Raw genomic sequence first — 113024 nt, 5'->3', positions numbered from 1 at the left:
CATACACCTTCTGGTGCCGCTTGACGCTGTTCAAGCCTTCGAACACCTCGCTCACGATCACGGCCTTGTAGTGGGTCTGCTGACCACGGCTGTGCATGTGGCTTTCATCGAGCACCTGCAGGTGCTGAGGCGCCAGGCTCGCCAGTTGCTGTTCGATACGCTGTTGCATGTTCATGGCCGTGCTCACTTCTTGGCTGGCGCGGCTGCCTTGCCGTAGTTAGGGTCCAGCTCCTTGGTCATGTCTTCAAGCAGCTTGTTGACCACCGGCACCGCCGGTTCGAGGGTCTGCTGGGTCAGCTGAGCCGATTGCTGGGTGACCTTGGGCATCTCGCGCAGCACCTTGCGGCCAAGGGGCGACTCGTAGAACTTGACCAGGTCCTTGAGCTCTTGCTCGGTAAAGGTCTGGGTGTAGAGGTCGACCATCTTGGGCTTGAGCTTCTTCCAGCCGATGGCGTTGTCCAGCGCGGCGTTGGCCTTGGCCTGGTAGCTTTCCAGCACAGGCTGCTTGGAGGCAGGCGCCTTGGTCTGGGCAAAGCGCTGGGCGAACATCTGCTGCACTTGCATGTACACCGGCGTGCCCAGTTTGTCGGCATTGGCCAAGGTCAGGAATTTCTCGGCAGCGGCGTTGTGGCTGGGGGTGGCGGCCAGGACCTGGCCACTGGCGCAAGCCAGGGCGACAGCAGCACAGAGGACACGAAGACGGGTCATTGCATTTCCTTCAGGAGGGGGAGGCGGTACCTCAGAGCGAGCATTCTGCGCCCGCCAGGGCGAGCTGCTCAAGTGGCACGACAGGCGATTGAACCGCCAGGTCGCATGAGGGCCTAAACTGCTGATTCTGACTGACAGGGAGTGAATGCAGCATGAGCCGTATCGAAACAGACAGCCTTGGGCCGGTTGAAGTTCCTGAGCACGCCTACTGGGGCGCGCAGACTCAGCGCTCGTTGATCAACTTCGCCATCGGCCAGCAACGTATGCCGCTCGCCGTCCTGCATGCCCTGGCGCTGATCAAGAAGGCCGCTGCCCGCGTCAACGACCGCAACGGTGCACTGCCCGCCGACATTGCCCGGCTGATTGAGCAGGCCGCCGATGAGGTCCTGGACGGCAAGCACGACGATCAGTTCCCGCTGGTGGTCTGGCAGACCGGCAGTGGCACGCAGAGCAACATGAACGTCAACGAGGTGATCGCAGGTCGCGCCAACGAACTGGCCGGCCAGGTGCGCGGCGGCAAGTCGCCGGTGCACCCCAACGATCACGTCAACCGCTCCCAGAGCTCCAACGACTGCTTCCCCACCGCCATGCACATCGCAGCCGCCCAGGCCGTGCACGCGCAACTGCTGCCGGCCATCGCCGAGCTGTCCTCGGGCCTGGCTGAGCTGTCGGCACGGCACCATCGCCTGGTCAAAACCGGACGCACCCACATGATGGATGCCACGCCGATTACCTTCGGCCAGGAAGTCTCGGCGTTCGTGGCGCAACTCGATTATGCCCAGCGCGCCATCCGCGCCAGCCTGCCGGCGGTCTATGAGCTGGCCCAGGGCGGCACGGCGGTGGGCACGGGCCTCAATGCGCCCCAGGGGTTCGCCGAAGCCATTGCTGCCGAGCTGGCCGCTCTGTCCGGGCTGCCCTTCGTGACCGCACCCAACAAGTTTGCAGCGCTGGCCGGGCACGAGCCGCTGACCAGCCTGGCTGGGGGGCTGAAAACCTTGGCGGTGGCCTTGATGAAGATCGCCAACGACCTGCGCCTGCTCGGATCAGGGCCCCGTGCGGGGTTGGCCGAGGTGCGCTTGCCCGCCAACGAGCCCGGCAGTTCGATCATGCCGGGCAAGGTCAACCCGACACAGTGCGAGGCGCTGTCGATGCTGGCCTGCCAGGTGCTTGGCAACGATACCACCATCGGTTTTGCCGCCAGCCAGGGGCATCTGCAGTTGAACGTGTTCAAGCCGGTGATCATCCACAACCTGCTGCAGTCCATCGAGCTGTTGGCAGACGGTTGCCGCAACTTTCAGCAGCATTGCGTAGCGGGCATCGAGCCAGATACCGAGCAGATGGCCGCACACCTGGAGCGAGGGCTGATGCTGGTAACGGCACTCAACCCGCATATCGGGTACGACAAGGCCGCAGAGATCGCCAAGAAAGCCTATGGCGAGGGCAAGACCCTGCGTGAGGCGGCGCTTGAGCTGGACTACCTCACCAACGAGCAGTTCGATGAGTGGGTAAGGCCGGAGAACATGCTGGCGCCGGGTGGCAAGGGTTGAAGTCTGTGGGGGCGGCTTGCGTTGCCCCCTTTTATTCGGCAACGCCAAAAAGGCTCGCGCATTGGGTGTGGGAGCAACTGTCTTGCACCGCATCCGGGCCAGCGAGTCCCCGTGTGAGCGGCAGGGATAGGCTGCCGAGCGGCCGCAACCATTCCTGCTGCTCCTGCTGCCCAACCGGCGTCTGATCAGAGGCGCCACCCGCCCCCAACACCTAGGACACCTGCGCAAGCCGCGCGCGACGTGCCCGCCATCCCGCCACCAGTGAAGGCCCGAGCGCAACCAGCGCCGAGCCTGCCACCACGACCACAGCCCCTACATACCCGAGCAGGTTGATCTGCTCCGCCTGCACATACTCAGGCCACACCAGCGCAGCCAGTGCCACCGCCACGAACGTCACCAAGGGCGTCAATGCCAACGTCGCACTGACCCGGGAAGCCTCCCAATGCGCCAGGGCTTCGGCAAAGGCGCCATAGGCCACCAGCGTGTTCAGGCAGCACGCCAGCAGCAGCCAGCTCTGTACGGGGCTCAGTTGCAAGACTTCCAGCGGCTGCACCCAAGGCGTCAGCAGCGCCGCGCAGCACAGGTAGATCACCATCATCACCTGCTGCGAGTTCCACACCGTCAGCAACTGCTTCTGGCTCAAGGCGTAGAACACCCAGATACTGGTGGCCAGCACAATGGTGAGCACACCTGTGGTATAGGCGCCAAGCGAAGTCAACAGTTCTTCCAGGCGCTGGTTGAAGAACAGCCCGAAACCTGCCAGCAGGATCAACAGCCCCACCCCCTGCCCTACGCTGAATCGCTCGCGAAACACGAATACGCTGGCCACCAGCAACAGCACCGGCCCCAGCTGCACCACCAGCTGCGCCGTACCAGGGCTGAGCAGCTTCAAGCCGATCAGGTACAGCACGTAATTGCCCATCAGCCCCAGCACCGCCACCCCCACCAGGCCCCTGCCCTTGCGCGTGAGCCTGCCCAAAGACGGCAGGCGACGGTTGGCCGTCAGCCAGGCGCACAGCAGCCCACCGGACACCAGCAGGCGATACCAGGTCACCGTCAACGGGTCCATCACCTGCAACACCTGCTTGAGCTTGATCGGCAGGATGCCCCATAGCAATGCAGTCAACAGGGCAAGCAGCAGGCCGTGAACCCAACGGCCGGAGGTGGTATGCATGGTGTCCTCGATCAGATCCGTGGTGGGGGTGGCTGAATTCTACGGGGTTGCGCAGGTAACCAGCGCAGGCATGCCGGGAAAAGAATTCATCACGTCATTCTATGGGGGCATGATGCGGGCAACACACCGGAGCGCAGCCGTGTTGCACATGCCCACCTGCCTGTCAGGGGTACGCGCCCCGCCTACTTCTTGTGCTTGGCGAACGCCGCTTCCAGCGCCTCGTTGATAGTGCGCAGGACCTTGACCCGCGCCCAGCGCTTGTCGTTGGCTTCGACCAACGTCCAGGGCGCGATCTCGCTGCTGGTGCGGTCGACCATATCGCCTACGGCCTGGCTGTAGTCGTCCCACTTGTCGCGGTTGCGCCAGTCGTCCTCGGTGATCTTGTAGCGCTTGAATGGGGTTTGCTCACGCTCCTCGAAGCGTTCGAGCTGGGTCTGCTGGTCGATGGCCAGCCAGAACTTGACCACTACCACGCCCGCGTTCACCAGTTGCTCTTCGAAGTCGTTGATTTCGCCATAGGCGCGCATCCAGTCGGCAGGGCTGCAGAACCCCTCGACCCGCTCCACCAGCACCCGGCCATACCAGGAGCGGTCGAAGATGGTGAACTTGCCACGCGCGGGAATGTGCCGCCAAAAACGCCACAGGTAAGGCTGCGCGCGTTCTTCTTCGGTCGGCGCGGCAATGGGCACGATCCGGTACTGACGGGGGTCCAGGGCAGCGGCCACGCGCCGGATCGCACCGCCTTTGCCCGCCGCATCATTGCCTTCGAAGGCCGCTACCAGGGCATGACGGCGCATGTGCTTGTGACGCAGCAAACCGGCCAGGCGCGCCTGCTCGGTGACCAGTTGCTCTTGATAGTCGGCCTTGTCCAGACGCACTGTCAGGTCCAAGGCACCGAGCAGGCTGCGCTGATCAATGCTGCGCCCGAGCGGCGCGACATTGCCCACGTGCTTGCCCTTGGGATTGTTGGCCAGGGCCGCCTGCAAGCTGTCGAGCAGGATACGCCCGACGGCCAGGCTGCGGTAATTGGGATCAACCCCCTCGACGATATGCCAGGGCGCGTAATCGCGGCTGGTGCGGCGCAGCACACGTTCCCCGAAGCGCACGAAGCGGTCGTAGGTGTGCGACTGCTGCCAATCCAGCGGGCTGATCTTCCAGCTGTGCAAGGGGTCGTCCTTGAGGGATTTGAGCCGCGCCTTCATCTGCTTCTTGGAAAGATGAAACCAGAACTTGATGATCAACGCGCCTTCATCGCACAGCATCTGCTCCAGGCGTTCGGCGCCGTTGATGGCCTGGTCCAGCACCGCATCCTTCAACACTCCATGCACGCGCCCTTGCAGCATCTGGCTGTACCAGTTGCCAAAAAACACCCCCATGCGCCCCTTGGGCGGCAAGGCGCGCCAGTAACGCCAGGCCGGTGGCCGCGCCAGTTCCTCGTCGGTCTGCTGATCGAAGGTGAGCACATCGATCATGCGCGGGTCCATCCACTCGTTGAGCAGCTTGACCGTCTCGCCCTTGCCGGCCCCCTCCACGCCATTGATCAGCACGATGACCGGAAAACGCGCTTGCTGCTTGAGCTCATACTGGGCCTCGAGCAGTGCTTGACGCAGGGCTGGAACCTCGGCGTCGTAGGTTTGCTTGTCGATGCTGTGACCAATCTCGGCAGATTCGAACATGCACGGGCTCCTTCAATGGATAAACAAGACTAGCGCAAAAGCACACCTGGGGCGGGGGTTTGGGCTGCAAGAAAGCCCCAGCCATGCGACTATCGCCACTTCTTCAGTCGCTTGTCGCTGCGCACCCGCCATGACCGTATCTCCCCCTCTCCAGCACGCCCAGATCGACTGGGACGAACAGGGCCGCCCTCATTCGCGGCATTACGATGACGTGTACTTCGCCGTCAACGAAGGCATCGATGAAACCCGCCATGTGTTTCTCGGACAGACCCGCCTGGCGGAACGTTTCACTGCAATGGCGCCCCATGCCTGCGTGGTCATCGGCGAGACGGGCTTTGGCACCGGCATGAATTTCTACTGCGCCTGGCAACTGTTCGCGCAACATGCCCACGCAGACGCCCGGCTTCATTTCGTCAGCGTCGAGAAATTCCCCCTGGACCGCGATGACCTGGCCCGTGCCATCAGCCTGTGGCCAGAGCTTGCCGCTTACAGCCAGCCTTTGCTGGCGCAATACGTGGCAGTGCACCCGGGGTATCAGCAATTCACCTTCGAAGGTGGGCGCGTCACCCTCACCCTGCTGATTGGTGATGTGCTCGAGCAATTGCCAGAGCTCGACGCCCAGGTCGATGTCTGGTTCCTCGATGGCTTTGCCCCTGCCAAGAACCCCGACATGTGGACCCCGGCACTGTTCGCGCAACTGGCGCGGCTGTCCCACCCCGGTACCGTGCTGGGTACGTTCACCACCACCGGCTGGGTACGCCGCAGCCTCGTGGAGGCGGGTTTTGCCATGAAGAAGGTGCCTGGCATCGGCAAGAAGTGGGAAGTAATGAGCGGGGCGTATGTGGGCCCACCCCCTGCCCCGACAGCACCTTGGTACGCCCGACCGCCTTCAGGTGATGGGCCGCGTCAGGCCGTGGTGGTGGGTGCAGGGCTGGCCGGCAGCTGCACGGCGGCAAGCCTGGCCCGTCGAGGCTGGCAGGTCACGGTACTGGAGCGGCATGCGGCAGCGGCGCAGGAAGCGTCCGGCAACCCGCAGGGGGTGCTGTACCTCAAGCTATCGGCGCACGGCACGGCCTTGTCCCGAATGATTCTCGCCGGTTTCGGCTACACCCGCCGTCAGCTTGAGCACCTTCAGCGCGGCGAGGACTGGGACGCCTGCGGCGTCCTGCAACTGGCCTTCGACGACAAGGAGGCGGCGCGCCAGGACAAGCTGGTGCAGGCCTTCGAGCCCGGGCTGGTACACGCATTGACCAAGGACCAGGCCCAGGCCGCTGCCGGCATCACCTTACCGGCAGGTGGGCTGTTCTATCCCGAAGGCGGCTGGGTGCATCCACCAGCGCTGTGCCGCCAACAGCTTGAGCATCCGAACATCCGCCTGGTCCCGCACCAAGAGGTTCTGTCGCTGCACAAGGTCGCTGGGCGGTGGCAGGCCTGGGCCGGTGATCAGTTGCTGGCCGACGCGCCAGTGATGGTCCTGGCCAGTGCTGCCGAGGTCAAACGGCTCGAGCCTTGTGCCGGCTTGCCGCTCAAGCGCATCCGTGGGCAGATCACCCGGCTGCCCGCAACACCCCAGAGCCAAGGGCTGGGCACCGTTGTCTGCGCGCAAGGCTATGTAGCGCCTGCGCGATGCGGCGAACACACCCTGGGCGCCAGCTTCGATTTCCACAGCACTGACCTGACCCCCACGGCGGCCGAGCATGAGGGCAACCTGGCGCTGCTGGACGAGATTTCTCCTGACCTGTCCCGCCGCCTTGGCGCAACGGGGTTCAATGTGCAGGCGCTTGAAGGCCGCGCCGCTTTCCGGTGCACCAGCCCGGACTACCTGCCTATTGTTGGGCCGTTGGCCGACGACCCTGCCTTCGCCCAGGCCTATGCAGCCCTTGCCCGGGACGCACGACAAGTGCCGCAGGTGGCATGCCCTTGGCTCGAGGGCCTGTACGTCAACAGCGGCCACGGCTCACGGGGTTTGATCACCGCGCCGCTCAGCGGTGAGCTGGTGGCGGCCTGGGTCAGCGGCGAGCCGCTGCCGGTACCGCGAACGGTCGCCGAAGCCTGCCACCCCAACCGCTTTGCACTGCGCCGGCTGGTTCGGGGCAGATAGCAGGTGCCTCGTCCAGGCAGGCGCCCTGCGACAATAGGGCGCAGCTGCGACCTTTCACCCCCGAGCGCGAATAAGGCTTAATACGGGCCTTGTTCGCCTGGGGGTCGGATGACCGTACGTGCACGCTCACTTGTGTGTTTGCTTGCAGCCATTGCCGTGCTGTTCAACCTGCTGGCGATGCCGCTCGACCGCGCCTTGCAATCCCCCAGCATCGACAGCCAATCGCTGATCCTGGGCAGCTTCTGCAGCCTGCACGGTGCGCAAAGCCTGCCCAAGTCACTGCTGGCCCAGCTCAAGGCCGAACTGCCGCAGCTTGACGATCAGCCAGAAATGAAACACCAGGTCGGTGACTGCTGCTGTGGCCATGCCGGGCATGCCTTGATGGCCAGCAATTACTATCGCCACCTGTTCCCCCGCTACTGGCCCGACGCACTGCTGATTGGCGACAGCCACAAGCTGCCGTTGCCGCGTGAGCAGTGGCCCAAGCTCAACCCCCGCGCCTCTCCCCTGGCCTGACCCGTCGCCGCTTACCCAATGCTGCCCCGCACCATGCGGCGCGCAGCGCTGCTCGACTGTCTCCAGGAAACACTTCATGTCTGCGTTTCGTCATACCGCACGCGCCGTCCTGCCCGTGCTCGCTGTTTACAGCCTTAGCCCCTTGTCATCGGCCGTTGCCGAAACACGCTCTGCCGAGAACTCGATAATGACCCTCGGTGCGGTCAGCGTGACCAGTACCGAAAGCGGCCCGCTGGCCACCCGCAGCGTGCTCAGTTCGGTGGATATTCTAGGCGGTGACATCCTCGAAAAAATGCCAGTGGCCTACAGCTGGGAGCTGTTGCGCCGGGCACCGGGGGTGATGCTCACCGAGTTCAACCAAGGCACTACCTCGGGCAAGCTGTCGTTTCGCGGCTTCAATGGCGAAGGCGAAGTGAATGCGGTCAAGTTGCTGATCGATGGGATCCCCAGCAACACCAATGACGGCAACATGCCCTTCATCGACGCGGTGTTCCCCATGGACATCGACAGCATCGACGTGGTGCGCGGCACCAGCGACCCGCGCTATGGCCTGAACAACATCGCCGGAAACGTCAACATCAACACCCGCACTGGCGGCAACTACAACAAGGCGCGCCTGCGCTACGGCAGTTTCAACACCCGCGAGGTGCAACTGGCCAAAGGCATCGAGACCAGCAACTGGACGCAGAACTACTTCTTCGCCCGCCAGCAGGTCGACGGTTACCGCGATCATGCCGACACCGAACGCTACAGTTTTGGCGGCAAGTGGTTCTATACCCCTGACGATGGCAGCTATCGCCTTGGCCTGATCGCCCGCCACTACGAGTCAGAAGCTCAGGAGGCCGGCTACCTGACCGAGGATGACGCCCGCCATCATCCGCGCATGAGTAATGACTACAACGCCACGGACAAAGGCACGCGGCGAATGAATCAGGTCAGTGTGCACCTGGACGCCGACCTGGCCGAGACCCTGTCCTGGTCGGCCAAGACCTACTTCAATACCTATGACGACCGTCGCTGGACCCAGTACTGGCGCACGAGTTCACAGCAGGAGCGCGACACCTACGAGGACCAGTACGGCGCCATCACCTCGCTGACCTGGCGACCCCAGGTGGACTGGCTGCACGCCTTTGCGCTGGAAGGTGGCAGCGATGTGCAGAAGCAACAGAACCGCAGCGAGCGCTACCGCACCGTGGAGCGTGTACGCCAGGCGCAGACACGCGACCAGGACTTCGACTTCAACACGGTCGGTGCCTACGTGCAGGCGCAGATCGAGCCGTTCGAATCGTTGAAGATCGTGCCGGCCTACCGGGTGGACAAGATCAGTGGTGACTTCACCAACAAGATGACCGGGCAGGGCTACGACATCAACGACTACGGGCTGATCAAACAGCCCAAGCTCAGCATTGTCTATTCGCCATGGAAGTTCGCCAGCGTTTATGCCAACTGGGGCCGCACCTTCCAGGTCGGGACCGGCGCCGCAGCGTACAAGGTGCCGCCGCGCAACGAGGACCTGGCCCCTTCGATCAACGAAGGCTGGGAAACCGGCATCAAGTTCACCCCGGCCAGCTGGGTCGATGGCCGCGTGGCCTACTGGCGTCAGGATGCCTCTGGCGAAGTGAGCCGGCGCCTGAACGACCCCAGCGGGGAGTCAGACAATGTCGGTGAGACACGCCGTTGGGGCTACGACCTGCAGGTCAACCTGCACCCGGACGAGCGCACCGAGGTATGGATGTCGTACTCCTGGCAGTACTCCAAGATCCTCGAGCCCAGCAGCGTGTTACCAGGCAGCAAAGGCCAGGAAATCGATCACGTGCCCCACCATCTGTGGAACACCGGTGTCAGCTACCAGGCCACGCCCGCGCTGCAGCTGACTGCCTGGGCGAACGGGCAGACCCACTACTACCTGGAGCGGGAGAACACCCAAGGTACGTATGGCGGCTACGTACTGATGAACCTCGGTGCAACCTACAAGCTCAGCGAAACCATGAGCGTGGACTTGCAGTTGAAGAACCTGACCAACCGCTACTTCGAGTACGTCTGGTACGACCCGGATGGGGCAGATGCGTCACTGCACTCCCCCGGAGACGGCCGTGCGCTGTATGCAGGGCTCACCCTGGACTTCTGATGCAGGCCACGGCAAGCCCTCCAGCGTGGCTTGCCGTGGCGTCACCGCTTGAGCAACAGCATGAAGAACACCCCGCCCAGTGCTGCGGTCGCAATGCCGATCGGCAGGTCCTGCGGTGCGATCAGGGTACGGGCAGCCACATCCACCCACACCAGAAACACCCCACCCAGTAGCGCACTGACCGGCATTAGCCGCCGATTGTCCGCCCCCACCAGCAGGCGCGCTACGTGGGGCACCATCAGGCCAACGAAACCGATGGCGCCCGACAGCGAGACCAGCACCCCGGTCAACAAGGACGTGCAGATGAACACCTGAAGGCGCAGGCGCCGGCCGCAGACGCCCAGGCTGATCGCGGTCTGCTCTCCACTCATCAGTGCATTCAGGCCGCGCCCCATCACCTGTAGGGCACACAGCCCAAGCAGCACGCACAGTGCCGGCAGCCAGATGACCTCCCAACGGGCAGCCCCCAGCCCACCCAGCATCCAGAACACCACCGACGCCGCAGCGTGCTGGTCACCGGTATAGAGCAGCACGTTGACCACGGCCATGAGTACGAAGGACACCGCGACCCCCGCCAACAGCAGGCGATCGCTTTCCAGGCGCCCACTGCGACGCGCCACGCCGATCACCAGCAGCATGCTCCCTATTGCCCCCGCGAACGCAGCCAGCGGCAGGCTGAGTACACCGACAAAGTCCCCGACATAGAGCATCACCAGCACCGCGCCCAACGCCGCGCCGGCGCTGACGCCCAGCAAATGCGGATCTGCCAGGGGGTTTCGGGTGACGGACTGCAGGGCTGTGCCCACCAAGGCAAGCCCTGCCCCGACCAGTGCGCCCAACAGCACACGCGGGGCACGGATGAGCCAGACGATGTGCACCTGGCTCTTGCTGAGCGCAGGCCCCCAGTCGATGCCCAATTGCTGCGCGACGATCCCGATGACGTGGGTCAAGGGCACCGATGCCGGGCCAAATGCCAGCGACACGACCGATGACGACACCAGCAGGATGACCAGCATCACGATCAGCCAACCATAATGCACCGGGCTGCGCGCCAAGGTCACGGTGCCCCCGCTGCGAACAGCTCGGGGTGCAGGGCGCGGGCAATGTTCTCCACCGCCTCGACGTTCTCCACCGAGGGGGTGACCTGTAGGTAGGTCAGGGGTAAGAAGCGCTGCTCGCGAATGGCCCGTACCTCTTTCAACGCAGGCTGCTGCATCAGAAAATCACGTTTCTGCTGCCAGGTCCTTGGTCCATAGTCGACGATCAGGATCACATCAGGGTCGCGCTCTACCATGCTTTCCCAATTGACCTGGGTCCAACTGGCAGCCACCTCGTCCATCACGTTCACGCCACCGGCTGCGTCGATCAGTGCCTGCGGCATGCCCAGACGCCCCGATGTCATCGGACGATCTTCGCCGCTGTCGTACAAAAAGACCCGTGGTCGGTGTTGCGCCTGCCCTACCCGCGCTTGCACCGTGGCGATTCGCTGGCGCATCTGGTGGATCAGCGCTTGCGCCTGGCGCGGGTGATCGAACATGCGCCCCAGGTTGTCCAGATCGCGGTAAACGTCATCGAAACTCCCACGTTGGCCAGGCATGACCCAAGAGCAGGACTCGCTCAACTCGTAGACCGGGACCCCAAAGGGTGCCAGCGTCGCGGGGGTGACCGGCCCTCCTACGTGCATGCCATAGTTCCAGCCGGCGAAAAACAGGTCGGTATCGACTGCCAGCAGCGTTTCAATGGAAGGATACCGACTGGCCAGTTGCGGTATGCCCTCCAGCGCAGCGTCAATCCATGGGTCACGGTGTTTACTTCGGGTGAACCCTGTGTAGCCGATGATGCTGTCTCGCAGCCCCAGGTGCAGCAGCATGGCGGTCATGTTCACATCGTGCACCACCACCCGCTGGGGAGCCTTGTTGAACGTCACCAGGCGCTCACAACTGCGCACGTTCAGCGGGTACTCGCTGGCCACGGCAGGCAGCGCAAACAAGAGCGTTATCAGGGCAATCAGAAAGCGAGCGTTCATGGTCGGGTTATCCAGGTAATGCGGGGGTAAGGGTGCAGCGGATGAAGGTCGACCAGCGCCTGGACACCAAACACCTCCTGGATCAGTTCGCCGGTCAGCACCTGCTGGGGCGTGCCACTGACACGGATTCGGCCAGCGTCGATGACATACAGGCGGTCGCAGAATGCCGCCGCTAGGTTGAGGTCGTGGAAGCTGGCCAGGGTGCTCAGCCCCAGGCTGCGCAAATGCCGCAAAAGCCCAAGCTGGTAACGCGGGTCGAGGTGGTTGGTTGGCTCGTCGAGAATCAGCAGTTCAGGGGCCTGGACCAGTGCCCGGGCCAGTAGCACGCGCTGCTTCTCGCCCCCGGATAGCGAAGCGAACGTGCGCCCGTCATAACCTGCCAGCCCAACCAGCACGAGCGTGTGAGCAACCCTTTGCCGGTCCTCGGGCGAGTCGCCGTCAAACAGGGCCTTGTGCGGCGTGCGCCCCATGGCCACCACTTCGGCAACACTCAATCCAAACTCGCCAGGAAACTCCTGAAGCACCACCGCGATACGCTGCGCACACCAGCGCGGGCTGCGTTGCCAGATATCGGCACCGCTCAAGCTGACGCTGCCTGCGGTGGGTGGCGTGGCGCGGTAGGCGCAACGTAGCAGGCTGGTCTTGCCACTGCCGTTAGGGCCGATAAGCCCTACGCACTCACCGTCGTCCACATGCAGGTCCACGCCTTGCAGGATCTGGCGCACCCTGCGCCCCGCCTCGGGCACTGCCCAGTGCAGGCCCTCGATACTCAGTCGAGTCATCGGATTCACTCCAGCAAGCACCGGCCCGAAGGACGGTGCAACAGGTCAGAAGCGGTAATCCGCCGTGACGAAAAATGACCTTGGCTCGCCCAGGTACCACTGGCGCCCATTGTTGCCGGTGGTGGTCGCGTACTGGCGATCGAACAGGTTGTTGAGCTGCAAGCCCAAGGTCAGGTCCGGCTGCACGTGCCAGTCAACGTTGGCGTCGACCACGGTGTAGCTCGGCACCTGCACGGTGTTGGCATTGTCCCCATAGCGGCTGTCGACATACCGCGCACCCGCCCCGGCACTGAGCAACCGACCAAAGTCCTTGCTCAACCACAGGTTGGCCGATCGCCGGGGCACATCGACCGGCCGATTGCCGCTGTAGTTGCTGGTGCCACTGGCAAACTCGTCGTACTCCGCGCGCACCCAGGCGGCGTTGGCCGAAAGCTGCACATCGTAGGGCAGGCGCAACGCCAAGGTGGCCTCGATGCCGTCCGAGGATTGCTGGCCGACCTGTTGCTGAAGGACAGGGTTGAGCGGGTCGCTGCTCAAGAGCTTTTTCTTGACGATGTGGTAGGCCGCAAGCGTCCACTCGCCACGGCCATCGGGGAGCATCTGTTTGACACCGACTTCGGTCTGTTTGGCGGTACTCAGGTCCCAGCTTTGTTGCGCTGTACTGAGCGTCAGCAGGTTGCTCACGCCCTCGGTGCTGGTGGCGTACTGACCATAGACCGAGAGGTCCTCGGTCAGCGCGAACACCAGGCCCGCCCGCCAGTTGTCGCCACTCAGGCTGCGGTCCGAGCGGGTATCGGTGTCCAGATCGTCACGGTTCAGATGCACCTGATCACGCCGCACACCGGTGATCAGCGACAGACGCTCGGTGAGTTGCGTGCGGTTTTCGGCGAACAGCGAGAATTGCCGTGCCTGGTTGGCTTCGCGCGAGCGATAGGGGTCAGTGCTGATGTAGTCACCGCCGCCCGAGCCCGACAGTGGCACGGTGTCGGTAAAGGTATTGCCGAAATCATGTTTGCGCACGAAGCGGATCGCATTGTAGTCGGCGCCAACAACGGTCTGGCTGTCCAGGCCGAACAACGCGTGCTGCAGGGTGAACGACTGGCGATCCCCGATCTGCTCTTGGGTCTGCTTGATGCTGATGAAACTGCTGCGCTGCACCTGGTCGCCAGGCAGCCAGGTGTAGCTTTCGGCATTTCGCCACCGGCGCTGGGCCTTGATGAAGTACAGCTGATTGCTGGCGGTCAGGTTGTCGGTGATCACCCAGTCCGTGACCAGGCGAGTGGACTGATCGTTGTAATGCACCTCGGCATTGGCCACGTTGTAGTTGCGGTCACGCAGCGACTCATGGTAATGCCCATTGACCAGCGGCGTACCGAAATACTGCTGCGGGTCCTGGTCACCGTAGTCATGGCTGAGGGTGATGCTGAAATCGTCGTTCGGCTGCCAGCGCAATGAACCGCTGACAGCAACGCTGGCTGACTCACCACGGTCGACCCAGCCATTGCTGTCCAGTTTATTGAGGTTCAAGCGATAGCTCAGGGTATCGGTCAGCGAACCGCCGCTGTCCAACGCCAACTGCCGGCGATCATTGGAACCGTAGCCCAGGCGGACATGATTGCGAACCTCGCCGTCGAAGGGCTTCTTGGGCACCACGTTGATCACCGCACCGGTGGCGCCCTCCCCGTACAACACCGAAGCCGGGCCGCGCAGCACGTCGATGCGTTCCACGGACCAGGTGTCCACGGGAAACGTGACGGTGCCGGCGCCCACGTACAGGCGGGTGCCGTCATACAGCTGCATGGTCGAACTGTGTCCGGTGAAGCCACGGGCCGAAAGCGCAGTGCCACCGTTGCCAGGCGTGCCGATGAAGGTGATGCCGGGAGTGCGGGTCACTGCTGCCTGCACCGTGGCGTTGTTGCGTCCACTGATGTGCTCGGCGCTGATGCTGGTGACGCTGGCTGGCGTTTCCAAGGACGTGAGGTTCAGGCGCGAACCGCTGGTGCCAGGGGTGTGCAGGTCCATGGGAGGGTTCTGCTCGGCAGTGCCGGTGATGGCCGTGGCGGGCAATGCCAGTGCAAGGCCATCTTCGGCTGCCTGAATCGGTGCGGCCATGCACACACAGGGCACCAGGCTCGCACCCAGCAACGCCCCTTGAGGGGTATGAAAAACACTAAAGCGGGACATATCTTTCCTTTTGCAGCAGGAATGAAAGAATCCCGGAGGGAACAACGCATGGGGAACGCGCAGGCGCACGCGCCCACGGAAACCGGCCTGCGCCCGCCCACCGCGGGTTTGCCAAACAAGGCTTCAGGCCGGTCTCCGGGCTCGCGAGGGTCATGATGCCGTCACCTTCCCATGCCTGTGGCACAGTGGTCTGTCGAAAGCATCGCTCGCATACCGTTGCGGGGGCAGCGCCGGACTGATCACCCTGGGGCGACGAACCGGCTTCCCGTTTCACCCCATGCACGGCGGCAGGGGGCACCTGAAACAGGCGCGCAGATGACCACCAAAATCGTCCTGGGTCAACATCCCGTGTGGATGATTAGCCGCCGCCAAGCGTCGACGAACGGCATTGCGAAGATTAACGCCCCCCGCCTGGCGGGCTTCATCCGAGCGTGCGAAGGCGCGCTCAGGTAGGCGTAGCACTGGGTTTGAACGCGATGGATCGATGCTGGACGTCGACCCACAGAGGCGGACTTCAGCCGCGAGGAATCACCGAAATTCGCACCAAAACCAGGCGCCCACGTAAAGTTTTATTGAACGATCGGGCCTTGCACGCCCTCGAAAAACCCAGACCGCTCACCGAGGCGCGTTCAGATGACGTGTTCGCGCCCAGTGGGACAGACGACCGTTCGGCGCTGTTCATACGCCCCGAAGCGAGTCAACAACGTTACTGGCTGGCAGCTTTGCGTACGCTTGGTATCAGGCACCGCAGGCTGTACGACACGCGCCACACGTACGCGACCATGTGCCTGGTGGCCGGCATGAACCCGGCATTCATCGCCGCGCAACTCGGGCACAGCGTGCAGGTGCTGCTCTGCATGCGCCAGGTGGATCACCCCCCTCACGATTGGGCGGGGCTTGATCAGCCCTGGCGTTTGGAGGCGGTACAAATGGGGTACGAGTGAAAAGCCAGTGACGCCATGAGTGCCGAAACTCAAAGGGTTTACGTTACATGTGCGGACTAGCTGGAGAATTGCGTTTCACCCCCCTCGGTCAAGCCCCTCGCCCAGCCGACCTGGCTGCCGTTGAGCGAATCACTCATCACCTGGCGCCACGTGGCCCGGATGCGTGGGGCTTTCACAGCCAGGGGCCGATCGCCCTCGGCCACCGTCGCCTGAAAATCATGGACCTGTCCGACGGCTCCGCCCAGCCCATGCAGGACAGCACGTTAGGCCTGTCACTGGCCTTCAACGGCGCCATCTACAACTTCCCTGAACTGCGCCAGGAACTGCTGGACCTGGGCTATACCTTCTGGTCCGACGGTGACACGGAAGTGCTGCTCAAGGGGTACCACGCCTGGGGCGAGGCCTTGCTGCCCAAGCTCAATGGCATGTTTGCCCTGGCTATCTGGGAGCGCGACAGTCAGCGCCTGTTCCTGGCCCGCGACCGCCTGGGCGTAAAGCCCCTGTACCTCTCGCGCAACGGCGAGCGCCTGCGCTTTGCCTCCACCTTGCCGGCGCTGCTCAAAGGGGGCGACATCGACCCGATGCTCGACCCGGTGGCGCTGAACCATTACCTGAATTTCCATGCCGTGGTCCCGGCACCGCGCACGCTGTTGGCCAACGTGCAAAAGCTCGAACCCGGGACCTGGATGCGCATCGACCGCCACGGCGAAGTCGAGCGCAGCACCTGGTGGCAACTCCAGTACGGCCCCAACCCGGATGAGCGTGACCTGACCCTCGAGGATTGGACCACACGCGTACTGGACGCCACCCGCGATGCAGTTGCCATCCGCCAGCGCGCCGCCGTCGACGTGGGCGTGCTGCTCTCCGGCGGTGTCGATTCCAGCCTGCTGGTCGGCCTGCTGCGCGAAGTGGGTGTGGATGACCTGTCGACCTTCTCCATCGGTTTCGAGGATGCAGGCGGCGAGCGCGGAGACGAATTCCAGTACTCGGACCTGATCGCCAAGCACTACGGTACCCGCCACCATCAACTGCGCATTGCCGAGCACGAGATCATCGACCAACTGCCCGCGGCGTTCCGTGCCATGAGCGAGCCGATGGTCAGCCACGACTGCATCGCCTTCTACCTGCTGTCGCGGGAAGTGGCCAAGCACTGCAAGGGCGTGCAGAGCGGCCAGGGAGCCGACGAGCTGTTTGCCGGCTACCACTGGTACCCGCAGGTCGATGGCGCCAACGATGCATTCGCGGCGTACCGCGAAGCGTTCTTCGACCGCAGCCATGCCGAATACCGTGACACCGTGCAGCCGGCCTGGCAGCTGGAGAACGATGCCGCCGGCGACTTCGTCCGTGAACACTTCGCCCGCCCTGGCGCCGACGCCGCCGTGGACAAGGCCCTGCGCCTGGACAGCACGGTGATGCTGGTGGACGACCCGGTCAAGCGCGTGGACAACATGACCATGGCCTGGGGGCTGGAAGCCCGTACGCCGTTCCTGGACTACCGCCTGGCAGAACTGTCGGCCCGCATTCCGGCACGCTTCAAGCTGCCCGACGGCGGCAAGCAGGTGCTCAAGGAGGCGGCGCGCCGAGTGATTCCGCACGAGGTCATCGACCGCAAGAAGGGTTACTTCCCGGTGCCTGGCCTCAAGCACCTCGAAGGCGCCACCCTGGGTTGGGTCCGCGACCTGCTGACCGACCCCAGCCAGGACCGCGGCCTGTTCAATCCGGCCATGATCGACCGTCTGCTAAGCAACCCGCACGGCCAGCTCACCCCCCTGCGCGGTTCCAAACTGTGGCAGTTGGCGGCGCTGAACCTGTGGCTGACCGAACAAGGACTTTGAACCCATGAAAGCCCACGAAACGGCCTATGGCCAGCGCCTGCTGCGCGGCCAGGCGCCCTCTTACGAGCGCCTGCAGGCACGCCTTGCGGGCGATGGCAGCGAGCCTCACGATCAGCCACGTGCCCTGCACTGTGGCTGGGGACGACTACTGATCGGGCATACCTATGCCGACCCGGCCAAGCTAGCCGAAGACCTGTTGGGCGAATGCCGCGGCGAACGCGACATCGCCCTGTACGTGGCAGCGCCCCAGCAGGTGCTGGCACACGCGCCGCAGCAACTGTTCCTGGACCCCTCGGACACCCTGCGCCTGTGGTTCACCGACTATCGCCCGGCGCAACGGGTATTTCGCGGGTTTCGCGTGCGCCGTGCGCAAAACCCCAGTGACTGGCAAGCCATCAACACGCTCTACCAGGCACGCGGCATGCTGCCCGTCGACCCGGAGCTGCTCACCCCGCGCCACCTGGGTGGGCCGGTGTACTGGCTGGCCGAGGACGAAGACAGTGGCGCGATCATCGGCAGTGTCATGGGCTTGAACCACGCCAAGGCCTTCGACGACCCGGAACACGGTAGCAGCCTGTGGTGCCTGGCCGTCGATCCGCACTGCACCCGCCCCGGGGTGGGTGAAGTACTGGTGCGTCATCTGATCGAGCACTTCATGAGCCGCGGCCTTGCCTATCTGGACCTGTCGGTGTTGCATGACAACCGCCAGGCCAAGCGCCTGTACGAAAAACTGGGCTTTCGCAACCTGCCCACGTTCGCCGTCAAGCGCAAGAACGTCATCAACGAACGCCTGTTCCTGGGCCCTGGGCCACAGGCTGACCTCAACCCCTATGCGCGGATCATCGTCGATGAGGCCCTGCGCCGGGGTATCGAGGTGCAGGTGTGCGACGCGGCTGCCGGGCTCTTCACCCTGAGCCTGGGCGGTCGCCGTGTACGCTGCCGGGAGTCGCTCAGCGACCTGACCAGCGCCGTGACCATGACCTTGTGCCAGGACAAGCGCCTGACCCAACACGCCCTGCACACCGCAGGTCTGCTTGTGCCGGCACAGCAATTGGCCGGTAACGCCGATGACAACCTGGCGTTCCTCGAGGACCACGGCGCGGTCGTGGTCAAACCCGTGGATGGCGAACAGGGCCAGGGCGTAGCGGTCAACCTCACTACCCTCGAAGACGTCACGCGTGCGGTCGAACACGCCCGTCAGTTCGACAGCCGCGTGCTGTTGGAAAGCTTCCATGCCGGGCATGACTTGCGCATCGTGGTCATCGGCTATGAAGTGGTCGCGGCCGCGATTCGCCACCCGGCGCAGGTGATGGGCGATGGTACGCACAGCATCCGCGAACTGATCGACGCACAAAGCCGGCGCCGTCAAGCGGCCACCGGGGGCGAAAGCAAGATCCCCGTGGACGATGAAACCGAGCGCACGCTGGCCGCGGCCGGCTTTGGGTTCGAGGATGTGTTGCCCGCAGGTCACCAGCTGGCCGTGCGGCGCACCGCCAACCTGCACACCGGCGGCACGCTCGAGGATGTCACGGCACGCCTTCACCCTACACTCGCCGATGCGGCCATTCGTGCAGCGCGGGCACTGGAGATACCCGTGGTGGGCCTTGATTTCATGGTCAAGGATGCCAGCGAACCCGACTACGTCATCATCGAAGCCAACGAGCGCGCAGGCCTGGCCAATCACGAGCCACAACCCACGGCAGAGCGCTTCATCGACTTGTTGTTCCCCCATAGCAGGCCGCTGGCCTGATACACCCATGCTCCGCTTCGACGGGAGCCCGGCGCCAGCGCCGCTCCCGCTCGACTGTTACGACCGGATCATCCAACGATTTTTCAACCGACCGGAGGCCTGGACATGTCCGAACGACATCCCGAACCCGATCTCGAGTACCTCAAGCGTGTCTTGCTGGAGATGCTCGCCATCCCCAGCCCTACAGGCTTCACCGACACCATCGTGCGCTACGTGGCCGAGCGCCTGGACGAGCTGGGCATTCCCTACGAGCTGACTCGACGCGGCACTATTCGCGCCACCCTCAAAGGGCGTCAAAGCTCCCCGGACCGCGCCGTCTCCGCGCACTTGGACACCATTGGCGCCAGCGTGCGCCAGGTGCAGGACAACGGTCGCCTGGCCCTGGCGCCGGTGGGCTGCTGGTCCAGCCGCTTCGCCGAAGGCAGCCGCGTCAGCGTGTTCACCGATACGGGCGTATTTCGTGGCAGCGTACTGCCGCTGATGGCCAGTGGGCATGCCTTCAATACCGCCATCGACCAGATGCCCATCAGTTGGGACCATGTGGAAGTGCGCCTGGACGCTTACTGCGCCACCCGTGCCGATTGCGAGGCGTTGGGCGTGGGGATTGGCGACTTCGTGGCCTTCGATCCGCTGCCCGAGTTCACCGACAGCGGTCACATCAGCGCCCGTCATCTAGATGACAAGGCCGGGGTCGCCGCCTTGCTGGCGGCCTTGAAAGCCGTGGTGGAAAGCGGCCGTCAGCCGCTGATCGATTGCCACCCGCTGTTCACCATCACCGAAGAAACCGGCTCGGGTGCCGCCGGCGCCCTGCCCTGGGATGTCAGCGAGTTCGTCGGGATCGATATCGCCCCGGTCGCCCCCGGCCAAGCCTCCAGTGAGCACGCCGTCAGCGTGGCCATGCAGGATTCGTCCGGGCCGTACGACTACCACTTGTCCCGGCACTTGCTCAAACTTGCAGGCGAACAGGAATTGCCGGTACGCCGCGACCTGTTCCGCTACTACTTCAGCGATGCCCACTCTGCGGTGACCGCAGGCCACGACATCCGCACGGCGCTGGTCGCCTTCGGCTGCGATGCCACCCATGGCTATGAGCGCACGCACATCGACAGCCTGGCCGCGTTGAGCCAGCTGTTGTCGGCTTACCTGTTGAGCCCGCCCGTGTTCGCCAGCGACTCGCAGCCGGCCAATGCGTCCCTGGAGCGCTTCAGTCACCAGCTCGAGCACGATGCGCAGATGGAGAGCGACACTCGCGTGCCGGCGGTGGACAGCCTGGTCGGTCAGAAGACCTGACGGAATGCGCGGGACCGCCTGGCGGGCGGTCCCTGCGCCATCGAAAACGCGTAGGATGCCTACAACTCATTCAGACACGTTACCCATGCTGATACCCTACGAACACCTGCAAGCCGACACCCTCACCCGCCTGATCGAGGACTTCGTCACCCGCGACGGCACCGACAATGGCGATGACACACCGCTGGAAACCCGTGTGCTGAGGGTTCGCCAAGCGCTATCCAAGGGGCAGGCGTTCATCCTGTTCGATCCGGAAAGCCAGCAGTGCCAGCTGCTGGCCAAGCACGACGTGCCCCGCGAACTGCTGGAATGATGCCCGTGCGCGTCGACGCCAGTCGGCCTCATGAAGCCTTGTTCGCCCTGCGCGCCCTGGCACATTGCGTTTCCTTGATGCGCCTGTAGACCTCGGCGCGGTGCACCGGCACTTCCCTGGGTGCATCGACACCGAAGCGCACCACCCCGTCCCGGGTCTCTACCACCATGATTCGGATGTCATCGCCGATCACGATGACCTCGCCCCCTTCGCGTCCTATTACCAACATGTTCCGGTCCTCCAGCGAAAGGGAAAACCGGAGCGTGCAGTGTAGCCATTTGGCTACTCAATACTTCCACCCTCATTCAGAAAGACCCGACGCGCCTAGGTAACCTTTCTTACGGATCCACCCTACGCCTTAACGGGCTCGGGCCTTCGCACGCATCTTCACTGCCATGTCGGCCATTTCATCGTACAGCCGCTCAGGTGCCTGGCATTTCAACGCCCAGGCCTGACGGCCCGCTTCGTGGGGCAGGATCAGGAACTGCCCGTCAGCCACCTGGCGGTAGATGCAGTCGGCGATATCGCTGGCACTGATGGGCGAGCCTTCCAGCAGCTTGCCGACCTGCGCTTTCATGGCCGGGTCCGGCCCACGGAAGGAGTCCAGCAGATTGGTCTGGAAAAATGACGGGCAGACCACGTGCACACCCACCCCCAGTTGGCGCAGCTCCACCAGCAGGCTTTCCGAGAGCGCCAGCACCCCCGCCTTGGCGACGTTGTAGTTGCTCATGCCGGGGCCCTGCATGAGCGCTGCCATGGAGGCGATGTTGACGATGCGCCCTTTGCTACGCTCAAGCAGCGGCAGAAAAGCCTTGCAGCCTTTGACCACGCCCATGAGGTTTACCGAAATCTGCCAGTCCCAGTCTTCGAGCGACAACTCGGCGAAGAACCCGCCTGATGCCACGCCGGCGTTATTGACGATGAGATCGATGCCGCCGAAGTGCTCCTCGCAGGCCTGGGCCAGCGCGGTGAGCTGGCTGTAGTCACGTACATCGCACCGTTGTACGAACCCGTCGCTGCCTGCGGCACGCACCATTTCCAGTGTCTGACGCAGCCCAGCCTCACTGATGTCGGCCAACGCCAGGCGCCAGCCTTCGCGCGCCCAACGCAGGGCAATTTCGCGGCCCAGCCCGGAGCCTGCGCCCGTGATCATGATGCGCTTGTGCATGGCGACTGCCTTTTTCAGAGGTTGTGGCCCCAGTCTAATCAAGCCTATGCCCAGAGCGGGTGCTTATCAGGCAAGTGAATGAGCGGCCATGAATCGCCCGCTGCGCACAAAGACGGGGCGATGACCAACACGCCGATGGAATCTTTCACAAGCGGCGCCGGTCATTAGTTACAAGAGGCCGGCAACCTGGGCCCTTGACCCTCAACCACGCAAGGACTCCTCCATGACCACGATTCTCATCATCATCCTGATCCTCCTGTTGATTGGCGGCTTGCCAGTGTTCCCGCACTCGCGCAGCTGGGGTTATGGCCCGTCCGGCATCGTCGGTGTGGTGCTGGTGATTTTGTTGGTGTTGCTGTTACTCGGCATGATTTAGTGCAGCAAAAAAAACCGCGCCGAGGCGCGGTTTTTTCATGCCTGCGAATCAGTGCGATACCGCCCCTGAAGCGCCCAGGCCAGTCTGCGAGCGTACGAACTGCGGGAAGAATAGCGCCCGCTCGTTTTCAGCAGCCGTGGACTTGTCGGTGATCGAGAAGAACCAGATACCCACGAAGGCAATCAGCATCGAGAACAAGGCCGGGTACTCGTAAGGGTAGATCGCTTTCTCGTGACCAAGGATCTGCACCCAGATGGTCGGGCCGAGCACCATCAGCGTCACCGCGCTGATCAGGCCAAGCCAGCCGCCAATCATGGCGCCACGGGTGGTCAACTTCTTCCAGTACATCGAGAGCAGCAGTACGGGGAAGTTGCAGCTGGCCGCAATGGAGAAGGCCAGGCCCACCATGAAGGCGATGTTCTGTTTCTCGAACAGGATGCCCAGGCCAATGGCCAGGACGCCCAGTGCAACGGTGGTGATCTTCGAGACGCGGATTTCGTCCTTGTCGTTGGCCTTGCCCTTGCGCCACACGCTGGCGTACAGGTCATGGGACACCGCCGAGGCACCCGCCAGGGTCAAGCCTGCCACAACCGCCAGGATGGTGGCGAAGGCCACGGCCGAGATGAAGCCCAGGAACACACTTCCGCCTACCGCATTGGCCAGGTGCACGGCGGCCATGTTGTTACCGCCCAGCAAGGCGCCGGCGGCGTCCTTGAAGTCCGGGTTGGTGCTGACCAACAGGATGGCGCCGAAGCCGATGATGAAGGTCAGGATGTAGAAGTAACCGATGAAACCTGTGGCATAGAGCACGCTCTTGCGGGCTTCCTTGGCATCGCTGACGGTGAAGAAGCGCATCAGGATGTGTGGCAGGCCAGCCGTACCGAACATCAAGGCCAGGCCCAGCGAGAAGGCCGAGATGGGGTCCTTGACCAGACCGCCGGGGCTCATGATGGCCTCGCCCTTGGCATGCACCTTGATGGCTTCGGAGAACAGGGTGTTGAAGTCAAAGCCCACGTGCTTCATCACCATCAGCGCCATGAAGCTTGCACCCGACAGTAACAGCACCGCCTTGATGATCTGTACCCAGGTGGTGGCCAGCATGCCGCCGAACAGCACGTACAGGCACATCAGGATACCGACCAGGATCACGGCCACGTGGTAGTCCAGGCCGAACAGCAGTTCGATCAACTTGCCTGCACCGACCATCTGCGCAATCAGGTAGAAGGCCACCACCACCAGCGAGCCTGAGGCCGACAGGGTGCGGATCTGCTTTTGCCCCAGGCGATAGGAGGCCACATCGGCGAAGGTGTACTTGCCCAGGTTGCGCAGGCGTTCGGCGATCAGGAAGAGGATGATCGGCCAGCCTACCAGGAAACCGATGGAGTAGATCAGGCCATCGTAGCCGGAGGTGAACACCAGTGCGGAAATACCCAGGAACGAGGCTGCCGACATGTAGTCCCCGGCGATGGCCAAGCCGTTCTGGAACCCGGTGATGCGACCACCGGCAGCGTAGTAGTCCGAGGCGGATTTGTTGCGCTTGGAGGCCCAGTAGGTGATGCCCAGGGTGAAAGCCACGAACGCCACGAACATGGCGATGGCAGAAACGTTCAGCGGTTGTTTCTGCACCTCGCCGGTCAGGGCATCGGCAGCCCACACGGCGGGTGCGAAGACGCCGCAGGCCAGAACGGCCAGTGTCTTGGCATGACGAATCATTGTTGCGCCTCCTTCAGGATGGCCTTGTTCAGCTCATCGAATTCGCCGTTGGCTCGGCGCACGTAGATGGCGGTCAGGACAAATGCCGAGATGATCAGCCCGACGCCCAGGGGAATGCCCCAGGTGATCGATGACTCAGGGCTGATCTTGGCGCCCAGTATCTGGGGACCGTAGGCGATCAGAAGGATGAAAGCGCAGTACAGGCCGAGCATGATCGCCGAGAGTATCCAGGCGAACCGTTCGCGCTTGCTGACCAGCTCCTTGAAACGGGGGCTGTTTTGTATCGAGAGGTAAATGCTGTCGTTCATTGTTTTTGTCCTAGCAGCACAGAGAGGGAATGTAACCCACGTCCTTACTTTATGCGGCTGTTGGACGGCAACCAGACGACCTTAGTCTTAGATGCAACGGTGTTTTACCGATTGCGCAACAAAGCGGATGACGGAGGTGGGGTTCGAGGGGAGTTTCTGCCTGATCGTGTGCAGAGAGAGGTGGCCCTCCCTCAGAGCTCAGCACATCGCGTACCGAGCAATCGGTGAATCGGACTTCAGACTACATATACCCGGGGGTTGTACGCGTGCGACGGGTGTGGGCATCGGTGGATTTCCAGTAATCTGCTACAGGGTTTAATACTGCGCCCAGTGTTTCAATCAATCATTTTCAATATTTAATGAGTGCAACCTGGCAACCTTGGTAACTTCCAAAGATCTTGCCAAGCCACTCACTCCGCCCTACTCTGCTGTTGCTGTTGCTGTTGCTGTTGCTGTTGCTGTTGCTGTTGCTGTTGCTGTTGCTGTTGATCTTGATCTTGATCTTCGCGACTTCAGAAGGCCGAACGCAGGTCTTGCGGAGGGAGGTGACAGGCATGGATGCCTGTCAAGCGCTGGGCCCCAGGATGGGGCCTGCAGCGCGGTCCTCCCGGGAGCAAGGCCGGAGTGAGGGAACCCCGAAGCGCAGCGTAGGGGCCGTATGAATGGAGCGCAGCCTTTTTTGGTTACTTTTTGTGGCGTTTGACAAAAAGTAACTCGCCGTAAGGGCGAAAAGGTGATTAAGCGTCGCCATCGCAAATGGACTATGCTCAATATCAACACCCACACCAACCCAACCAAACTTCAAACTTCAAACTTCAAACTTCAAACTTCAAACTTCAAAGCGTGGGCGCATACAGCAAGTTGGTATTCATTGGCGCGGGTGGCGCACAGTCACCTTTCCGCCCTTACGGCGGCTCACTTTTTGTCTTGTCAAAAAGTAAGCAAAAACCGCCTGCTCCTATCATCCGGCCCCTACGCTACGCTCCGGGGTCCCCTCGCTCCGGGCTTGCTCCCGGGAGGACCGCGCTGCAGGCCCCATCCTGGGGCCCAGCGCTTGACGGGCATCCATGCCCGTCACCTCCCTCCGCAAGCCCTGCGCTCGGCCTCCTGAAGTCGCGATCTGTGTTGCCTGGACTACCGCGCGCTTAGAAGCAAAAGCAAAAACCAAAGCAACGGCAACGGCAACGGCAACGGCAACGGCAACGGCAACGGCAACGGCAACGGCAACGGCAATGATACGGCAAGGTTCGTGGGTGCGCAGATAGCGAGCTCGACCACTGAGCACTGGACCCTAACCATTTGCGCCCCAGGCAAATGTTTAGCCAATCCCGATGCAAAGGTTGCCATTCACTACTTTAATTCTCCACAACCGACATGTGAGTATCGAATGCATGATTCCCGCCCTGCCCAGCCCACCATCGTCCAAACGCCCTTCGCCGTCGAAGCCCCAGACGCTGTGCGGCGAGAATCCGCTGGTGCATGTCATCCTCGCCTTCTGGGCATTGTGGCACTGCCGTCACGCCCGCCCGCCCGACACCTCGCTCATGCCTGCATGACCTCACCCGGCCTGCGTAGGGCCGTTTGACCCAGCCAGGCCGCCTGCACAGGCAGAGGCCTGAGCGTTCGCGAGCGAATGATTATGCACTTTGCACCTGTGGATCAGGCCAGCCAGTTCCTGGCCGCCAACCCCGATATCGATCTGTTCGAACTGTTCATCCTCGACGCCAACGGCGTGCCACGCGGCAAGCTGCTGCACCGTGATGAACTGCTGGCCGTATACCAGACCGGTCGGCCATTACCCAGCACCATTCTCGGCCTTACCGTAAACGGCGACGACGTGGAAGATTCGGGCCTGGTCTGGGATGTCGGCGACATCGATTGCCGCGCCTACCCACTCGATGGCAGCCTGGTTCGCCTGCCCTGGCGCCGGGTGCCGACCGCAGCGCTGCAAGTGAGCATGCACCCGCGCCAAGGCCTGCCTGCCAGCGTGGCCGACCCTCGTCATGTACTGTTGCGCACCGTCGACGCCCTGAAGGCCGATGGTTATCACCCCGTGATGGCCTGCGAACTGGAGTTCTACCTGCTCGACCAGCAGCGCGATGCCCACGGCCATCCACAGCCGGCGCTCGACCGGGACGGCGGACGCCCTCGCAGCACTCAGGTGTATGGGCTGCGGGAGCTGGAGCAGATCGAGCCGTTCCTGGCAGACCTGTACGCAGCCTGCAAGGCGCAAGGCATACCCGCGCGCACGGCCATTTCGGAATACGCCCCAGGCCAGGTGGAAATCACCCTCGAACACGGTGATGCGCTGCAGGCGATGGATCAGGCGGTACGCTACAAGCGCTTGGTCAAAGGCGTCGCCCACGCCCACGGCATGCAGGCCTGCTTCATGGCCAAGCCGTTCGGCCACCTGGCCGGCACTGGCATGCACATGCACCTGAGCCTGGCCGACAGCGCCGGCCGTAACCTGTTCGCCAGCAAAGACCCGGCCGGCACACCGCTGCTGCGCCAGGCAGTGGCCGGCATGTTGCAGCACCTGCACGAGTCGCTGCTGCTGTTTTGCCCCAACGCCAACTCCTTCCGCCGCTTCCAGGCCAACAGCTACGCGCCCCTGTCGCCCACCTGGGGCGTGGACAACCGCACAGTCAGCCTGCGGGTGCCGGGCGGACCGGCCAACAGCCGGCATGTAGAGCACCGTATCTGCGGGGCCGACGCCAACCCGTATCTGGCTGCCGCCGCCATTTTGGCCGCCAGTCACACCGGCATACGTGATCAGCTCGACCCAGGCGCGCCGATTCAGGGCAACGGTTATGCCCAGGCGACCGAACACCTGCCAACTGACTGGCTCACCGCGCTGCAGGCCCTGGAGCAGTCCACTTGGGCCCGCGATGCATTGGGCGATGCGTTTCTTGGCGTGTACCTGAAGGTCAAGCGCGCCGAGTACCGTCAATTCATGGCCGAAGTCAGCGAACAGGACTGGCGCTGGTACCTGCACCAGGCCTGAGCCCCATACAGAACAAGGATTACCCATGAACGCAGCAGTCAACAAAGACCCGGCGCAACGTGCACCGTCCTACTACACCGCCACCCTCAACGACCCCACCACCTACCCCCAGCTCAAGGGCACCGTACAGGTGGACGTGGCAATCATCGGCGCGGGCTTCACCGGCTTGGCAACGGCTGTGGAGCTGGCCGAACGCGGCCTGAAGGTCGCGGTGGTCGAGGCCAACCGGGTGGGCTGGGGCGCCAGCGGGCGCAATGGCGGGCAAGTGACCGGCAGCCTGTCGGGGGACGAGGCCATGCGTGCACAGATGCGCAAGCGGCTGGGCAGCGACGTGGACGATTTCATCTGGCACCTGCGCTGGCGGGGCCACCAGATCATCGAGCAACGGGTGGCCCGCTATGGCATCGACTGCGACCTCAAGCACGGTCACCTGCACGCGGCCATGAAGCCCTCGCACCTGGACGAGCTACGGGCTTTCGAGGCCCAGGCACAGCGCTATGGCATGGGGGATCAGGTCGAACTGCTCGACCGCCAGGCGATGGCCGAGCACCTGCAAAGCCCCCTGTATCTGGGCGCCCTCAAGAACCGTCGCAACCTGCACCTGCACCCGCTGAACCTGTGCCTGGGCGAAGCCCGCGCCGCCCACGGCCTGGGCGCGCTGATCTTCGAGCAGACCGAAGTGCTGGAAATCATCCACGGCGCCCGCCCTGCCGTGGTGACGGCCCATGGGCGTGTAGACGCGCGCCAAGTCATGCTGGCGGGCGATGTCTACCACAAGCTGGAAAAGCGCCAGCTCAAGGGCAAGATATTCCCGGCCATGGGCGGCATCGTCACCACGGCGCCACTGGGCGAGCTGGCAGCGCAGATCAACCCGCATGACCTGGCCGTCTACGATTGCCGGTTCGTGCTGGACTACTACCGCCTGACGGCCGACAAGCGCCTGCTGTTCGGCGGCGGCGCCAACTACTCAGGGCGTGACTCGCGGGATATCGAAGCTGAACTGCGCCCCTGCATCGAGCGCACCTTCCCAGCCTTGAAGGGCGTGCCCATCGCGTTCCAGTGGAGCTGCGCCATGGGCATCGTGGTCAACCGGATTCCCCAAGTGGGCAAGCTTTCGGACCATGTCTGGTACTGCCAAGGGTATTCCGGGCACGGCATCGCCACCAGTCACATCATGGGCGAAATCATGGCGCAAGCCCTGACGGGCACGCTGGAGAAATTCGACACCTTCGCCCAGTGCAAGCATGTGCGTGTGCCGATGGGGGACGTGTTGGGCAACCCGCTCTTGGCGGCGGGCATGTGGTACTACCAGATGCTGGAAAAACTGCGCTGAAGCCCAGGCCCGTCAATCGCCCTGCGCGGCCTCATCAAAAGGGCTGCAAGGCGATTGCGGGCGGTGCACGCCAGGTCAGGCGCTTTTCTTGAGGTTGAGCTTCTTGAGCTCTTCGTCACGCAGTTCGCGGCGCAGGATCTTGCCGACATTGGTGGTCGGCAAGGTGTCGCGAAACTCGACCTGACGCGGCACCTTGTACCCGGTGAGGTTGGCACGCATGTGCTCCATCACCTGCTCCTTGGTCACGGTCATACCGGGTTTGACCACGACGAAGACCTTGATGAGCTCGCCGGATTTCTCATCCGGAATGCCGATGGCCGCACACTGCGACACGCCGGGCACCGCCGCCAGCACGTCTTCGAGTTCATTGGGATAGACGTTGAAGCCGGACACCAGAATCATGTCCTTCTTGCGGTCGACGATACGCATGTAGCCGTCGGGCTGGATCAGGGCGATGTCGCCGGTCTTGAGCCAGCCGTCGCTGTCGAGAATCTCGGCGGTGGCCTCCTCGCGCTGCCAGTAGCCTTTCATCACCTGAGGGCCCTTGACGCAGAGTTCGCCCACTTCGCCCAAGGGCAGCTCGTTGCCGGCGTCGTCGACGATCTTGCACAGCGTGGACGGCACCGGAATGCCAATGGTGCCCACCTGGTTGGCCTGCGCCGGGTTCACGGCGGCCACCGGGCTGGTTTCGGTCATGCCGTATCCTTCGCAGATGGCGCAACCGGTCACCGTACGCCAACGCTCGGCAACGCTCAGTTGCAGCGCCATGCCGCCGGACAGGGTGATCTTCAAGGCCGAGAAGTCCAGGGCGCGGAACGCATCGCTGTTGCACAGCGCCACGAACAGCGTATTGAGGCCCACGAAGCCCGTGAACTTCCACTTGCCCAGCTCCTTGACCATGGCGGACAGGTCGCGGGGGTTGCTGATCAGCACGTTGTGGTTGCCGATCAGCATCATGGCCATGCAATGGAAGGTGAAGGCGTAGATGTGGTATAGCGGCAGCGGGGTGATGAGGATCTCGCACCCTTCCTGCAGGTTCGAGCCCATCAGCGCCCGGCACTGCAGCATGTTGGCCACCAGGTTGCGGTGAGTCAGCATGGCGCCTTTGGCCACACCGGTGGTACCGCCGGTGTATTGCAACACGGCCACGTCATCGGCCTGCGGGTTGGCCTCGGTCACCGGCTGGCCCTTGCCCAGGGCCAGGGCATCGTTGAAGCGCACGGCGCTGGGCAGGTGATAGGCCGGCACCATCTTCTTGACGTACTTGATCACGCTGTTGATCAGCAGCCGCTTGAGCGGGGGCAGCAGGTCTGCCACCTCGGTGACGATGATGTGCTTGACCTGGGTCTTGGGCACCACCTTCTCGGCCAGGTGCGCCATGTTCGCCAGACACACCAACGCCTTGGCGCCGGAGTCCTTGAACTGGTGCTCCATTTCCCGGGCGGTGTACAGCGGGTTGGTGTTCACGACGATCAAGCCGGCGCGCATGGCACCGAACACCGCCACTGGGTACTGCAGCACATTAGGCAACTGCACCGCGATACGGTCACCGGGCTTTAGGTCGGTATGCTGCTGCAACCAGGCGGCAAAGGCACCGGACAGGGTATACAACTCACCGTAAGTGAGGGTCTTGCCCAGGTTGCTGAAGGCCGGTTTGTCGGCGAAGCGCTGGCAGGATTGCTTGAGTACCGCCTGGATGTTGGGGAATTCGTCGGGATCGATCTGCGCCGCGATACCGGCCGGATACTTGTCCTTCCAAAAATGGTCGATCATGCAAGCCCACTCCTTCAGCAACAGCGAAGTTCGTTTCACGCGTCGAGGCGTTTATTATTGATATGAGATGACGGCCTGATGCAAACCAGATCATCTGAAAGCGGGCCGAGAGTAGCAGCTTTGCCGAGGGTCTACTAGAGCCCAAAGCGGGCTTGACAGTCACAAAAGTGACTCAAAGAATTCTTCGGGTCACGTTTAGAGTATTTGACTTAATTTACCCTGGGCGTCCAGCAGGATGTGCCGTGCCAGAGGCCCTGGCGCACGGCACCACGTTCTCACCGCAGGCTACCGATCTAGCTGGCGTCGCGCAGTTCGCGCCGCAGGATCTTGCCCACGGGCGTCATCGGCAGCGCCTCGCGCAGCACGATGTGCTTGGGCACCTTGTAGCCGGTGAGGTTGGCCTTGCAGTAGGCCTTGAGCTCCTCGACATCCACACCACCCTCGCGCGGCACCACGAACAGCTTCACCGCTTCGCCGGAACGTTCGTCCGGCACGCCGATGGCGGCACAGTTGGCCACCTTGGGATGGCCCATCACCACCTCTTCGACTTCGTTGGGGTATACGTTGAAGCCAGACACGATGATCATGTCCTTCTTGCGGTCGACGATGCGGGTAAAGCCGTCCGGGTCGATCACGGCAATGTCACCGGTCTTGAACCAGCCTTCGGCGTCCAGTGCCTCGGCCGTGGCCTCGGGTTGCTGCCAGTAGCCCTTCATGACCTGCGGGCCTTTGATGCACAGCTCGCCGGGTTCCCCCAACGCCAGCTCGTTACCGTCGGCGTCGATCACCTTGAAGGCCGTGCCCACCACCGGGATGCCCACCGTGCCCAGCCGCGCCAGCGTGCCATAGGGGTTGGTGCTGGCCACGGGGGACGTTTCGGTCAGGCCGTACCCTTCGACGATGCGGCAGCCTGTCAGCTGTTCCCAGCGCTCTGCCGTGGCCTTGACCAGGGCGGTGCCGCCGGAATTGGTGACCTTGAGTGCGGAGAAATCGAGCTGGCGGAAGCCGGGGTGGTCCATCAGCGCGACGAACAGGGTGTTGAGGCCCAGCAACGCAGAAAACCGCCACTTGCCCAGCTCCTTGATGAAGCCAGGTATGTCCCGCGGGTTGGTGATCAATACGTTGTGGTTGCCGGTGACCATCATGCACATGCAGTTCGCAGTGAAAGCATAGATGTGGTAGAGCGGTAACGGCGCGATCATCACCTCTTCGCCATCCTTGAGCAGCTTCTGCCCGTCCGGCCCATGTTGGGAGAAGCACGCCAGCACCTGCAGCATGTTCGCCACCAGGTTGCCGTGGGTGAGCATTGCGCCCTTGGCCAGCCCCGTCGTGCCGCCGGTGTACTGCAGCACGGCGATGTCACCCAGGCCCAAGGGCACAGGCTGGGGCACGCCACCGCGGCCCTGGCGCAGCACCTGCTTGAACGACACAGCCTGGGGCAGCGCATAGGCCGGCACCATCTTCTTGACCTTGTCGACCACGGTGTTGACCAGCCAGCCCTTGAGCGTGGGCAGCATGTCGCCCATCTTCGCTTCGATCAGGTACTCAATACCGGTATCGGGCAGGACCGTCTGCACACGCTTGCCGAACAGGTTCATGTACACCAGCGCCCGGGTACCACTGTCCTTGAACTGGTGCCGCATTTCGCGCTCGGTGTACAGCGGATTGGTGTTGACCACGATCAGCCCTGCGCGCATGGCGCCGAACACCGCGATGGGGTACTGGAGCACGTTGGGCATCTGCACCGCGATGCGGTCGCCCGGCTTGAGGTCGGTATGTTGCTGCAGCCAGCTGGCGAAGGCAGCCGACAGGCGATCGAGGTCGGCGTAGGTCAAGGTCACGCCCAGGTTGCTGAAGGCCGGGCGATCGGCAAAGCGCTTGCAGGAGCGTTCGAACACCTCGACCACAGACGCGTAGGCTTGCATGTCCAAGGTGGACGGCACGCCCGCCGGGCGCTTGTCATTCCAGAAGTCGGCTTGCATTTATTGTTGTTCCTCTGCCGGGACCTGCACTGCGTCCTGATTAGTCCGAGTGCCTGCGCGCAGGCGATGCACAGGCGTTGATTCGACGTTAGCAGGTAAGCCAGGCACGGCCCAGCCGTCAGCGCCTGCCATTAACATTGTGAATCTTATTTGTGCCCTTCCTGCAATTTGCTCGACTGTGGGTACACTGACGTGGGCGCAGAATGTGATCCGGGCGACCCCGGCAAGCGTCTCACCCGTCTGGCCGACGCCCTGCGTGCGACCGGCATCCGACCTGTACTGCTTAAGGAAGCCCTGATGTCCCAGCTCAGCAACACGCCCTACGAAACCCTTGAAGTCGGCCAGAAAGCCGAATACACGAAGTTGGTCGAGGAGCGCGACATCCAGCTGTTCGCCGCCATGTCCGGCGATCACAACCCGGTGCACCTGGATGCCGAGTTCGCGGCCAAGAGCATGTTCCGCGAGCGCATTGCCCATGGCATGTTCAGCGGCGCGTTGATCAGTGCGGCGGTGGCCTGCACGTTACCAGGCCCTGGTACCATCTACCTGGGCCAGCAGATGAGCTTCCAGAAGCCGGTCAAGATCGGCGACACCCTGACGGTGCGCCTGGAAATCCTGGAAAAACTGCCCAAGTTCAAAGTGCGTATCGCCACCAACGTGTACAACCAGCACAACGAACTGGTCGTCGAGGGTGAAGCCGAGATCCTGGCACCGCGCAAGCAGCAAACCGTCGAACTGGTTTCCCCGCCGAACTTCGTGGCCAGCTGAGCACCGTCGTGCAGTCATGGCCGCCAGTGCACTGCACCCGGCTTTCAGCCCCGGAACGGCGGCTGCTCGACCACTTCTATCGCCAACAGGGCTCGCGCATGCGCGCCCCTGCGCAGGGCACGTTTTGGGTGGCCAGGTCGCCGGGCATCATTGCTGGGTTGTCCCTCAGCGAGGTGGACGGTGGTCAGTGGTTGACGGGGCTGTTGGTGGCGCCTGATCGGCGCTCGGAAGGCGTGGGTGAGCAATTGGTCGCAGCGGCCCTGGAGAACGCCTGCGCCAGCACATGGTTGTTTTGCCATCCATCGCTCGCCCTCTATTACGGACGCCAGGGGTTCGCGCCGGCTGGAGCGCTACCCCGGTCGCTGCATGACAAGTTCCAGCGCTATCAACGCAGCAAGGCCTTGATAGCGCTGGAGCGCACCGCCCAACCGGGGCAGGTCAGCGCGGGGTAGGTTCAACGCCCGCCGCTTCATCAGCACCGGGGCGTTCCTTGCCCAATACCTTGGGCTTCTCGTCGTCGCGGGTGCCATCGAAGTCTTTTTCGCCTGGGTCCTTGCCCTCGGCCGACATGTGCTCGATCACCGCGTTCATCTCTGCGCCCAGCAACAGCACAGCAGCCGAGATGTAGAAGTACAGCAGCAGTACGATGATCGCCCCGATGCTGCCGTACATGGCGTTGTAGTCTGCGAACGTCTTCACGTAGTAGGCAAAGCCCAGCGACGCGATGATCCACACCACGACCGCCAGCACCGAGCCCGGGGTGATGAAGCGAAATTTCTGCTCCACATCGGGCATGACGTAGTAGATCACCGCGACCGCGACCATCAGCAGAATCACGATCACCGGCCAGCGAAGAATGGTCCACAGGGTGACGATGAACTCTTCCATGCCAATCTGCGCCGCGATCCACTCCATGACCTGCGGGCCCAGCACCATCAGCGCAGCGGCCGCCAGCAGCATGCCTGCCAACCCGATGGTGTACAGCACCGACAGCGGGATGCGTTTCCAGACCGGGCGCCCTTCTGGTACATCATAGGCCGCGTTCATGGCGCTCATCATCAGGCGCACGCCGGCCGAGGCCGTCCACAGGGCAATGACGATACCCACCGACAGCAAGCCACCCTTGGACTGCTGCAATTGGTCGATGACAGGGTTGACCTGCTCAAGGGCCTGGGGCGGCAAGACCAGTTCTGACTGCAAGCGCAGCCAGGAAAAGAAGTCTGGCAGGTGCAGGAAACCGATCAGGGCAATGAGAAACAACAGGAAGGGGAATAACGAGAAAAGGGCCTGGTAGGCCAATGCCGAAGCATAAGTAGACATCTCGTCATCGAGGAATTCGTTGACGGTGCGCACCAATACGCGGTGCAAGGGTAAGCCCTGCAAGGCGGAAAAAATCATAGCGTCTCCTTTCGCCGCTTGATCGATCTGACGTTCAGTCTAATAGACCCTGCGCTTGGGGTGCTGCTCCCGGTAGTCATGCAACGGCTTTGAATATTTCTGCCGGTTACCGTCCCCTGCTTCGAAGCGCAGAGGACGGCTCGGCAGGCGTGAATCATTACTTGGTCAGGTCGTCGACCTTGTTTTTCACGTCGCCTTTGACCTGCTGGCCTTCGCCCTTGATTTCCTGGGCCTTGCCTTCGCCTTTGAGTTTTTCGTTGTCAGTGAGGTTGCCAACACCTTGCTTGATGTTGCCCATTGCCTCGTTGGCCATACCTTTAATTTTGTCTCCAGTACCGCTCATGGCAAAACTCCTGTGATGTAGCACGCGTATCGTGCCGACAGAAGGTTGACCCAGCCGCTTGCACAGGAGTTTCAAGAAATTTGCGTCAACAAGCCAAACAGTTGAAAGGCGTAGGCGTAAATGCGGGGATCAGGGCCTGAAACCTTGCCCGCCAAGGTGCCACCCCTCACAATGCGGCCTTTGAAGGCTTCGACCCGCAGGAACCTGCATGAAACTCGACAAACCCGCTGCCATCGCCCGACGCAACAGCGCACTGGCGCGCCCGGTGCTGACCAGTGCCAATACGCTGTTCGCCATTCTCGACCCCAAGCGCAACCTGTGGTGGTTCGAGGTCCCGGTGGCCTTGCTTCGCAAAGGCCAGCCCGACTGGGTCAACCTGCTGCTGCATACCCCGCTGACCGATGAACTTCAGCACCTGAAGGTGCCGATCAACTTCCTGCGGGCCCACCAAGAGCAGATGGAAGTGCGCAACCCTGGCAAGCGTCGCTCCACCATCAGCCTGGCCCTGAGCGCTGACCGCGACTCGTTGCTGCGCGACACGCGCCCCGGTGGCGATCAGCTGGACTTCAACACCTTCGTGCAGGGCTGATCAGGCTTTCTCGATCCGGTCGTCATGGATGACGATGCGGCCCTGCTTGAACAGCCCGCCAATGGCCTTCTTGAAATTGCCCTTGCTGACATTGAACAGCTTGCTGATCAAGGCAGGGTCGCTCTTGTCCGAAACAGGCAACACCCCACCCTCGGCGTCAAGGCGCGCCATGATCTGCTCCTGCAAGCTGTCGGACAGCGCAGCGCCCACCGGCTGCAAGCTGAGCGAAACCTTGCCGTCGGCCCGCACTTCCTTGATGTAACCCTGCTCGTGCATGCCTGAGCGCAGGAACTTGAACACCTCGTTCTTGTGAATCAAGCCCCAGTGACGGTTGTTGATGATGGCCTTGAACCCCATCGGCGTTTCGCCGGCCACCAGCAGCTCAACCGGCTGGCCAGGTTTGTAGTCTGCAGGCGTGGTGTCGAGGTAACGGTCCAGGCGCGAGGTGGCGGTGATGCGGCGGGTGCGCTTGTCCAGGTACACGTGCACCACGCAGTAGTCACCGATCTTCAGCGGCCGTGCTTCTTCGGAATAGGGCATCAGCAGGTCCTTGGACAGGCCCCAATCCAGGAAGATACCCGCACCGTTGATGTCCTTGACCTTGAGGCTGGCGAACTCGCCCACCTGCACCTTGGGCTTCTCGGTGGTGGCGATCAGCTGGTCTTCGCTATCGAGGTAGACGAACACGTTCAGCCAGTCATCGACTTCGGTCTCGGCACCCTTGGGAATGTAACGGGACGGCAGCAGGATTTCCCCGTCGGCACCGCCGTCCAGGTACAGGCCAAAGTCCACGTGCTTAACAATTTGCAAACTGTTGTAACGCCCAAGCAGAGCCATTTTCGAACATCCTCAAGTCAAGGCGGCTATTTTCCGGATAGACCCGCCCTGGTGTCAAAGCCTGCGGTCGGTTCATCGCCGCTCACGCTTCCACGTGCCATCCGGTGGAACCGCAGGTCTCGTGCTGCGTCTACCCCTTGGCTGCCACTGCAAGGACCCGCACATGCCTGCACGCCTGCTCAAAGTCCTGTCGATCTGCCTGGGTTTCGCCCTGATGCTGGGCGCCTGCAGCCGCATCGACCTGGCCTATCGCAACCTCGATCGCCTGGTGCCCTGGTCGCTGGGCGACTACCTGGACATGAACCGCGAGCAGAAAACCCTGCTCGATGATCGCCTCAGGCAGCACCTGGCGTGGCACTGCCAGACGCAACTGCCCGGCTACCTCGACTGGCTGGACCGCCTGCGCACCATGGTGGCCGATAACCAAGTCACCGACCAGGCGCTGCAGCAGCGCACCGAGGAGGCCCGCGAGGCGATTGGCCGGGTCGCGGCCGAAATCACGCCGTCGGCCACCGAGTTGCTGCAAGGCATGAGCGATGCGCAGGTGGCGGAGATGCGCGATGCGTTTCGTGACGATATTGCCGAGCGGCGCAAAGAATATGTCGATACGCCCCTGCCCCGCCAGATCAGCGAGCGCGCCGAGCGCATGGAAAAACGCCTCAAGCCTTGGTTCGGCGAGCTGACCGAGACACAGCGGCAACGGGTTGGCGCCTGGTCCCGCGCGTTGGGTGACCAGAACAGCGAGTGGATACGCAACCGGGCCCATTGGCAGCAGCAACTGCTGTTGGCGGTGGAACAACGGCACGAGTCAGGCTTCCCGGCACGGGTCGCGACCTTGCTGCAGAACAAGGAAAGCCTATGGACGGCCGACTATCGCCGGGCCTTCCAGAACACCGAGCAGCAAGCACGCAGCCTGGTGGTGGACCTGATGCAGCAGAGCACTCCCGCCCAGCGCCAGGTGCTGCTGGATCGGCTGACCAAGGTGCGCAGCGACTTCAGCGCCTTGAAGTGCCTGCGCGGGGCTTGAACAGGCTATGGCAGGACACTGACTGAACTTCGCTGGGCAAGAAAGCGCAAGAATCCGCCGGCCTGCTGACGTACACTCGCGCCCCTGCCAAGCCCCCGGAGACCGTCGTGAGCCCCACCGCCCTAGCCCGCCTGCTGACCCTTGCTGCCGTATGGGGCGCGAGCTTTCTGTTCATGCGCATCATCGCCCCTGTACTGGGCACCGTGCCAACGGCCTTCTTCCGTGTCTCCATCGCCTGCCTGGGCTTGATCGCGCTGCTGGGCGCAGCGCGCGTACGCTGGGATTTCCAGGGTAAGTTAGGCGCCTGCCTGGTGCTGGGCATGATCAACTCGGGCATTCCGGCCACCTTCTACTCGGTGGCAGCCCAGGTGCTGCCGGCCGGTTATTCGGCCATCTTCAATGCCACGACCCCTTTGATGGGCGTGCTGATCGGCGTGTTGTTCTTCAAGGAACCCATGACGTTGGCCAAGTTGAGCGGCATTTTCCTGGGCCTGTTCGGCGTGGGTATCCTGAGCGGCGCGGGGCCTGTTGCCCTGGATGCAGCCCTCTTGCAAGGCGCCCTGGCGTGCCTGGCGGCCACGACCTGCTATGGGTTTGCCGGCTACCTGGCCCGCCGCTGGGTCAGCGGCCTGGACAGCCGCCTGTCGGCCCTGGGCAGCATGCTCGGTGCGACCCTGCTGCTTACCCCGTTGTTCGCCTGGAGCGTGCTTACCCAGCCACCGGCCAGCTGGGGCGGCTGGCCGGTCTGGGGCTCGCTGGTGGGGCTTGGCCTGTTGTGCACGGCGTTCGCCTACATCCTGTACTTCCGCCTACTGGCCGAAATCGGCCCGGTCAAAGCCAGTACCGTGACCTTCATGATCCCCGTGTTCGGCGTGCTGTGGGGAGCCTGGCTGCTGAATGAGCCGTTGTCGATGGCCCACCTGTACGGCGGCCTGCTGATCGGCGTGGCTTTGTGGCTGGTCCTGCGCCCGGCACGGCGCCGGGGCGCTGCATGAACAGCGTCTACAAAAAAGTGCTGTTCCCGCTGCAGCAGGACGCCAATGGCTATCCGCCGGCATCGGTGGAAGGGCTATGGGCCAAGGCCGTCGAAGACGGTTACGTGATCGACAACATCCCGTTTCATGTCTACGGCATCGCCCCAGGTGACGTGATCTGCACCCATGAAGAGGCTGGCCAGCACTGGTTCGCCCGTTTGCTGCGCAGCAGTGGCAGCTCGGTGTTCCGGGTTCGGGTCAAGCCGCCCGAGACACTGGAGCAGGTCAGCGAAGCCTTGGTGGAATTCGGGTGCACCTGTGAAAGCGAACCTGCGGTGAAGATGCTGGCGATCGCCATCCCACCGGCACGAACGCTCGACACCCTGCTGTATTACCTGATCACCCAGCGTGAAGCGGGTTTTCTGGACTTCGAGGAAGGCGTACTGCGCCACTGCGTTGCCCACGAGTTTCGCCAGGGATAAAGGCGACTGCCTTGCAGGCGCCCCTCCCGGTCGAGGGCGTCGTCAGAACAACCAGCGGTACAGCAGATAGGCTACGACGACGGCCAGAATCGGTCGCAACACGCGGTATGCCTTGGGGTTGGCACGCTTGAACTGCTTGACGCGCGTGCTCAGCTTGTTGCTGAACCGCTTGCTCCAGGCATAAGCCTGGTTGATCCCGCCCACGCGTTCATCGTCGGTATTCTGTGGCGCGGTGGCGCGGCCCAGAAATGCGCTGACCTTGCGGTTGAGGCGGGTCATGATTGGGCTGTTCAAAGGACGCTCCACGTCGCAGAACAGGATCACACGGGTGACCTCGGTCTCATTCTTGACCCAGTGCACGTAGGTTTCGTCGAACATCACGTCCTGGCCATCGCGCCAGGCATAGGGCTGGCCGTCCACATAAATGCGGCAGGCATCGGAGTTGGGGGTCGAGAGGCCCAGGTGATAACGCAGGGAACCTGCAAACGGATCACGGTGCGGGTTCAGGTGGCTGCCGCCGGGCAACAGGGCGAACATCGCGCCCTTGACGTTGGGGATGCTGCTGACCAGCTCGACGGTTCGCGGGCACAGCGCTTCGGCAGACGGCAGGGGTTTGTCGTACCACTTCAGGTAGAAGCGCTTCCAGCCTTTCTTGAAGAACGAACCGAAACCGGCATCGTTGTCCTTTTCGGCTGCCCGGATATAACCCTCGTCGAACAGGCGCAGGGCCTCCTCGCGAATTTCCTGCCAGTTGTCCTTGAGCACGTCCAGCTCCGGGAAGCGTTGGCGGTCCAGGTACGGCTTGGACGGCACGCCCGAGAACAGGTACATCAACGCATTGTAGGGGGCGAACAGCGCCGAATGGTTGACGAACTGGCGCAACACGGGCAGGCGGGCCTTGCCGCGCAGGTGGACGAACAGCACGCTGCCGAAGAACACCAGCAGCACACCTGCCTTGGCGAGGAAGGAAACGGTCATGCAACACTCCTAGGGCGGGACACAGGCCAGCGCTGCCTGATCCGGGGAAAATCATCCGGGCATCATAAACCTATCGCGCCCAGGCACAAACCACCTGGGCGCAACGAGACGGATGAAGATTGTGCAATGAACCCCGCCGCCAGGTATTGCTTCGGGTCACCGCCAAGGCAGGTTATTGCTGGGTTTCCTGCTCGCTGAACAGGTCGCTGAACAGCATGCTGGACAGGTACCGCTCGCCTGAGTCGGGCAGAATCACCACGAGGGTCTTGCCCTGCATTTCCGGCTTTTCTGCAAGGCGCACGGCAGCGGCCATGGCGGCACCGCAGGAAATACCACACAGGATGCCTTCTTCCTGCATCAGGCGGATCGCCATGGACTTGGCTTCGTCATCGCCCACCGTCATGACCTGATCGACGATCGACAGGTCGAGGTTCTTCGGCACGAAGCCCGCGCCGATGCCCTGGATCTTGTGCGGCGTGGGCGTGAGCGCCTCGCCTGCCAGGGTCTGGGTGATCAGCGGCGAGCCGATGGGCTCGACCGCCACCGAGGTGATCGCCTTGCCCTGGGTGTGCTTGATGTAGCGCGAGATACCGGTGATGGTGCCGCCGGTGCCGACACCAGCAACGATCACATCCACGGCGCCATCGGTATCGTTCCAGATCTCAGGGCCCGTGGTCTTTTCATGGATGGCCGGGTTGGCAGGGTTTTCGAACTGCCCGGGCATGAAGTACTGCTCGGGGTTGGAGGCGACGATTTCGTTGGCTTTCTCGATGGCGCCCTTCATGCCCTTGGCAGGTTCGGTGAGCACCAGTTCGGCGCCAAGGGCCTTGAGCACCTTGCGCCGCTCCAGGCTCATGGAGGCCGGCATGGTCAGCATGAGCTTGTAACCCCGGGCGGCAGCGACGAAGGCAAGGCCGATGCCGGTGTTGCCCGAGGTGGGTTCGACGATGGTCATGCCGGGCTTGAGCTTGCCGCTGCTCTCGGCGTCCCAGACCATGTTCGCGCCGATGCGGCATTTGACCGAATACCCTGGGTTGCGCCCTTCGATCTTGGCCAGGATGGTCACGCCGCGCGGCGCGAGGCGGTTGATCTGCACCAGGGGCGTGTTGCCGATGGAGTGGGCATTGTCTGCGTATATACGGCTCATGGCAGGGTCCTTGGCATGATGAAGAACTCGGAAAGGCCCAAGGGTAAGCCCCGGCCCCAAGGCCCGTAAAGCCTGTTCGAACTCCGGCGCAGCCCCTGCGGTCAACCACACACCTTGCCTTGGAGAACTGCCATGAGAGCCCGCTATCGCTGGCCGCTGATCGCCCTGGGCAGCCTCATCGTGCTGCTGGTGGCCTTGCAGCTTGCCCTGCCCTACCTGGTGCGCGACTACCTCAATGAAAAGCTGGCCGACATGGGCGACTACCGTGGGCAGGTCAGCGATGTGGACCTGGCCTGGTGGCGCGGCGCCTATACCGTCAACGGGCTGAAGATCGTCAAGACCACAGGCAAGGTGCCGGTGCCCTTCCTCGACGCCCCGGTGATCGACATCTCGGTCAGCTGGCATTCGCTGTGGTACGACCGCGCCGTGGTGGCCGAAGTGGCGTTCCTGCGCCCGGAGCTGAACTTCGTCGATGGCGGCGACAAGCAGAACTCCCAGACCGGCCAGGGCACTGACTGGCGTCAGCAACTGGACAAGCTGCTGCCCATCACGCTCAACGAAGTGGTAATCGACGACGGGGTGCTGACCTTCCGCAACTTCAACTCCAAGCCCCCGGTCACGCTCAAGGCGACGCAGTTGCAGGCCAGCGTTCGCAACCTCACAAACATCCGTGACGAAGCCGGCCGGCGCGACGCCAGCTTCGAAGCCCGTGCCCTGGTCGCAGGCGATGCCAAGGTCGAGAGCCGTGCCACCTTCGATCCGTTCAGCGACTTCGACGACTTCGAGTTCCGCCTGCGTGCCACCGGTATCGAGCTGCGCCGACTCAACGACTTTGCCAGCGCCTATGGCAAGTTCGACTTCAAGGCGGGTCATGGCGATGTGGTCATCGAGGCCGAGGCGACCAACGGCCGCCTGAACGGCTACATCAAGCCCCTGCTGCGCGACGTCGAGGTGTTCGACTGGCAACAGGACGTGGAGGACAAGGACAAGGGCCTGTTCCGCTCGGTGTGGGAGGCGCTGGTGGGTGCCACCGAAACCGTGCTCAAGAACCAGCCGAAAAACCAGTTCGCCACGCGCGTTGAGCTCAGTGGCAGCGTGCGCAGGCAGAACATCAGCGCATTCGAGGCATTCCTGCAGATCCTGCGCAATGGTTTCGTGCAGGCGTTCAGTGCGCGCTACGAGCGCAGCGCGCCGGATTCCGACTAAGGCGCGGTGACGAGGCATTCGGGGACTGAATACTCGGTCTGCGTTTTCAGTCGTCGTACCCCCGCGTTATAGTCGGGCCACCATCACACACCCTGTGTTGGCCACTTGAGACCAGCCTGTCGCCCACCCCACCAAGGTCTGGCCTAGCAGGCTGGCTGCGCGTGGCCCGCAAGCCCAAGCAGAGGAAAGACCCAATGAAGTTCGAAGGCACGGGTGACTATGTCGCCACGGACGACCTGAAACTGGCCGTCAATGCGGCCATCACCCTTGAGCGCCCGCTATTGGTCAAAGGTGAGCCCGGTACTGGCAAGACCATGCTGGCCGAGCAGCTGGCAGCTTCGTTCGGGGCGCGCCTGATTACCTGGCACATCAAGTCCACCACCAAGGCTCACCAGGGCTTGTACGAATACGATGCCGTGAGCCGCCTGCGCGACTCCCAGCTGGGTGTGGACAAGGTGCACGACGTACGCAACTACCTCAAGAAAGGCAAGCTGTGGGAAGCCTTCGAGGCCCAGGAACGGGTGATCCTGCTGATCGACGAGATCGACAAGGCCGATATCGAATTCCCCAACGACCTGTTGCAGGAACTCGACAAAATGGAGTTCTACGTCTACGAAATCGACGAGACCATCAAGGCCAGGCAGCGCCCGATCATCATCATCACGTCCAACAACGAAAAGGAGCTGCCGGACGCTTTCCTGCGCCGCTGCTTCTTCCACTACATCGCCTTCCCCGACCGGGCCACGCTGCAGCGCATCGTGGACGTGCACTACCCCAACATCAGCCAGTCGCTGGTCAGCGAGGCGCTGGATGTGTTCTTCGACGTGCGCAAGGTACCGGGCCTGAAGAAAAAGCCTTCGACGTCCGAACTGGTCGACTGGTTGAAGCTGTTGATGGCCGACAACATTGGCGAAGCGGTACTGCGCGAGCGCGACCCAACCAAGGCCATCCCTCCGCTGGCCGGGGCGCTGGTGAAAAATGAGCAGGATGTGCAACTGCTCGAGCGCCTGGCCTTCATGAGCCGGCGCGGCAACCGCTGAGGGAGCCTGGGCCATGTTGCTCAACCTGTTCAACGAAATGCGCGCGGCGAAGGTGCCGGTGTCGGTGCGCGAACTGCTCGACTTGCACCATGCCTTGCAACGGCACGTGGTGTTCGCCGACATGGACGAATTCTACTACCTGGCCCGCGCCATCCTGGTGAAGGACGAACGCCATTTCGACAAGTTCGACCGAGCCTTCGCCGCTTACTTCAAGGGCCTGGAGAACCTGGATCGTCACATCGAGGCGTTGATCCCCGAGGACTGGTTGCGCAAGGAATTCGAGCGCTCTCTGACCGCCGAGGAGCGCGCGCAGATCCAGTCCCTGGGCGGGCTGGACAAGCTGATCGAGGCGTTCAAGCAGCGCCTGCAGGAGCAAAAGGAGCGCCACGCAGGCGGCAACAAGTGGATTGGCACCGGAGGCACCAGCCCGTTCGGCTCGGGTGGGTTCAACCCCGAAGGGATCCGCGTGGGCGACGCTGGCGAGCGCCAGGGCAAGGCGGTGAAGGTCTGGGACCAGCGCGAGTACAAGAACCTGGACGATCAGGTGGAGCTGGGTACACGCAACATCAAGCTGGCCCTGCGGCGCCTGCGCAAGTTCGCTCGCCAAGGCGCTGCCGAAGAGCTGGACATCGATGGCACCATCGACCATACCGCGCGCGATGCGGGGCTGCTGAACATCCAGATGCGCCCGGAGCGGCGCAACACGGTGAAATTGCTGCTGCTGTTCGACATCGGTGGCTCGATGGATGCCCATGTCAGGGTCTGCGAGGAGCTGTTCTCGGCATGCAGGACCGAATTCAAGCACCTGGAGTACTACTACTTTCACAACTGTGTGTATGAGACGGTGTGGAAGAACAACTTGCGCCGCACGTCGGAGCGTTATTCCACCTTCGACCTGCTGCACAAGTACGGCGACGACTACAAGGTGGTGTTCGTCGGGGACGCTGCCATGGCCCCTTACGAAATCACCCAGCCGGGCGGCAGCGTGGAGCACTGGAACGAGGAAGCCGGGTATGTCTGGATGCAGCGCATCATGGCCAAGTTCCGCAAGGTCATCTGGATCAACCCATACCCCCGCCAGGCCTGGGACTACACCGCCTCAACCCATCTGGTGCGTGAACTGATCGAGGACCGGATGTATCCGCTGACCTTGCAGGGGTTGGAGGATGGGATGCGGTATTTGTCGAAGTGAGGCAGCCAGGATAAGCGCCCTTCTATGCTCGCCAGCGTTCCAAGTACCCCTGCTGCTCCCGCCATGCCTGCTCCTGCACTACCGGTCGGAACCGCACCGTCGCGCCTGGCATGCACTGTGCCAGTTGTGCCAGTGCCAGCGGCGTCAGCGCCCCCAGGCGGGGATAACCGCCGATGGTCTGGCGGTCATTGAGCAACACGATCGGCTGCCCGTCGGGCGGGACCTGGACGGCGCCAAGGGGAATGCCCTCGGAGATCATGGCCGGGCCTTGGTAAACCAGAGGTGGGCCAAGCAGGCGTATACCCATGCGGTCGGCACGGGTATCCAGTGTCCAGTCGCGGTTGAAGGCATCGAACAGGCTGAGGCCGGCAAAGTCGCCGATCTGCGCGCCGATCACCAGGTCCAAGGTGGGCTTGGCAACATATTCAGGGCGCGCCCGATCAGGCACTTCGCCGATCGGTTTCGCTGCACCGGCAAAACTCAAGCATTGACCTTCACGCAACACACTCCCCTGGCCATCGACTCCGCCCAGCCCCTCACGCACGACCGTGGCACAACTGCCCATCACAGGCTCGGCATCGAAACCGCCCGGTGCAGCCAGGTAAGCGCGTACGCCCCGCCGGGGTTGCCGGAGAGTAAGGCGCTGCCCCTTGGTCAGGGTGAAGCTGCGCCAAGGGGCCAGGTATTGATCGTCGATGTGCGCGTCCAAGTCGGCCCCGGCCAGCGCCAGCACGCAATCATGCTGCGCCACCACGCTGAACCCACCCAAGGCAACCTCTACGACGGGAGCCTGCAGGGCATTGCCCAGCAACCAGTTGGCCCAGTGCATCGCGACCCAATCCAGAGCACCGCCCTGGGTGACCCCAAGGTGCCTCACGCCAAAGCGACCCGCATCCTGTAATGCACACAGCGGTGTGCTGGCCTCGACTCGCAAGTGCTTCATGCCTGTGCCTCTTCATCACCGCCCAACGCCAGAAATTCCTGCCGCGTCACCGCTACGAAACGGACGCGGTCACCCGGTTGCAGCAGGCTGTAGCCGTCGCGCTCACGGTCGAACAACCGTACCGGCGTCCGTCCGATCAGGTTCCAACCACCGGGTGAAACGGCCGGGTAGGCGGCGGTCTGGCGCTCGGCAATCCCGACACTGCCCGCTGCCACCTGCTTGCGCGGGGTGCTTAGCCTCGGGGTGGCCAGCCGTTCGTCCACCAGCCCCATGAACGCGAAACCTGGCGCGAACCCCAGGGCGAACACCGGGTAGTCACGTTCGCTGTGCAAGCGCACGACCTCAGCTTCGCTCAGGCCTGCCTGACGCGCTAGCACGGGCAACTCCGGACCGACGCTGGCGTGGTACCACACCGGTATCTCGTGCCGACAGCCGCTGCTGTCAGTGCCAGGCTGTAGCCCTTCAAGGGCTTGCCTGATCAGGCAGCGTGCATCGGCCGGCGCCAGGTCGAAATGCACCATCAGGGTGGTGTAGGACGGCACCAGGTCGCGCAAGTGCGCACCGAACGCTGCTTGCAAGCGCTGGCTGGCGGCAAGCACCCAGGGCATGTTGGCTTCCTCGATGCGCTCGAACAGGCGCACCATCAGACAATCGATACCGACCACTTCGATGCGCGGGGTCATGCTGATACGATCCCATCAAGCGCCTGGCGAATCTGCCGAACTGCCGCCACCGAGCTGTCGTTGTCCCCATGCACGCAGAGCGTATGGGCCTTGAGCAGCAACGCAGTGCCATCGCTGGCCAGCAATGCGTGACCGTGGGCCAGCTTCACGGCTTGCTCCACCACCTGGGCCGGGTCGTGGTGCACGGCGCCCGGCAGGCGTCGCGACACCAGGTGGCCGCTGGCGGTGTAGGCCCGATCGGCGAACGCCTCGAACCAGAGCGGTACGCCGATTTCAGCGCCCAGCGCCTGGGCGGCCGCATCGTCGGCCGTGGCCATGAGCATCAGCGGCAGGCCACTGTCATAGGCCGCCACGGCCTCCAGCACCGTGCGCAGGATCAGCGGGTCGGCCATCATGTCGTTGTACAACGCACCGTGGGGTTTCACGTAGGCGACGCGTGTGCCCAGCGCCTTGCAGATGCCATCGAGCGCGCCGATCTGGTAGTGCAGCAAGTCGCGGATTTCTTCGGCACTGCACGCCAGGCTGCGCCGGCCGAAGCCGACCAAATCCGGGTAGGCCGGGTGCGCGCCCACGGTGACGTCGTGAGCCAGGGCCAACGTCACGGTGCGGCGCATGATGCCGGGGTCGCCGGCATGATAGCCACAGGCGATATTGGCACAGTCGATGTAAGGCATGACCTCGGCATCCAGGCCCATGCGCCAGCTGCCGAAGCTTTCGCCCATGTCGCAATTGAGTAGCAGGCGTTGCACCACGGTGTACCCCTTGTCGTTATCCATGTGCCTACCTTAGCGCGCCTGCAATTGTTTGCCGCGTGTTTCTGGCAGGCTCAGCGCTGCTACGATCACCACGCCATAAGACACCGCCGAGAACAGGCCAATGCCCAGGCCCAGCGGCACCTGCTGCCCCAGCATGCCGATCAGCAGCGGGAACAGCGCCGCGACGATCTTGCCGACGTTGTAGCAAAAACCTTGCCCCGAGCCGCGAACGCGCGTGGGAAACAGCTCGGTCAGAAAGGCCCCCATGCCGCTGAAGATGCCCGAGGCGAAAAAACCCAGCGGGAAACCCAACCACAGCATCACCCCATCACTGACGGGCATTTGCGTGTACAGCAGCACGATGACGAACGAGCCTACGGCGAACAGGATGAAATTTTTCTTGCGCCCAAGCAGGTCGGACAGGTAGGCGCTGATCACATAGCCCACATAGGAGCCTACGATCACCATTGCCAGGTAGCCGCCGGTACCCAGCACGCTCAGCCCACGCTCGTTCTTCAGAAACGTGGGCAGCCAGGCGGTGATTGCGTAGTAGCCGCCCAGGGCGCCGGTGGTCAGCAGCGAGGCACGCACGGTGGTCCAGAGCATGCCGGGGGCAAAGATTTCATAGAAATGCGAGGGCGCCGCAGTGGCTTCGGTTGCCTTGGCCTGGCGGTAGACCTCCGGATCCTTGACCAGCCGCCGAACGAAGATCACGAACACGGCCGGCACCAGCCCGAGCAAGAACAGCGCCCGCCAGGCCTGCTCCGGCGGCAACCAGGTGAACAGCAGCGCGTACAGGATGGCCGTCAGCCCCCAGCCGATGGCCCAGCCCGACTGCACCATGCCCACCGCCTTGCCGCGGTCCTGGGCACGAATGACCTCGCCGATGAGCACCGCGCCTGCCGTCCACTCACCACCGAAGCCAAAACCCATCAGGGTCCTGGCGACCAGCAGTTGCTCGTAGTTCTGGGCAAAGCCGCAGAGGAAGGTGAAGAAGGCGAACCACAGCACTGTCAGTTGCAGGGTGCGGACCCGGCCGATGCGGTCTGAGAGAATGCCGGCCACCCAGCCACCGATGGCCGAAGCGACCAGGGTACTGGTGTGGATCAGCCCAGCCTCGGTGGTGGTGATGCCCCACAACATGATCAACGTGGGGATGACGAAGCTGAGCATCTGCGTGTCCATGCCGTCCAGGCCATAGCCGATCTTGCAACTCCAGAAGGTACGTCGCTGTTGTTGATCGATGTCGCGGTACCAGGCAAAAGGCCCGGAGGAGGATGGGGAACTGATCTGCTGCTGCGTGCCGGTGGGGTTCATGGATGCCTCGGCTTGTTGGTATTGTTTTATGGGGCGACAGCAAAGGTCGCGGCCTGGGCTTCATGTTCAGAGCACGCGGCGCTGGCGTCCAACGAGAAAAACCCCGGGTCTGGAACAAGAAAAACTGATCATGAACCCTCGCTTTCTCGAAACGTTCGTCTGGGTCGCTCGCCTCAAGAGCTTCCGCCTGACCGCGCAGAAGCTGTTCACTACCCAGGCGTCGGTGTCCAGCCGTATCGCGGCGCTCGAAGCCGACCTGGGCGTTAAGCTGCTGTTGCGCGACTCGCGCGGGGTCAGCCTGACCCCGGAAGGCAGCAAGGTGCTGGAACATGCCGAGCGCATGCTGGAAACCGCCAAGGCGCTCAAACAGTCGCTGGACAGCGACCGGGCCAAGGTCGGGCGTATTCGTCTCGGGGTAATGGACACGGTCATTCATACCTGGATGAGCGCGCTGGTGGCCGAATTGACCGAGCGTTATCGGCAGGTAGAGATCGAACTGGTCGCCGACACGGCGCTGAATTTGCGCGAGCAACTGCACAAAGGCTTTCTGGACGTGATCGTGCAAACAGACTTGCTGCGCGAGCCTTCGATCCGCAGCCTGGATCTGGCGCGCTATCCGATGGGCTGGGTGGTCGCTGCCGGGTCGCACCTGCACAGGGACTACGCGTCACTGGCCGAGCTGGGGCGCGAGCGCATCATTACTTTCTCGAAGAATTCCCGGCCCCACCAGGAAGTACTGGCGTTGCTGCAAGGGGCCGGGGTGCAAACGCCGCGGCTGAACTGCGTCAATTCGGTAGCGGCCATTACCCGCTTGTTGCGCGACGGTTTCGGCATCGGGGCCTTGCCACCTGCCCTAGTGGAGGCCGAACTGAACCAGGGTGACCTGGTGCTGCTGGCTGGGCTTCAGCCTCCGCCAAGCCTGGAGCTGGTGGTGGCCTGGCAGACCGGGGTGGCGTTGGTGGATGAAGTGGTTGGTGTCTGTCGGCAGGTGCTGGAGCGCTATGCGCAGGACGTGGGCGGGCAACGGATCGTGCTGGTGCCGGGGGGATGTAGCAAGGGTTTTGGCTCGATTTGGGGCAACCGCGCAAATGGCTAGGCCAACGTGTCAGCGCCCAGCCTAACGCCAACTCTCCTTAACCGCACCACGTCGCCCACCCAGTATCAACCGACCTATCCCCAGCAACAGGCTTTCTACCACGAATGCCAGCACGAACCCGGCGCCGACGCCCCAGCCGATGGCCTGCGGAACCAGCAAGACCTGGTAGCTGTAGCCGTTGAGCGTTTCTTCTCGCAGCCGCGGGTCGGCTTGCGTCAGGACATGCCAGGTACGCTGCGCCCATGAACCTTGCAGCGCCTGCCACTCGTCTTCGAGCATCTGGTTGCGAATCATCAGGCTTTCGATGCTGTTGGCATCACTGAGAAAAACGGGGTCGTCACTGCTGCGGTAGTGTCGCAACAAGGCTTGCAGGTCGCCGTTGAAAAAACGCTCAGCCGTCTGGCGAAAACCGTCCAGCGCCTCGCGAGATTCGAATAGGTGGGCCTCCACGCGCTGGCTATAGTCCTTGACCAGCCCCGGGACCTGGATGCCGGCCAACAGCCCGAGGGTGAACAGCAGCAACCGCAGGTAACTTCTGAACATGCAGCATCCTTAGCTTTGTCCGTGCGCGGTGCACTCGCCGTGCCGCCACAGGGCCCACTGACCTGGCGCGTAGCGGTTCCAGGTTTCGTTCTCGGTCAAGGCCTCGGTGGCGATCACCGTGACCACGTCGTTGGGGGTGGTTTGGGTATGGAAATCGACGATCAGGTCTACATCCTTCAGCCGTGCCGCGCCAAACGGCGCGCGGCGGGTAATGTGGACCAGTTTCGTCGAACAGAAGCAGAACAGCCAGTCGCCATCGCTGAGCATGCAGTTGAACACGCCGCGGGCGCGATAACCGGCACAGGCTTCGACCAGCACCGGCAGTAGCTGTTCCACCGGCACCGGCTCCGGGAAAGCGCCGCGGATGCGATTGAGCAGGTCACAAAACGCCGCCTCGCTGTCGGTATCGCCAATGGGCTGGTAAAAGGTTGTGGAACCGGTGAAATCACCCAGTTGGCCGTTGTGGGCAAAGCACCAGTTGCGCCCCCACATCTCGCGCATGAAGGGGTGGGTGTTGGCCAGGCAGACCTTGCCGACATTGGCCTGGCGGATGTGCCCGATCACCACTTCGCTCTTGATCGGGTAGCGTCTTACCAGGTTGGCCACTTCGGACTCGCTGCTGGCGGCAGGATCCTGGAACAGGCGCAGGCCGCGCCCTTCATAAAAGCCGATGCCCCAGCCGTCACGGTGCGGGCCGGTGCGCCCGCCGCGTTGGATCAGGCCGGTGAAGCTGAAGACGATGTCGGTGGGGACGTTAGCACTCATGCCCAGCAGTTCGCACATGGCGGTGTCTCCGTTTACAGGCGGGGCTCGACCCGGCCAGCGCCGGCAGGCAGCGCAGGCGGGTCGTCACGGTAACGATCGCTGCGTTCCGCGGCCAAGGCCTCCCCAGGCGCCAGCGCCTGCGCTTCGGCGGCCTCGCGCTGGGCGGCGGCTTGGGCACGCAGGCGGCGCTCGCGGGCGCGTTTCTCCAGCGGCCAGCGCACCAGCACGAACAGGAAATACAGCACGAAGGCGATCATGCCGTACATGGCAAAGTCCGATACTGCGCGCCAGGCGTTGTTGCCCACTTTGAAGGCGACGTCCAGCACCGTGATGGCAATGGCCGGAGCGAAGCTGTCCTTGACTGGGTCGACCACGGTCGGCGTAAGCAGCAGCACCGCCAGCACGACGCGCAGTGGTTCGCGTAGCCAGCGCCACATCCAGCCGGTGAGCTTGAAGCCCACCAGAAGGCAGCCCAGGGCGGCCACGGCGTAGAGGCCCCAGGCCAGGGTGTAGTCGTTCTCGATCATGGTAATCGTGCAAGCCAGGCAAAGAGGTGCCTATGATAAACACATTTCCTGGCGCAAACAGTGTTTGCCTGTACCGGCACGCCAACGAAGCTGCCGGCAGCGCCCTTCAAGAACCGAGAGAAATTCGATGCCAAGCACCCACTTGCCGCCCCTGGCCAGAGCCGACGAAGCGACCGACCCCTATGCGTGGCTGCAACAGCGTGACGAGCCCCAGGTACTGGCCTACCTCGAAGCGGAAAACGCCTACCAGCAAGCCTGTCTGGCTCATCAGGCCCCGTTGCGCGAGCAGTTGTTCGAGGAGATCAAGGGCCGCATCCAGGAAACCGATCTGTCCCTGCCTTCGCCATGGGGGCCCTACCTGTACTACACCCGCACCACCGCTGGCGATGAATACCCCCGCCATTACCGCTGCCCACGCCCTGGCGATGATTCCAACACGGTCGATAAAGGCCAGGAGCAACTGTTGCTGGACCCCAACGCCCTGGCAGGCGGCGGCTTTCTTTCGCTGGGGGCGTTCAACGTTAGTCCCGACCATCGCCTGTTGGCCTATAGCCTGGACACCAGCGGGGACGAAATCTACACCTTGTACGTCAAGGATCTGGCCACAGGCGATGTAACCACCCTGCCCTTCGACGGCTGCGATGGCAGTCTGACCTGGGCCAATGACAGCCGCACGCTGTTCTTCGCCGAACTCGACGATACCCATCGCCCTTGGCGGCTGTACCGGCATACGTTGGGTCAGGACGGTGCCCAGCGGGTGTTCGAGGAGCCCGATGGCCGGTTCTTCCTGCACTGTTACCGCACCAGTTCCGAACGCCAATTGGTGCTGCTGCTCAACAGCAAGACCACTAGCGAAGCCTGGGTGCTGGACGCGGCCACGCCGCAAGCGCCGTTCACCTGCCTGGCACCGCGCGTGGAAAGCCATGAATACTTCCCCGATCATGGCCTGCTCGATGGGCAGTGGCGATGGTTCATCCGCACCAACCAGGACGGCATCAACTTCGCCTTGTATCACGCCCCAGTCGACCCCGTGCCTAGCCGCGCCCAGTGGCAGCTGTTGGTAGGCCATCGCGATGACATCATGCTCGAAGGGCTGAGCCTCAATGCCAGCGCGTTGACCCTGAGTCTGCGTGACGGCGGGCTGCCGATCATCGAAGTGCGCCCACAGGGGCTGGCGCCCTACCGGGTGGCTTTACCCGACGCCGCCTATAGCCTGTACGTGCAGGACAGCCTGGAATTCGACAGTCCTCGGATACGCTTGCGCTACGAGGCGCTGAACCGGCCGGCCCAGGTGCGGCAGCTGGCGCTGGCCACTGGCGCGCAGGAAGTGCTCAAGCAGACGCCGGTGCTGGGGCCCTTCGATGCCGACGCTTATGTCAGCGAACGCCTGTGGGCCACCGCTGCAGATGGCACCCAGGTACCGATCAGCCTGGTGCGACGGCGTCAGGATGTGGGCCGCACGACACCGCTCTACCTGTACGGATACGGCGCTTATGGCGAGAGCCTGGACCCGTGGTTCTCCCATGCGCGGCTGAGCCTGCTGGAACGTGGCGTGGCGTTTGCCATTGCCCATGTGCGCGGCGGCGGCGAGCTGGGCGAGGCCTGGTACCGTGCCGGCAAGCAGGAGCACAAGTGCAATACCTTCAGCGACTTCATCGCATGCGCCGAACACCTGATCAACGAGGGCGTGACGTCCCCCGCCACCCTGGCCATCAGCGGGGGCAGTGCTGGCGGGCTGCTGATCGGCGCCGTGTTGAACCTGCGTCCCGAGCTGTTTCGCTGTGCCATCGCCGAGGTGCCGTTCGTGGATGTCCTCAACACCATGCTCGACCCTGAGCTGCCGTTGACGGTGACCGAGTATGACGAATGGGGCAATCCCGAGGTACCTGAGGTGTATGAGCGCATCAAGGCCTATGCGCCGTATGAGAACGTGAAAGCCCAGCCTTACCCGGCGATGTTGGTGGTGGCCGGCTACAACGACAGCCGGGTGCAGTACTGGGAAGCGGCCAAGTGGGTCGCCCGCCTGCGTACGCGCAAGACCGATGACAACTTGCTGCTGCTCAAGACCGAAATGGGTGCCGGACACGGGGGTATGAGCGGGCGTTACCAGGGGTTGAAGGATGTAGCCCTGGAGTACGGGTTTGTGCTGGGTGAGCTGGGGGTTGCCTGAGGTTTCGAGCTGTTTGTGTGTGTGAGGCGGCCCCAGCGGCCTTGGCGTTCGTGTTCGGTTGTGGCGCTATCGGCAACGCTAGGACAGCCGCCTTCGCTCACTCCGTGTCCCGCACCGGTTTCTCTGCATCCTGCCGCAACCCTGGTAAAGGCTGGTCCTTTGGCGGGCCAGGCACTGGCATTGGCGGTAGCAAAGGTGCCCCTTGGGAGGTGCCGGTGGCCTTGGGCGGGCTGCTTGGGGTGATCTGCGGATACGGCGTGGGGGTAGGCGTGCCCGGCGCGCCGGGTACAGGTGTGGTCAACCGGGGTGGCGTGCTGGCAGCGTGAGCCGCAGGCACGCCTGCCGCCAGGACAACGGCGAGAATCGCAGCAAGCATCGGCAACCTCCTGTTCAGAACCTTCCTACAGGCTACGCCCATATGACATTTTTCGCCTGTGCGCCGATCATGCAGCCGCGCTAGACTCGACGGCATAACCGTCATTTGCCTGATCAGAACGAAGGAAACACCATGACCTCCTCTACTTCCGCCGCCACTGCGCGCCTGGACCGCATTCTCGCCGATGCCAAGCGCGACAAGGAAATGGGCTACCGCGACAAGGCCCTGAGGATGTACCCGCATGTATGCGGGCGCTGCGCACGCGAGTTCGCCGGCAAGCGCCTGAGCGAGCTGACCGTGCATCACCGCGACCACAACCACGACAACAACCCGCAGGACGGCTCCAACTGGGAGCTGCTGTGCCTCTACTGCCACGACAACGAACACTCGCGCTACACCGATCAGCAATACTTCAGCGAAGGCTCTACCAGCACCCCTAGCATTGCCAAGGCCACCCACAATCCGTTCGCGGCGCTGGCAGGCATGCTGAAGAAGGACTGACCGGTAGCCCCCGCTATGACCGGGCAACCCGTATAATCGCGTCTTTTTTGCGAAGGGCCCCGGTTCGTGGCTAACAAACGATACAGTTGCATCGGCCTGTTCAACCCCAAGTCGGCCGAAAACGTAGGCTCGGTGATGCGTGCGGCCGGCTGCTACGGGGTAAACTCGGTGTTCTATACCGGCAAGCGGTACGAACGCGCGCGGGACTTCGTGACCGACACCAAGCGCGTGCACTACGACATTCCGCTGATCGGCATCGATGACCTGCAACGCATCATCCCGCTGGGCTGCACCCCGGTGGCGGTGGAGCTGGTCGAAGGCGCCCGCCCCCTGCCCGACTATACCCACCCAGACCGGGCCATCTACATCTTCGGCCCCGAAGACGGCAGCCTTAGCCCCGACGTCAGGGCCTGGTGCGAGGAGACCATCTACGTCCCCACTACCGGTTGCATGAACTTGGCAGCGACGGTGAACGTGGTGCTGTACGACCGTCTGGCCAAGGGCCTGAACACCCGCTCAGGCCCGAAATTCAAGTGATGCGTGCGCTGTCATGACCGCCAGGAGGCTCGCCTGGCACATGGAGTGAACGCCGCCCGCCGCCGGCAGGTCAGCTGCTTACACATCACGAAGAGGGCTTACCAATGCTTGATAATCACGCTGATGCACCGTTGCAGGAAAAGAACGTCCATGGCATCGAACGCGCCACGTCGTTGGCCGGTGGTGCTTTGCTGGTGGGCAAAGGGCTGAGCCAGGGCGGTATCGTAGGGCTGTTCAAAGTGGCCGTCGGTGGCCTGGCGCTGGTGCGCGGCTTTACCGGGCATTGCGCTACCAAGGCGTGGTTGCAGCACCACCGCGATCAGTACGATCAGCTGAAATCGGACCTCAAGCGTACTGGGGACGAGCTCACTGCACTGAAGGACAGTGCTAAAGCGGCCACCGAAGGCGTGACGGTGACTGGCAAGGACCCTGTCGCTGGAGTGTGATGCCCTGGCCAGTGTTTTGGCCTTGCCGTGGCGGCGCTGCGGCAAGGCGTAACCATGACGTCTTGCGGTTTGATTGGTAGTCGTCACACGTTCGACTTGAGGGCGGCCGGGGCGCCGGACCGGCCGCGACGGGCTGCGCAGCAGCTCCGGAATCTCAGATTCCGTACTGCTGGAATCGCTTTACGGACCCGATGGCCTTCAAAGGTTGTGCAACGCGTGGCTCCCATCGGGCATTGCGTAGCGCGTCAACGCAGCACTTTGCTCTGCAACGCCTCCGACCGACGCCCAAGTACGTTTTCACTGATCTGAACGAAGTCCTCGAGGCTGACGCTCGGTAGCCGCATCAGCCCTCGCGCCACGTCGTCGAGCGATTGCCGGGCCTGGGTGTGAATACGGATCTCCTTGTCCAGCGCCTGCAACAGCATCACCCCTCGCGCCACTTGGGCAGGCGTTGCCTGCTGCCCCTTGAGGTGCTTGACACTTGCGCCCTGCTTGCTCAGGCGCGCCTGCCAGGCCTGGTAACGGTCATCACTCAGGCCGCCTGATCGGCGCAGGAGCTCGGTGGCGTAATAGTCGGTCAAGCTCTCGATCAACCAGTCATTGCCCTCACGCCCACGCAGCTGCGTGAACAACTGGACCACTTCGCGCAGCAGTGGGCTGCTACCGCTCTCGCTGACCATGGCCTGGCCACTGTGCAGGTAGAGCGAGCCGTGAGCGGCCATCGCCCCGCGCCACATGTGATCGCGTGCGCCCACCACCAGCAGTTTGGGCGGGTTTCTTGGGAAGGTGGCCTGCAGTTGCGGCCAGATGTAGGTCAGCAAGGTCAGGTTGTCCAGGCGGCGCATCCCTTCCCCGACCGGCGCTGCCACCGTCACGTCGGTTTCGCCCAGGCGCGCACGGCGGCTACCCAGGTTGCCAGCCAGGATCCAGCCGGTGGGTCGATCAAACAGCCGCGAGACGTTGTCGATGCGGAACTTGTCCTTACCAATACGTGGCCAGGCGGTCTCGACGCTTTTCCAGCCTTCGGGCAAATCGAATGCCAGGCGGGCGACCAACTCCGTGCCGTCCTGCTGGTCCAGCCGACCGGGTGGGACCAGTTGGTCGCCCAGGAACAGTGCCCAGTGCGCCGTCATACGGGTGTTGTACACCCCAGGACCGTGGAGCTGGTTCAACTGCACGCGATAGCTCAGGCTGGTCTTGCCAGCCGCTGGCTGCCATACCCCGCGCTGGCCGCGAAGCTGCCAGTGGCCATCTGCCTGGAAGCCGCTGTAGGCCCCCGCCTTGCCCAGGTCGAAGTCCAGGCTGCGCACGGCGCTGCCATCGGCAAGCGTGAGGCGCACTTCGGCTTGCCCGGTCGCGGGCAACAACCGGACCTGATAGTCAAGATCGACTTTTTTCGCCCAGGCCGGTGCCGCCGCCAGCAATCCCAACATGGCCACCAGCACACTCAAACGGCAACGCATACCGACACTCCTTGTTCACCAGTGGGTAAAGCGCCTGGTTAGCTGGCGCGAAAGATCAGGTGGTCTTCCCAGTCGTCCTCGTGCACGTCACGCTCGCTGAGCATGCGCCCGGCCTGGGATATGCGCTGTTCATGCACTTGCTGGCGGTCACCGCATACCAGGTGGTGCCAGGCCGGCAGGTCCTTGCCTTCGCTGACCAGGCGGTAACCGCAGGTCGCTGGCAACCACCGAAACTGGTCAGCCTTGCCCGGGGTGAGCTGAATGCAGTCGGGCACTTGGGCAAAGCGATTGGGGTAGTCGCTGCACTGGCAGGTGTCGAGGTCGAGCAACGTGCAGGCGATGCGGGTGTAATAAACACTGTTGTCGTCCTCGTCCTCGAGCTTTTGCAGGCAGCACAGCCCGCAACCGTCGCACAGCGATTCCCATTCCTGCGGGTTGAGTTGCTCGAGGGTTTTGCGCCGCCAGAAGGGGGCGTTGTCAGCGATCATGACGCGAATTCCTGCAAGGGATCAGCAGCGCGTGTCCGGCATCGGGCCCGAAGCAGACAGCGCCTGAAACGGTTCGTTAAGGCGTGCAGCATGGAGCTGCTGGCCGTGGCGGCGCCAGTCTAGGGCCTGGCATGCAGCAATACCAGACCGCTTGTCAGCCATGCTCGCGCACAGGCGCGTGGTAGATCGGTACGCGTGAAGGGCCGCCATGAGGCGCTACCCGCAGGCAACGCGCTCTGGCCCAGGCCGAACGATCAATACCCGCGGTCGAAGTCCACTTCGCCGCGCAGCGCCTGGTCGGCTTCGAACGCCTGCAGGTTGTCGAGAAACAACCGCACCATGGCCGCAGGCGTGGTGGGCGCGGCGCTGTGTCCGGTGAGCAACAGGCCCCAGGCGGTCCAGAACGGATGCTGCCTGGGCAGCGGTTCCTGGCGGCATACATCGATCACCGCCCCGGCCAGGTGACCCTCCTTCAGCGCATCCACCAGGTCCGCGTCGACGACTGCCACACCGCGTCCGGCATTGATGAACAAAGCAGTCGGCTGAAAACGCCGGAACATCGCCGCGTCAAAGATATCGTGCGTGGCCGGCGTGTCGGGCAGCAGGTTCAGCACATAATCGACCTGGCCCACCAGGCGCGCGAGATCGTCCAGGGCGGCTACCTCGACGAATGGCGGCTGTTCACGGGCCTCACTGGCCACACCGTACAGCACCACCCCGAACGGACGCAGGAACTCGGCCACCGCCTGACCGATGTCGCCGGTGCCAACGATCAACACCTTGCGGCCCTGCAGCGAGCAACCGGGGCGGTCATCCCAGCGCCGCTCCACCTGGCTGACCAGGCGCGACAGGACGTGCCGTTCATGGCCCAGCATGTAGGTGAGCATGTATTCGGCCATGACCTGACCGAAAATGCCCACGGCGCGGGTCAGGCGATACTCGCGGGGCAGTCCCGCCGCCAGCAGCGGCGTCACGCCGGCCCAGGTCGACTGCATCCAGTGAGGCCGATGCCCCTGGCGCAACAGGCTCGCCAGCAGGTCGGGCTGACCGAGCCACACCGGGCACTGCGGCGCCAGCCGGGCCAGTTGCGCGGAGTCGTCGCTGGTCAGGACGTCAAGGTGCGGTGCCGCCTGGTGCAACAGGTCGGCGTAGCGGACGTGGTCATGCTCGGCAATCAGTACGCGCATGATCAGGCGGGATCGTTACGGTGCAGCAACTCGTCGGGCAGGTGCTCGATGTACTCGTCATCCGGCGGCGGCATCTGCAGGTGATACCCCTGGTTGTCGAGGTTTTCCAACACCTTGGTGATGTCTTCGCGGGCCAGCTTGCGTTCGGGGCTGAGCACCAGGTCGAAGGCGTGCTGGGGCGTGCCGAAGAACGGCAGCAAGCCTTCGGGTACGCGTTGCAGGCCATCGGCCTTGAGCACGTACAGGTACATTTCGTTCTTGCGGGGGCTCTTGTAGATCGAGCAGATGCGTTTCATTGAGGGTCTCCGGCACCGGCCAGGCTGTCCAGCAGTGCCTGGCCCATCCGCTCACGGCGCCAGCCGCGCAGCGAATCGGGCAAGGTGTAAGGGCCGTCGGGGTAACCGCTTTTAAGCAGGGCCTCGAGGGTTTTCTTGCGCAGCATCAGCTCGGGCGCGATGCCCAGCCGCTGCCCTTCGGCCTGGCCGACGGCGCGCAGTTGCTTGAGAATGCCCGAGGCTTCGATCGGCAGCGGCTCAGGCAGTGGCTCGGGCCATTGTTCGGCCGGCAGGCTGGCGGCGTGCTTGATCAGTTGCAGCAAGGTTTCGCCATCCTGGCGCAAGGTGCGCGGGTGCATGTCGTCGATGCGGGCCAAGGCCGCCAGGTTGGTCGGCTGGCTCTTGGCAATGGGCCACAGCGCATGCTCCTTGAGGATGCGGTTGCGCGGAACATCACGCAGGCGGGCCTCGCGCTCGCGCCAGGCGCACAGGGCGCGCAGCACCGCCAATTGCTGGGGCGACAGTTTCCACGCCAGCTTGACCTCGCGGTACAGGCTGTCGGGCTGTACCTCGCGGCGCAACTGGGCCACCAGTTCAGCACCGTCTTCCAACACCCAGGCATACTTGTCGTCGGACAGGCGCGCACGCAAGGCGCTGAACAGCTCGGCCAGGTGCACGGCGTCCTCGGCAGCATAGCTGACCTGGGTCTCGGACAGCGGGCGTTGCAGCCAGTCGGAGCGGGTTTCGCCTTTGGGCAGGTCGATGCCCAGCACCTCCTGCACCAACCGCGAATAGCCCATGGAGAAGCCCAGGTTGAGGTAGCCGGCGGCCAGCTGGGTGTCGAACAGCGGCTGGGGCAGCTTGCCGGTCAGGCGCAGCAACACCTCCAGGTCCTCGCTGCAGGCATGCAGCACCTTGACCACGTTACGGTCTTCGATCAGCTCGGCCAGCGGCTGCCAGTTGCCGATCAACAGCGGGTCGATCAGGAACGCGCACTTGCCATCGCCAATCTGGATCAGCCCTGCCTTGGGGTAGAAGGTGTCGACGCGCATGAATTCGGTATCGACCGCGACAAAGGGCAATTGGCGCCAGTCGCGGCAGTGTTCGGCCAGGCTCAGGTCGTCACGGATCCAGTGAATTTCGATGGCCACAAGGCTCTCCCACTAACATTGGCGCGCAGTATATACGGCGCGGGCACTGCTGGTGAAACCCGGGCCATCCTTGATGTCGATCAATGGTGCAATTTCATGGACTGTGCAACCCGGCCGGCGGCCTGCTCAACGCTTGGCGGTGAGCCAGGGCCGGCAGCTGGCGAACAGGTCCAGGGAACGCTCGTACACCTGGGTGTGAACTTGCAGCAACCCCAGCATCGAGTGGAACAGGTTGTCCTGGGACAAGGGCGCGTCGTTCAACTTGGCCAGGCAACCGGTATCGACACCGAAGTCCTGTTGATAGCTGTCGGAGAACCAGGCCAGCAGCGGTACATGCTTTTGCTGTTCCGGAGCGATGGCGTACGGTGTCCCGTGCAGGAACAGGTTGTACTCGCCCAGCGATTCGCCATGGTCTGACAGGTAGATCATGGCCGTATCGACCTTGTCCTGCCGGCTGCGCAGGGTGTCGATCAGGCTGGCCAGGACCCGGTCGGTGTAGGCCAGGGTGTTGTCGTAGCCATTGATGATCTGCGCTTGGCTGCACTGGTCCAAGGCGTTGCTCTGGCACACCGGGGCAAAGCGCTGCTCGGCCTTGGGGTAGCGTTTGAAGTAGTCGGGCCCGTGGCTGCCCATCTGGTGCAGCACCAGCACGGTGTCCTTGTCCAAATGGTCGATCAGCTCGCCCAGGCCCTGCAGCAGGATTTCGTCGTGGCACTCGCCTTCGGCGCAGAACTGCGGGTCCTTGAGCTTGCTCATGTTGATGAACTGCACGCGGTCGCAGGTGCCCTTGCACCCGGACTGGTTGTCGCGCCACTGCACGTCCAGGCCTGCCCGCTCGAGGATATCGAGCAACCCTTCACGGTTCTTGGCAACGCGTGCATCGTAGGCTTTGCGGGGCATGCCGGAGAACATGCAGGGTACCGACACAGCCGTTTCAGTGCCGCAGGAATGAACGTCCGAGAACGCCAGCAACCCCTGCTCGGCGGCAAGCCTGGGGGTGGTATCGCGGTTGTAGCCCAGCACGCCGAAGTGATCGGCGCGCGCGCTTTCACCCACGACCAGCACCGTCAGGGATTTGCGCTGGTGATGCTGCCAGTCCGGGGTGCGGGCGGCATCTTCGCCATAGTGCGCAAAGGGGCGTGCACTAGTGACCACCCGCTCGCTCACGTACGCCATGGAGGCACCGACGATATTGCTGGGGGTCAGCATCAGGCGCAGTTCATGATGATTGCGAAACAGCGACGACAGGCCCTGATAATTGGCCAACCCCACCGAGCCCAGGCCTACCACGCAGGCCGCCGTGACCACCAGCTTGCCGAACAGCTCGCGCTGCCACGGCCGGTACACCACCGGTGCTCGCCATAGCAGCACCGAGGGCAACACCCCAAGGCCAAGGATGTACAAGGCGAACTTCAGCGACAGTAGGTCGCGCACTTCTGTCACGTTGGTTTCGGCGATGTTGGCGAACATGCCCGCGTCGATCAGCACGCCGTAGCGATTCATGAAGTACGCCACCGCCGCGCCACTGACAAACAGCAGCGCCAGCAAGGGCTTGAGCACATAGCGGAAGGCAATGAGGGTAAGGATGAGGTTGAAGGCGAACAACATCAGCACCGCAAACGCGAGGGTCAGCCACAGGCCGGGCAAGCCGGGGGGCACGACTTGCTCCAGGTGCTGCCACAGGAAAACATTCATGCCGATCAACAGGTACAGGCTGGCCAGCAGCGTGACCCATTCGGTGCGCAGGGGTTTGATGTTGAGCATTCAGGTTCGCAACCAAGAGAAGTGACCACCAGCGCCGGATGGCACTGGGAGCAAGCAGGGCGAACTCTAGAAACCGGGCCATCAATTTTCTGTGAAAAATAACGTAACAATTTAGTGAAAGCGCTGATTTCGATGAGGACCTGTCAGTCGTTCAGCAGGGGTTCAGGATTCGCGGCCTCCCCCGTCGAGGCAAACGCGGCTATCCTCAGAGGTCAGGACCTTAACCAATCCCCCTGACAGAGGTGAAGAAATGCCTGTTCCGCACGATCTGCTCGCTGACTTGCACGTTACCGCTGACGCATTCCAGGCGCTCATTGACAAGGACCAGACGCTGCATGGCTTGCACAAGGAGTACAACGCCAAGGACAAGGAAGTGGTCGCCGCCGAGAAAAACGGCACCAACGACGACGCCGTCACGCGCTTGCGCCGCGAGCGGCTGCTGATCAAGGACAAGATCGAGCGCATCATCCACCCGCCCAAGTAATCACCGGCCTCTTTGCTGGCGCCAGCCCATCATCGGTCGCATGACGGGTTGGCGCTGAACCCCTCGCCAGTACAGCCTTGCCCTTGTTATCCGGCCAAAGCGCCCAGCGCCGTTTCCAGGTCATCGATCAGGTCGGCAACCGCCTCGATGCCCACTGACAGGCGCAACAGGTTTTCGCTGATGCCCATCGCCCCTTTCTGCTCGGGGCTCATGGAGCAGTGGGACATGGTCCAGGAATGGTTGATCATGCTTTCGACCCCGCCCAGCGAATCGGCCAGTACGAAAATCTGCAGCGCTTCGACCAGACGGTTTAGCGCTGCCCGATCGCCCTTGACCTTGATGGCGACCACGGCCCCGCCGCTGCGCATCTGGCGCTTGCACAGGTCATGCTGCGGGTGGCTTTGCAGCCCTGGGTAGTACACCTGCTCGACCTGGGGGTGGCCTTCGAGCCTGCGGGCCACTTCCAGCGCGTTGGCACACTGGCGTTCCATGCGCACGTCCAGGGTCTTGAGGCCGCGCAACGCCAGGTAGCAATCGAACGGCCCTTGCACCGCGCCGATGGCCATGCTGATGCGGCGCAGTTGCCGGTGCAGGTCTTCGCTGGCCGCCACCACCACGCCACCGGTGAGGTCGGAATGGCCACCGATGTACTTGCTGGCCGAGTGCATGACCAGGTCCACGCCCAGGGTGATCGGGCGCTGGTTCCACGGTGAGCAGAAGGTGTTGTCGATGCAGGTCAGGATGCCCCGGGTACGGGCAAGGTCGCACACGGCCTTGATATCGACCAGGTGCAACAATGGGTTGGTCGGTGACTCAATCCAGATCAGCCGGGTTTCGGGCTTGATGGCAGCAGCCACGGCTTCCAGGTCATTGAGATCGACGTACGTGGTGGTCAGGCCGGAAGTACGGCCGCGGTAGTCCTCCATGATACGGAAGGTGCCGCCGTATACGCCGTTCATCACCACCACGTGGGCGTCCTTGGGCAGCAGTTCCAGCACGGTGGCGGTGGCATTCACGCCTGACGCACAGGCCACCGCCCCGACGCCTTCTTCCAGGGCTGCAACACAGGTCTCGTAGGCGTGGCGGGTGGGGTTGCCTACGCGGCTGTAGGAGTAGTCCGGCGTGTCGTCCAGGCCGCGCTTGATGAACGAACTGGCCGTGACGATGGCCGGGAAAATGGCATTGTCGGCGACTTCGAACTGCTCGCCGGCATGAATGGTTCGGGTGGCGAAATGGCGCGGCTTGTCGGACATGGTCGGGCTCGTTGGCAGAGGTAAGGTTGCCACTATCGCACAACGCAAAAGCCCTGACCTTGGAGTACCCTGTGAAAACTTCTTCGCCACGGCCCATGCCCCCTATGGACAGCTTCGACCGACACATCCTGACCCTGTTGCAGCGCGATGCCGCGCTCTCGCTCAAGGCCTTGGCCGAGGCCGTCAACCTGTCCACCACCCCGTGCTGGAAGCGGGTCAAGCGCCTGGAAGACGAAGGCTACATCGTCGGTCGTGTGGCCCTGCTGGATCCTGACCTGCTGGGGCTGGGCCTGACCGTGTTCGTGCAGGTCAAGACCCAGCGTCATGACAGTGCATGGCTGGAGCAGTTTGCCGCCACGGTCACGGCGTTCGAGGAGGTGATGGAGTGCTACCGCATGTCCGGCGACTGGGACTACATGCTGCGGGTGGTAGTGGGTGATATCGCAGCGTATGACCGGTTCTACAAGAAGCTGATCACTAGCACTGATGGGTTGTCGAACATTACCTCGAGCTTTGCCATGGAGCAGATGAAATACACCACGGCTTTTCCAGTGAATCGCGGTTGACGCGGGGTTGCAGAGGTGACCCTGTCGCCTGATCAGACTCAGTCGGTCGCCAGTGCCGCTGCAATGCGATTATCCGCCTTGGCCTTCTCGACCTTGATCGCCACGAACTTGGAGGTCGGGGTATAGGTCCCTTCACCATAACTCTCCAGCGGCACCAGGGGGTTGGTTTCCGGGTAATAGGCGGCAGCCTGCCCCGGCGGTACGTCATAGGCCACCAGACGAAAACCCGACACCCGACGCTCGACGCCGTCGTCCCACAACGACACCAGATCGACGCGCTCACCCGGCTCGAACCCCATGCGCCGAATGTCGGCCTCGTTGACGAACACCACTTCGCGCAGCCCGAACACACCACGGTAACGGTCATCCAGACCGTAGAGGGTGGTGTTGTACTGGTCGTGGGAGCGCAAGGTCTGCAAGATCAAGTCTGGCTTGTCGCCACGCGCCAGCACCTGGGCGTTGACCAGTGCTGCGGGGAGCGCATTGGGGCTGAATTGTGCCTTGCCGGTGGCGGTGCGCCAGATACGGTCGGCGGCGTGGTTGCCCAGGTGAAAGCCCCCAGGTTGCTGCAGGCGTTCGTTGAAGTTTTCGAAGCCTGGAATCACATCGGCAATCAGGCTACGGATATGGGCGTAATCGGCGACTGCGTGTTCCCAGTCGATGGGGTGCTTGCCCAAGGTGGCCTGGGCCATGCCGGCAATGATCCAGGGCTCGGAGCGCATGTGGGGCGAACGTGGCCGCAACTGGCCGTGGGAGATGTGCACCATGCTGAAGGTGTCTTCGACCGTCACGCCTTGCGGGCCGCTGGCCTGCAGGTCGATTTCGGTGCGGCCCAGGCAGGGCAGGATCAACGCATCGCCACCGGTCACCAGGTGCGAGCGGTTGAGCTTGGTGGAAATCTGCACGGTCAGCGCGCAGTTGCGCAGGGCGGCATGGGTGCGCGCGGTGTCAGGGGTGGCCTGGGCAAAATTACCCCCAAGGCCGATGAACACCTTCGCCCGGCCTTCTTCCATGGCCTTGATCGCCAGTACGGCATTGTGCCCGTGGGTGCGCGGCACCTGAAACTCAAAACGAGCTTGCAAGGCATCGAGCAAGGCGGCCTTGGGCTTCTCGTCGATGCCCATGGTCCGATCACCCTGCACGTTGCTGTGGCCGCGCACTGGCGAAAGCCCTGCGCCGGGTTTGCCGACATTGCCACGCAGCAATTGCAGGTTGACGATTTCCTGCACGATGGCCACCGAATGACGATGCTGAGTAACGCCCATGGCCCAGCACATGATCACGCGTTCGGCCTTGCGGTACATGCGCGCGGCCTGCTCGATCTCGGCCTGGGTCAGCCCGGACTGCGCCACGAGGGCAGGCCAGGGTGTAGCATCCAAGGTCTGCAGGTAGGCCTCGATGCCGCTGGTGTGCTCGGCAATGAAAGCATGGTCGAACACCGCCGGTTCACCCTTGGCCTTGGCTTCGCGCTCCCATTGCAGCAGGTACTTGGCAATGCCGCGCATCACCGCCATGTCTCCGCCCAGTGCCGGGCGGAAGTAGGCGGTATTGGTAGGCTCGGAGCCATTGCTGAGCATTTCCAGCGGGTGCTGCGGGTGCTGGAAGCGCTCCAGACCCCGCTCCTTGAGCGGGTTGAAGCACACCACCTGGGCACCGCGCTTCACGGCTTCGCGCAGCGGTTCGAGCATGCGCGGGTGGTTGGTGCCAGGGTTCTGGCCAATGACGAAGATGGCGTCTGCCAGTTCCAGGTCGTGAAAGACCACGGTGCCCTTGCCCACGCCCAAGGTCTGCGCCATGCCGACGCCGCTGGCCTCGTGGCACATGTTCGAGCAATCCGGGAAGTTGTTGGTCCCGTAGGCGCGCACGAACAACTGATAAAGAAAGGCTGCTTCGTTGCTGGCCCGGCCCGAGGTATAGAACTCGGCCTGATCGGGTGATTCCAGGGCGTGCAGGTGCTTGGCGATCAGCGCGAAGGCCTCTGCCCAGCTCGTTTCGACATAGTGGTCGGTGGCTGCATCGTAGCGCATGGGATGGGTCAGGCGACCCTGGTACTCCAGCCAGTAATCGGTCTGATCGGCCAGGGCGCTGACGCTGTAGCGGGCAAAGAAGGCCGGATCGACCGAGCGCCCAGTGGCCTCCCAGTTGACGGCCTTGGCACCGTTCTCGCAAAACTTTACCGTGTCGTTTTCCGGCGACTCGCCCCAGGCGCAACCAGGGCAGTCGAAGCCGCCATTCTGGTTGGTCTTGAGCATGGCTCGCAAATTCTTGAAGGCGTTGTCACTGCCCAGCCAGCTTTTGGTCACGCTCTTGAGCGCGCCCCAGCCGGCAGCGGCGCCTTTGTAGTCGCGGATGTGTGGATCCTGGCTCATGGGTGAAGTCCTCGCCCTGCTATGGCTTTTGTCCAGCCTATGAAGCCTGGCGTAGAGCCGTCCAATCGAAAGATCCTACGAGGTGATAAGCGCCTTCGATGACCCCCGTAAACGCGGGGGCTGCACGGTGATAGAGAGCATTTATCGGTCGGTCGGTCAAAGCCATTTGACGGCCCGCCCCACCAGGCGCTAGCTTGGAGGCCAACCTCCCTGATTCGAGCGCGTACGTGGAACAGAGCAGCCGGGCACTGATCGACGGCTTCAACCGGAAAATCGACTACCTGCGGATGTCGGTCACAGACCGCTGCGACTTCCGTTGCGTGTACTGCATGGCCGAGGACATGCAGTTTCTGCCCCGCCAGCAGATCCTGAGCCTTGAAGAACTGTTCCAGGTAGCCGAGCGTTTCGTGGCGCTGGGCACCCGCAAGATTCGTCTGACCGGGGGCGAGCCGCTGGTACGCCAAGGCATCGTCGACCTGTGCGGGCGCATCGCTGCCCTGCCGGGGCTGCGCGAGCTGTGCCTGACCAGCAACGGCTCGCAGCTGGGGCGCCTGGCGCAACCGCTCTTCGATGCGGGGGTGACGCGGCTGAACATCAGCCTCGACAGCCTGGATGCCGACCGGTTCAAGCAACTGACCCGCACCGGCGACCTGCACCAGGTGATCGCCGGCATCGATGCTGCACGTAAAGCCGGCTTTCGCCGGACCAAACTCAACTGCGTGGTACTCAAAGGGCGCAATGACGACGAACTCGTCGACCTGGTGCGCTTTGCGATCGATCGCGAACTGGACATCACCTTCATCGAGGAGATGCCGCTGGGACAGATCAGCGAGCACGCCCGTGAAGAGTCGTTTTTCTCAAGCGATGAGGTACGCGCGACGCTGGCCGAGCAGTTCAGCCTGGTGGAGTCGACCGAATCTTCGCAGGGCCCTGCGCGGTACTGGCGCCTGGCCGATGCCCCGCAAACCCGGGTGGGGTTCATTTCGCCCCACAGCCACAATTTCTGCGCCACCTGCAACCGCGTACGTCTCACCGTAGAGGGGCGCTTGTTGTTGTGCCTGGGCAATGAGCACTCGGTCGACCTCAAGCACGTGCTGCGTGCCCACCCCGGCAACGCTGAACGGCTGGAAAAAGCCATTCGTGACTCGTTGCACCTCAAGCCGTATCGCCATCACTTCGAGGTGGGCGGCGACGTTCAAATCCTGCGCTTCATGAACATGACCGGCGGCTGACCCGCCGTCTCTGGATTGCCATGATCGTTCATCCCACCCAGGGTGTGCTGCGAGTGCTGTTCACCCTCAAAGGGTCGATCATCAAACAGATCGCCCTGCGCTGCCTGATGGTCACACTGCTGGCGGCGGTCATCGTCCTGGTCGAACGGCATTACCCAGCGTTCTTCTATCCGGTCAGCGCTACGCCGTTCACCTTGCTCGGCTTGTCGCTGTCGATTTTCATGAGCTTTCGCAACAACGCGTGTTACGACCGTTGGTGGGAGGGCCGCAAGGCCTGGGGCAAGTTGATCGTCGAGATTCGGTCGTTCACTCGCGAAAGCGTGGTGATCGCCGATGCCGCGCTACGCGCCGAGATGCTGCGCAGCCTGTGCGGGTTCGCACAGGCGCTCAATGCCAGGCTGCGAGACGAAGACGACCTGGCTGCCGCGCGGCCCTGGCTGGGGAATGCCGAGGCGGTCAGCCCTCACAACGTGTGTAACGGCATCCTCCTGCAACTGGGCGAGCAGTGTTCGCGGCTGACCGAGCAGCAGGGCTTGTCCGAGTGGCGCTACAACCTCCTGGCGCAGCGGTTGGCGGGCCTTGGGGAGGTTCAGGCCACCTGCGAGCGGATCAAGGGCACGCCGTTGCCCTTCCCCTATACCTTGCTGCTGCACCGCACCATCTACATCTTCTGCCTGTTGCTGCCGTTCGCCCTGGCCGAACCGCTAGGCTGGCTGGCACCGCTGTTCACGACCATCGTGGGGTACACCTTCTTTGGGCTCGATGCCATTGGCAACGAGTTGGAAGACCCGTTCGGCCGCGACGAGAACGACCTGCCTACCGATGCCATGGTGCGAACGGTGGAGCGTGATGTATTGGCCGCACTGGGGCAGACGCCGCTGCCGCCAGCGCTGTTGCCGGTGGGGTATGTATTGAGTTGAACGCGCTGCGAAGCTCGAATGAAGCGGTCACCCACAAGCGCTGATACAGGTGCCCGGGGTGAGATTCGCTGCAGTCAGGCTACCGAAGCCAGGCTTGCCCTGGCCTGGTTCAGGCCCTTTTCATGGAAATCCCCGCTCATGTTCAGGCCCTCGGCATGAATGAATGTCACGTCGTGAATGCCAATGAAGCCCAGCACCTGCCGCAGGTAGGGCTCCTGGTGGTCGCTACCAGCCCCTGCATGGATGCCGCCGCGCGCTGTCAGTACGATGGCGCGCTTGCCATTCAACAGGCCCTGAGGGCCGGTGGGCGTGTACTTGAAGGTGATCCCGGCGCGCAGCACATGGTCCAGCCAGGCCTTGAGGGTGCTGGGTATGGTGAAGTTATACATGGGCGCCGCCAGCACCAGCACATCGGCTGCCAGCAATTCGTCGGTCAGCTGGTTGGAGCGCTCCAGGGCTTGGAGCTGTGTTGCACTGCGCTGGTCTTGCGGGTTCATCCAGCCGCCGAGCAGGTCGGCGTCCAGGTGCGGCACCGGGTTGGCCGCCACGTCACGCACGGTAATCTGGTCGGTCGGGTGAGCGGCACGCCACTGGGCGGTGAAGTCCCGGGTCAATTGGCGGGAAATCGAATCCTGCTGGCGTGCACTGCTTTCGACGATCAGAACGTGGGACATGACGGCCTCCATTGGGCTGGGATAAATGCGATGGAGGAAGGTTAGCGCTTGACCTATCGATGAAAAAGCGTAAATAGTCGGTACGATTTATCGATTAATTAGTTTATTCAGCCGCGCAGTTCACGGTGACGCGCAGCTTGATGATCTGACGGGTGAACTTGGCGGTGACGTCGGCGCGTTTGCCGGCCGGCACATTTATCCGGCGCACCCGCGGGGCTTCAGGACCGTTGCGAAAGGTCACCTTGCAGGCGGCGGGCACCTGGCCGTAGTTCTCCAAGGTAATGGCGCCCAGGTCATAGGCCGTGTCGTAGGCAGTGGCGTCGACCTTTACCCCGTCCATGTGTTTTTCCATGTCGATGGGATAGGCAAAAGCGGTCACCGGCAGGCATAGCAACAATGCCGCACAATAGTTCTTCATGGGCGTTCTCCTTGTGTAGAGCGCAGCTTAGGCCAACAGGAGCAGGACATGAAAGCGCCGCGCGTGACGCTGGATCAATGGCGGACCTTGCAAGCTGTAGTCGATCACGGCGGCTTTGCCCAGGCTGCCGAGGTGCTGCACCGATCACAGTCATCGGTCAGTTATACCGTGGCGCGCATGCAGGAACAGTTGGGTGTGCCGTTGCTGCGCATCGACGGCCGCAAGGCGGTGCTGACCGAGGCAGGCAGCGTGCTGCTGCGCCGCTCGCGGCATCTGGTCAAGCAGGCCAGCCAATTGGAAGACCTGGCGCACCACATGGAACAGGGTTGGGAAGCCGAGGTGCGCCTTGTAGTCGATGCGGCCTACCCCAGCGCGCGCTTGGTACGTGCCCTGGCCGCCTTCATGCCGCAAAGCCGCGGCTGTCGCGTGCGCCTGCGCGAGGAGGTGCTGTCCGGGGTCGAGGAGGTGATGCTCGAAGGCATCGCCGATCTTGCCATCAGCAGCTACAGCATTGGCGGCTACCTGGGCGCGGAGTTGAGCGCGGTGGAGTTCGTGGCCGTGGCTCATCCAGACCACAGCCTGCACCGGCTGGGACGCGAGTTGACGTTCCAGGACCTTGAAAGCCAATTGCAGGTGGTGATTCGAGATTCGGGCCGCGCTCAGCCACGCGATGTGGGCTGGCTTGGCGCCGAACAGCGCTGGACGGTCGGCAGCCTGGGTACGGCTGCCACCTTCGTCAGCAGCGGGCTGGGCTTTGCGTGGTTGCCGCGGCATATGATCGAGCGCGAGCTGCGTGACGGTGTGCTCAAACCGCTGCCGCTGGACCAGGGCGGTAGCCGCCATCCGCTGTTCTATCTTTACGCGAGCAAGGAGAAGTCCTTGGGCCCGGCCACGCAGATCCTGATCGACCTGCTGCGCAACTTTGACACGGCGCCGTTGGATGTGCCCTTCGCAGCCCCGGCCCAGGCGTGAGGGTGATGGCCAGGGCCGGCTGCGAACGCCGGCACCGGCTGGCTGTCTGAGCGGGGTGCAACACCTTGCGACCAGGCCCTGACACACGTTCAAACGCTGCGCTTGTGCTCGGCCCGCAACCAGCACTGGCAGACGTCGAAGATTCACGGCACGCTATTGCCCTTGTTCATTGCGATGTATCCACCGTACCGGCGGCCCTCGAAAGCCGCCGCCTCCACTTTGAAGGACCTTTGCGCCCATGCTGAAAAAACTGCTGCTTACCGCCTGTTCCGTCGCGTTCGCCACCAGTGTCATGGCTTCCGACAAGACACCGCACGTTGTGCTGGACACCAGCTTCGGCCAGGTGGAAATCGAGCTCAATGCAGAGAAGGCACCTGTCAGCACCAAGAACTTCCTGCAGTACGTGGACAGCGGCTTCTACAACAACACCCTCTTCCACCGGGTAATTCCGGGCTTCATGGTGCAAGGCGGCGGTTTCACTGAACAGATGGTGCAAAAGGGCACCAAGGACCCGATCCCCAACGAAGCCAGCAATGGCCTGCAAAACACCCGCGGCACCCTGGCCATGGCCCGCACCTCGAACCCGAACTCGGCCACCAGCCAGTTCTTCATCAACGTGGCCGACAACGATTTCCTCAACCCAGGCCGGGACGCGGGTTATGCCGTGTTCGGCAAGGTAACCAAGGGCATGGAAGTGGTCGACCAGATCGTCAATTCGCCCACCACCGTCAAGAAAGGCATGCGTGACGTGCCTGCCGACCCGGTGTTCATCAAGTCGGCTAAACGCATCGATTGATCACGGGTCTCACAGGGACGTGACCCGATTACCGGTCGGTTGAACAGGAGTTTCAACGCTGATGCTGTACCGTCGTTTCGAGCAACTGATCGACATCTTCCGCGACGCCCCCAGTGAAGCGCCGCCCAGCGGCGTATGGGCGTTCTATATCTATTATCTGCGCCAGGTATGGCCGAGCTTTCTGGCCTTGCTGGTGGTTGGGCTGATCGCTTCGTTGATCGAAGTGGCCATGTTCAGCTTCCTGAGCCGCATCATCGACCTGGCCCAGGGCGCGCCCAACGCCCGTATTTTCAGCGAGCACAGCGGCGAGTTGATCTGGATGCTGGTGGTGGTGCTGTTGCTGCGTCCGTTGTTCTTCGGGTTGCATGACCTGCTGGTACACCAGGCCATCAACCCGGGCATGACCAGCATGATCCGCTGGCAGAACCACAGCTACGTGCTCAAACAGAGCCTGAACTTCTTCCAGAGCGACTTCGCCGGGCGCATCGCCCAGCGCATCATGCAGACCGGCAACTCGCTGCGCGACTCGGCGGTGCAGGCGGTGGATGCGTTATGGCATGTGCTGATCTATGCCATCACGTCGCTGGTGTTGTTTGCCGAGGCTGATTGGCGGTTGATGTTGCCCTTGGTGATCTGGATCGTGTGTTTCATTGCTGCCTTGGCGTATTTCGTGCCACGCGTCAAAGCGCGCTCGGTGGTGTCGTCCGAGGCCCGCTCCAAGTTGATGGGCCGCATCGTCGATGGCTATACCAACATTGCCACGCTCAAGCTCTTCGCCCATACCGATCACGAACAGCAGTACGCCCGCGAGGCCATCAGCGAGCAGACCGAGAAAACCCAGTTGGCTTCGCGGGTGATCACCAGCATGGACGTGGTCATCACAACGTTGAACGGCTTGCTGGTCGTCGGCACTACCGGGCTCGCCCTGTGGCTGTGGAGCCAGTCGCTGATCACCGTGGGGGCCATTGCCTTGGCGACGGGTTTGGTCATCCGCATCGTGAACATGTCGGGGTGGATCATGTGGGTGGTCAACGGCATTTTCGAGAATATTGGCATGGTGCAGGATGGCCTGCAGACCATCGCCCAGCCCGTCACCGTCACCGACCGCCCTGCTGCCCCGGCCTTGAAGGTCACCCAGGGCGCCGTGCGGTTCGAGAACGTGCGCTTTCATTATGGGGAGGCGAGGAATGTGATCGAGGGGCTGAACTTGGCGATCAGGCCCGGGGAAAAGATCGGGTTGATTGGGCCGTCGGGGGCCGGGAAATCGACCCTGGTGAATTTGCTGTTGCGTCTGTACGACGTGCAGGGTGGGCAGATTCTGATCGATGACCAGGACATTGCGCAGGTGAGCCAGGCAAGCCTGCGTGCGCAGATCGGCATGATTACCCAGGACACATCGTTGCTGCACCGTTCGATCCGCGAGAACCTGCTGTACGGCCGTCCGGATGCGACTGACGCCCAGTTGCAGGAAGCGGTGCGCCGCGCCCGCGCCGATGAGTTCATCCCTCACTTGTCGGACGCCCAGGGCCGTACCGGCCTAGATGCGCATGTGGGTGAGCGTGGGGTGAAATTGTCCGGCGGCCAGCGCCAGCGCATCGCGATTGCCCGGGTGCTGCTGAAGAACGCGCCGATTCTGATCATGGATGAGGCCACATCGGCGCTGGATTCGGAGGTGGAAGCGGCGATTCAGGAGAGCCTGGAAACGCTGATGCAGGGCAAGACCGTGATCGCCATCGCCCACCGGCTTTCCACCATTGCCCGCATGGACCGGCTGGTAGTGCTGGACAAAGGTCGCATCGTGGAAGTGGGCAGCCATGCCGAGTTGCTGGAGCAGCGGGGGTTGTATGCGCGGCTTTGGCAGCATCAGACAGGTGGGTTTGTGGGGGTTGATTAGGTGAGGCCTCGGCTTTGAGGTTTCAGGCTTGAGGAGGGAGATGAAACCTCGCGCCTGCTCAAAACCCGGGGCCGCTGCGCGGCCCATCGCGGCCGGTCCCACCCCTGATAGCGCTGGCCTTCGGGTGTCATGAAGGTGAGCAATTCTTCAAAGAGCAACTGCTTGCGCCGACTTGGAAGCTAGCAAACTTCCGGGTAGGAGCGGCCTTGCCGGGGCGCCGGACCCGCCGCGATGGGCCGCAAAGCGGCCCCACTCTGATAGTGCTGGCCTTCAGGTGTCATGTAGCTGAGCAACTCTTCAAAGAGCAACTGCCTGCGCCGACTTAGAAGCTAGCGAACGTCCGGGTAGGAGCGGCCTTGCGCCGCGATGGGCCGCAAAGCGGCCCCAAGTCATAAGCTGTAAAACTGTCTCACTCTGCCCACTTCAATGGCCAGCTACCCTTGAAATGACTACGCAAGGGGGTAGCCATGATAGGCCGAGGTTCTCATCGCTTACGTCTGGGCAGGTTCTCCGAACCTGGGCGTTTATACCTGCTGACCACCGTCATCCGAAACCGTACCCCACTCTTCAAACACTTGTACTACGCCAGGGCCGTGATCCAGCAATTGCGACTCACCGCTACGCACCGTCAGTGTCAAAGCCTCGCCTGGGTACTGATGCCCGATCACCTGCACTGGCTAATCACGCTCGGCCACTGCAGCCTCGGCGAACTGATGCGTGAGTTCAAATCACGCAGCAGTTGCGCGCTTTACAGGCAAGGCGCCGAGCACCAGCGAATCTGGCAGCCTGGCTTCCATGACCGCGCCCTGCGCCGTGACGAACAAGTGCGCAGGGTTGCTCGCTACATCATTGCCAACCCAATCCGCGCTGGCCTGGTAACGCGAGTGAGCGATTACTCGCACTGGGACTGTGTCTGGCTCAATGGCCCTCTTCCTGGCGATAAGGCAACATCTCCCGTGCCTGCGCAGCATACGCCATCACCCCTTCACGCTCCTGGAGCAGAAAATCGGCCACCGCCGTGCGCAACCCGGGATGCAGCAGGTAATGCCACGACCGGGTGATCACCGGCTCGAACCCGCGGATCAGCTTGTGCTCACCCTGGGCGCCAGCATCGAAACGTTGCAGCCCATGGGCAATGGCGAAGTCCATACCTTGGTAGAAGCACGTCTCGAAATGCAGGCGATCGAATTCGGCCAGGCAGCCCCAGTAACGGCCAAAGAAGCTGTCGCCACCTACCAGGCTCAGTGCCATTGCCACGTCTCGCCCGGCCTGGCGGGCCATTACCACGCGCAGGGCGTGGGGCATGCGCTCGGCCAGCAGGCTAAAGAACTCGCGGGTCAGGTAAGGCGCCCGGCCGCGCACGGCGTAGGTGTTGGCGTAGCACAGGTAGACGAAATCCCATTGGGCTTCGTCCAGTTCGTCACCGCGATACCAGCGAAAATCGATGCCCTGCCCCGCCACCTGCTCACGCTCCTTGCGCATCTGCTTGCGCTTGCGCGAACTGAGGGTGTCGAGAAAATCCTGAAAATCGCGATAGCCGCGGTTCTGCCAGTGAAACTGGCAACCCAGGCGCTCCATCCAGCCCGGCAGACGCGCCATCTGTACATCCAACGCAGGCTCGGTGAAGTTGATGTGGGCGCCGGACAGGGCGGCTTTGCTCAGGTACTCGGGCAAGGCTTGCAGTAACAAGTGCCCGGCTGCCGGATCGGCCGTCAGCAAGCGCGGGCCACTGACCGGGCTGAACGGCACGGCCCCCAGCCATTTGGGATAGTACGCGATGCCCGCCCGTTCGCAGGCGTCCGCCCAACCATGATCGAACACGTACTCACCGTACGAATGCCACTTGCGGTAACCCGGCAGCAGCGCTTGCACCTTGCCCTCATGCTCAAGCACCAGGTGTTCGGCCGCCCATCCGGTGGTGCGCGCGACACTGCCACTGTCTTCCATCGCACTGAGAAAGGCATGGCTGAGAAACGGCTGGCCCGCAGGGACCAAGGCGTCCCAGGTGGCGGCTGGCATATCACGTAAATGAGCAAGGCTATACAGACTGGTCACAGGGTCGGCTCGCGGCATCAAGGCCCCCAGTATCACCAAGCCGGGCGCCGGACTCAAATGACGATCGCCTGGCGGCCTTCACTTCACAACAGTGCCACTATTCCGACATTAATCTGTCACTCGCCCCCGCAATACTTGCGCCTGTTTTCCGGAACCACAGAACCTGTCTATTCAGGCCCTTTCGGAGACGTGCCAACACAGGGGCGGGCGCTCGGCGTCCCCCATCTTATTCAGTAGGGAGAACCGTATGCGTCTTGTTTCTACACTTACCGGAGCAAGCCTGACCGGCATGGTGCTGGCCATGAGCACCACTCCGGCCAGTGCGGCCGTTGACGCCAAGCTGCTCGAAATGCTCCGCGCCAATGGCTCGATCAATCAGGCGCAATACAGCGAGCTGCAGGCTGACCTGGCCCAGGAAACCAAGGAAAAGGCCGCTCAGAAAGCCCAGTCCGAGCGCATGAGTTCGTTCGAGCAGAAAGTAGCCTGGGCAGCGAAGACTCAGATCAAAGGCGACGTGCGCCTGCGTTATGAAGACGTCAACGTGGACAACCCGATTTCCCGCAGTGGCAACCAGGACCGGGAACGTGTGCGTGCCCGCGTCGGTTTCTACAGCGAAATCAACCCGCAAGTAGACGCCGGGGTACGGGTAGCCACCGGCAGCAGCGCCGATGCACGTTCGACCAACCAGAGCCTGGACAACTACTTCGAGAAGAAATCGCTGTGGGTCGACCTGGCCTACCTCGACTGGCACCCCACTGCCGTGCCGAACCTGCACCTGATCGGCGGCAAGATGATGCAGCCCTGGGTGAGCATGGGTGACATCATCTGGGACAGCGACATCAACCCTGAAGGCGTAGCCGCCACCTACAAGACCAACCTGGGCCCTGCCGAAGTGTTCGGCAGCATTGGCCACTACAACCTCAAGGACAACGTCGACGGCGACGGCGTGCAGTTCAAGCACGATGCACAGCTCTACGCCGCGCAGCTTGGGACCAAGTTCAACGCAGCCGATACCGTCAAGGTCACGGTGGGCGGCAGCGTGTACGGCTACGACAACGACAAGTCATCTGCGGCCCTGCGCTCGCTGGGCAACACCACCGACGAATTCAACCTGGTCGAAGGCTTTGGCCAGGTGGACTTCACCGGCTTCGCCATCCCGCTGTCGGCCTATGGCCAATTCGTGAAGAACACCGAGAGCACCGATGGTCAGGACAAGGCCTGGCTGGCGGGTCTGAAGAGCAAGATCGGGGCATGGAGCCTGGACTACAACTACCGCGACGTGCAGCGCAATGGCGTCGTGAGCCTGTTCACAGACTCGGACTTCGGCAACGGCTTCACCGGTTCGCGCGGCCACAAGTTCAAGGTTGGCTATGAGATCGACAAGAACTTCGCACTCGGTGCGGCCTACATGATGGCCAAAACCGACTACTCCAACCTGCCCAACAGCAACGCCGATGTGGATACGCTGCAGGTGGACCTGGAAGCCAAGTTCTAAGCATCGCCAAGCTGCAAACGGCCGCCCCCATCCGGCCGTTTGCGCGTTTATGCGGGCATCGCCCGCCTTGCCGGCTTAGCGTTTGCGCAATATCACGCTGCCAATCGAATACCCCGCCCCGAACGAGCTGAGCACCCCCAACGCACCTTGCGGCAAGTCATCTTGATACAAGTGGAATGCAATGACCGACCCTGCCGAACTGGTGTTGGCGTAGCGGTCCAGGATCACCGGTGCTTCCTGTTCACTCACTTCACGCCCGAGCAGCTTCTTGACGATCAGGTGGTTCATGCTGAGGTTGGCCTGGTGCAGCCAGAAGCGCGCCACATCGCTGGGCTGAAGGCCGTTTTCCTGCAAATGCTCGCCTACCAGCTCCGCCACTTTCGGGCACACCTCGCGGAACACCTTGCGGCCTTCCTGGATGAACAGCTTGTCTGCGGCGCCCTCGCCCTCCTCTGCTGCGCGGTTGAGGAAACCGAAGTTGTTGCGGATGTTGTTGGAAAACTCGGTCCACAGCTTGCTGCTGACCACGTCGAACTGGTGCACCGATGTGGCTCGATCGGCGCGTTCGAGCAGCACCGCAGTCGCCGCATCGCCAAAGATGAAGTGGCTGTCACGGTCGCGGAAGTTAAGGTGGCCGGTGCACACTTCGGGGTTGACCATGAGCACGGCCCGCGCCTGCCCCAGCGCCACGCTGTTGGCGGCGGTCTGGATGCCGAAGGTGGCTGACGAACAGGCCACGTTCATGTCGAACGCAAACCCCTGGATGCCCAGCGCCTGCTGCACTTCGATGGCAATGGCCGGGTACGGGCGCTGCAAGTTGGAGCAGGCGACGATGACCCCGTCCACATCGGCCGGGCTGCGGCCAGCGCGCTCCAGCGCCTGATGTGCCGCTGCCACGGCCATTTCGCACAGCACCGACGGTTCGTCGTTGGCGCGCTCTGGCAGGCGCGGCTTCATGCGCTGCGGGTCGAGGATGCCGGCCTTGTCCATGACGAAGCGGCTCTTGATACCGGAGGCCTTTTCGATGAACGCCGCATCGGACAGCGGTGCGGCTTCGACCTCGCCACGCTCGATGGCCTGGGCGTTGTCCTGGTTGAATTGCTGCGACCAGGTGTTGAAGGACGCTACCAGTTCTTCGTTGGAGATGCTCTGGGCCGGGGTGTACAGGCCGGTGCCGCTGATCACGACATTATGCACGGTCGTTCCTCTGTTCGTGGGCCATCGCCACCCGGCGCTGGCTGGAAATACACTGGATTAGTGGCACTTTAGTACTAACTTCACGACGAGGGCCAAGCCCTTGTTTGACAGTAGCCCGTCTCACTTAAGCCATCACCCCGCGAGCGGTGAATGGACAAGCGAAGCAGGGCTGCCCGCACTGGGCCGCCAAGCGGCCTGAAATTGTCTCAATAGTGCCACAACTGTGTGAGTTTAGCCTTCCACCAGGCTCCACTGCTTGCTCAATCGCTTGTCTGAAATCGGCACTTTTGTGCCCAACTGCTGGGCGAACAGCGACACGCGGTATTCTTCCAGCCACCAGCGGTACAGGGCCAGCTGCTCGTCGCGCTTGCCTTCCTGAGCATGTTTGTCGGCACGGGCCTTGTACTGCGCCCACAGATTGGCCAGTTCGCCACTCCATACCCGGTCCTTCTGCACCTGAGAACCCAACTTCTCCAGGCGCAGCTCGATGGCCTTGAGGTAGCGTGGCAGTTCCTTGAACCATACCGCCGGCGTTTCGCGCACAAAGCCGGGGTACACAAGGTTGCCCAACTGCTGCTTGATATCGTTCAGGGCCACGGCCTGGCTCAGGTCGATCTTGCCCTTGAAGCGTTTCTGCAACCCATGCCACAGCTTCAGCACCTCGAGGGTTTGCCGCGCCAGGCGCTCGGCATGTTCGGCCCAGCTGCCCCGCTTGCGTTCGGCCAGCGCCGCCAGCGCGGCACCTTCACGGGGCAATACCGGCTCACCGTCGAGGATGCAACTGTCCAGGCTTGCCAGCAGAATGTCCTCGACCAGCGCGTCGACCCGGCCCATGTCGCGGTACAACAGCCCCAGTTCAGTCAGGCCAGGCAGTTTGCCACGCAGGAACTTGGCCGGCTCGGCCAGCTGTTGCAACAGCAGGCGCTGCAAGGCGCGGCGGTGCTGGAAGTCGGCCTCGGCCTGGGTCGAGAAGCGGCCTTCACGCACCGTGCCGTTATCCTCGACCAGTGCCGGGTAAACCGTCATCGACAGCCCTGCGATCTTTTGCTGCGCCGTGGGCTTCACTTCGCTGAAGGCCTTGGCCTGCACCGGCTGCTCGCTCTTGGCATCGCCTGGCACCGCCAGGGCTGCCTGGCTGGCAGCGGCGAACCGCGCCGTAAGCTCAGCCAGGTCACGCCCTTCACCCAGGAACTTGCCCTGCCCGTCGACCACCTCGATGTTCATGCGCAGGTGACCTTCAACCAGGCTGACCGACTCGTCCCAGGCGTCATCGGGCACGCGCGCACCGGTCATGCGCAGCAGTTCATGGCCCAAGGCCTGGGGCAACGCGCCTTGGCCAAACGTCATGCGGGCCAAGGCGGCCTTGACGAAGTCCGGCACCGGCACGAAGTTCTTGCGCAGGGCCTTGGGCAAGTTGCGAATCAGCGCCACGCACTTGGCCTCGAGCAGGCCTGGCACCAGCCACTCCAGGCGCTCGCCCGGCAGGCTCGGCAACAGGGGTGCCGGCACCCGCACGGTCACGCCGTCACGGGGGTGATTGGGCTCGAAGTGGTAGGTCAACGGCAAGCGCAGTTGGCCGACCTGCAAGCTGTCGGGGTACTGCGCGGCGGTCACCTCACTGGCCTCGCGCGCCAGCACGTCTTCCTCGCGCATGATCAGCAGGTTGGGATCTTTCTGGCTGCCCATGCGGTACCAGCTGTCGAAGGTGGCCGTCTGGTGGATCTCGGCCGGCAGACGCGCTTCGTAGAAGGCATAGAGCGTTTCTTCGTCGGCCAGAATATCGCGACGGCGGGCCTTGGCCTCGAGGGCGTCGAGCGTTTCGAGCAGGCGCTTGTTGGCCGCCAGGCACTTGGCCCGCGACTGGATCTCACCGCCCACCAGGGCTTCACGAATGAACAGCTCGCGGGAGGTGGCCGGGTCGATGGGGCCAAAGTGTACCGGCCTGCGGCCGACCAGGATCAACCCATACAGGGTGATCTGCTCATAGGCCACGACCTGTCCGCGCTTCTTCTCCCAATGGGGCTCGAAGTGGTTCTTCTTGATCAGATGGCCGGCCAGCGGCTCGATCCAGTCCGGCTCGATGCGCGCGACCACGCGGGCATAAAGCTTGGTGGTTTCCACCAGTTCGGCCGCCATGACCCACTGCGGACGCTTGCGCCCGATACCCGATGACGGGTGCACCCAGAACCTGCGCTGCCGCGCGCCTTGGTAGTCACCGTCTTCGGTCTTGTGGCCTATCTGGCTGAGCAGGCCGCTGAGTACGGCTTTGTGCAGCTTGGGGTAGTCGCACGGTTCCTTGTTGACCGTCAGTTGCAGCTCGCGGCAGATCAGCGCCAGCTGGCGATGGGCGTCGCGCCACTCGCGCAGGCGCAGGTAATTGAGGAACTGCTTGCGGCACCAGTTGCGCAAGGGGTTGGCCGTCAGCGCCTGGCGCTGCTCCTCGAAGCCCCGCCACAGGTTGACCAGTGCGGCGAAGTCCGAATCCACGTCCTTCCATTGTGCGTGGGCCTGGTCGGCGGCCTGCTGGCGCTCAGGGGGGCGTTCGCGTGGGTCCTGCACCGACAGGGCGCTGGTGACGATCAGCACTTCCTGCAGGCTGCCCAGGCGCGCGCCTTCGAGCAGCATACGGCCCAGGCGCGGGTCGATGGGCAGCCGCGCCAGCTGACGCCCGACCGGCGTCAGTTGGTTTTCACGGTTGACCGCCGAGAGCTCTTGCAGCAGGTTGAAACCGTCGCTGATCGCCTTGCCGTCTGGCGGCTCGATGAAGGGAAACGCGTCGATGGCGCCCAGGCGCAGGTGCAGCATCTGCAGGATGACGGCCGCCAGGTTGGTGCGCAGGATCTCGGGGTCGGTGAAAGCCGGCCGGCTGTTGAAGTCTTCTTCGCTGTACAGGCGCACGCAGATACCCGGCTCCACCCGTCCACAACGGCCCTTGCGCTGGTTGGCGCTGGCCTGGGACACGGCTTCGATGGGCAGGCGCTGCACCTTGGCGCGGTAGCTGTAGCGGCTGATGCGGGCCGTACCGGTATCGATCACATAACGGATGCCGGGCACCGTCAGCGATGTTTCGGCCACGTTGGTGGCCAGCACCACACGCCGCCCGGCATGGGGCTGGAAGATCCGTTGCTGCTCGGCTGGCGACAGGCGCGCGTACAGGGGCAGGATTTCGGTATGGCGCAGCTGCGCCTTGCGCAGAATCTCGACGGCGTCGCGGATTTCGCGCTCACCGGGCAGGAAGATCAGCACATCCCCCGGGCCCTTGCCCTGGCCGCGCTCGTGCTGGGCCAGTTCGTCGAGGGTGGCGAGGATAGCCTGGTCGACGGTGAGGTCGTCCTCGATCGGGTTGCCCTCCTCGTCCTGTTCGCTGGTCAGCGGGCGGTACCAGGTTTCCACCGGGAAGGTACGGCCGGACACCTCGATGATGGGCGCGTTGTCGAAATGCTTGGAGAACCTCTCCAGGTCGATGGTGGCCGAGGTGATGATGAGCTTGAGTTCGGGCCGCCGGTGCAGGAGGGTTTTGAGGTAGCCGAGCAGGAAGTCGATGTTCAGGCTGCGTTCGTGGGCTTCGTCGACGATGATGGTGTCGTAGCGTTCCAGGAAGCGGTCGTGCTGGGTTTCGGCCAGCAGGATGCCGTCGGTCATGAGTTTGACCAGTGTGTTGGCATCGCTCTGGTCTTCGAAGCGCACCTGGTACCCCACCAGGCCGCCCAACGGCGTGCCCAACTCCTCGGCCACCCGGGCAGCGACACTGCGCGCGGCGATCCGGCGTGGCTGGGTGTGGGCGATCAGGCCATGGCTGCCACGGCCCAGTTCCAGGCAGATCTTGGGCAGCTGGGTGGTCTTGCCCGAGCCGGTTTCACCAGCGATGACCAGCACCTGGTGTTCGGCCAGGGCCTTTTTGATCTCGTCGCGCTTGGCGGCGATGGGCAGGCTGTCGTCGTAGCGCACCAATGGCACGCTCTGCTGGCGGGCGGTGACCTGGGCGCAGGACGCCTGCACCCGCTCAGCCCACTGCGCCAGCTTCGCCTCGTCGGGGCGCTTGCGCAGTTCGTGCAACTGGCGCCGCAGGCGGTGGCGGTCGGCGATCATGGCGTGGTCGAGGTTTTGCAGCAGTTTGTCGATGGCGTGGTCAGTCATTGGGCTTTTCGGTGATGCAGGTGGGCCTGCGGTGTGATCGGCATTCGAAAGAGGTGTGATTGTCGCAGATTTGGTTAGTGCGTGCTGGGGGTGCTTGAGCGGTTGGGCCGGCGGGTCGGTGTGAGGGTTCAGTTTCTCTCGGCGGGGGTGTAGCTGGGGGGTGCAGGGATGATGGACGGTGATGTGGGTGAGAGCAGGCGATGTGCGAACTGGCTGAGGTCGCCTGGGCCGATTTGCGCCCATCGCGGCCGATCCGCGCCCCGCCAAGGCTGATCCACGGAGCATTGGACAGCCTCGTAACGCAGCGCAATGGGGTCGTTCCCACGCCAACGAAACCGCTCGAACGCTTGAGGCTCGAACGGCTTCATTTCAGGGCATCAGCGCACAGCGTTTTACTTGCCCGTCCAGTCCTTCACGCGCTCAGGGTGCTTGGCCACCCAGTCCTTGGCAGCCGCTTCGGGCTTGGCGCCTTCCTGGATAGCCAGCATCACCTCGCCGATCTCATCCTTGGACTGCCAGCTGAACTTCTTCAGGAACTCGGCCACTTCCGGGGCCTTGGTGGCCAGCTCCTTGCTGCCGATGCTATTGACGGTTTCAGCAGCGCCATACACGCCTTTGGGGTCCTCGAGGAACTTGAGTTTCCATTTGGCGAACATCCAGTGCGGTACCCATCCGGTCACGGCGATGGATTGCTGCTTGGCGTAGGCACGGCCCAGCTCGGCGGTCATTGCAGCACCGGAACTTGCCTGCAGCTTGTAGCCGGTCAGGTCGTAGTCCTTGATCGCCTGATCGGTCTTGATCATTACACCCGAGCCAGCATCGATGCCGACGATTTTCTGCTTGAACGAGGAATCGGTCTTCAGGTCAGCGATGCTCACCGCCTTGACGTACTCAGGCACGATCAGGCCAATCTTGGCATCCTTGAAGTTCGCGCCGTAGTCGACCACGTTGTCCTTGTTCTTGGTCCAGTACTCACCGTGGGTCACCGGCAGCCATGCCGACAGCATGGCATCGAGCTTACCGGTGGCCACGCCCTGCCACATGATGCCCGTGGCCACGGCTTGCAGCTTCACATCGTAGCCAAGCTTCTGCTTGATCACCTCGGCGGCCACGTTGGTGGTCGCCACACTGTCTGCCCACCCATCCACGTAACCAATGCTGACTTCTTTGGCCATGGCCTGTGCGCCGCTCAAGGCCAGTGCCAGGGCGGTACCTACGCCCAGGAAACGACGCATTTTTGTTGAAGTAGCCATCAAAGCATTCCCTCGTCAGGTCTCGGAGATTCCATCATCTGCCTGCAACCAAGCCAGACCTGATCCAAGTACGACGCCCAGGCGCTCATACGCGACAGCACTGTGCCATTAGCGGCAGCGGCATGAACCTGCCTGCGCGATCCTTGCATGCCAAAGGTTTGGCGCCGGGCTACTATTGACCCTTTTGCCCCCGATGATGGACCGCCCGATGCCCAGTTCCACCCGCCTGCTGACACTTCTGTACACCCTTGCTTGCCTGATCGGTCTGCTCGGGCTCGGCGTGCTCTGGCACGGGCTGGGCAGACCGGTGCACCTGCCCGACGCCGCCAATGCCACGCACAAGCTGCAGTGCGCATCCTATACCCCGTTCGACAAGGACCAGTCGCCCTACGATCAACCCATGCAACTGCGCCCGGCGCGCATGGATGCCGACTTGGCCCTGCTCGCTGAGCGATTCCAGTGCATCCGCACCTATTCGATGAGCGGTCTTGAGGCTATCCCAGCGCTGGCGCGCAAGCATGGACTGAAGGTGATGCTCGGGGCCTGGGTCAATGCTCACCCGGCCGACACCGACCGGGAAGTCGCGCTGCTGATCGCCGCCGCCAATGCCAACCCTGATGTGGTCAGCGCCGTCATCGTGGGTAACGAGACCTTGCTGCGCAAGGAAGTCACCGGCAAACGACTGGCCGAGTTGATCGCGCGGGTCAAGCGCCAGGTAAGCGTGCCGGTCACCTACGCCGATGTGTGGGAGTTCTGGTTGCAGCACCCCGAGATCGCGCCTGAAGTAGACTTTCTCACCATTCACTTGCTGCCGTATTGGGAAGACGAGCCACGGGGCATCGACGATGCGTTGGCCCATGTCGCCGACATACGCCGACAATTCGGCCAGCGCTTCGCGCCCAAGGACATCCTGATCGGTGAAACCGGCTGGCCCAGCGAAGGCAGGCAGCGTGAAACCGCCCTGCCCAGCCGGGTCAACGAAGCGCGCTTCATTCGCGGCTTCGTCGCCATGGCCGAGCACAACGGCTGGCGCTACAACCTGATCGAAGCCTTCGACCAGCCCTGGAAACGCGCCAACGAAGGTGCCGTGGGCGGGTATTGGGGCCTCTACGATGCCGACCGGCAGGACAAGGGCATCCTTGAAGGGCCCGTCAGCAACTTGCCCGACTGGCCCACTTGGTGGCTGGCATGCGCGGCGCTGGCGGGGCTGATGCTGTGCATGGCCGGGCGGCCACGCACACGCCGTGGCGCGTGGGCCATGCCAATACTGGCCATGTTCGGTGCGGCGTGCCTGGGCCTGTGGGGCGAGCTGATGCGCAGCCACGCCCGTTTCGCCCCCGAATGGATGTGGGCAGGGCTGTTGGCGGGGTTGAACGTGCTGGTACTGGCCCGGGCACTGCTGCACCTGTCCCAGCCGCAAGGCGTGCGCGGGCGCTGGTCTGCCTGGCTGCAAAGGCGAGCTGGCGGGTTGCTGCTGCTGGCCGGCTTTGCTGCCGCCGTAAGCACGTTGGCGATGGTGTTCGACCCCCGCTACCGCAGTTTCCCCAGTGCCGCGCTGGCCTTGCCAGCCCTGGTGTTCGTCCTGTGGCCCGTGCCAGTGCGGCGACGGGAGGCCACCTTTCTGGCAAGTATCATCGGGCTTGGCATACTGCCCCAGCTACTCATCGAGGGGATGAACAGCGGGCAGGCGTGGCGCTGGGCAGCAGTGAGCGCGCTGATGACCGCCGCCCTGTGGCGCAGCCAGAGACTCGGCCGCGCCTGATACCTCTATTTGTCAGCGTCACGGAGCGCCCCCTGGCGGGCGCACGTTTACCTGACCAGGCGCAACCCCGCCAGGACCAATGCGAATACGGCGATGCTCGCGGTATACAGCACCAATGCTGGCACTGCGAACAGCAGGGCAATGCCGGCCAGCCATGTACCGGTCCGCCCCTGTAGCAGCCAGCCAAGCGCTGCCAGGGCCAGCCCGGTCCAGGCCAGGACCTGGTGGTGAATGCCCAACCCCAGCACTGCCCGCATCTTGCACTGCCAATAGGCGGCTGGCTCCGTGCACAACCCCACCCACTGGCCGTCCTCCATCAGTCCATAGCGCACGCCGTAGCTGGCAGCGAGCCAGAGCCCGACGAACATCAGCAGTAGTGCGCCAGGCAGCCTGCGACTCATTGACTTTTCCCACTTGATTGATCAAAAAATCAATGATCGCTTACATCACTGTCTAAGGCAAAATACCTGCCTGCAACACGGTTCAGATAACTGGCACACCAAAGGCCATCACGCCCGGCAACTTTGCCACGGCCCATGTGGTCTTAGCTTGCACACGCGCCACCTTGCGTTCTTTTGGGGGATTACATGCTTCGTTCTTTGCGCCTCGCTGCCGTTCTCGGCAGCCTGCTCATGGCTGTGGCCGCTTCTGCGCGGGATATCGATGCCGCGAGCTATGGCTACCCCCTGACCAACCCGTTCGAGGCGACCATCGCCACGACGCCGCCGGACCAGCGCCCGATGCTGCCCAGCGATGACGAGATCGACCAGTCCGACTACAGCCTCACCTTGCGCCCGGAGCGTGAATTCACGCTGCCGGACAACTTCTGGGCGGTCAAGAAACTCAAGTACCGCATGGCCCAGCAGGACCACGCTGCCCCCTTGATCTTCATCATTGCCGGCACCGGTGCGTCCTACAGCAGCAGCATCAACGAATACCTGAAAAAGCTGTACTACAAGGCCGGCTTCCACGTGGTGCAGCTGTCCTCGCCCACCAGCTACGATTTCATCAGCGCCGCGTCTCGCTTCGCCACGCCCGGCATCAGCCAGGATGACGCCGAGGACATGTACCGGGTGATGCAATCGGTCCGCGCCCAGCACCCTCGCCTGCCGGTGACCGAGTTCTACCTGACCGGCTACAGCCTGGGCGCGCTCGATGCGGCCTTCGTCAGCCACCTGGACGAAACCCGGCGCAGCTTCAACTTCAAGCGTGTGCTGCTGCTCAACCCACCCGTGAACCTCTACACCTCGATCAACAACCTGGACAAGCTGGTGCAGACCCAAGTCAAGGGGATCGACCGCAGCACCACGTTCTATGAGCTGATGCTGGAAAAACTCACGCGCTACTTCCAGGAAAAGGGGTTCATCGACCTCAACGAAGCGCTCTTGTACGACTTCCAGCAGTCGCGCCAGCACCTGTCCAACGAGCAGATGGCCATGCTCATCGGCACCTCGTTCCGCTTCTCGGCCGCCGATATCGCCTTCACCTCCGACCTGATCAACCGCCGCGGCCTGATCATCCCGCCGAAGGTCAAGATCACCGAAGGCACGAGCCTGACGCCCTACTTCAAGCGTGCCTTGCAGTGCGATTTCGACTGTTACATGAGCGAACAGGTAATCCCGATGTGGCGTGCCCGCACTGGCGGGGGCACCATCCTGGAGCTGACCAACCAGGTCAGCCTGTACGCCCTGGCCGATTACCTGCAAAACAGCCCCAAGATCGCCGTGATGCACAATGCCGACGATGTCATTCTCGGCCCTGGCGATATCGGGTTCCTGCGCAAGGTGTTCGGTGATCGCCTGACCCTTTATCCCCATGGTGGCCATTGCGGCAACATCAACTACCGCGTCAACAGTGACGCCATGCTGGAGTTCTTCCGTGGTTAACAAACTGCTCTTTGCCACGGCCCTGCTTGCCGCAGGCCATACCCTGGCCGCCGAGACCGCTCCCCGAGCCAGCGTCATCGAGGCTGATCCGCAGGTGATCGGTACCGCCCCGCTGGCACCGGAAGCCGATGGCTTCCTCGACCCGCTGCGCGAGTTGAAATTCAACCCGGGCCTGGACCAGCGTGAGTTCGAGCGCTCGACCCTCGAAGCGCTGAACGTCTACGACCCGCTCGAGTCGATGAACCGCCGCATCTATCACTTCAACTACCGCCTGGACCAATGGGTGCTGCTGCCGCTGGTCAATGGCTACCAGTACGTCACCCCGCGTTTTCTGCGCAGTGGCGTGACCAACTTCTTCAACAACCTGGGGGACGTGCCCAACCTGTTCAACAGCGTGCTGCAGCTCAAGGCCAAACGCTCGGCCGAGATCACAGCGCGGCTGATGTTCAACACGATCATCGGGGTAGGCGGTTTGTGGGACCCGGCGACCAAGATGGGCCTGCCGCGCCAGAGCGAGGATTTCGGCCAGACCTTGGGCTTCTATGGCGTACCGGCAGGCCCGTACCTGATGCTGCCGCTGTTGGGCCCTTCGAACCTGCGCGACACCACCGGGCTGGTGGTGGATTATTCCGGCGAGCAGGCGATCAATTACCTGGACATGGCCAAAGTCAGCCGCGAGCACCCGGAGTTCTTCGGCCTGCGGGTCATCGACAAGCGCTATACCACCAACTTCCGCTACGGGCAGATGAACTCACCGTTCGAGTATGAAAAGGTGCGCTACGTCTACACCCAGTCGCGCAAGCTGCAGATCGCCGAGTGAGCCGGCAGCGCCACTGCCATTACGGCAGCGGCGCACTCGCTTTCAACGCCCTTTCTTTTCGTACAGCCTTGGGGCCCCGTCCGGTCGGGACTTGAACCGGCGGTGTGCCCACAAGTACTGCTCGGGGCATTCGCGCAGTACCTGCTCGACCCATTGATTGATTCGCAGGCAATCAGCCTCTTCGCTCTCACCGGGGAAATCGCTCAGTGGGGGATGAATCACCAACCGATAACCGCTGCCGTCTTCGAGTCGCTTCTGCGTGAAGGGAATGACCTGGGCGCGGCCCAGGCGCGCAAACTTGGTGGTGGCCGTGACCGTGGCTGCCGGGATCCCGAACAAGGGCACGAACAGGCTTTGCTTGGCGCCGTAGTCCTGGTCGGGTGCGTACCAGATTGCGCGGCCGGCCCGCAGCAGCTTGAGCATGCCCCTGACATCCTCGCGTTCGACGGCCAGTGAGTCCAGGTTGTGCCGTTCGCGTCCGCTGCGCTGGATGAAATCGAACAGGGCATTGCCATGTTCGCGGTACATGCCATCGATGGTGTGACGCTGGCCGAGCAAGGCCGCACCGATTTCCAGGGTAGTGAAGTGCACCGCCATCAGGATTGCGCCCTGCCCCGCCTGCTGGGCGGCCTGCAAGTGCTCAAGCCCCTCGACATGGGCCAGGCGCGCCAACCGCGTCTTGGGCCACCACCAGCTCATGGCCATTTCGAAGAAGGCGATGCCGGTCGAGGCAAAATTGGCTTTGAGCAGCCGTTGCCGTTCGTCCGCCGACAGCTCGGGGAAGCACAGTTCCAGGTTGCGCGCGGCGATACGCCTGCGTTCACCGGCAAAGCGGTACATGATCGCGCCTAACGCCGCACCCAGCTTGAGCAATGCCCGGTACGGCAACTGCACCACCAGCCACAGCAGCCCCAGGCCCAGCCACAGGCCCCAGAACTTGGGATGAAGGAAATAGGGACGAAAACGCGGGCGATCCATTGAAGCTTCCAGCAAGACATGGGCCGCGCATTCTACAACGGATCGGCTCATGTTGCGGGCAACCGGTCTTATCGTTATAAGTCAGGGCACTTTTTCCGCAACAAGCCGTCTATGCAGACCATGAGCCCAAACCACACCCCCGACACCCCCTCCGTGTTCCAGCTCAAGGGCAGCATGCTTGCCATTACCGTTCTGGAACTGGCGCGCAACGACCTTGAAGCCCTCGATCGCCAGTTGGCGGCCAAAGTGGCGCAGGCGCCGAACTTCTTCAGTAACACGCCGTTGGTGCTGGCGCTGGACAAGCTGCCGGCCGGCGAAGGCGCGGTCGACTTGCCTGGTTTGATGCGGATTTGCCGCCACCATGGCCTGCGGACCCTGGCCATCCGCGCCAACCGCATCGAGGACATTGCAGCGGCCATCGCCATCGATCTGCCAGTGCTGCCCCCGTCCGGCGCCCGCGAGCGGCCACTGGAACCCGAGCCCGAGGCCAAGAAACCCGAGCCGGCCCCTGCCCCGCCACCGGTACTCGAACCTGAGGTGCGCCCCACGCGCATCATCACCGCTCCGGTACGTGGCGGCCAGCAGATCTATGCCCAAGGGGGGGACCTGGTGGTCACCGCCTCGGTCAGCCCGGGTGCGGAACTTCTTGCCGATGGCAACATCCATGTGTACGGCGCCATGCGTGGCCGTGCCCTGGCAGGTATCAAGGGCAATACCAAGGCGCGTATCTTCTGCCAGCAGATGACCGCCGAAATGGTCTCCATTGCCGGCCAGTACAAAGTGTGCGAAGACTTGCGCCGCGATCCTTTGTGGGGGGCGGGCGTACAAGTCAGCCTGTCTGGCGACGTGTTGAACATCACCCGTCTTTAACGGATACTTGCCAGCATTTTTAGAGCAACTTTTTTATCGTTGCCGTTATTTCAGTTATTTGCAGGGACTTGCGTCCCGATCATTTTAGGGGTGAAACACCTTGGCCAAGATTCTCGTGGTTACTTCCGGCAAAGGGGGTGTGGGCAAGACCACCACCAGCGCCGCCATCGGTACCGGCCTCGCACTGCGTGGCCACAAGACGGTTATCGTCGACTTCGACGTGGGCCTGCGTAACCTCGACCTGATCATGGGCTGCGAACGCCGCGTGGTGTACGACTTCGTCAACGTGGTCAATGGCGAAGCCAACCTGCAACAAGCCCTGATCAAGGACAAGCGCCTGGAAAACCTGTACGTGCTGGCGGCCAGCCAGACCCGTGACAAGGACGCGCTTACTCAGGAAGGCGTCGAGAAAGTCCTGATGGACCTCAAGGAGCAGTTCGAGTACGTGATCTGCGACTCGCCGGCCGGTATCGAGAAAGGTGCCCACCTGGCCATGTATTTCGCCGACGAGGCCATCGTGGTCACCAACCCCGAAGTGTCTTCGGTCCGTGACTCCGACCGCATGCTGGGCATCCTGTCGAGCAAGTCGCGCCGCTCGGAAAACGGCGAGGAGCCGATCAAGGAGCACCTGTTGATCACTCGCTACCACCCCGAGCGCGTCGTCAAGGGCGAAATGCTGAGCGTGGCCGACGTGGAAGAGATTCTCTCGATCAAGCTCAAGGGCGTGATTCCCGAATCGCAGGCGGTGCTCAAGGCATCCAACCAGGGTATCCCGGTCATTCTCGATGACCAGAGCGATGCCGGCCAGGCGTACAGTGACGCAGTCGACCGCCTGCTGGGCAAAGAGAAGCCGATGCGCTTCATCGATGTACAGAAGAAGGGATTCTTCGAGCGCATTTTCGGGAGCAAATAAACCATGAACCTTTTTGACTTCTTTCGTGGCAGACAGAAACAGACCAGCGCGTCGGTGGCGAAAGAGCGTCTACAGATCATCGTGGCGCACGAGCGCGGACAACGCAGCGAACCGGACTATCTGCCCGAGTTGCAGAAGGAACTGCTGGAAGTGATTCGCAAGTATGTGAACATCGGCAATGACGATGTGCATATCGAGCTGGAAAACCAGGGCAGCTGCTCCATTCTGGAGCTGAACATCACCCTGCCGGATCGCTGATCCGGCCAAGAGCCGGGGCTGCGCTGTAGCCCATTCGCGGCACGAGGCCGCTCCGACAAGGGATCGCGTTCCACTGTCGGAGCGGCCTTGCCGCGTATGGGTTGCAGCACAGCCCCGCTTTTTTCTCCCGATTCAACAGAGACCACGCAATGCCGCTGTCCACCCTCCAGATCCTTCACGAAGACGCCGCCATCCTGGTGATCAACAAGCCGACGCTGCTGCTGTCGGTCCCGGGCAGAGCTGACGACAACAAGGATTGCCTGATCACCCGCCTTCAGGAAAACGGCTATCCCGATGCGCTGATCGTGCATCGCCTGGACTGGGAAACCTCGGGCATCATCCTGCTGGCCCGCGATGCCGACAGCCACCGCGAGCTGTCGCGCCAGTTCCATGACCGGGAAACCGAAAAGGCCTACACCGCCCTGTGTTGGGGGCAGCCGGCCCTGGACAGCGGCAGCATCGACCTGCCACTGCGGTATGACCCACCCACCAAGCCACGCCACGTCGTGGATCATGAACAAGGCAAGCATGCGCTGACGTTCTGGCGGGTGGTGGAACGTTGCGGCGAGTATTGCCGTGTGGAGCTGACGCCGATCACAGGGCGCTCGCACCAACTGCGTGTGCACATGCTATCGATCGGCCACCCGCTGCTGGGTGATCGGCTGTATGCCAACCCCCAGGCCTTGGCCGCCCACGAGCGGCTGTGCCTGCATGCATCGATGCTCAGCTTTACCCACCCGGTGTCCGGTGAACGCCTCAGATTCGAGTGCCCGGCACCGTTTTGATGGGGTGTGGCTGTGGCTATCAGTCCACGAGCGCTGCTGGCCCTGCCCTGACGAGCTGTAATGCGAGCCGAAGCACTGGGGCCGCAGTGCGGCCTGGAGCCTGCGCTATACCTTCGCAACAACTGTCGCCTGGCCAACCGCACAACCCACAGCCCGACACCGCTCGGCGACTCAATACGCTAAACTCGCGCCACTGCTGTCTGGAGTGAACTATGCGCGATGTACTCAATGCAGGCCTGATCGATTTTCTGAAGGCCTCCCCTACTCCCTTCCACGCTACTGCCAGCCTGGCCCTGCGCCTGGAGGCCGCTGGTTACCAGCGCCTGGACGAACGCGAGAGCTGGTCCGTCGTGTCGGGCGGGCGCTATTACGTCACCCGCAACGATTCCTCGATCATCGCGATCAAGATGGGCAGGCAGGCGCCGCTGCTCAACGGCATCCGCATGGTCGGCGCCCACACCGATAGCCCCTGCCTGCGGGTCAAGCCGCAGCCGGAACTGCAGCGCCAGGGCTTCTTGCAGCTGGGCGTGGAAGTGTATGGCGGTGCCCTGCTGGCGCCGTGGTTCGACCGCGACCTGTCGCTGGCGGGGCGGGTCACCTACCGCCGTGACGGCAAGGTGGAAAGCCAGCTGATCGACTTCAAGTTGCCGATCGCCGTCATCCCCAACCTGGCCATCCACCTCAACCGTACCGCCAACGATGGCTGGCATATCAACCCGCAGACCGAACTGCCACCGATCCTGGCCCAGGTGGCCGGTGACGAGCGCATCGACTTTCGCGCCCTGCTGACCGAGCAACTGGCACGCGAGCACCAACTCAACGCCGACGTGGTACTGGACTACGAGCTGAGTTTCTACGATACCCAGGACGCCGCGCAGATCGGGCTCAATGGCGACTTCATTGCCGGCGCCCGCCTGGACAACCTGCTGTCGTGCTATGCCGGGCTGCAGGCCCTGCTGGCCGCTGACAGCGATGAAACCTGCATCCTGGTGTGCAATGACCACGAGGAAGTCGGCAGCAGCTCGGCCTGCGGCGCCGACGGCCCGATGCTCGAGCAGACGTTGCAGCGCCTGTTGCCCGACGGTGACGCCTACGTGCGCACCATCCAGCGCTCGTTGATGGTCTCGGCCGACAATGCCCATGGCGTGCATCCGAACTACGCCGACAAGCACGACGGCAACCACGGCCCGAAACTCAACGCAGGGCCGGTGATCAAGGTGAACAACAACCAGCGCTACGCCACCAACAGCGAAACCGCCGGCTTCTTCCGCCACTTGTGCATGGCCGAAGAAGTACCGGTGCAGAGCTTCGTGGTACGCAGCGACATGGGCTGTGGCTCGACCATAGGGCCCATTGCGGCCAGTCACCTTGGCGTGCGGACGGTCGACATCGGGCTGCCGACCTTCGCCATGCACTCCATCCGCGAGCTGTGCGGCAGCCATGACCTGGCGCACTTGGTGAAGGTCCTGACAGCGTTCTACCGCAGCCACGACTTGCCGTGAGCCACGCGGGGCGCCGGGGTGCTACACACTCGGCGCCAACAGGCCGCGCTGCTGCACATGGCCGACGAGTCCGCTTCCAGCAGGCCAGGCCGGGGGTTAGCGACTATGCTAAGGGCATGTCTCACTGCAAAGGACTGTCGCCATGTCACCCTTCCTGGCCCTGCTGATTCCCGTCTGCGCATCGCTGTTGTTGCTGACCCTCGGGTTCGGCCTGCGCGAGCGCGATGTTGGCGTGCTGATGATGTGGGTGGGCACCCTGGGCATCTTCGGCCTGACCTGCTGGAAGATCCTGGAGAAACTGCCGTCATAAACCTCTACACTCGGGCAATCGTTTGACCTGAGGTAGATCTGCCCGTGCCTGCCCTTCTGCGTTACCTGTTTGTTGTGCTGTTGCTGTTCATAGGTTCTGCACACGCAGCAGGCCTGCCCGGCCTTCTGGGTTCCAGTGCCCCCGCCCAGCCCCAGGCTTCCGAGCCGCTGGGCAAATCCCTGGACGAGGTGATCAAGAGCCTGGAGAACGACCAGCAGCGTGCCAAACTCCTGGCCGACTTGAAAAAGCTGCGCGACGCTACGCAAAAGTCGCAACCGAGCGTTGAGCAAGGCGTGCTCGGCTTGATCGGTGGCGCCCTGCACGATTTCGAAAAGCAGTTCACCGGGGAAGCCAACCCGTTCCAGCGCTGGGGCATGGAAATCGACCAGGCCCAGGAAGAACTGGCGGCCTTGATGGTGCCCGTTCATCAATGGCCCGCGATCCTGTTCGGCTTTGCTGCGGTTATCGCGGTGTGGAGCGTACTGGCGTTCGCGTTCAACTGGGTGGGCCATCGGGTCCGCCTGCGATTCGGCCTGAGCGAAGAACTGCCCCAGCATCCTCGCACCTGGGACCTGGTCCGCTTCGCCCTGCGCAAGCTGGGCCCCTGGTTGGTCGCGCTGGTGTTCACGGTGTACCTGAGCTTCGTACTGCCCCCGTCGCTGGGTAAATCGCTGGCCATGGTGCTGGCGTATGCCCTGGTGGTCGGCACCTGCTTCTCGGCCATCTGCGTGATCGCGTTTTCCCTGCTGGACGGCCCGCACCGCCACCGGGCATTGCACATCCTGCGCCACCGTGCATTTCGACCCTTGTGGCTGATCGGCAGCTTTGCCGCCTTCGGCGAGGCCATGAGCGACCCGCGCCTCACCGCTGCGCTGGGCATACACCTGGCCCATGGGGTGGCAACCCTGGCCAACGTCGTCGCCGCGGTGTGCACCGGCCTGTTCATCCTGCGTTTTCGCCGGCCCATTGCCCACCTGATCCGCAACCAACCCTTGTCGCGCCGCCTGACGCGACGAACCCTGAGCGACACCATCGAGATCCTGGGCAGTTTCTGGTTCATTCCGGCGCTGATTCTGGTAGCCATCTCGCTGTTCGCCACTTTCGTTTCGGCCGGTGATACCAGCACGGCGCTTCGCCAGTCACTGATGTGCACGGTGCTGGTGGTGGTGTGCATGGTGCTCAATGGCCTCGTCCGCCGCCACGCTGCCAACCCCAAGCGCGCCGGCAAGCGCCATGCGGTGTATGCCGAGCGGCTGCGCAACTTTGGCTACTTGTTGGTCCACCTGTTCATCTGGCTGGTGTTCATCGAACTGGGTCTTCGGGTATGGGGGCTGTCGATGATCAGCTTCGCCGAAGGCGATGGGCATGACATCAGCCTGCGCCTGATGGGCCTGGCAGGGACGCTGATTGTCGCGTGGCTGGTGTGGATCCTGGCGGACACAGCGGTACACCATGCGCTGGTCCGCTCGCGCCGCGGCATGGCCAACGCCCGGGCGCAGACCATGATGCCGTTGATCCGCAACGTGATGTTCGTGTTCATCTTCATCATCGCGGTGATCGTCGCCCTGGCCAACATGGGCATGAACGTGACGCCGCTGCTGGCCGGTGCCGGTGTCATCGGCCTGGCGATCGGCTTCGGCGCCCAGTCGCTGGTGGCCGACCTGATCACCGGGCTGTTCATCATCATCGAGGACTCCCTGGCCATCGACGACTACGTGGATGTCGGCGGCCACCTGGGTACGGTGGAAGGCCTGACCATCCGCACCGTGCGTCTGCGGGACATCGATGGCATCGTGCACACCATTCCTTTCAGCGAAATCAAGAGCATCAAGAACTACTCCCGCGAATTCGGCTATGCGATCTTCCGCGTGGCGATCCCCTACAACATGAACATCGACCAGGCGATCACACTGGTGCGCGAGGTCGGTCAGAAGCTGCGCAGCGATCCGCTGATGCGCCGCAACATCTGGTCGCCGCTGGAACTGCAAGGGGTGGAGAGCTTCGAGTCGGGTTCAGCGGTGTTGCGGGCACGCTTCAAGACGGCGCCGATCAAGCAGTGGGAAGTGTCGCGGGCCTTCAACCTGGCACTCAAGCGCCAGCTCGACGAAGCCGGGCTGGACTTGGCAACGCCCAGGTTGTCGGTGCAGGTGGTAACGGCCGGCGCAGGCGCCATGACACAAACCGAGCCGTCCGGTTGAAGCCGGTTGGCCATGGATCGCGTCCTCGCTGGCGCCCTCAAGAGGCCGCCCGGCTAGCCTGCCTGTGCCCTGATGCAGATGGCGTCATGGCGCCAGTATTCAAGGTCGCAGTCGATCAGTTGCCCCTGCTGGTCGCTGTTGACCCGGGTGATTTGCAGCCCAGGGCTGCCTGCTGACACCTTCAACGCACCGGCCGCCTGCACGGGCAATGCGGTGGGCAGGATCTCGAAGCACACCTGCCCGTAGTGCAGACCGTACTGGCGCGCGTAGATTTCGGTCAATGACTGGGCCAGGTCGTGCTCGAGGATGGCCGGAAAGTAACGCGGGTTGAGGTAGTGCTCGGCGTACAGCACCGCCCTGCCGTCGATGCGCCTGAGCCTGCAGATGCGCACCACACTGGATAACGCCGGCAGTTGCAACCGCTCGCAAATGGCCGCCGACGCCGGCTGCAGCCGAGCCGACAGCAACTCGGTACTGGCGGCCCGCCCCTGCTCACGCACCATTGCATGAAAGTGGCTGCGCGCGATGAGGTCATAGCTCAAGCGTTCGGGGGCGACGAACCAGCCCCGCCGCTCCTCGCGATAGATCAACCCCCTTGCCTCCAACTGCACCAACGCTTCGCGCAGGGTGATGCGCGTGGTGGCGAAGAGTTCGCTGAGCCGGCGTTCGGCAGGCAGCTTGCCGCCAGGCGCCAAAAGGCCGTGTCCGATCTGCTCCTCAAGGGCGTTACAGATGGCTGTTACCGCGCGCGGTGGCATCGGCTGCATCAAAGGTTACCTATCTGGACTAGGCCAGCCCCACTACAGGGCACGGGGCACTGGATACAAGCCTAGGCAGGGCTGATGAACATCCCGTGACAAGACTGCCCGGCTGGTGCTGCCAGAAACGGGCCAGGCCTTGTGAAGCCCCGCTCGCAGGTGGTCTACGCTGTATTGCCAGAGGCCGCGATCAGGCAGCTGGACCTGGGGCTACATCAAATTGTCACGCTACCGGCCTACCTTGGCTCAAGGTTTGCTGACCTAGACCAAGGCTGCAGACAACGGCTTCATACACAACAGCGTTCGGTCGATGCACCCACCCAAGGAGCTACGGATGAAAAAGTTGTTCATGGCGTCACTGCTCGGTTCGGCAATCGCGTTCTGCACGTCGGCCATGGCCGCAGATGACCTCAAGGCACTGGAGGATGCCGCCCGCAAGGAAGGCATGGTCAACAGCGTGGGCATGCCCGACGCCTGGGCCAACTGGAAGGACACCTGGCAGGACCTGGCCAGCAAGTACGGGCTCAAGCACAGCGACACCGACATGAGTTCGGCGCAGGAAATCGCCAAGTTCGAGGCGGAGAAAGACAACGCCAGTGCCGACATCGGCGATGTGGGCGCAGCGTTCGGACCCATCGCCATCGCCAAGGGCGTAAGCCAGCCGTACAAGCCAAGCACCTGGGACCAGGTGCCAGAGTGGGCCAAGGACAAGGACGGCCATTGGGCGCTGGCCTACACCGGCACCATCGCGTTCATCATCAACAAGGACCTGGTCAAGGAGTCAGAGCGGCCCAAGACCTGGCACGACCTGGAGCGCGGCACGTACAAGGTGGCCATCGGTGATGTCGGCACCGCCGCCCAGGCCGCCAATGGTGTGCTGGCCGCCGCCATCGCCTACAAGGGCGATGAGAGCAACGTGGCCCCAGGCCTGCAACTGTTCACCAAGCTGGCCCAGCAAAAGCGCCTTTCTCTGGCTAACCCGACCATCCAGACCCTGGAAAAGGGCGAGGTGGAAGTGGGCGTGGTCTGGGACTTCAATGGCTTGAGCTACCGCGATCAGATCGACCCCAAGCGCTTCGAAGTGCTGATCCCATCGGACGGCTCGATCACCTCGGGCTACACCACCATCATCAACAAGTACGCAAAACACCCCAATGCCGCGAAGCTGACGCGTGAATACATCTTCAGCGATGCCGGGCAGATCAACCTGGCCAAGGGGCATGCACGCCCGATCCGCGCCGAGCACCTGAAGTTGCCGGAAGATGTGCAGGCCAAATTGCTGCCCAACGAGCAATATGCGCCTGCGCAGCCGATCAAGAACGCCGAGGTGTGGGAAGCGACCTCCAAGAAGCTGCCGCAGATGTGGCAGGAGCAAGTGATCATCGAGATGGAATGAGGCATGCAGACGGGCCTGCCAGCTGCCACGCTGGCCGTCCCGCCTGTATGGCAGCCCCAGCGAGCCGGCGTCGCGCCAGCAGTAACTCCCCGGCGCGGCGCCGCGCAATGCGAGCGCCCCCTTCCCCGATGGTTTTTTGCGGAGTCATCAATGAGCCACAACGTCATCTTGGTGCTGTTGGACGGGCTGAACTATCAGGTTGCCCACCACGCCATGGGCCACTTGCACGCCTATGTCGAGGCCGATCGCGCCGCGCTTTACCGCATGGAGTGCGAGTTGCCGTCGCTGTCCCGTCCGCTGTACGAGTGCATTCTCACGGGTGTGCCCCCTATCGACAGCGGCATCGTGCACAACAACGTCAACCGGCTTTCCAACCAGCGCAGCGTGTTCCACTACGCCCGCGAGGCCAACCTGGGCACGGCAGCGGCGGCCTATCACTGGATGAGCGAGCTCTACAACCGCTCCCCGTTCGACCCCCAGCGTGACCGGCATACCCACGCCCCCAAGTTGCCCATCCAGCACGGGTTGTTCTACTGGGACGATCGCTACCCCGATTCACACCTGCTGGCGGACGGCGAATACCTGCGCCGGCGCCATGCGCCCAACTTCCTGCTGGTGCACCCGATGAGCATCGACGATGTGGGCCACCACCATGGGCTGGACAGCAGCCAATACCGCAATGCTGCCCGCAGCGCGGACATCCTGCTGGCCGATTACCTGCCCAGGTGGCTCGACGAGGGCTATCAAGTGCTGGTGACCGCCGACCATGGCATGAACAACGATCGCTCGCACAACGGGCTGCTGGCCGAAGAGCGCGAAGTACCCCTGTTCGTGTTCGGCGCAGCCTTCAGCCTCGACCCATCGGCCAAGCCACTGCAGACCGACCTGTGCGGGACCATCTGTGAGTTGCTTGGCGCCGCTCACGACAAATCGGTCTGCCGGGAGTTGCTCAAATGAGCCAATCGCCTCGTGGCCGTTACCTGGCGTTGCTGTGCCTGGTGCCCTTCGCTGCCGTTTTCGTGATCTTCCAGATCGCCCCGCTGGCCTGGGTGGCGCTGAGCAGCCTGCAGTCGGAGGCGGGTTGGGGCATGGACAACTTCAGCAAGGTGTTCGCCTCCAAGTTCTACCTGCAAGCCCTGCAACGCAGCCTGGAGATCAGCTTCTGGTCCAGCCTGTTCGGCATCATCATCGCGACCCTGGGCGCCTATTCGCTGCGTCAGGTGGACTCGCGGCTGCGCGACTTCGTCAGTGCCTTTGCCAACATGACCAGCAATTTTGCCGGCGTGCCGCTGGCGTTCGCGTTCATCATCCTGCTCGGCTTCAACGGCGCATTGACCTTGTTGCTCAAGCAGATGGGCCTGCTGGAAGACTTCAGCATCTACTCCAAGAGCGGGCTGATCCTGGTGTACACCTATTTCCAGATCCCCTTGGGTGTCCTGCTGCTGTACCCGGCCTTCGACGCGCTGCGCGAAGACTGGCGCGAGTCGGCTGCGCTGCTGGGCGCCAATCACTGGCAGTTCTGGCGGCACATCGGGCTGCCGGTGCTGGCCCCGGCGCTGCTGGGCACCTTCGTCATCCTGCTGGCCAATGCCCTGGGCGCCTACGCCACGGTCTATGCCCTGACCACCGGTAACTTCAACGTACTGCCCATACGCATCGCGGGCCTGGTGGCCGGCGACATCAGCCTCGATCCGAACCTTGCCAGTGCCCTGGCAATGGTGCTGGTAGGGCTGATGACGGTGGTTACCGTGGTGCATCAATGGTTGTTGAAAAGGAGCTACCATGCGCGCTGACCCCAAAGGAGGCGGCTGGTACCACCGCGCCGTGGTCTACCTGCTGTTTCTGATTCTGCTGATGCCACTGGCCGGCACCCTGCTCTACTCCCTGGCCACCAGTTGGTCGGCCACCCTGCTTCCCAGCGGCCTGACCCTGAAGTGGTACGTGGCGTTGTGGAGCGAGCCGCGCTTTCTGGCGGCATTCGGCCAGTCGCTGCTGGTGTGCGTCGGCGCGCTGCTGCTGTCGGTCGTGCTGATCCTGCCACTGCTGTTCGTGGTGCACTATCACTTCCCCCGGCTCGACGCGTTGATGAATGTCCTGATCCTGCTGCCGTTTGCCGTACCACCTGTGGTGTCGTCGGTGGGGTTGCTGCAACTGTATGGCAGTGGGCCGATGGCCATGGTGGGGACACCGTGGATTCTGATCGGCTGCTACTTCACCATCGCCCTGCCCTTCATGTACCGGGCCATCACCAACAACCTGCAGGCCATCAATCTGCGCGACCTGATGGACGCGGCGCAGTTGCTGGGCGCCAGCACCTGGCAGGCGGCTTTGCTGGTGGTACTCCCCAACCTGCGCAAGGGCCTGATGGTGGCCCTGCTGCTGTCGTTCTCGTTCCTGTTCGGGGAATTCGTGTTCGCCAACCTGCTGGTGGGCACGCGCTACGAGACCCTGCAGGTGTACCTCAACAACATGCGCAACAGCAGCGGCCACTTCAACAGTGCGCTGGTGATCTCCTATTTCGCCTTCGTGCTGATCCTGACGTGGGTCGCCAACCGCTTGAACAAGGACAAGACCTGACATGAGCTACGTCAGCGTACGCAACCTGCAAAAAAGCTACGCCGGTAGCCCGGTATTCAGCCAGATCGATTGCCAGATCGAACGGGGCGAGTTCATCACCCTGCTCGGCCCCTCAGGGTGCGGCAAGTCCACGCTGCTGCGCTGCATCGCCGGGCTCACGCCCGTTGACAGCGGGCAGATCCTGCTCGACGGCATCGACATCGTGCCGCAGAGCCCGCAGAAGCGCGGTATCGGCATGGTCTTCCAGAGCTACGCGCTGTTTCCCAACATGACGGTGGAGCAGAATGTCGCCTTCGGGCTGCGCATGCAGAAGGTCAGGGGTGATGAAAGCCAGGCACGGGTGCGCGAGGCATTGCAGCTGGTGGAATTGAATGACTTCGCCGCACGTTACCCTCACCAGTTGTCTGGCGGGCAATGCCAGCGCGTCGCCCTGGCCCGCTCCCTGGTCACCCGCCCCCGACTGCTGTTGCTGGACGAGCCGCTTTCGGCGCTCGATGCGCGTATTCGCAAACACCTGCGTGAACAGATCCGCGCCATCCAGAGGGAACTGGGTTTGACCACGATCTTCGTTACCCATGACCAGGAAGAGGCCTTGACGCTGTCAGACCGCATCTTCCTGATGAATCAGGGCCGTATCGTGCAAAGCGGTGATGCAGAGACTCTCTACACGGCCCCGGTGGACCTGTTTGCCGCCGGTTTCATCGGCAATTACAACCTGCTGGACGCCGACAGTGCCAGCCGCCTGCTGCAGCGGCCTGTCACCGGGCGCCTGGCCATACGCCCAGAATCCATCACACTGGGTCTGCACGGCGAACTCGACGCCCAGGTGCGCAGTCACAGCCTGCTGGGCAACGTGATACGTTATCGGGTGCAGGTACGCGAGGTAGAGCTGGTGGTGGATGTGCTCAACCGCTCACCCGCCGACCTGCATGCCGACGGTCAGCGGGTCAGCGTGTCGATAGACCCCAGTGCGCTACGGGAAGTGGCTTAAGGAGATGCATGTATGGCGCTAGCCATTTTCGATCTGGACGAAACCCTGATTCACGGCGACTGCGCGTCACTGTGGAGCGAACACATGGCCCGGCTGGGGTGGGTGGATGGTGACACGTTCTTGCGCCGTGACCGCGCGCTCATGGAGGCCTACAGCAAAGGCGAGCTGGCGATGGAAGATTACATGGCGTTCAGCCTGGAGCCGATTGCCGGGCGGACCCTGGAAGAGGTCGCACACTTGGTCGAGCCGTGGGTGGAAGATGTCATCGAACCGATCATTTTAGGCGATGCCTGCCGCTGCATCGCCGAACATCGCAAGCGCGGGGACCGGGTGCTGATCATTTCTGCGTCAGGGGTACACCTGGTTGGACCGATTGCTGCACGCCTGGGCGTGGACGAATACCTGGCAATCGACTTGGAGGCCCGCAATGGCGTCTATACCGGGGCTACCCATGGCGTACTCACCTACCAGGAAGGCAAGATCACCCGCTTGATGGCCTGGCTGGACCAGGAGCAGGAAAACCTGGAGGGCGCGAGCTTCTATTCCGACTCGCGCAATGACCTGCCCTTGTTGCTGAAGGTGGATCACCCTTGTGCCGTGAACCCGGACCCTGTGTTGCGCGAGCATGCGCAAGCCCACGGTTGGCCGATCTTGAGCTGGCACTGAACCCGCGTTCGCTGTTCAGTGCCAAGGCTTGCCCTGCCCCCGTGGGCCTGCGTTCACGCAGGCCCGCAGGGACTATGAGGGCGCCATGAGGCCAGTACCCGAGCAGGCAAGCGGGCCCGACACTAGGCCAGGCTCGGGTCGATGATCATGACCAGCTTGCCGGACACCTGGTTGGTCTCGAGTTCGGCGTAGGCTGCCTGGGCGAACTCCACCGGGTAGGTATCAACCAACTGCGGTGACAACCGCCCCTCGGTAAACAGCGGCCAGACTTGCTGGTGCAAGTCACTCAACAGTTCGGCCTTGAACGCATCGTCACGGTTGCGCAAGGTCGAGCCCGTGATCTGCGCCCGCTTGCCCATGACCTGGGCCAAGTCCAGTTCGAACGTGCGTCCACCCATCACGCCGATGATCACCCAGCGCCCGTCGCGGGCCAGCAGCTTGAGGTTCAGCTCGCCATAGCTGGCGCCGACCGGGTCGAGAATCACATCGAATGGGCCGATGGCTTCCAGGTCATCGAGGTTCTGGTTGCGCACCACGCCACCTGCCGCGCCCAGGGCCTGGCAATACGCCAGTCGCTCGGCCGAGCCGACGCTGACCCAGACGCTGTTGCCGAACGCCTTGCACAGTTGAATGGCAGCCGACCCCACGCCGCTGGCACCGGCGTGCACCAGCACCTTCTCGCCGGCTTTGACGCCGCCCAGCTGGAAGATGTTCAGCCACGCCGTCGCGTAGACCTCCGGCAGGGCTGCCGCTTCATGCAGGCTAAGCCCTTCGGGCACAGGCAGCACGTGCCGCGCATCGACGATCACTTCCTCGGCCATGGCACCGCTGGCCAGCAGTGCGCACACCCTGTCGCCCACCCGCCAGGCTGCCCCGGCCCCCACTTCTGCGATCACGCCGGCACATTCCAGGCCCATGTAGGGGCTGGCGCCGGGCGGCGGCGGATAGAGCCCTTTCATCTGCAGCAAATCGGCACGGTTCAACCCCGCAGCCGCGACCCGGATGCGTACTTGTCCTGCGTCACACGCCGGACGTTCGGCTTCGACCCAGGTGACATGTCCGTCAACGCCTTGCAATGCCTTCACAGTGCCTCCATAGTTGAATCATATGACCGAGCCTGGGCCACCCGTGCCCAGGCTTTTTGCAGTATGCGCCCGGTTTTTATGGAACCGGCGAACGGAAAAGACGGCCTACTATGCGTGATCAATTGCCCCCACGTCGAATCAGCATGAAGCATTTCCTACCCAGCACCGCCCTGGCACTGATGATCGGCCTTGGCAGCCTTACGCTCGGCGGCAATGCGGCGGCCGCCAACAAATGGGACAGCCTGCAACCGGACCGCGACGAAATCGTCGCCAGCCTCAACGTGGTGGAGCTGCTCAAACGCCATCACTACAGCAAGCCGCCCTTGGATGACGCCCGTTCGGTCATCATCTACGACAGCTACATCAAGCTGTTGGACCCGGCGCGCAGCTATTTCACCGCCGCCGACATCGCCGAATTCGACAAGTGGAAGACGCAGTTCGACGACTTCCTCAAAAGCGGCAACCTCGACCCTGGCTTCACCATCTACAAGCGCTACCTGGACCGGGTCAAGCAGCGCCTGGACTTCGCCTTGGCCGAGCTCAACAAGGGCGTGGACAAGATCGACTTCACGGTCAACGAGACCTTGCTGATCGACCGCAAGGACGCGCCTTGGCTCAAGGACCAGGCTGCCCTGGACGACCTGTGGCGTAAACGCGTCAAGGACGAGGTGCTGCGCCAGAAGATTGCTGGCAAAGAGCCCAAGCAGATTCAGGAAACCCTGATCAAGCGCTACAAGAACCAGCTGGCACGCCTGGATCAGACCCGCGCCGAAGACATTTTCCAGGCGTACATCAATACGTTTGCCCAGTCCTACGACCCGCACACCAACTACCTGTCGCCGGACAACGCCGAAAACTTCGACATCAACATGAGCCTGTCGCTCGAAGGGATTGGCGCGGTGCTGCAAAGCGACAACGATCAGGTCAAGATCGTGCGCCTGGTACCGGCGGGGCCTGCGGCCAAGACCAAGCAGGTCGCACCGGCCGACAAGATCATAGGCGTTGCTCAGGGCAACAAGGAAATGGTCGACGTCGTCGGCTGGCGCCTGGACGAAGTGGTCAAGCTGATTCGCGGCCCCAAGGGCTCGGTGGTACGCCTGGAAATCATCCCGGCGAGTAACGCCCCCAGCGATCAGACCAGCAAGATCGTGTCGATCACGCGTGAAGCGGTCAAGCTCGAAGAGCAGGCGGCCAAGAAGTCCGTGCTCAAACTCAAGCAGGACGGGCGTGACTACAAACTCGGCATTATCGAGATCCCGGCGTTCTACCTGGACTTCAAGGCCTACCGCGCAGGTGATCCGGAGTACAAGAGCACCACGCGTGACGTGAAGAAGCTGCTGACCGAGCTGCAGAAAGAGAAAGTCGACGGCGTGGTCATCGACTTGCGCAACAATGGCGGTGGTTCGCTGCAGGAAGCGACCGAGCTGACCAGCCTGTTCATCGAAAAAGGCCCTACTGTGCTGGTGCGCAATAGCGATGGCCGTGTGGATGTGCTTGAAGATGAAAACCCAGGTGCCTTCTACAAGGGGCCGCTGGCCTTGCTAGTCAACCGCCTGTCCGCCTCGGCATCGGAGATTTTCGCTGGCGCCATGCAGGATTATCACCGCGCGTTGATCATTGGTGGCCAGACCTTCGGCAAGGGCACCGTGCAGACCATTCAGCCACTTAACCATGGCGAGCTCAAGCTGACCCTGGCCAAGTTCTACCGGGTTTCCGGGCAGAGCACCCAGCACCAGGGCGTATTGCCGGACATCGACTACCCGTCGATCATCGACACCAAGGAAATCGGCGAAAGCGCCCTGCCCGAGGCGATGCCATGGGACACCATCCGTCCTGTCGTCAAGCCTGCGGTAGACCCCTTCAAGCCTTACCTGGCCCAGCTCAAGGCTCAGCACCAGGCACGCAGCGACAAGGATGCCGAGTTCATCTACATCCGCGACCGCCTGGCATTGACCCAGAAACTGATGACCGAAAAGACCGTCAGCCTCAATGAGCAAGAGCGTCGGGCGCGTCACGATGAAGTCGAGGCCAAGCAACTGGCGCTGGAAAACATCCGTCGCAAGGCCAAGGGCGAGGAACCGCTCAAGGAGCTGAAGAAAGAAGATGAGGATGCACTGCCGGCCGAGGATGAAGACACCAAGCCGGAAGACGACGCCTACCTGTCGGAAACCGGGCGCATCCTGATCGATTACCTCAGCGCCAGCACCAAGGTGGCTAAGAAGTAAGCGGCAGACCCTGGGGAGGGACGATCCATTCGCCACCCTCCCCTGATGTGTAAAGAAAAGCCGGGCTCATTGATGCCCGGCTTTCTTTTTGGGTCATTGGTAGGAGCGCCTGGAGAAGGGTTGGAGGGCTCAGCGTTGCTGGGTCTGATCAGGCGGGATCGGGATACGTGTATTCGAATACGCGTGCGACTTCAGAGGCATGCCAGGAAGCGGCCTCCATGCCATCGACAGGCCCTGTGAAGCGCCCTAACCGCTCGACGCACTCAAAGAAGCCTGTGCGCGGCAAGCGGCTGGCACCCTGGCTGATCACCAATGAACTGCGCAGGGGTTGTTCGGCACGCGCATCCAGCACTGCCAGGTACTCAAGCGCTGCGGTCAGTGTCTGCATGGCAGGACTTGGCAGTTGCAGGCGCTCGATGAGCGCTCGGTAGGTCAGCAAATGACGTTGCCGTCGGGCCAGATCCAGCTCGCCCAGCAGGTTGTCCCAGTGCTGGCGGCTGATCCTGACCTGACTCATGAAGCCTCGCTCCAGCCAGGCACACCCAAGTGCCAGGCCAGGGCACGGCGAATGGCGGCATCGGGCTCCCGCTCGCCCGACTCGATCATCGCCAGGTAAGCCGGGCTCACCCCCACATTGCGGGCCAGGTGCTCGGCGGCGATGCCTTTGTCCCGGCGTATGGCACCTACTTCGCTAAATGCGGGCAAAGCGGCATGTGAGGCGGCTTCTTCGACAGGTGACTGTACTGGGGTATTCGCTGGGGCCTGCCCTGCTGCCTTGAGCAGCGCCTGGTAGTCTTCCCACGGTACGACGGCATACTCGGGTTGACCGTCGCGGCTGATGACCTGAATATCCATTGCAAAAATCCCTTCGAGAGGACTACTGAAGGTAATCCATTGGCGTGTTTCATGTGCCAATTATATGACCAAGTTCAGGATCTTTGCAGTCGAGCGCCGGCAGGGTTCTACCGTGTCACTGACGCCTCAAGGGATTTCACGCTCCAGACGCAGGTCTTCGGGGGTGGCTGGAAGACGCTCAACTACCTGCAGCCGTTCTGGCGACTGGGTGTCCCGCCAGGCCTTGAAGCGCTCCAGTTCATCGGAAACGGTCTTGAGCACCCACCCCAGCACGGCGATGTCATCCAGAAAACCTACGCCCAGCAACCAGTCCGGGATGGCGTCGATGGGGCTTACGAAATAAAGCAGACCGGCAACGATCGTAATCAAGGCCTTGCGGTTGATCGCCCGGTACTCGCCTCGCCACCATGCCAGGCACAGGGCCTGCATCAACTTCACGTCTTCGCGCAGTTTGCCCAAGCGTGGCCCTTTGCGGGCCACCGCGAACAGCAGCGCCGGCAAGCGCCCACGGCTGAGCAGGCGCTCTGCCAGGGGCAGGAAGCGGGCGAAATTCCAAGGTGCCTTCATGGTGCCTCCAGACGGAAAAGGTTATCCACATTTATTGTGGATAACCTTGTGAACAGGGGGACATTTCCGAGCCCGCTGGCCCATAAACAGGGCACCGGACAAGATCGGGCATTTTTTACACAGCGGTTACAGAGCACTGCGCGGGCCCGCCCTAGGACAGTTATTTCAGACGCAGCTTACACCCAGCGCCCGTCCTTGTTCGGACCGTGGGCGCCAGAGCTGGTTCGAACGGGATGCCCAAATGCGAACGTCCTGTAAGGCAGCTCCGCCACAGGTTCAGCACGGCTCTGAATGTCATCAGATACCCGTGTAGGCGGAGTACGCTGTACCCGCGCAGTTACGGCCTTGCCGGGGCTGCGGATCGGCCGCGCAGCCTCCCCAGGATTTAGCTTTGCCGCAGATACTATTAGGGCCGCATAGCGGCCCCAATGGTATCAAGTGAACCGAACGCTCCGTGATGACAGCGCGCTCGTTTCAATCGAAACACGCCTTACTTGGCAGGTGCTTCAGCCGGTGCGTCGGCAGGCGCTTCGGCCTCAGGCTCACCACCTTGCAGCTGCGCTGGGTCCTTGATCGCGATCAGTTCCAGGTCGAACACCAGAACCGAATTGGCCGGGATCAACGGGCTCGGACTCTGGGCGCCGTAGGCCAGGTCAGCAGGGATGAACAACTTGTACTTCTCGCCAACGTGCATCAATTGCAACGCTTCGACCCAACCTGGGATCACGCCGCTGACCGGCAGGTCGATCGGGCTGCCGCGCTCGACGGAGCTGTCGAAGACCTTGCCGTCGATCAACTTGCCTTCATAGTGAACGGTCACCACGTCGGTTGGCTTGGGCTGCGGGCCATCGGCCTTCTTGACAACTTCGTACTGCAGACCCGAGGCGGTGGTCACCACGCCTTGCTTCTTGCCGTTTTCTTCAAGGAACTTCTTGCCCGCAGTGGCCGCCTCTTCGCTGGCCTTGGCCAGGCGTTCTTCGGAACGCTTCTGCAAGGCAGTGAAGGCTTCTACCAGTTCTTCGTCCTTCAGGCGCTGCTCTTTCTTGCCAACGGCGTCCTCGATACCCAGCGCTACCGCCTTGGAATCGAGGTCGTCCATGCCTTCCTGCGCCAGGCTCTTGCCCATGTTCAGGCCAATGCCGTAGGAAGCTTTCTGCGCAGGCGTCTTCAGTTCGGGGCTGCTGGCCTGCTGATCACAACCAGCCAGTACCAGGCCTACCAGGGCAACCGCAGCCGCCAAACGATGCTGTTTCATGCTAATTCCTTGTTCATGCGCCATAAGGGCAATCAGGGTAGAGGCCGCGAGCTTAGCAGGCGGCCCTCACCAATGGCTACCGGCATAGGAGCGGGTTTGAGTAAGTAAGTTCAGCAAGTGAATCGTTATTCATCAACCAGGTAACAGCTTCATGCCATGACCTGACAGATCCCCCGCGCCAGCGCTAAAGTCATATTTAAAACAGCAGGTACCGACAAAGAAATCATCCACGATCAAGTGACGCATCGGTGCTCGACGGTGGCATGTGGGTATGCCGTGGGTCTATGCTTTGAGGCATTCTAGCTGGAGTGATTATTCGCGTTTATGTCCAAGGTCATCATCAAATCCCCCGCCGAGCTCGACCTGATGCGCCGCGCAGGCCAACTGCTGGCACAGGTGTTCGCCGAACTCGACAGTTTCATCCGTCCAGGCATCACCACCCTGCAGATCAATGACCACGCAGAAGACTTCATCGTCCAGGCCCTTCGGGCAAGACCGGCCAGCAAAGGCCAGTACGGCTTTCCCTATGCGCTCAATACCTCGGTCGATCATGTGGTGTGCCATGGCATGCCTGACGCCGATGAAGTACTCAAAGAAGGTTCGATCGTCAACGTCGACATCACGCTGGAACAAGGCGGTTACATTGCTGACTCTTCTAAAATGTACGCCATCGGGCAGATCGATGATGAAGCCCGGCGCCTGATCGACACCACCTATGCGGCGCTGTGGAAAGGCATCGAGCAAGTACGACCTGGGGCCACCCTGGGTGACATTGGCCATGCCGTGCAGGCGCATGCCGAGGCCGCAGGCTACAGCGTGGTCCGAGAGTATTGTGGGCATGGCATTGGCCAGCAGATGCATGAAGCGCCAGAGGTGCTGCATGTCGGTCAGCGCGGCATGGGCATGAAGCTCAAGCCAGGCATGGTGTTCACCATCGAGCCCATGATCAACCAGGGCGGGCGCGGCACCCGCACGCTCAAGGATGGCTGGAGCGTGGTGACACGTGACGGCAGCCTGTCAGCGCAATGGGAGCACACGGTGGCCGTGACGGACGAAGGGTTCGAGGTACTGACCCTGCGGGCCGAGGAGCGCCCAGGCCTCAATGGCCAGGCGGCCCGGGCCTGAAAGACGACTATAAAACTGAAATGCAGGCATAAAAAAAGCGACCCTAGGGTCGCTTTCTTATTGCTTCAGGGTGTTCAGTGGGCCCTTGAAGCTGAATATGGCGCAGCGGACGGGACTCGAACCCGCGACCCCCGGCGTGACAGGCCGGTATTCTAACCGACTGAACTACCGCTGCGCTATACATCGAGTGGTGGGTGATGACGGGATCGAACCGCCGACCCTCTGCTTGTAAGGCAGATGCTCTCCCGGCTGAGCTAATCACCCATGTCTCTCGGTGTGGCGCGCATTCTACGGACAACTTTCAATGCTGGCAAGCACTTATGGCTTTTTTTTATACCCTGCACGTTCGCATGAAATTCAAGGCATAAAAAAAGCGACCCTAAGGTCGCTTTCTGTTTGCTTCAGGGTGTTCAGTGGGCCCTTGAAGCTGAATATGGCGCAGCGGACGGGACTCGAACCCGCGACCCCCGGCGTGACAGGCCGGTATTCTAACCGACTGAACTACCGCTGCGCTATACATCGAGTGGTGGGTGATGACGGGATCGAACCGCCGACCCTCTGCTTGTAAGGCAGATGCTCTCCCGGCTGAGCTAATCACCCTTCGTCTCGGTGTGGGGCGCATTCTACGGACGGCCCTGCCCCCTGGCAAGCACTTTCTTTCACTTTATTTCGAAAAAAGTACAGATCTTTCAACGACCTAGCGTAACGGCCCGATTTCGTCCGGTTTGTGCACTGCTGGCCCTCTGACAGGGTTGGCCTTCCGGGGCTGGTAGGAGAATAATGCCCGCCTTATGCATTAATGAGAGACTTCCCCGATGTGGTTCAAGAACCTGCTGACCTACCGCCTGACCCAGGACGTGCCCTTCGAGCCTGAAGCCCTGGAGGCTGCCCTGGCCAGCAAGCCAGCCCGTCCGTGCGCCAGCCAGGAGCTGGCCACCTACGGTTTCGTCGCCCCGTTCGGCAAGGGCGAAGATGCCCCGCTGGTGCACGTCAGTGGCGATTACCTGCTGATCGCTGCACGCAAGGAAGAACGTATTCTGCCCAGCAGCGTGGTCAATGACGCGGTCAAGGAAAAGGTCGAAGAGATCGAGACCGAACAGATGCGCAAGGTCTACAAGAAGGAGCGTGACCAGATCAAGGACGAGATCATTCAGGCCTTCCTGCCTCGCGCCTTCATTCGCCGCTCGATGATCTTCGCTGCCATCGCCCCGCGCCTGGGGGTGATTCTGGTCAACTCGGCCAGCGCCAAACGCGCCGAAGACCTGCTGTCCACGCTGCGCGAAGTGATGGGCTCGCTGCCCGTGCGGCCGGCCACCGTCAAGATCGCCCCGGTGGCCACCATGACCGACTGGGTCAAATCCCAGAATGCCGCCGAAGGCTTCTATGTGCTGGACGAATGCGAGCTGCGCGACACGGCCGAAGATGGCGGCATCGTGCGCTGCAAGCGCCAGGACCTGACTGGCGAGGAAATCCAGCTGCACCTGAGTACCGGCAAGGTCGTGACCCAACTCGCCCTGGCCTGGCAGGACAAACTGTCGTTCGTGCTGGACGACAAGATGGTCATCAAGCGCCTGAAATTCGAGGAACTGCTGCAGGAGCAGGCCGAGCAGGATGGCGGTGACGAGGCCGCGCAGCAGTTCGACGCCAGCTTCCAGCTGATGATGATGACATTTGCAGAGTTCCTGCCCGTGCTCTTCGAAGCTTTGGGCGGCGAAGAAATCCCGCAAGGGGTGTGAGCCCGCTGCGGGTTGGCAGTACCCACGACACTTGAGTGCGGCACCGTTGCCGCACTTGACCCCCTGCCTGCAGCGACAATGCCCGGGCATGCAGTCGAACTGGAGATAACCCCATGCGCGCCCTCGCCGCCTTGAGTCGATTCGTCGGCAACACCTTTGCCTTGTGGGTATTGGTGTTCGCCGTGCTGGCCTTCCTGCAACCGCAATGGTTCATTGGGTTGAAGGTGGCCATCGTGCCCTTGCTGGGGCTGGTGATGTTCGGAATGGGCCTTACCCTCAAGCTCGACGACTTCGCTGCCCTGGCCCGCCAACCCTGGCGGGTCATGCTGGGGGTGGTCGCGCATTTCGTGATCATGCCGGGCATGGCCTGGCTGCTGTGCCAGCTCTTCGAGCTACCGCCGCAGATCGCCGTGGGCGTGATCCTGGTCGGCTGCTGCCCGAGCGGTACGGCCTCGAATGTGATGGTGTGGCTGTCGCGCGGCGACCTCGCGCTGGCCGTGGCCATCGCAGGCGTCACCACGCTGCTGGCGCCACTGCTGACCCCTGCGCTGATCTGGTTCCTGGCGTCGGCCTGGCTTCCGGTGTCCTTCATGGATATGTTCTGGTCGATCCTGCAGCTGGTCATGCTCCCGATCGTACTCGGCGTGCTGGCCCAACGCCTGCTGGGTGAGCGCGTGCAGACCGCAGTTCAGGTTTTGCCACTGGTATCGGTGGTGAGCATCGTACTGATCGTATGCGCCGTGGTGGCCGCCAGCCAGGCGAAAATCGCCGAGTCGGGGCTGTTGATCATGGCGGTGGTCATGTTGCACAACAGCTTCGGTTATTTGCTGGGGTACATCACCGGCAAGCTGTGCAAACTGCCCTTGGCCCAGCGCAAGTCGCTGGCGCTGGAGGTCGGCATGCAGAACTCCGGGCTAGGAGCAGCCCTTGCCGCTGCGCACTTCTCGCCCCTGGCGGCCGTGCCCAGTGCGCTGTTCAGCGTGTGGCACAATATTTCCGGGGCGCTGCTTTCCACCTGGTTCCGGCGGCTGGAGGACACCTCCTCCGACGTCGAGGGCGCAAAACGTGTCAGACGCTGACAGGCGATTGGCCCGCAGGCTTGCCCGGCAGACCGTAGATGTGCACCATGGGCTCACGGTGAGGACGACCTCACGACGCCCAGCGTGATCATCCAGGGGACGGCCCCATCACTTGCAACGATGGAGACGCATCATGTCCTGGATCATCCTGTTCTTCGCCGGCCTGTTCGAGGTCGGCTGGGCCGTTGGCCTCAAGTATACCGACGGCTTCAGCAAGCCACTGCCCACCGCGCTGACGGTTGCCGCCATGGCCGTCAGTCTCGGCCTGCTGGGCCTGGCGATGAAAGAGCTGCCGCTGGGGACGGCCTATGCCATTTGGACCGGCGTCGGCGCGGTGGGCACCGTGATCGCCGGCATCATCCTGTTCGGTGAGTCCATGGCGTTGGTTCGACTGGTCAGCGTGGCACTGATCGTATGCGGCCTGATCGGCCTCAAGGTCAGCGCCAGCTGATACCGGTCAGCTGGCCAGGTTTGCTCAGCGAATGCCTGCGCGCAGGCCAATGACCTGCTCGCGCAGCCGCTCTGGTAGCGCCTCCTGTGCAGGGATGGCGCTGCCTGCCACGACGGTCACCCGGGACCACATTCTTCTGAAAAACCCTTTGGCCGGGTCGCGACTGAAGAAACTGCCCCACAGCCCTTGCAGCGCCAGGGGAATCACCGGCACCGGCGTCTGTTCAAGGATATGGCTCAAGCCGCCCTTGAACACGTCGACCTCACCATCCCCTGTCAGCTTGCCCTCGGGAAAGATGCACACAAGCTCGCCGTCAGCCAGGTAACGGGCAATGCGGGTGAAGGCGCGTTCGTACGTCGCCAGGTCCTCGCTGCGTCCGGCAATCGGAATGGCGCCTGCGGTGCGAAACACGAAGTTGAGCACGGGCAGGTTGTAGATCTTGTAGTACATGACGAAACGAATGGGACGGCGTATCGCGCCAGCGAGCAACAAGGCATCGACGAACGACACGTGGTTGCACACCAGCAATGCCGCGCCTTCGTCGGGAATGTGCTGCAGCCCCTGGTGCTTGACGCGGTACATCGAGTGACTGAGCAGCCAGATGAGAAACCGCATGGTGAATTCAGGCACGATGCTGAAAATGTAGGCGTTGACGGCGATGT

General features: G+C 62.7%; 105 protein-coding genes, 4 tRNA genes, 1 pseudogene and 1 riboswitch (2 of these 111 cut by a window edge). Of the genes and pseudogenes, 56 read left to right on the top strand and 54 right to left on the bottom strand.

Annotation, left to right across the window (positions count from 1 at the left end; genetic code table 11):
• Both FH041_RS01355 and FH041_RS01350 read right to left on the bottom strand, forming a co-directional pair.
• Positions 1 to 175, bottom strand: partial view of a BolA family transcriptional regulator gene (locus FH041_RS01355; protein WP_027915862.1) — the 5' portion only. The gene continues 122 nt to the left of window position 1, outside the view; 175 of the gene's 297 nt are visible here — the first part of the coding sequence; the start codon lies at positions 173 to 175; the stop codon falls past the left edge of the window.
• A gap of 8 nt (positions 176 to 183) precedes the next feature.
• Positions 184 to 708, bottom strand: coding sequence for a DUF2059 domain-containing protein (locus tag FH041_RS01350; protein WP_027915861.1), 525 nt, complete (start codon positions 706 to 708; stop codon positions 184 to 186).
• A gap of 152 nt (positions 709 to 860) precedes the next feature.
• Between FH041_RS01350 and FH041_RS01345 the strand changes: the two genes are divergently transcribed.
• A complete protein-coding gene (locus tag FH041_RS01345; RefSeq protein WP_027915860.1) occupies positions 861 to 2255 on the top strand; it encodes a class II fumarate hydratase in 1395 nt (464 codons plus the stop codon).
• A gap of 211 nt (positions 2256 to 2466) precedes the next feature.
• Here the strand turns inward: FH041_RS01345 and FH041_RS01340 are convergent, their stop codons facing one another.
• The gene (locus FH041_RS01340; protein WP_027915858.1) at positions 2467 to 3429 is read right to left on the bottom strand and encodes a DMT family transporter; all 963 of its coding nucleotides are present in this window, start codon (positions 3427 to 3429) and stop codon (positions 2467 to 2469) included.
• A 182-nt stretch (positions 3430 to 3611) separates the two neighbouring features.
• On the bottom strand, positions 3612 to 5105 hold the full coding sequence (gene pap / locus FH041_RS01335; protein WP_027915857.1) for a polyphosphate:AMP phosphotransferase: 1494 nt from the start codon (positions 5103 to 5105) through the stop codon (positions 3612 to 3614).
• Between the two features lie 130 nt (positions 5106 to 5235).
• Here pap and mnmC point away from each other — a divergent pair, with 130 nt between their 5' ends.
• The 3 genes from mnmC (at position 5236) to FH041_RS01320 (ending at position 9850) form a co-directional block, all read left to right on the top strand.
• Complete coding sequence (gene mnmC / locus FH041_RS01330; protein WP_028688050.1) at positions 5236 to 7206, top strand: bifunctional tRNA (5-methylaminomethyl-2-thiouridine)(34)-methyltransferase MnmD/FAD-dependent 5-carboxymethylaminomethyl-2-thiouridine(34) oxidoreductase MnmC; 1971 nt, start codon at positions 5236 to 5238, stop codon at positions 7204 to 7206.
• A 108-nt stretch (positions 7207 to 7314) separates the two neighbouring features.
• On the top strand, positions 7315 to 7722 hold the full coding sequence (locus FH041_RS01325) for a DUF2946 family protein (RefSeq protein ID WP_023533821.1): 408 nt from the start codon (positions 7315 to 7317) through the stop codon (positions 7720 to 7722).
• A gap of 76 nt (positions 7723 to 7798) precedes the next feature.
• Entirely contained in the window at positions 7799 to 9850 is a 2052-nt protein-coding gene (locus tag FH041_RS01320) for a TonB-dependent receptor (RefSeq protein ID WP_028688051.1), read from the top strand.
• Between the two features lie 41 nt (positions 9851 to 9891).
• Here FH041_RS01320 and FH041_RS01315 read toward each other — a convergent pair whose 3' ends face one another.
• From FH041_RS01315 to FH041_RS01300, 4 genes are read right to left on the bottom strand one after another with little or no spacing between them, the layout of a single operon-like run.
• Entirely contained in the window at positions 9892 to 10911 is a 1020-nt protein-coding gene (locus FH041_RS01315) for an iron ABC transporter permease (RefSeq protein ID WP_027915854.1), read from the bottom strand.
• Positions 10908 to 11876, bottom strand: coding sequence for an ABC transporter substrate-binding protein (locus FH041_RS01310; protein ID WP_081783992.1), 969 nt, complete (start codon positions 11874 to 11876; stop codon positions 10908 to 10910). Before FH041_RS01310 ends, FH041_RS01315 begins: the two co-directional genes overlap by 4 nt.
• Positions 11873 to 12658 (bottom strand): ABC transporter ATP-binding protein, encoded by a 786-nt coding sequence (locus FH041_RS01305; protein ID WP_027915852.1) that lies wholly within the window; start codon positions 12656 to 12658, stop codon positions 11873 to 11875. The genes FH041_RS01310 and FH041_RS01305 overlap by 4 nt, the downstream gene beginning before the upstream one ends.
• Positions 12659 to 12703: 45 nt before the next feature.
• Positions 12704 to 14842 (bottom strand): TonB-dependent receptor, encoded by a 2139-nt coding sequence (locus FH041_RS01300; protein WP_373682129.1) that lies wholly within the window; start codon positions 14840 to 14842, stop codon positions 12704 to 12706.
• A 108-nt stretch (positions 14843 to 14950) separates the two neighbouring features.
• A riboswitch (cobalamin riboswitch) is annotated at positions 14951 to 15159 on the bottom strand.
• A 270-nt stretch (positions 15160 to 15429) separates the two neighbouring features.
• Between FH041_RS01300 and FH041_RS01295 the strand changes: the two genes are divergently transcribed.
• The 5 genes from FH041_RS01295 (at position 15430) to FH041_RS01275 (ending at position 20974) form a co-directional block, all read left to right on the top strand.
• On the top strand, positions 15430 to 15786 hold the full coding sequence (locus FH041_RS01295) for an integrase (RefSeq protein ID WP_230395987.1): 357 nt from the start codon (positions 15430 to 15432) through the stop codon (positions 15784 to 15786).
• A 47-nt stretch (positions 15787 to 15833) separates the two neighbouring features.
• Positions 15834 to 17621 (top strand): N-acetylglutaminylglutamine amidotransferase, encoded by a 1788-nt coding sequence (locus FH041_RS01290; RefSeq protein ID WP_027915850.1) that lies wholly within the window; start codon positions 15834 to 15836, stop codon positions 17619 to 17621.
• Between the two features lie 4 nt (positions 17622 to 17625).
• Positions 17626 to 19371, top strand: coding sequence for an N-acetylglutaminylglutamine synthetase (gene ngg / locus FH041_RS01285; protein ID WP_088523386.1), 1746 nt, complete (start codon positions 17626 to 17628; stop codon positions 19369 to 19371).
• 105 nt (positions 19372 to 19476) lie between these two features.
• On the top strand, positions 19477 to 20661 hold the full coding sequence (locus FH041_RS01280; RefSeq protein ID WP_023533809.1) for an osmoprotectant NAGGN system M42 family peptidase: 1185 nt from the start codon (positions 19477 to 19479) through the stop codon (positions 20659 to 20661).
• Positions 20662 to 20746: 85 nt separating this feature from the next.
• The gene (locus FH041_RS01275) at positions 20747 to 20974 is read left to right on the top strand and encodes a YheU family protein (protein ID WP_027915848.1); all 228 of its coding nucleotides are present in this window, start codon (positions 20747 to 20749) and stop codon (positions 20972 to 20974) included.
• A gap of 28 nt (positions 20975 to 21002) precedes the next feature.
• Here the strand turns inward: FH041_RS01275 and csrA are convergent, their stop codons facing one another.
• Together csrA and FH041_RS01265 are read right to left on the bottom strand one after the other, a co-directional pair.
• Positions 21003 to 21203, bottom strand: coding sequence for a carbon storage regulator CsrA (gene csrA / locus FH041_RS01270; protein ID WP_140174121.1), 201 nt, complete (start codon positions 21201 to 21203; stop codon positions 21003 to 21005).
• 129 nt (positions 21204 to 21332) lie between these two features.
• Complete coding sequence (locus FH041_RS01265; protein ID WP_028688056.1) at positions 21333 to 22142, bottom strand: SDR family oxidoreductase; 810 nt, start codon at positions 22140 to 22142, stop codon at positions 21333 to 21335.
• A 223-nt stretch (positions 22143 to 22365) separates the two neighbouring features.
• Between FH041_RS01265 and FH041_RS01260 the strand changes: the two genes are divergently transcribed.
• Positions 22366 to 22518: a DUF3309 family protein gene (locus FH041_RS01260; RefSeq protein ID WP_012271016.1), complete on the top strand. Its 153-nt coding sequence runs from the start codon at positions 22366 to 22368 to the stop codon at positions 22516 to 22518.
• A 48-nt stretch (positions 22519 to 22566) separates the two neighbouring features.
• On the opposite strand, the gene FH041_RS01255 is transcribed toward FH041_RS01260, so the two are convergent.
• Together FH041_RS01255 and FH041_RS01250 are read right to left on the bottom strand one after the other, a co-directional pair.
• Positions 22567 to 24231 (bottom strand): cation acetate symporter, encoded by a 1665-nt coding sequence (locus FH041_RS01255; protein WP_027915845.1) that lies wholly within the window; start codon positions 24229 to 24231, stop codon positions 22567 to 22569.
• On the bottom strand, positions 24228 to 24539 hold the full coding sequence (locus FH041_RS01250) for a DUF485 domain-containing protein (RefSeq protein ID WP_023533810.1): 312 nt from the start codon (positions 24537 to 24539) through the stop codon (positions 24228 to 24230). Before FH041_RS01250 ends, FH041_RS01255 begins: the two co-directional genes overlap by 4 nt.
• A gap of 1639 nt (positions 24540 to 26178) precedes the next feature.
• On the opposite strand from FH041_RS01250, the gene FH041_RS01235 reads away from it, so the two are divergent.
• Positions 26179 to 27543, top strand: a complete 1365-nt coding sequence (locus FH041_RS01235; protein WP_059183721.1) for a glutamine synthetase family protein — start codon at positions 26179 to 26181, stop codon at positions 27541 to 27543.
• Positions 27544 to 27568: 25 nt separating this feature from the next.
• Positions 27569 to 28876, top strand: coding sequence for an FAD-binding oxidoreductase (locus FH041_RS01230; RefSeq protein ID WP_027915843.1), 1308 nt, complete (start codon positions 27569 to 27571; stop codon positions 28874 to 28876).
• A 75-nt stretch (positions 28877 to 28951) separates the two neighbouring features.
• Here FH041_RS01230 and fadD1 read toward each other — a convergent pair whose 3' ends face one another.
• Positions 28952 to 30649, bottom strand: coding sequence for a long-chain-fatty-acid--CoA ligase FadD1 (gene fadD1, locus FH041_RS01225; RefSeq protein ID WP_027915842.1), 1698 nt, complete (start codon positions 30647 to 30649; stop codon positions 28952 to 28954).
• A 293-nt stretch (positions 30650 to 30942) separates the two neighbouring features.
• A complete protein-coding gene (gene fadD2 / locus FH041_RS01220) occupies positions 30943 to 32631 on the bottom strand; it encodes a long-chain-fatty-acid--CoA ligase FadD2 (RefSeq protein ID WP_027915841.1) in 1689 nt (562 codons plus the stop codon).
• A 297-nt stretch (positions 32632 to 32928) separates the two neighbouring features.
• Here fadD2 and FH041_RS01215 point away from each other — a divergent pair, with 297 nt between their 5' ends.
• Entirely contained in the window at positions 32929 to 33399 is a 471-nt protein-coding gene (locus FH041_RS01215) for a MaoC family dehydratase (protein ID WP_088523802.1), read from the top strand.
• Positions 33400 to 33461: 62 nt separating this feature from the next.
• Positions 33462 to 33851 carry a GNAT family N-acetyltransferase gene (locus FH041_RS01210; protein ID WP_081728229.1) on the top strand — a complete coding sequence of 130 codons (390 nt, stop codon included), beginning with the start codon at positions 33462 to 33464 and terminating at the stop codon, positions 33849 to 33851.
• On the opposite strand, the gene FH041_RS01205 is transcribed toward FH041_RS01210, so the two are convergent.
• Both FH041_RS01205 and FH041_RS01200 read right to left on the bottom strand, forming a co-directional pair.
• Entirely contained in the window at positions 33838 to 34797 is a 960-nt protein-coding gene (locus FH041_RS01205; protein ID WP_027915838.1) for a YihY/virulence factor BrkB family protein, read from the bottom strand. The two genes, FH041_RS01210 and FH041_RS01205, sit on opposite strands and share 14 nt — an antisense overlap.
• 157 nt (positions 34798 to 34954) lie before the next feature.
• Complete coding sequence (locus FH041_RS01200) at positions 34955 to 35140, bottom strand: CsbD family protein (protein WP_049695592.1); 186 nt, start codon at positions 35138 to 35140, stop codon at positions 34955 to 34957.
• 208 nt (positions 35141 to 35348) lie between these two features.
• Between FH041_RS01200 and FH041_RS01195 the strand changes: the two genes are divergently transcribed.
• A complete protein-coding gene (locus tag FH041_RS01195; RefSeq protein WP_023534906.1) occupies positions 35349 to 35729 on the top strand; it encodes a hypothetical protein in 381 nt (126 codons plus the stop codon).
• Here FH041_RS01195 and FH041_RS01190 read toward each other — a convergent pair whose 3' ends face one another.
• Positions 35730 to 36566: a S1 RNA-binding domain-containing protein gene (locus FH041_RS01190; protein WP_027915836.1), complete on the bottom strand. Its 837-nt coding sequence runs from the start codon at positions 36564 to 36566 to the stop codon at positions 35730 to 35732. It lies immediately after the preceding gene.
• A gap of 163 nt (positions 36567 to 36729) precedes the next feature.
• Between FH041_RS01190 and FH041_RS01185 the strand changes: the two genes are divergently transcribed.
• From FH041_RS01185 to FH041_RS01175, 3 genes are all read left to right on the top strand, one after another.
• Entirely contained in the window at positions 36730 to 37593 is an 864-nt protein-coding gene (locus FH041_RS01185) for a DUF6279 family lipoprotein (RefSeq protein ID WP_028686825.1), read from the top strand.
• Positions 37594 to 37700: 107 nt separating this feature from the next.
• Positions 37701 to 38588 carry a DMT family transporter gene (locus FH041_RS01180; RefSeq protein ID WP_027915834.1) on the top strand — a complete coding sequence of 296 codons (888 nt, stop codon included), beginning with the start codon at positions 37701 to 37703 and terminating at the stop codon, positions 38586 to 38588.
• Positions 38585 to 39049, top strand: a complete 465-nt coding sequence (locus FH041_RS01175; protein WP_027915833.1) for a DUF4265 domain-containing protein — start codon at positions 38585 to 38587, stop codon at positions 39047 to 39049. Before FH041_RS01180 ends, FH041_RS01175 begins: the two co-directional genes overlap by 4 nt.
• 42 nt (positions 39050 to 39091) lie before the next feature.
• On the opposite strand, the gene FH041_RS01170 is transcribed toward FH041_RS01175, so the two are convergent.
• Both FH041_RS01170 and cysK read right to left on the bottom strand, forming a co-directional pair.
• Positions 39092 to 40027, bottom strand: coding sequence for an aspartyl/asparaginyl beta-hydroxylase domain-containing protein (locus FH041_RS01170; RefSeq protein WP_088523804.1), 936 nt, complete (start codon positions 40025 to 40027; stop codon positions 39092 to 39094).
• Between the two features lie 172 nt (positions 40028 to 40199).
• Positions 40200 to 41174: a cysteine synthase A gene (gene cysK, locus FH041_RS01165; RefSeq protein ID WP_027915831.1), complete on the bottom strand. Its 975-nt coding sequence runs from the start codon at positions 41172 to 41174 to the stop codon at positions 40200 to 40202.
• 132 nt (positions 41175 to 41306) lie between these two features.
• On the opposite strand from cysK, the gene FH041_RS01160 reads away from it, so the two are divergent.
• The 3 genes from FH041_RS01160 (at position 41307) to FH041_RS01150 (ending at position 44612) form a co-directional block, all read left to right on the top strand.
• The gene (locus FH041_RS01160; RefSeq protein WP_027915830.1) at positions 41307 to 42380 is read left to right on the top strand and encodes a DUF748 domain-containing protein; all 1074 of its coding nucleotides are present in this window, start codon (positions 41307 to 41309) and stop codon (positions 42378 to 42380) included.
• A 194-nt stretch (positions 42381 to 42574) separates the two neighbouring features.
• Positions 42575 to 43420, top strand: coding sequence for a MoxR family ATPase (locus FH041_RS01155; protein ID WP_023534935.1), 846 nt, complete (start codon positions 42575 to 42577; stop codon positions 43418 to 43420).
• Positions 43421 to 43433: 13 nt separating this feature from the next.
• Positions 43434 to 44612 (top strand): VWA domain-containing protein, encoded by a 1179-nt coding sequence (locus tag FH041_RS01150; RefSeq protein WP_023534905.1) that lies wholly within the window; start codon positions 43434 to 43436, stop codon positions 44610 to 44612.
• A gap of 22 nt (positions 44613 to 44634) precedes the next feature.
• Here FH041_RS01150 and FH041_RS01145 read toward each other — a convergent pair whose 3' ends face one another.
• From FH041_RS01145 to FH041_RS01130, 4 genes are read right to left on the bottom strand one after another with little or no spacing between them, the layout of a single operon-like run.
• Complete coding sequence (locus tag FH041_RS01145) at positions 44635 to 45555, bottom strand: biotin-dependent carboxyltransferase family protein (RefSeq protein WP_028686828.1); 921 nt, start codon at positions 45553 to 45555, stop codon at positions 44635 to 44637.
• Positions 45552 to 46238, bottom strand: coding sequence for a 5-oxoprolinase subunit PxpB (pxpB, locus tag FH041_RS01140; protein ID WP_088523807.1), 687 nt, complete (start codon positions 46236 to 46238; stop codon positions 45552 to 45554). The genes FH041_RS01145 and pxpB overlap by 4 nt, the downstream gene beginning before the upstream one ends.
• Positions 46235 to 47014 carry a 5-oxoprolinase subunit PxpA gene (locus tag FH041_RS01135; protein ID WP_059183716.1) on the bottom strand — a complete coding sequence of 260 codons (780 nt, stop codon included), beginning with the start codon at positions 47012 to 47014 and terminating at the stop codon, positions 46235 to 46237. The genes pxpB and FH041_RS01135 overlap by 4 nt, the downstream gene beginning before the upstream one ends.
• A 9-nt stretch (positions 47015 to 47023) precedes the next feature.
• Complete coding sequence (locus FH041_RS01130) at positions 47024 to 48310, bottom strand: MFS transporter (RefSeq protein ID WP_027915826.1); 1287 nt, start codon at positions 48308 to 48310, stop codon at positions 47024 to 47026.
• Between the two features lie 130 nt (positions 48311 to 48440).
• Between FH041_RS01130 and FH041_RS01125 the strand changes: the two genes are divergently transcribed.
• Positions 48441 to 49406, top strand: coding sequence for a LysR family transcriptional regulator (locus FH041_RS01125; RefSeq protein WP_140174120.1), 966 nt, complete (start codon positions 48441 to 48443; stop codon positions 49404 to 49406).
• Between the two features lie 21 nt (positions 49407 to 49427).
• On the opposite strand, the gene FH041_RS01120 is transcribed toward FH041_RS01125, so the two are convergent.
• The 3 genes from FH041_RS01120 to FH041_RS01110 are packed head-to-tail and all read right to left on the bottom strand — an operon-like array spanning position 49428 to position 51241.
• Positions 49428 to 49949: a DUF2937 family protein gene (locus FH041_RS01120; protein ID WP_027915825.1), complete on the bottom strand. Its 522-nt coding sequence runs from the start codon at positions 49947 to 49949 to the stop codon at positions 49428 to 49430.
• A gap of 9 nt (positions 49950 to 49958) precedes the next feature.
• Positions 49959 to 50732: a class II glutamine amidotransferase gene (locus tag FH041_RS01115; RefSeq protein ID WP_059183714.1), complete on the bottom strand. Its 774-nt coding sequence runs from the start codon at positions 50730 to 50732 to the stop codon at positions 49959 to 49961.
• A gap of 14 nt (positions 50733 to 50746) precedes the next feature.
• Positions 50747 to 51241: a hypothetical protein gene (locus tag FH041_RS01110; RefSeq protein WP_027915824.1), complete on the bottom strand. Its 495-nt coding sequence runs from the start codon at positions 51239 to 51241 to the stop codon at positions 50747 to 50749.
• A gap of 127 nt (positions 51242 to 51368) precedes the next feature.
• Here FH041_RS01110 and FH041_RS01105 point away from each other — a divergent pair, with 127 nt between their 5' ends.
• Positions 51369 to 53411, top strand: coding sequence for a S9 family peptidase (locus FH041_RS01105; protein WP_140174119.1), 2043 nt, complete (start codon positions 51369 to 51371; stop codon positions 53409 to 53411).
• Positions 53412 to 53508: 97 nt separating this feature from the next.
• On the opposite strand, the gene FH041_RS01100 is transcribed toward FH041_RS01105, so the two are convergent.
• Positions 53509 to 53787, bottom strand: coding sequence for a hypothetical protein (locus FH041_RS01100; RefSeq protein WP_082693192.1), 279 nt, complete (start codon positions 53785 to 53787; stop codon positions 53509 to 53511).
• A gap of 132 nt (positions 53788 to 53919) precedes the next feature.
• On the opposite strand from FH041_RS01100, the gene FH041_RS01095 reads away from it, so the two are divergent.
• The 3 genes from FH041_RS01095 to FH041_RS01085 all read left to right on the top strand — a co-directional run bounded on the left by FH041_RS01095 (position 53920) and on the right by FH041_RS01085 (position 55271).
• A complete protein-coding gene (locus FH041_RS01095; protein WP_023534919.1) occupies positions 53920 to 54288 on the top strand; it encodes a YajD family HNH nuclease in 369 nt (122 codons plus the stop codon).
• 66 nt (positions 54289 to 54354) lie between these two features.
• Positions 54355 to 54825 carry an RNA methyltransferase gene (locus FH041_RS01090; RefSeq protein ID WP_059183712.1) on the top strand — a complete coding sequence of 157 codons (471 nt, stop codon included), beginning with the start codon at positions 54355 to 54357 and terminating at the stop codon, positions 54823 to 54825.
• Positions 54826 to 54929: 104 nt separating this feature from the next.
• Positions 54930 to 55271: a DUF2892 domain-containing protein gene (locus FH041_RS01085; RefSeq protein WP_027915821.1), complete on the top strand. Its 342-nt coding sequence runs from the start codon at positions 54930 to 54932 to the stop codon at positions 55269 to 55271.
• A gap of 245 nt (positions 55272 to 55516) precedes the next feature.
• On the opposite strand, the gene FH041_RS01080 is transcribed toward FH041_RS01085, so the two are convergent.
• The 6 genes from FH041_RS01080 to FH041_RS01055 all read right to left on the bottom strand — a co-directional run bounded on the left by FH041_RS01080 (position 55517) and on the right by FH041_RS01055 (position 61599).
• The gene (locus FH041_RS01080) at positions 55517 to 56734 is read right to left on the bottom strand and encodes a hypothetical protein (RefSeq protein ID WP_028686834.1); all 1218 of its coding nucleotides are present in this window, start codon (positions 56732 to 56734) and stop codon (positions 55517 to 55519) included.
• A 38-nt stretch (positions 56735 to 56772) separates the two neighbouring features.
• A complete protein-coding gene (locus FH041_RS01075) occupies positions 56773 to 57222 on the bottom strand; it encodes a YcgN family cysteine cluster protein (RefSeq protein ID WP_023534903.1) in 450 nt (149 codons plus the stop codon).
• A gap of 254 nt (positions 57223 to 57476) precedes the next feature.
• Positions 57477 to 58409, bottom strand: coding sequence for a D-2-hydroxyacid dehydrogenase (locus FH041_RS01070; RefSeq protein ID WP_027915818.1), 933 nt, complete (start codon positions 58407 to 58409; stop codon positions 57477 to 57479).
• Between the two features lie 2 nt (positions 58410 to 58411).
• Entirely contained in the window at positions 58412 to 58705 is a 294-nt protein-coding gene (locus tag FH041_RS01065; RefSeq protein ID WP_023534892.1) for a YcgL domain-containing protein, read from the bottom strand.
• Positions 58702 to 59835: a ribonuclease D gene (rnd, locus tag FH041_RS01060; protein ID WP_028686835.1), complete on the bottom strand. Its 1134-nt coding sequence runs from the start codon at positions 59833 to 59835 to the stop codon at positions 58702 to 58704. Before rnd ends, FH041_RS01065 begins: the two co-directional genes overlap by 4 nt.
• 126 nt (positions 59836 to 59961) lie before the next feature.
• Positions 59962 to 61599, bottom strand: coding sequence for a phosphoethanolamine transferase (locus tag FH041_RS01055; protein ID WP_088523811.1), 1638 nt, complete (start codon positions 61597 to 61599; stop codon positions 59962 to 59964).
• 250 nt (positions 61600 to 61849) lie between these two features.
• On the opposite strand from FH041_RS01055, the gene FH041_RS01050 reads away from it, so the two are divergent.
• The gene (locus FH041_RS01050; protein WP_027915815.1) at positions 61850 to 62083 is read left to right on the top strand and encodes a YdcH family protein; all 234 of its coding nucleotides are present in this window, start codon (positions 61850 to 61852) and stop codon (positions 62081 to 62083) included.
• 86 nt (positions 62084 to 62169) lie between these two features.
• Here the strand turns inward: FH041_RS01050 and FH041_RS01045 are convergent, their stop codons facing one another.
• A complete protein-coding gene (locus FH041_RS01045) occupies positions 62170 to 63336 on the bottom strand; it encodes a PLP-dependent aspartate aminotransferase family protein (protein ID WP_028686836.1) in 1167 nt (388 codons plus the stop codon).
• A gap of 104 nt (positions 63337 to 63440) precedes the next feature.
• On the opposite strand from FH041_RS01045, the gene FH041_RS01040 reads away from it, so the two are divergent.
• The gene (locus FH041_RS01040; RefSeq protein WP_027915813.1) at positions 63441 to 63902 is read left to right on the top strand and encodes an Lrp/AsnC family transcriptional regulator; all 462 of its coding nucleotides are present in this window, start codon (positions 63441 to 63443) and stop codon (positions 63900 to 63902) included.
• A gap of 38 nt (positions 63903 to 63940) precedes the next feature.
• On the opposite strand, the gene FH041_RS01035 is transcribed toward FH041_RS01040, so the two are convergent.
• The gene (locus FH041_RS01035; protein ID WP_028686837.1) at positions 63941 to 66271 is read right to left on the bottom strand and encodes an FdhF/YdeP family oxidoreductase; all 2331 of its coding nucleotides are present in this window, start codon (positions 66269 to 66271) and stop codon (positions 63941 to 63943) included.
• A gap of 227 nt (positions 66272 to 66498) precedes the next feature.
• Here FH041_RS01035 and moaA point away from each other — a divergent pair, with 227 nt between their 5' ends.
• On the top strand, positions 66499 to 67503 hold the full coding sequence (gene moaA, locus FH041_RS01030) for a GTP 3',8-cyclase MoaA (RefSeq protein WP_027915811.1): 1005 nt from the start codon (positions 66499 to 66501) through the stop codon (positions 67501 to 67503).
• A gap of 20 nt (positions 67504 to 67523) precedes the next feature.
• Positions 67524 to 68423, top strand: coding sequence for a bestrophin family protein (locus FH041_RS01025; protein WP_027915810.1), 900 nt, complete (start codon positions 67524 to 67526; stop codon positions 68421 to 68423).
• A 74-nt stretch (positions 68424 to 68497) separates the two neighbouring features.
• Here FH041_RS01025 and FH041_RS01020 read toward each other — a convergent pair whose 3' ends face one another.
• Both FH041_RS01020 and FH041_RS01015 read right to left on the bottom strand, forming a co-directional pair.
• Positions 68498 to 69097: an FMN-dependent NADH-azoreductase gene (locus tag FH041_RS01020; RefSeq protein WP_027915809.1), complete on the bottom strand. Its 600-nt coding sequence runs from the start codon at positions 69095 to 69097 to the stop codon at positions 68498 to 68500.
• A gap of 103 nt (positions 69098 to 69200) precedes the next feature.
• The gene (locus FH041_RS01015; RefSeq protein WP_027915808.1) at positions 69201 to 69515 is read right to left on the bottom strand and encodes a hypothetical protein; all 315 of its coding nucleotides are present in this window, start codon (positions 69513 to 69515) and stop codon (positions 69201 to 69203) included.
• A gap of 48 nt (positions 69516 to 69563) precedes the next feature.
• On the opposite strand from FH041_RS01015, the gene FH041_RS01010 reads away from it, so the two are divergent.
• The 4 genes and pseudogenes from FH041_RS01010 to FH041_RS00995 all read left to right on the top strand — a co-directional run.
• A complete protein-coding gene (locus FH041_RS01010; RefSeq protein ID WP_027915807.1) occupies positions 69564 to 70487 on the top strand; it encodes a LysR family transcriptional regulator in 924 nt (307 codons plus the stop codon).
• A 238-nt stretch (positions 70488 to 70725) separates the two neighbouring features.
• Positions 70726 to 71283 (top strand): peptidylprolyl isomerase, encoded by a 558-nt coding sequence (locus FH041_RS01005; protein ID WP_027915806.1) that lies wholly within the window; start codon positions 70726 to 70728, stop codon positions 71281 to 71283.
• 61 nt (positions 71284 to 71344) lie between these two features.
• Positions 71345 to 73177 (top strand): ABC transporter ATP-binding protein, encoded by a 1833-nt coding sequence (locus FH041_RS01000; protein WP_028686842.1) that lies wholly within the window; start codon positions 71345 to 71347, stop codon positions 73175 to 73177.
• Positions 73178 to 73644: 467 nt separating this feature from the next.
• Positions 73645 to 74097: pseudogene (locus tag FH041_RS00995) on the top strand (transposase); the annotation flags it as partial.
• Here the strand turns inward: FH041_RS00995 and FH041_RS00990 are convergent.
• Positions 74096 to 75232 (bottom strand): GNAT family N-acetyltransferase, encoded by a 1137-nt coding sequence (locus tag FH041_RS00990; protein ID WP_028686843.1) that lies wholly within the window; start codon positions 75230 to 75232, stop codon positions 74096 to 74098. The pseudogene FH041_RS00995 and the gene FH041_RS00990 overlap by 2 nt on opposite strands.
• A gap of 247 nt (positions 75233 to 75479) precedes the next feature.
• Here FH041_RS00990 and FH041_RS00985 point away from each other — a divergent pair, with 247 nt between their 5' ends.
• Entirely contained in the window at positions 75480 to 76727 is a 1248-nt protein-coding gene (locus tag FH041_RS00985) for a putative porin (RefSeq protein WP_027915803.1), read from the top strand.
• Between the two features lie 75 nt (positions 76728 to 76802).
• Here the strand turns inward: FH041_RS00985 and FH041_RS00980 are convergent, their stop codons facing one another.
• From FH041_RS00980 to FH041_RS00970, 3 genes are all read right to left on the bottom strand, one after another.
• Positions 76803 to 77924 carry a beta-ketoacyl-ACP synthase III gene (locus FH041_RS00980; protein WP_028686844.1) on the bottom strand — a complete coding sequence of 374 codons (1122 nt, stop codon included), beginning with the start codon at positions 77922 to 77924 and terminating at the stop codon, positions 76803 to 76805.
• A 231-nt stretch (positions 77925 to 78155) separates the two neighbouring features.
• Positions 78156 to 82061, bottom strand: coding sequence for an ATP-dependent RNA helicase HrpA (gene hrpA, locus FH041_RS00975; RefSeq protein ID WP_140174118.1), 3906 nt, complete (start codon positions 82059 to 82061; stop codon positions 78156 to 78158).
• A 392-nt stretch (positions 82062 to 82453) separates the two neighbouring features.
• Positions 82454 to 83314, bottom strand: coding sequence for a glycine betaine ABC transporter substrate-binding protein (locus FH041_RS00970; protein ID WP_027915800.1), 861 nt, complete (start codon positions 83312 to 83314; stop codon positions 82454 to 82456).
• A gap of 196 nt (positions 83315 to 83510) precedes the next feature.
• Between FH041_RS00970 and FH041_RS00965 the strand changes: the two genes are divergently transcribed.
• Positions 83511 to 85076 (top strand): beta-1,6-glucan synthase, encoded by a 1566-nt coding sequence (locus tag FH041_RS00965; protein ID WP_028686846.1) that lies wholly within the window; start codon positions 83511 to 83513, stop codon positions 85074 to 85076.
• 47 nt (positions 85077 to 85123) lie between these two features.
• Here FH041_RS00965 and FH041_RS00960 read toward each other — a convergent pair whose 3' ends face one another.
• Positions 85124 to 85477 carry a hypothetical protein gene (locus tag FH041_RS00960; RefSeq protein ID WP_027915798.1) on the bottom strand — a complete coding sequence of 118 codons (354 nt, stop codon included), beginning with the start codon at positions 85475 to 85477 and terminating at the stop codon, positions 85124 to 85126.
• 186 nt (positions 85478 to 85663) lie between these two features.
• On the opposite strand from FH041_RS00960, the gene FH041_RS00955 reads away from it, so the two are divergent.
• Positions 85664 to 86962, top strand: coding sequence for a serine/threonine protein kinase (locus FH041_RS00955; protein WP_027915797.1), 1299 nt, complete (start codon positions 85664 to 85666; stop codon positions 86960 to 86962).
• On the top strand, positions 86955 to 87782 hold the full coding sequence (locus FH041_RS00950) for a VacJ family lipoprotein (protein WP_027915796.1): 828 nt from the start codon (positions 86955 to 86957) through the stop codon (positions 87780 to 87782). The genes FH041_RS00955 and FH041_RS00950 overlap by 8 nt, the downstream gene beginning before the upstream one ends.
• Positions 87783 to 87824: 42 nt before the next feature.
• Here FH041_RS00950 and FH041_RS00945 read toward each other — a convergent pair whose 3' ends face one another.
• Complete coding sequence (locus FH041_RS00945) at positions 87825 to 88760, bottom strand: lipid A biosynthesis lauroyl acyltransferase (RefSeq protein ID WP_027915795.1); 936 nt, start codon at positions 88758 to 88760, stop codon at positions 87825 to 87827.
• Positions 88761 to 88871: 111 nt separating this feature from the next.
• Here FH041_RS00945 and minC point away from each other — a divergent pair, with 111 nt between their 5' ends.
• From minC to FH041_RS00915, 7 genes are all read left to right on the top strand, one after another.
• Positions 88872 to 89630, top strand: a complete 759-nt coding sequence (minC, locus tag FH041_RS00940; RefSeq protein ID WP_027915794.1) for a septum site-determining protein MinC — start codon at positions 88872 to 88874, stop codon at positions 89628 to 89630.
• Between the two features lie 100 nt (positions 89631 to 89730).
• Positions 89731 to 90543 carry a septum site-determining protein MinD gene (gene minD / locus FH041_RS00935; protein ID WP_012313198.1) on the top strand — a complete coding sequence of 271 codons (813 nt, stop codon included), beginning with the start codon at positions 89731 to 89733 and terminating at the stop codon, positions 90541 to 90543.
• Positions 90544 to 90546: 3 nt separating this feature from the next.
• Positions 90547 to 90801, top strand: a complete 255-nt coding sequence (minE, locus tag FH041_RS00930; RefSeq protein WP_009682849.1) for a cell division topological specificity factor MinE — start codon at positions 90547 to 90549, stop codon at positions 90799 to 90801.
• A 149-nt stretch (positions 90802 to 90950) separates the two neighbouring features.
• A complete protein-coding gene (locus tag FH041_RS00925; protein WP_027915793.1) occupies positions 90951 to 91586 on the top strand; it encodes an RluA family pseudouridine synthase in 636 nt (211 codons plus the stop codon).
• Between the two features lie 212 nt (positions 91587 to 91798).
• On the top strand, positions 91799 to 93088 hold the full coding sequence (locus FH041_RS00920) for a M18 family aminopeptidase (protein ID WP_027915792.1): 1290 nt from the start codon (positions 91799 to 91801) through the stop codon (positions 93086 to 93088).
• Positions 93089 to 93230: 142 nt separating this feature from the next.
• Positions 93231 to 93398 carry a hypothetical protein gene (locus FH041_RS22625; protein WP_165919273.1) on the top strand — a complete coding sequence of 56 codons (168 nt, stop codon included), beginning with the start codon at positions 93231 to 93233 and terminating at the stop codon, positions 93396 to 93398.
• A gap of 44 nt (positions 93399 to 93442) precedes the next feature.
• Positions 93443 to 95596 carry a mechanosensitive ion channel family protein gene (locus FH041_RS00915; RefSeq protein ID WP_140174117.1) on the top strand — a complete coding sequence of 718 codons (2154 nt, stop codon included), beginning with the start codon at positions 93443 to 93445 and terminating at the stop codon, positions 95594 to 95596.
• 53 nt (positions 95597 to 95649) lie between these two features.
• Here the strand turns inward: FH041_RS00915 and FH041_RS00910 are convergent, their stop codons facing one another.
• Positions 95650 to 96363 (bottom strand): UTRA domain-containing protein, encoded by a 714-nt coding sequence (locus FH041_RS00910; protein ID WP_088523745.1) that lies wholly within the window; start codon positions 96361 to 96363, stop codon positions 95650 to 95652.
• 325 nt (positions 96364 to 96688) lie between these two features.
• Here FH041_RS00910 and FH041_RS00905 point away from each other — a divergent pair, with 325 nt between their 5' ends.
• The 6 genes from FH041_RS00905 (at position 96689) to FH041_RS00880 (ending at position 101984) form a co-directional block, all read left to right on the top strand.
• Complete coding sequence (locus tag FH041_RS00905) at positions 96689 to 97750, top strand: ABC transporter substrate-binding protein (RefSeq protein ID WP_028686849.1); 1062 nt, start codon at positions 96689 to 96691, stop codon at positions 97748 to 97750.
• 150 nt (positions 97751 to 97900) lie between these two features.
• Positions 97901 to 98707, top strand: coding sequence for an alkaline phosphatase family protein (locus FH041_RS00900; protein ID WP_027915788.1), 807 nt, complete (start codon positions 97901 to 97903; stop codon positions 98705 to 98707).
• The gene (locus FH041_RS00895; protein WP_028686850.1) at positions 98704 to 99543 is read left to right on the top strand and encodes an ABC transporter permease subunit; all 840 of its coding nucleotides are present in this window, start codon (positions 98704 to 98706) and stop codon (positions 99541 to 99543) included. The genes FH041_RS00900 and FH041_RS00895 overlap by 4 nt, the downstream gene beginning before the upstream one ends.
• Positions 99533 to 100327 (top strand): ABC transporter permease, encoded by a 795-nt coding sequence (locus tag FH041_RS00890; protein ID WP_027915786.1) that lies wholly within the window; start codon positions 99533 to 99535, stop codon positions 100325 to 100327. The genes FH041_RS00895 and FH041_RS00890 overlap by 11 nt, the downstream gene beginning before the upstream one ends.
• Before the next feature lies 1 nt (position 100328).
• The gene (locus tag FH041_RS00885) at positions 100329 to 101318 is read left to right on the top strand and encodes an ABC transporter ATP-binding protein (protein ID WP_027915785.1); all 990 of its coding nucleotides are present in this window, start codon (positions 100329 to 100331) and stop codon (positions 101316 to 101318) included.
• Positions 101319 to 101330: 12 nt separating this feature from the next.
• Positions 101331 to 101984: an HAD family phosphatase gene (locus FH041_RS00880; RefSeq protein WP_027915784.1), complete on the top strand. Its 654-nt coding sequence runs from the start codon at positions 101331 to 101333 to the stop codon at positions 101982 to 101984.
• Between the two features lie 122 nt (positions 101985 to 102106).
• Here the strand turns inward: FH041_RS00880 and FH041_RS00875 are convergent, their stop codons facing one another.
• Entirely contained in the window at positions 102107 to 103069 is a 963-nt protein-coding gene (locus FH041_RS00875) for an NAD(P)H-quinone oxidoreductase (RefSeq protein WP_027915783.1), read from the bottom strand.
• Between the two features lie 143 nt (positions 103070 to 103212).
• On the opposite strand from FH041_RS00875, the gene FH041_RS00870 reads away from it, so the two are divergent.
• Positions 103213 to 105294 carry a carboxy terminal-processing peptidase gene (locus tag FH041_RS00870; protein WP_168199520.1) on the top strand — a complete coding sequence of 694 codons (2082 nt, stop codon included), beginning with the start codon at positions 103213 to 103215 and terminating at the stop codon, positions 105292 to 105294.
• Positions 105295 to 105442: 148 nt separating this feature from the next.
• Here the strand turns inward: FH041_RS00870 and FH041_RS00865 are convergent, their stop codons facing one another.
• From FH041_RS00865 to FH041_RS00850, 4 genes are all read right to left on the bottom strand, one after another.
• Positions 105443 to 105811: a hypothetical protein gene (locus FH041_RS00865; RefSeq protein ID WP_027915781.1), complete on the bottom strand. Its 369-nt coding sequence runs from the start codon at positions 105809 to 105811 to the stop codon at positions 105443 to 105445.
• Positions 105808 to 106149, bottom strand: a complete 342-nt coding sequence (locus FH041_RS00860) for a helix-turn-helix domain-containing protein (RefSeq protein WP_027915780.1) — start codon at positions 106147 to 106149, stop codon at positions 105808 to 105810. Before FH041_RS00860 ends, FH041_RS00865 begins: the two co-directional genes overlap by 4 nt.
• Positions 106150 to 106275: 126 nt before the next feature.
• Entirely contained in the window at positions 106276 to 106716 is a 441-nt protein-coding gene (locus FH041_RS00855) for a YkvA family protein (protein ID WP_028686852.1), read from the bottom strand.
• A 490-nt stretch (positions 106717 to 107206) separates the two neighbouring features.
• Entirely contained in the window at positions 107207 to 107971 is a 765-nt protein-coding gene (locus tag FH041_RS00850; RefSeq protein WP_027915778.1) for an FKBP-type peptidyl-prolyl cis-trans isomerase, read from the bottom strand.
• 324 nt (positions 107972 to 108295) lie between these two features.
• Here FH041_RS00850 and map point away from each other — a divergent pair, with 324 nt between their 5' ends.
• On the top strand, positions 108296 to 109096 hold the full coding sequence (gene map, locus FH041_RS00845) for a type I methionyl aminopeptidase (protein ID WP_027915777.1): 801 nt from the start codon (positions 108296 to 108298) through the stop codon (positions 109094 to 109096).
• A gap of 98 nt (positions 109097 to 109194) precedes the next feature.
• Here map and FH041_RS00840 read toward each other — a convergent pair.
• The 4 genes from FH041_RS00840 to FH041_RS00825 all read right to left on the bottom strand — a co-directional run bounded on the left by FH041_RS00840 (position 109195) and on the right by FH041_RS00825 (position 109696).
• Positions 109195 to 109271: transfer RNA gene (locus FH041_RS00840), tRNA-Asp, on the bottom strand.
• A gap of 13 nt (positions 109272 to 109284) precedes the next feature.
• Positions 109285 to 109360 (bottom strand) — tRNA-Val (locus tag FH041_RS00835).
• A 170-nt stretch (positions 109361 to 109530) separates the two neighbouring features.
• Positions 109531 to 109607: transfer RNA gene (locus tag FH041_RS00830), tRNA-Asp, on the bottom strand.
• Between the two features lie 13 nt (positions 109608 to 109620).
• Positions 109621 to 109696 (bottom strand) — tRNA-Val (locus tag FH041_RS00825).
• Between the two features lie 215 nt (positions 109697 to 109911).
• Between FH041_RS00825 and rdgC the strand changes: the two genes are divergently transcribed.
• From rdgC to sugE, 3 genes are all read left to right on the top strand, one after another.
• Entirely contained in the window at positions 109912 to 110832 is a 921-nt protein-coding gene (gene rdgC / locus FH041_RS00820; protein WP_049695574.1) for a recombination-associated protein RdgC, read from the top strand.
• Positions 110833 to 110945: 113 nt separating this feature from the next.
• Entirely contained in the window at positions 110946 to 111911 is a 966-nt protein-coding gene (locus FH041_RS00815; RefSeq protein ID WP_027915775.1) for a bile acid:sodium symporter family protein, read from the top strand.
• 133 nt (positions 111912 to 112044) lie between these two features.
• Positions 112045 to 112362, top strand: a complete 318-nt coding sequence (sugE, locus tag FH041_RS00810; protein ID WP_023533912.1) for a quaternary ammonium compound efflux SMR transporter SugE — start codon at positions 112045 to 112047, stop codon at positions 112360 to 112362.
• Between the two features lie 24 nt (positions 112363 to 112386).
• Here the strand turns inward: sugE and FH041_RS00805 are convergent, their stop codons facing one another.
• A protein-coding gene (locus FH041_RS00805; protein ID WP_140174116.1) for a 1-acyl-sn-glycerol-3-phosphate acyltransferase crosses the window boundary here: on the bottom strand, positions 112387 to 113024 show its 3' end. It continues 1240 nt past the right edge of the window; 638 of the gene's 1878 nt are visible here — the last part of the coding sequence; the start codon falls outside the window, past its right edge; its stop codon occupies positions 112387 to 112389.

The sequence above is a fragment of the Pseudomonas sp. SWI7 genome, from assembly GCF_006351945.1.
Lineage (GTDB): Bacteria > Pseudomonadota > Gammaproteobacteria > Pseudomonadales > Pseudomonadaceae > Aquipseudomonas > Aquipseudomonas fulva.
Note: the sequence above shows the minus strand (reverse complement) of the source record. Positions and strands in the feature narration are given on the sequence as shown.

Coding starts and splice junctions, on each gene's coding strand:
- FH041_RS01350 (WP_027915861.1), bottom strand. CDS start 708: ATGACCCGTCTTCGTGTCCTCTGTGCTGCTGTCGCCCTGGCTTGCGCC.
- FH041_RS01345 (WP_027915860.1), top strand. CDS start 861: ATGAGCCGTATCGAAACAGACAGCCTTGGGCCGGTTGAAGTTCCTGAG.
- FH041_RS01340 (WP_027915858.1), bottom strand. CDS start 3,429: ATGCATACCACCTCCGGCCGTTGGGTTCACGGCCTGCTGCTTGCCCTG.
- pap (WP_027915857.1), bottom strand. CDS start 5,105: ATGTTCGAATCTGCCGAGATTGGTCACAGCATCGACAAGCAAACCTAC.
- mnmC (WP_028688050.1), top strand. CDS start 5,236: ATGACCGTATCTCCCCCTCTCCAGCACGCCCAGATCGACTGGGACGAA.
- FH041_RS01325 (WP_023533821.1), top strand. CDS start 7,315: ATGACCGTACGTGCACGCTCACTTGTGTGTTTGCTTGCAGCCATTGCC.
- FH041_RS01320 (WP_028688051.1), top strand. CDS start 7,799: ATGTCTGCGTTTCGTCATACCGCACGCGCCGTCCTGCCCGTGCTCGCT.
- FH041_RS01310 (WP_081783992.1), bottom strand. CDS start 11,876: ATGAACGCTCGCTTTCTGATTGCCCTGATAACGCTCTTGTTTGCGCTG.
- FH041_RS01305 (WP_027915852.1), bottom strand. CDS start 12,658: ATGACTCGACTGAGTATCGAGGGCCTGCACTGGGCAGTGCCCGAGGCG.
- FH041_RS01300 (WP_373682129.1), bottom strand. CDS start 14,842: ATGTCCCGCTTTAGTGTTTTTCATACCCCTCAAGGGGCGTTGCTGGGT.
- FH041_RS01290 (WP_027915850.1), top strand. CDS start 15,834: ATGTGCGGACTAGCTGGAGAATTGCGTTTCACCCCCCTCGGTCAAGCC.
- ngg (WP_088523386.1), top strand. CDS start 17,626: ATGAAAGCCCACGAAACGGCCTATGGCCAGCGCCTGCTGCGCGGCCAG.
- FH041_RS01280 (WP_023533809.1), top strand. CDS start 19,477: ATGTCCGAACGACATCCCGAACCCGATCTCGAGTACCTCAAGCGTGTC.
- FH041_RS01275 (WP_027915848.1), top strand. CDS start 20,747: ATGCTGATACCCTACGAACACCTGCAAGCCGACACCCTCACCCGCCTG.
- csrA (WP_140174121.1), bottom strand. CDS start 21,203: ATGTTGGTAATAGGACGCGAAGGGGGCGAGGTCATCGTGATCGGCGAT.
- FH041_RS01265 (WP_028688056.1), bottom strand. CDS start 22,142: ATGCACAAGCGCATCATGATCACGGGCGCAGGCTCCGGGCTGGGCCGC.
- FH041_RS01260 (WP_012271016.1), top strand. CDS start 22,366: ATGACCACGATTCTCATCATCATCCTGATCCTCCTGTTGATTGGCGGC.
- FH041_RS01255 (WP_027915845.1), bottom strand. CDS start 24,231: ATGATTCGTCATGCCAAGACACTGGCCGTTCTGGCCTGCGGCGTCTTC.
- FH041_RS01250 (WP_023533810.1), bottom strand. CDS start 24,539: ATGAACGACAGCATTTACCTCTCGATACAAAACAGCCCCCGTTTCAAG.
- FH041_RS01235 (WP_059183721.1), top strand. CDS start 26,179: ATGCACTTTGCACCTGTGGATCAGGCCAGCCAGTTCCTGGCCGCCAAC.
- FH041_RS01230 (WP_027915843.1), top strand. CDS start 27,569: ATGAACGCAGCAGTCAACAAAGACCCGGCGCAACGTGCACCGTCCTAC.
- fadD1 (WP_027915842.1), bottom strand. CDS start 30,649: ATGATCGACCATTTTTGGAAGGACAAGTATCCGGCCGGTATCGCGGCG.
- fadD2 (WP_027915841.1), bottom strand. CDS start 32,631: ATGCAAGCCGACTTCTGGAATGACAAGCGCCCGGCGGGCGTGCCGTCC.
- FH041_RS01215 (WP_088523802.1), top strand. CDS start 32,929: ATGTCCCAGCTCAGCAACACGCCCTACGAAACCCTTGAAGTCGGCCAG.
- FH041_RS01205 (WP_027915838.1), bottom strand. CDS start 34,797: ATGATTTTTTCCGCCTTGCAGGGCTTACCCTTGCACCGCGTATTGGTG.
- FH041_RS01200 (WP_049695592.1), bottom strand. CDS start 35,140: ATGAGCGGTACTGGAGACAAAATTAAAGGTATGGCCAACGAGGCAATG.
- FH041_RS01195 (WP_023534906.1), top strand. CDS start 35,349: ATGAAACTCGACAAACCCGCTGCCATCGCCCGACGCAACAGCGCACTG.
- FH041_RS01190 (WP_027915836.1), bottom strand. CDS start 36,566: ATGGCTCTGCTTGGGCGTTACAACAGTTTGCAAATTGTTAAGCACGTG.
- FH041_RS01185 (WP_028686825.1), top strand. CDS start 36,730: ATGCCTGCACGCCTGCTCAAAGTCCTGTCGATCTGCCTGGGTTTCGCC.
- FH041_RS01175 (WP_027915833.1), top strand. CDS start 38,585: ATGAACAGCGTCTACAAAAAAGTGCTGTTCCCGCTGCAGCAGGACGCC.
- FH041_RS01170 (WP_088523804.1), bottom strand. CDS start 40,027: ATGACCGTTTCCTTCCTCGCCAAGGCAGGTGTGCTGCTGGTGTTCTTC.
- cysK (WP_027915831.1), bottom strand. CDS start 41,174: ATGAGCCGTATATACGCAGACAATGCCCACTCCATCGGCAACACGCCC.
- FH041_RS01160 (WP_027915830.1), top strand. CDS start 41,307: ATGAGAGCCCGCTATCGCTGGCCGCTGATCGCCCTGGGCAGCCTCATC.
- FH041_RS01155 (WP_023534935.1), top strand. CDS start 42,575: ATGAAGTTCGAAGGCACGGGTGACTATGTCGCCACGGACGACCTGAAA.
- FH041_RS01150 (WP_023534905.1), top strand. CDS start 43,434: ATGTTGCTCAACCTGTTCAACGAAATGCGCGCGGCGAAGGTGCCGGTG.
- FH041_RS01145 (WP_028686828.1), bottom strand. CDS start 45,555: ATGAAGCACTTGCGAGTCGAGGCCAGCACACCGCTGTGTGCATTACAG.
- pxpB (WP_088523807.1), bottom strand. CDS start 46,238: ATGACCCCGCGCATCGAAGTGGTCGGTATCGATTGTCTGATGGTGCGC.
- FH041_RS01135 (WP_059183716.1), bottom strand. CDS start 47,014: ATGGATAACGACAAGGGGTACACCGTGGTGCAACGCCTGCTACTCAAT.
- FH041_RS01130 (WP_027915826.1), bottom strand. CDS start 48,310: ATGAACCCCACCGGCACGCAGCAGCAGATCAGTTCCCCATCCTCCTCC.
- FH041_RS01125 (WP_140174120.1), top strand. CDS start 48,441: ATGAACCCTCGCTTTCTCGAAACGTTCGTCTGGGTCGCTCGCCTCAAG.
- FH041_RS01120 (WP_027915825.1), bottom strand. CDS start 49,949: ATGTTCAGAAGTTACCTGCGGTTGCTGCTGTTCACCCTCGGGCTGTTG.
- FH041_RS01115 (WP_059183714.1), bottom strand. CDS start 50,732: ATGTGCGAACTGCTGGGCATGAGTGCTAACGTCCCCACCGACATCGTC.
- FH041_RS01110 (WP_027915824.1), bottom strand. CDS start 51,241: ATGATCGAGAACGACTACACCCTGGCCTGGGGCCTCTACGCCGTGGCC.
- FH041_RS01105 (WP_140174119.1), top strand. CDS start 51,369: ATGCCAAGCACCCACTTGCCGCCCCTGGCCAGAGCCGACGAAGCGACC.
- FH041_RS01100 (WP_082693192.1), bottom strand. CDS start 53,787: ATGCTTGCTGCGATTCTCGCCGTTGTCCTGGCGGCAGGCGTGCCTGCG.
- FH041_RS01095 (WP_023534919.1), top strand. CDS start 53,920: ATGACCTCCTCTACTTCCGCCGCCACTGCGCGCCTGGACCGCATTCTC.
- FH041_RS01085 (WP_027915821.1), top strand. CDS start 54,930: ATGCTTGATAATCACGCTGATGCACCGTTGCAGGAAAAGAACGTCCAT.
- FH041_RS01080 (WP_028686834.1), bottom strand. CDS start 56,734: ATGCGTTGCCGTTTGAGTGTGCTGGTGGCCATGTTGGGATTGCTGGCG.
- FH041_RS01075 (WP_023534903.1), bottom strand. CDS start 57,222: ATGATCGCTGACAACGCCCCCTTCTGGCGGCGCAAAACCCTCGAGCAA.
- FH041_RS01070 (WP_027915818.1), bottom strand. CDS start 58,409: ATGCGCGTACTGATTGCCGAGCATGACCACGTCCGCTACGCCGACCTG.
- FH041_RS01065 (WP_023534892.1), bottom strand. CDS start 58,705: ATGAAACGCATCTGCTCGATCTACAAGAGCCCCCGCAAGAACGAAATG.
- FH041_RS01055 (WP_088523811.1), bottom strand. CDS start 61,599: ATGCTCAACATCAAACCCCTGCGCACCGAATGGGTCACGCTGCTGGCC.
- FH041_RS01050 (WP_027915815.1), top strand. CDS start 61,850: ATGCCTGTTCCGCACGATCTGCTCGCTGACTTGCACGTTACCGCTGAC.
- FH041_RS01045 (WP_028686836.1), bottom strand. CDS start 63,336: ATGTCCGACAAGCCGCGCCATTTCGCCACCCGAACCATTCATGCCGGC.
- FH041_RS01040 (WP_027915813.1), top strand. CDS start 63,441: ATGGACAGCTTCGACCGACACATCCTGACCCTGTTGCAGCGCGATGCC.
- FH041_RS01035 (WP_028686837.1), bottom strand. CDS start 66,271: ATGAGCCAGGATCCACACATCCGCGACTACAAAGGCGCCGCTGCCGGC.
- FH041_RS01025 (WP_027915810.1), top strand. CDS start 67,524: ATGATCGTTCATCCCACCCAGGGTGTGCTGCGAGTGCTGTTCACCCTC.
- FH041_RS01020 (WP_027915809.1), bottom strand. CDS start 69,097: ATGTCCCACGTTCTGATCGTCGAAAGCAGTGCACGCCAGCAGGATTCG.
- FH041_RS01015 (WP_027915808.1), bottom strand. CDS start 69,515: ATGAAGAACTATTGTGCGGCATTGTTGCTATGCCTGCCGGTGACCGCT.
- FH041_RS01010 (WP_027915807.1), top strand. CDS start 69,564: ATGAAAGCGCCGCGCGTGACGCTGGATCAATGGCGGACCTTGCAAGCT.
- FH041_RS01005 (WP_027915806.1), top strand. CDS start 70,726: ATGCTGAAAAAACTGCTGCTTACCGCCTGTTCCGTCGCGTTCGCCACC.
- FH041_RS01000 (WP_028686842.1), top strand. CDS start 71,345: ATGCTGTACCGTCGTTTCGAGCAACTGATCGACATCTTCCGCGACGCC.
- FH041_RS00985 (WP_027915803.1), top strand. CDS start 75,480: ATGCGTCTTGTTTCTACACTTACCGGAGCAAGCCTGACCGGCATGGTG.
- hrpA (WP_140174118.1), bottom strand. CDS start 82,061: ATGACTGACCACGCCATCGACAAACTGCTGCAAAACCTCGACCACGCC.
- FH041_RS00970 (WP_027915800.1), bottom strand. CDS start 83,314: ATGGCTACTTCAACAAAAATGCGTCGTTTCCTGGGCGTAGGTACCGCC.
- FH041_RS00965 (WP_028686846.1), top strand. CDS start 83,511: ATGGACCGCCCGATGCCCAGTTCCACCCGCCTGCTGACACTTCTGTAC.
- FH041_RS00960 (WP_027915798.1), bottom strand. CDS start 85,477: ATGAGTCGCAGGCTGCCTGGCGCACTACTGCTGATGTTCGTCGGGCTC.
- FH041_RS00955 (WP_027915797.1), top strand. CDS start 85,664: ATGCTTCGTTCTTTGCGCCTCGCTGCCGTTCTCGGCAGCCTGCTCATG.
- FH041_RS00945 (WP_027915795.1), bottom strand. CDS start 88,760: ATGGATCGCCCGCGTTTTCGTCCCTATTTCCTTCATCCCAAGTTCTGG.
- minC (WP_027915794.1), top strand. CDS start 88,872: ATGCAGACCATGAGCCCAAACCACACCCCCGACACCCCCTCCGTGTTC.
- minE (WP_009682849.1), top strand. CDS start 90,547: ATGAACCTTTTTGACTTCTTTCGTGGCAGACAGAAACAGACCAGCGCG.
- FH041_RS00925 (WP_027915793.1), top strand. CDS start 90,951: ATGCCGCTGTCCACCCTCCAGATCCTTCACGAAGACGCCGCCATCCTG.
- FH041_RS00920 (WP_027915792.1), top strand. CDS start 91,799: ATGCGCGATGTACTCAATGCAGGCCTGATCGATTTTCTGAAGGCCTCC.
- FH041_RS22625 (WP_165919273.1), top strand. CDS start 93,231: ATGTCACCCTTCCTGGCCCTGCTGATTCCCGTCTGCGCATCGCTGTTG.
- FH041_RS00910 (WP_088523745.1), bottom strand. CDS start 96,363: ATGCAGCCGATGCCACCGCGCGCGGTAACAGCCATCTGTAACGCCCTT.
- FH041_RS00905 (WP_028686849.1), top strand. CDS start 96,689: ATGAAAAAGTTGTTCATGGCGTCACTGCTCGGTTCGGCAATCGCGTTC.
- FH041_RS00900 (WP_027915788.1), top strand. CDS start 97,901: ATGAGCCACAACGTCATCTTGGTGCTGTTGGACGGGCTGAACTATCAG.
- FH041_RS00895 (WP_028686850.1), top strand. CDS start 98,704: ATGAGCCAATCGCCTCGTGGCCGTTACCTGGCGTTGCTGTGCCTGGTG.
- FH041_RS00890 (WP_027915786.1), top strand. CDS start 99,533: ATGCGCGCTGACCCCAAAGGAGGCGGCTGGTACCACCGCGCCGTGGTC.
- FH041_RS00885 (WP_027915785.1), top strand. CDS start 100,329: ATGAGCTACGTCAGCGTACGCAACCTGCAAAAAAGCTACGCCGGTAGC.
- FH041_RS00880 (WP_027915784.1), top strand. CDS start 101,331: ATGGCGCTAGCCATTTTCGATCTGGACGAAACCCTGATTCACGGCGAC.
- FH041_RS00870 (WP_168199520.1), top strand. CDS start 103,213: ATGAAGCATTTCCTACCCAGCACCGCCCTGGCACTGATGATCGGCCTT.
- FH041_RS00865 (WP_027915781.1), bottom strand. CDS start 105,811: ATGAGTCAGGTCAGGATCAGCCGCCAGCACTGGGACAACCTGCTGGGC.
- FH041_RS00860 (WP_027915780.1), bottom strand. CDS start 106,149: ATGGATATTCAGGTCATCAGCCGCGACGGTCAACCCGAGTATGCCGTC.
- FH041_RS00855 (WP_028686852.1), bottom strand. CDS start 106,716: ATGAAGGCACCTTGGAATTTCGCCCGCTTCCTGCCCCTGGCAGAGCGC.
- FH041_RS00850 (WP_027915778.1), bottom strand. CDS start 107,971: ATGAAACAGCATCGTTTGGCGGCTGCGGTTGCCCTGGTAGGCCTGGTA.
- map (WP_027915777.1), top strand. CDS start 108,296: ATGTCCAAGGTCATCATCAAATCCCCCGCCGAGCTCGACCTGATGCGC.
- rdgC (WP_049695574.1), top strand. CDS start 109,912: ATGTGGTTCAAGAACCTGCTGACCTACCGCCTGACCCAGGACGTGCCC.
- FH041_RS00815 (WP_027915775.1), top strand. CDS start 110,946: ATGCGCGCCCTCGCCGCCTTGAGTCGATTCGTCGGCAACACCTTTGCC.
- sugE (WP_023533912.1), top strand. CDS start 112,045: ATGTCCTGGATCATCCTGTTCTTCGCCGGCCTGTTCGAGGTCGGCTGG.